The organism is Kitasatospora cinereorecta, from assembly GCF_024172095.1.
GTDB lineage: Bacteria > Actinomycetota > Actinomycetes > Streptomycetales > Streptomycetaceae > Kitasatospora > Kitasatospora cinereorecta.
In genome coordinates this window covers 54,963-168,053 of the sequence record NZ_JAMZDX010000006.1, presented here as the reverse complement: position 1 = coordinate 168,053, position 113,091 = coordinate 54,963, and the positions used below count along the sequence as shown (strand labels likewise).

Below are 113,091 nucleotides of genomic sequence, written 5' to 3'. Positions count from 1 at the left end.
GCCGGGCTGAGTCTGCTGTTCGGGCCGGTAGTTGATCGGTTGGGGGCCCTGCCGGGGCCGCAACGGCGGGCGCTGGAGGCAGCGTTCGGACTGGCCGAGGGCGGGGCGGCGGATCGCTTGCTCACCGGGCTGGCGGTGCTCGGGCTGCTCGGTGAACTCGCCGCGGAGCGGCCGTTGTTGTGCGTGGTGGATGACGTGCAGTGGCTGGACGGCGCGTCCCTCGACGCGGTGCTGCTGGCGGCGCGACGGCTGCAGGCGGAAGGGGTCGTGCTGCTGCTGGCCGTACGGGACGGCGGTGGGTCGGCGCAGGTGGCGGCGGGGCTGCCGGAGCTGCGGTTGGAGGCGCTCGGGGACACCGACGCCGGGCGGTTGCTGGATGCGCGGCTGGGTGGGGTCGCGGAGGCGGGGGAGGCGCGGGCGCGGCTGCTGGCGGAGGCGGCCGGGAATCCGCTCGCGCTGTGTGAACTCCCGGTCGGGGCAGGGGTGGAGGGGCGGTCGGCGGGGGCAGCGGGGTTGCCGCTGACGAGCCGGCTGGTGATGGCGTTCCACGGGCAGGTGACGGTGCTGCCGGCGGCGTGCCAGACCCTGCTGCTGGTCGCCGCGGCCGAGGAGCAGGGCGAGTTGGACGTCGTCCTGGCGGCCGGCGCCGTCCTCGGGGCGGACGGCGGTCAGCTGGCTCCGGCGGAGGAGGCGGGGCTGGTGGCGACGACCCTGGACCGCCGGTTGGTGTTCCGGCATCCGCTCCTGCGGGCGGCGATCCTGCAGCGTGGGCCGTTGCAGCAGCGCCTGGCGGCGCACCGGGCGATCGGGGAGGTGCTGGAGGACGGCGACCGGCGCACCTGGCATCTGGCGTTGGCCGCCACCGGTGTGGACGCCGAGCTGGCGGACGCGCTGGAGCGGACGGCGGTCCGGTCGGCGGCGCGCGGCGGGCCGGGGAGCGCCGCCGCGTACGAGCGGGCGGCCCGGCTCACCCCCGACCGGGACGGCGCCACCCGACGGTTGGTGCTGGCCGCGGAGGCGGCGACGGCGGAGGGGCGGCTGGGGCAGGCGGAGGTGCTGGCGGACCGGGCGGCGGCGCGTACGGACCGCGCGGATGTCCATGCCCTGCTCGACCATGTGCGGGCGACCGCGCACTTCTGGCGGGGGTCCTACCCGGCGGCGTACCGGCTGCTGGTGGCGGCGGCCGGAGCGGAGGTGGAGCCCTCGCACGCGGCCCGGATGCTGCTACAGGCGTTCCACGCGGCGTGGTACGTGGGCGAGGAGCCCGTGGTCGCGGTGCTGGAGCGGCTGGCCGCGCTGGAGTTGGCGGCGGGGGACCCGCTCACCCCGCTGGTCGGGTACCTGCCGGCCGCCGTGTTCCCGGCGGTCGGGCGGCCCGCAGCGGTGGTGCCCGCCGTCCGGGACGTGGTGGCGGCGGCGCGCGGGGCGGGGGCCGAGACGCCCGGTGACCTGGTTCAGCTGTGCGGGGCGACGCTGGTCGCCGGGCGGGACGACGAGACGCTCGAACTGGCCGGTGAGCTGATCGCCGAGGCGCGGGGCGGCGGCGCGGTCGGGGTGCTGCCGACGCTGCAGTTCTTCCTGGCGGAGGCGGAGCTGTTCCACGGGCGGCACCGCGAGGCCGAGGTCACGGCCGGCGAGGCGCTGGCGCTGGCCCGGGACACCGGGCAGTACCAGTGGGTCAGCCAGTTGAGTGCGCTGCTGGCCTGCCTGGCGGCGCTGGCCGGGGACGCCGAGCGGTGCGCCGAGCTGGCCGCGGCGGCGCTGGGGACGGTCGCACCGGCGGGTGCCGCGCCGCAGTCGGCGGCTCCGGCGGCCGGGGAGCCGTGGGCGCAGTGGGCGCTCGGCCTGCTCGACCTCGGGCAGGGGCGGGCCGGCGAGGCGCTCGACCGGTTGGGCGGCCTGGCGGGCGGGAACCACCGGCACCATGTGGGGGCCACGCGGGCCGTGCCGGACCTGGTGGAGGCGGCGGTACGGCTGGGCGCGGCGGAGCGGGCCGCGGAGCCGTACGAGCGGTTCGCGCGGTGGGCCGGGGCGAGCGGGCGGCCGTGGGCCGAGGCGCTGCGGCTGCGCTGCCAGGCGCTGCTCGGGCCGGACGAGCTCGCCGAGTCCGCGTACCGGGCGGCGCTGAAGCTGCACGAGGGGACGGGGCGGCCGTTCGAGCAGGCGCGGACGGCGCTGCTGTACGGCGAGTGGCTGCGGCGCGAGCGGCGGCGGACGGACGCCAGGCCGTACCTGCGCGGGGCGCTGGAGGTGTTCGAGCGGTTGGGGGCGCGGCCGTGGGCGGACCGGGCGCGGGGCGAGCTGACCGCCACGGGAACGGTGGCGCCGGCACCGGCGGAGGAGTGGTCGGCGCTGTCGGTGCTGACGCCGCAGGAGGCGCAGATCGTCCGGCTGGCGGCGCAGGGGCTGACCAACCGGGACATCGCCGCGCAGCTGTTCCTGAGCCCGCGGACGGTGGGGCACCACCTGTACAAGGCGTACCCGAAGCTGGGAATCGCTTCGCGGGGGGAGTTGGCGGGGTTGGTGTAAGACGCGCAGGCGCGACGGGCAGGGCTCACAGCAGGGGCGCGGGGAACTGCGGGAACGGCCACCGCTCTACGGGGGTGCATGGCTTGGCGCGCAGTTCCTCGCGCCCCTGAAGGGGCGCTGCCCGGGGGAGCGCTCAGCCCGCGGCGCGGGTGGCGTGGCGGGGGAGTTCGCCGCCGGATTCGAGGAAGTGGGTGAGCGGGAGGGTGGCGGCGCCGAGGGTGACGGCGTCGGGGCCGAGGCGGCTGAGGGTGATGGTGGTCTGGGCGCGCGGGAAGGCGAGGGCGTAGGCGGTGGCGGCGTCCCGGACGGCGGGGAGCAGGCGGGGGCCGAGCATGAGGCCGGCCCAGCCGCCGATGACGATGCGTTCGGGGTTGAAGAGGTTGATGAGGTCGGCGATGGCGGCACCGAGGAGTTCGGCGGCCTCGTCGAGGAGGGCGACGGCGCCGGGGCGGCCGGCTTCGGCGGCGGCGAGCAGGGCGGCGAGGCCGGCCTTCTCGCTGGCACCGGGGGGTGCGTCGGCCCAGCGTTCGACCAGGGCTTCGGCGCCGACGTAGGCCTCGAGGCAGCCGCGGGAGCCGCAGCGGCAGCGGCGCCCGCCGACGTGGACCTTGGTGTGGCCCCATTCGCCGGCGCTGCTGGTGGCGCCGCGGAAGCGGGCGCCGTCGGCGATGACGCAGGCGCCGACGCCGGAGCCGAAGAGGGCGACGACGGCGTTGCGGGCGCCCTGGCCGGCGCCGAACCACATCTCGGCCTGGCCGAGGGTCTTGGCGCCGTTGTCGACGAAGAGCGGCAGCGGGGTGCGGGCGCGCAGCAGGCGGCCGAGCGGGACGGCGTTCCAGTCGAAGGTCTGGCCGTGGACGACGGCGGTGTCGCCGGCGTCGGGTCCGGCGCCCTGTTCGACGATGCCGGGGACGCCGACGCCGACGCCGAGGACCTCTTCGGCGGTGATGCCGGTGCGGGCGAGGACCTCGGTGAGGCCGGTGGTGATGAGGTCGACGACGTGGCCGACATCGTGGCCGGTCTCGTCGAGGGGGTGGTCGCTGGCGGCGAGTTCGGTGCGGGCGAGGTCGAAGAGGCCGACCCGGACCTGGGTCTCGCCGATGTCGACGCCGACCAGGTGGGCGCGGTCGGGGACGACCCGGAGCAGGATGCGGGGGCGGCCGCCGTCGGAGTCGACCGAGCCGCACTCCTCGATCAGCCCGTCGGCGAGGAGTTCGCCGGTGACGTTGCTGATGGAGCCGGCGCTCAGTCCGGTGGCGGTGCCGAGCTCCTGCCGGCTGAGCGGGCCTTCGAAGTAGAGCCGGCGCAGCAGGGTGGACCTGCTGCCGCGCCGCAGGTCACGGACGGTCTGCTTGCCTCGGGTGGTCATCTGCTCTCCCTCCTGCGCTGAATCTACGCTGCGCGAGACCTTGACGCCAACTTTTCTCAGACGTTAAATCTCGCCGTGAAGTAAGCACCTTCCGTGCCTACTTCACCGACTCCGCCGACCTCACCGACTGCGCCGATGACGAGGAGCTCCACCATGCCCACCCGCCGGATCCCCGCCGCCCTGGCCCTGGCCGCCGCGATCGTCCTGACCACCACCGCCTGCGGCGGGGGGTCCGCCTCCTCCGGCTCGAACTCCAGCCCCAAGACCCTCACCTACTGGGCGTCCAACCAGGGCACCAGCCTGGAGAACGACAAGCAGGTGCTGGAGCCCGAGCTGAGAAAGTTCGAGCAGCAGACCGGCATCAAGGTCAACCTGGAGGTGATCCCCTGGTCCGACCTGCTCAACCGGATCCTCGCCGCCACCGCCTCCGGCCAGGGCCCGGACGTGCTGAACATCGGCAACACCTGGTCCGCCTCGCTGCAGGCGACCGGCGCGCTGCTGCCGTTCGACCAGGCGACCTTCGACAGGATCGGCGGCAAGGACCGCTTCCTGCCCGCCACCATCGCCTCGGCCGGCGCGGCCGGCAAGGACCCGGCGGCCGTCCCGCTCTACTCGATGGCGTACGGCCTGTACTACAACAAGAAGCTGTTCCAGGCCGCCGGGATCGCCAACCCGCCCGCCACCTGGGACGAGCTGGTCGCCGACGGCAAGAAGCTCACCACCGGCTCCCAGTACGGCCTGGCGATCGAGGGCGGCAACGTCTCGGAGAACGTCCACCACGCCTTCACCCTGGGCATGCAGCACGGCACCGGCTTCTACGACGCCGCCGGCAAGCCGCAGTTCGACTCCCCGCAGGCGGTCGCCGCGGTCAAGCAGTACGTCGACTTCATCGCCACCGACCGGATCGCCGCGCCGGGCAACGCCGAGTACGCCGCCAACCAGTCGGTCACCGACTTCGCCACCGGCAAGGCCGCCATGCTGATGTGGCAGGCCGCCGGCGCCAACCTCAAGTCGCACGGGATGAACCCGGACGACTACGGGGTCGCCCCGGTGCCCGTCCCGGCCGGGTCCAGTGGACCGCAGGCGACCAGCTCGATGGTGGCCGGCATCAACCTGGCCGTCTTCAAGAACACGAAGAACCTGGACGGCGCGCTCAGCTTCGTGAAGTTCATGACCGGCGACGACGAGCAGAAGCTGCTCAACTCCACCTACGGCTCGCTGCCGCCGGTCAAGGCCGCGCAGGCCGATCCGGCGTTCGCCACCCCGGAGCTGAAGACCCTGGCGGGGGTGCTGTCCACCGGCGCCGCGCCGCTGCCGCAGGTGGCCAGTGAGAGCCAGTTCGAGACCCTGGTCGGCACCGCGGTGAAGAACCTGCTCGCCTCGGCCGCCGCCGGCAAGCCGGTCACCGAGGCCGCGGTCAAGGCCGAACTGTCCAAGGCCCAGCAGCAGATGCCGGCCAACTGACGTGACCCGTTACCGCACCGCCCTGCCCTACCTGCTCCTGCTGCCCGCCCTGGCGGCGGAGCTGCTGATCCACCTGGTCCCGATGCTGGTCGGCTCGGTGATGAGCCTCAAGCAGCTGACCCAGTTCTTCATCCGGGACTGGTCGGCCGCCCCGTGGACCGGCCTGGCCAACTACCGGACGGCGGTGGACTTCGACGCCCCGGTCGGCCGGGCCCTGCTCGACTCCTTCGGGGTGACCTGCGCCTTCACCGTGCTGTCGGTCGGCCTGTCCTGGCTGATCGGCACCACCGCGGCGATCATGATGCAGGACGCCTTCCGCGGCCGCGGCCTGCTCCGCGCGGCCTTCCTGCTGCCGTACGCGCTGCCGGTGTTCACCGCGGTGATCACCTGGACCTTCATGTTCCAGCGGGACACCGGACTGATCAACCACGTGCTCCACGACCAACTGCACCTGGTGGGCGACAAGCCGTTCTGGCTGATCGGCGGCAACAGCTTCTGGGCGCTGCTGACCGTCTCGGTCTGGCGCTCCTGGCCGTTCGCCTTCCTCACCCTGACCGCCGGGTTGCAGAACATCCCGCGCGAGCTCTACGAGGCCGCCGCGATGGACGGCGCCGGGGTGTGGCAGCAGATTCGCCGGATCACCCTGCCCTCACTGCGCCCGGTCAACCAGGTGCTGGTCCTGGTCCTGTTCCTGTGGACCTTCAACGACTTCAACACCCCGTTCGTGCTGTTCGGAAAGGCCGCCCCCAAGGCCGCCGACCTGATCTCCATCCACATCTACCAGTCCTCGTTCGTCACCTGGAACTTCGGCGCAGGATCGGCCATGTCCGTGCTGCTGCTGCTCTTCCTGCTGCTGGTGACCGCCGGGTACCTGGTCGCCACCAACCGCCGCAGGGGCGCCGATGATTGACCCGCCCGCCTCCTTCCGCTGGCTGCGCCGCGCCGTCCTGCTGGTGCTCGCCGTCTTCACGCTCACCCCGGTGGCCGTGATGCTGAGCTCCTCGCTCAAGCCGCTGCAGGACGTCCAGGGGCCCTGGCGGTGGATCCCCAGCCACCCCACGCTCCGCCCGTACGTCGACATCTGGACCACGGTCCCGCTGGCCCGGTACTTCACCAACTCGCTGATCGTGGCGGGCAGCGCCACCGGGCTGTCGGTGCTGATCGCGCTGCTGGCCGGCTACGCGGTCAGCCGCCACCGGTTCCGCGGCCGGCGGCTGTTCACCGTCACGGTGCTCTCCACCCAGATGTTCCCCGGCATCCTGTTCCTGCTGCCGCTGTTCCTGATCTTCGTCTCGATCGGCAACTCCACCGGCATCGCGCTGTACGGCAGCCGCGGCGGCCTGATCCTCACCTACCTGACCTTCTCGCTGCCCTTCTCGATCTGGATGCTGGCCGGCTACCTCGACTCGATCCCGCGCGACCTGGACGAGGCCGCCTCGGTGGACGGCTGCGGCCCGATCCGCACCCTGGTGCAGATCGTCGTCCCGGCCGCGATGCCCGGGATCATCGCGGTCGCCGTCTACGCCTTCATGACCGCCTGGGGCGAGGTGCTGTTCGCCTCCGTCCTGACCAACGACGAGACCCGCACCCTCGCCGTCGGCCTGCAGGGCTACGCCACCCAGACCGACGTGTACTGGAACCAGGTGATGGCCGCCTCGCTGGTGGTGAGCCTGCCCGTGGTGGCCGGCTTCCTGCTGCTTCAGCGCTACCTGGTCGCCGGACTGACCGCCGGAGCCGTCAAGTGACCGCCCTCCTCCCCATCGAAAGGCCCCACGTGAACGACCTCGACGCGCTGCCCGCCGGCTTCCGCTGGGGCGCGGCGACCTCCGCCTACCAGATCGAGGGCGCCGTCGACGAGGACGGCCGCGCCCCCTCGATCTGGGACACCTTCTCGCACACCCCGGGCACGATCGACGGCGGCGACACCGGCGACACCGCCTGCGACCACTACCACCGCTGGCCCGAGGACCTCGACCTGGCCCGGCGCCTCGGCCTGGACGCCTACCGCTTCTCCATCGCCTGGCCCCGGGTGGTGCCGCAGGCCGACGGCCGGATCAACCCCGCCGGCCTGGACTTCTACGAGCGCCTGGTCGACGGCATGCTGGAGCGCGGCCTCACCCCCTTCCCCACGCTCTACCACTGGGACCTCCCGCAGGCCCAGCAGGACCGCGGCGGCTGGCCCGAGCGCGCCACCGCCGAGCGCTTCGCCGAGTACGCCGCCGCGGTCGCCGGACGGCTCGGCGACCGGGTCACCCACTGGGGCACCCTCAACGAGCCGCTCTGCTCCTCCTGGATCGGCCACCTGGAGGGGACGATGGCACCCGGCCTGACCGACCTCACCGCCGCCGTCCGCACCTCCTACCACCTGCACCTCGGCCACGGGCTCGCCGTCCAGGCCCTGCGGGCGGCCGTCCCCGGCGCCCGGATCGGCCTGTCCAACAACCTCTCCACCATCGAGCCCGCGAGCAGCGACCCCGCCGACCTGGCCGCCGCCCGGCGGGCCGACGGACACATCAACCGCTGGTGGCTGGACCCGGTGTTCGGCCGCGGCTACCCGCAGGACATGGTCGAGCTGTACGGCGTCGACCTGCCCGTCCGCGACGGCGACCTGGAACTCATCGGCGCCCCGCTCGACTGGATCGGCCTCAACTACTACTTCCGCCAGGTCGTCGCCGACGACCCGGGCGCACCGGTGCCCGGCTTCCGGCAGGTCGCCGGCCCGAACGCCGAGCACACCGCGATGGGCTGGGAGGTGCACGCCGCCGGCCTGGAGGAGCTGCTGCTCAGGCTCACCGAGGAGTACGGCGCCACCGAGATCCACGTCACCGAGTCCGGCGCCGCCTACCGCGACACCGTCACCGCGGACGGCCGGGTCGAGGACCCGGAGCGCACCGCCTACCTGGAGGCCCATCTGGCCGCCTGCGCCCGGGCCGCGGCCAAGGGCGCCCCGGTGGCCGGCCACTTCGCCTGGTCGCTGCTGGACAACTTCGAGTGGGCGTACGGCTACGACAAGCGCTTCGGCCTGGTCCACGTCGACTACGGGACCCAGCGCCGCACCGTCAAGGCCAGCGGCCACCGCTACGCGCAGCTGATCGCCTCCCACCGGTCCGCCGCGCGCTGAGCCACCGCGCGGTGGACCGGGCACGCTCCCGGTCCGCCGCGCGGTCCTCCGGCCCAAGGCCGGAGCCGCACCACCTGCGCTCCGGCCCCACGCCGGAGCCGTTCACACAGGATCCGGCACCCCGCCGCCCCCACCCTCGCCAGGCGCCGCCGAACACCCTCGATCCGCCACGTGCCGCACAACCCCGAACCGCCCGACCCGCTCGGGCCCCCACCAGAAGGGTGTACGCACATGACCCCCACCAGAGCACGCGGCCGCCTCGGCCGCGCGGCCGTCGTCCTGACGGCCCTGCTCGGATCACTCGCCGCCCCGGCCGTCCAGGCCGGCGCGGCGTCCGGCGAGACCGCGCTCGACCGGACCGGCTGGACGGCGAGCTCCAACACCGACTCCAACGCCGGCGACGCCCCCGCACACGCCATCGACGCCGACAAGGGCAGCCGGTTCAGCACCGACGCCTACGAGGCGCCCGGCCAGTGGCTCCAGATCGACCTGGGCGCGACCCGGAACTTCAACCGGATCGGCATGGACTCCGGCGGCAACGCCGGCGACTGGGCCCGCGCCTACCAGGTGCAGGTCTCGGGCGACGGCGCCACCTTCACCACCGTGGCCACCGCCACCGGGACCGGCGCGCAGCAGACCACCACCTTCGCCACCCAGAACGCCCGCTACGTCCGGGTGGTGCTCACCGCCGCCTCCACCACCAACTGGTGGTCGGTGGTGGACTTCAACGTCTACACCGCCGGCTCCACCACCCCGCCGCCGCCGACCGGCGGCAGCCTCGGCGGAAACGTCATCGTCTTCGACCCGTCGATGGCGCAGTCCGCGATCCAGAGCAGGCTGGACTCACTGGCCGCCGCCCAGGGCGGCAACGAGTTCGGGCCGCAGCGCTACGCCGTGTACTTCAAGCCCGGCACCTACGGCTCCGCCGCCAGCCCGCTGACCTTCTCGGTCGGCTTCTACGAGGCCGTGGCCGGCCTCGGCCGGAACCCGGGCGACGTGGTGATCAACGGCAGCGTCGACGCGTACAACCAGTGCGTGGGCGGCGACCAGAGCCAGTGCTACGCCACCACCAACTTCTGGCGCTCGCTGAGCAACCTGACGGTCAACGTGGCCGGCAAGTCCGGCTGCTACGGGAACACCGACTTCTGGGCGGTCTCCCAGGCCGCGCCGATGCGCCGGGTGCACATCAACGGCAACGTGACCCTGATGGACTACTGCACCGGCTCCCCGGCGTGGGCGTCCGGCGGGTTCATCGCCGACTCGGTCTTCACCGGTGGCACCGTCACCAACGGCTCGCAGCAGCAGTACTTCACCCGCAACAGCAACCTCGACGGGTGGAGCAACTCGGTCTGGAACCAGGTGTTCTGCGGCTCGCCGGGCGCACCGGCGCAGTCCTTCGCCGCCAACTCCGGCCTGCCGAACGGTCCTTCCTCGTACACCACGCTGGCCACCTGCCCGGTGACCCGCGAGGCGCCGTACCTGTACCTGGACTCCGCCGGGAACTACCAGGTGTTCGCCCCGGACGCCCGGACCAACTCCGCCGGCCCGACCTGGGCCAACGGCGCCACGCCCGGCACCTCGCTGCCGCTGAGCACCTTCTACGTGGTGCAGCCCGGCGCGAGCGCGGACGTGATCAACGCGGCGCTGGCCGCCGGTGACAACCTGCTCTTCACCCCGGGCGTGTACCAGCTGGCGAGCACACTGCGGGTGACCCGGCCGGGCACCAAGGTCGTCGGCCTCGGCTTCGCCACCCTCGTCCCGACCGCCGGCAACGCCACCATGACGGTCGCCGACGTCAACGGGGTCAACATCTCCGGCCTGATCCTGGACGCCGGACCGGTCCGCTCGTCCGTCCTGCTGCAGGTCGGCACCCCGAACTCGCACAGCAGCCACCTCGCCGACCCGATCAGCCTGAACGACGTCTTCTTCCGGGTCGGCGGCGCCACCTCCGGCAGCGCGACCACCGCGCTGGTCGTCAACAGCAACGACACCCTGATCGACGACGCCTGGATCTGGCGCGCCGACCACGGCGCCGGCGCCGGGACGTGGACCGGCGACCAGAGCGACACCGGTCTGATCGTCAACGGCGACGGGGTGGTCGCCACCGGCCTGGCCGTCGAGCACTTCCAGAAGACCGAGACGGTCTGGAACGGCCAGCGCGGCCAGGTGGTCTTCTTCCAGAACGAGAACCCGTACGAAGTCCCGAACCAGGCCGCGTGGATGGCGAGCCCGACCCAGAAGGGCTACCCCGCCTTCGCCGTCGGCAACAACGTCAGCAGCTTCCAGGGCTACGGCATGGGCAGCTACTCGTTCTTCAACCAGGGCGCGGACATCCACAGCAGCACCGCGTTCCAGGCGCCCAACCGGCCCGGCGTGCAGTTCCACGACCTGCTGACCGTGTTCCTCAACGGGTCGGGTGGCATCGACTCGGTGGTCAACGGGGTCGGTGCGGCCGTCAACTCCGGCTTCGGCGGTCCGAGCGACGTCGTCTCCTACCCCTGACAGCACCGGGGTGGCCCGGTCTCCGCGCCCCGGTCTCCGCGCCGGTGCGGAGACCGGGCCACCCCGGCCCGCACGCCCGGTGGCCTGCCCCTCGCACACGATGGGGTGAATCCGTGCAGATGTCTCCGAGTCGACCAGTGCATATGCCGGTGGCTCCGTAGGGTGGCAGTGCTGCACGCGTGAGAGATCGAGGCCGTGCCGAAGAGGAGCTCTTGATGGCTGCTCAACCCGCTCAACCCGTTCAATCCGCTCAACCCGCTTGTCGTCCGCCGGTGGTGCCGCCCGGCACCCGTCCCCCCGTCCGACTACTCCGTTCGCCGGACCCGTGCCACGTGCCGGGCCCGCGGGCGCCGCGTCTGCTGCGGGGCGACGAACTGGCGCACGAGCTGGTCCAGGCAGATCGCGGCCGCGATGGGAGGCAGTCCCGCGACGATCATGTCGGGTGCGCTCCGGGACATGTCGCAGACGCACAGTCCGGTCGCGGCGGCTGAGAACGCGAGGACCACCACCCACGAGTGGACGGACCGCCGCCCGTCGAGGGCGGCCCGCAGGATGGAGAGGCATCCGGCGAGCCACGGGCCGTACACGACGGCCGGCCAGAGCTCCGAGAAGCCGGGCGGCACCCGCGAGAACGCCAGGTCCTGCAGCGGGGCGTAGGACAGCGTCCAGCCGAGCACGCACACGATGGTGACGGCCAGCGCGATCAGGGCGCGGAACAGCTCGCCGACGAGCTTCGTCCGCCGCTCGGCCGTCGACCGGGCGCGCCTGCGCTTGCGGGAGCCGCGGGGTACGTGGAGGTGGTCGGTCTGCGGGGACGGATCCGGGTGGCGGGCCCGCTGCGGAGGGGGGACGAATAGGTCCGGATTCCAGGTGCCGAACATTTCCATGGTCGGCGAAGTTCCCGTATCGGCATACGGTGCGGCTGCTCCGGAATATCGATGGAGGTGCTCGTCGGCCGCCGGGTGCGGGGGATGGTCCAGGATGTCGTAGTGAGGTGTGCCGTGCGGTCGGAATAAGGAGTCCGGGTGGTCATACATGGCTCGGCCCGTGCTCCGGAGTCTCGGTGGAGCCTGGCCGCCGTGTACACATCCCGGGAGTGATGACAACGATCGGCGGCGGGAGCGTTCCGCCGCGGACCGCGAAGCTGATCTCGAGCTGGCGAATGGTGCGGAGGAATTCCGCGAGAAGTCGGGAGCAGTGCCGCAGGATGACGCGTTCGCCGTTGCGCACCAGGTAGCCGGTCTGGACGTCACCTGCGGCGTTGGTCCGGTCCGGCACGAAGAGCCAGGCTCCGATCGGGCAGATCGGATCGCGATGGCGGGGGCTCGAAGCAATTTGATCACGCGTGGAAATCACGTCCGGCTCAACGAAGCGGTCTCTGCTCCGGTTGTGCGGAATCCGGGTGTCCTTCCATCGTAGTTGTCCGGCCAGCTCTCCTGAGTTCCCCGGCCCCCGAAGCCGTGAAGTCGATGGTATCGCCACGGGGGTGGCGCGGCATGGATTTCCGCTCGCTGAAATTACCCTGTGGACGATGAATGGTGAAACGTTTCGCTTGATTCCGATCTTCAAATTGTTGATGTAGGGTCTCGTCCCTGCGAAGAAGCCGAGGCGAATTCGGAGGCGGCGTGTCCGGCACGCCCAGTACGTGGGGGTTCGGGATGCTCAGCATGGCGGAATACTTGGACGCGTGTCGGCTGCACGACCAGGGGTGGTCGATCACGGCGATCGCCGGTCACCTGGGGCGCGACCGCAAGACCCTGCGGTCCTACCTCACGGGGGACCGGGTGCCCGGAGTGCGCGCCTCCACCGAGGACGCGTTCCTGGTCTTCCTGCCCTACTGCCGCCGGCGGCTGGAGGACGATCCGCACCTCCAGGCGAGCGTCCTGTTCGACGAGATCGTCGAACTGGGCTACTGCGGCGGCTACTCCACGTTCACGCGAGCGCTGCGCAGACACCGGGTGCGGCCGTCCTGCGGGCTCTGCCACCTCGGTCCGCTCCCCGGCCCGGCGGGCGCGGGGGGCACCGCCGAGGAGGAGATCCGGTTCCGGTGGATCCCGCTCGGGAGGCCGCTGTCGGCGCCTGTCGAGGGGTACTTCGTGCATCTGCTCACCGGCTCGCTCGCCGGTACCGGCCGCTGGCGCGGTGTGCTGGTCGACGGCACCGACTTCCCGCACGTGGTCGAGGCGATCGACGAGGTCCTGCGGCGCCTAGGCGGAACCGCCCCGCGCTGGCGCTTCGACCGGGCGACCCCGCTGCGCTGCCCGGCCACCGGTCGGCTCACGACGGCGCTGACCCGGGTCGGCAGGTACTACGGGGCGGAGGTCGAACTCGACCGGGCCCGCCGCGCCGACCAGGACGAGGAGGCGGGTGCCCTCCGGCGCTGGTGGAGCGAGGCCGCACACGGCGTGGCGGAGGCGCAGGCCCAGCTGCTGCTCGACCGGCTGGCGGTGCGGTCGGACCGGCCACCGGTGACGGCCGGCAGGGTGCCCGCACCCCGCGCCGCACCCGGGGCCCAAGGACGGCTGCGCGGCCTGCCCGACGCCCCCTACCCGGTGCGGGTGTGCGTGCGCCGCGTCGTCGGCCCGCAGGGGCTGGTCCCGTTCCGCGGCAACCGGTACACCGTCCCGCCCGACCTGGCCGGGGCGGTGGTGGAGGTGCGCCGGCGCCTCGACGAGCCGTGGCTCTCGATCAGCACGACCGGCGGGGCCGTGATCGCCCGCCACGACGTCGCGCCGCGCGGCGCGGGGCTGACGGTGGCCCGCGGCCGGGAGATCGTCGGCCTTCAGGACTCGCCCCGGCACCGCCCCGCCGAGGCGCCGCCCTGTCCGAGCGCCCGGACCCGCAGCCCGCTCTCCCCGGAAGCGGCGGCCGAGGCCGATCGGCTGCGCAGGCTGAACCGTCTCCCGCAGCCGGCTCCGGCCGCACAGACCTGAGCGCACGAGCCCGACAGCGCACGAGCCCGACAGCGCGCGGGGCCCGGCCGGGGTTCGCCCGGCCGGGCCCGACGGCGGGGCCGGGTCAGCCGGCCGTGACCGAGAGCGCGTGGTGGAACACGTTGTTCGGGTCCCAGGCGGCCTTGACGCGCTGCAGGCGGGGGTAGTTGTCCTTGTAGTAGAGCGTCTGCCAGGCCACGCCCGAGGTGTTCCACTGCGGGTCGGCGAGGTCGACGTCCGGGTAGTTGATGTAGGAGCCGTCGTTGGCCGCGTTGCTGACCGGTACGCCGCCGGTGGCCGCGTACACGTCCCGGTAGAGCGAGCGCATCCAGGCCAGGTGGCGGGCGTCCTGCGAGGGGTCGGCCCAGTAGGTGGTGAAGTTGGCCTTGAGGACGGAGTCGCGCTGGGGCATCGCGGTGGCGTCGGGGGCGACGGTGTTGGCCCGGCCGCCGTAGGAGTAGAGCAGGATCGAGCTGTGCCCGTCGTAGCCGGGGTCGGAGAGGTAGCGGTACAGGGTGGCGATCTGGCCGTCGTCCCAACCCCGGCGCAGATAGGCGCCCTTGGACTTGGTGCGGTTGAACGCTCCGGTGTCGTACGGGTCCTTCAGGGTGGCCTTCAGCCACGGTGAGGTGGACTGGCTGCGGGCCGCGGGTGCCTGGACGCCCGCCGCGACCGCGTCGAGGTAGCGGGTCATCAGGCCGGCCGCGTCGGGGAGGGTGCCGTCGATCTGGGCGCTGAGGGTCACGGTGCCGAGCGCGGCGTTGCCGAGGATCAGCACGCTGTGCAGGCCGGCGTAGGGCGAGCCGTCGGCGCTGTTGGCGGTGTGCCAGGCCCCGTGGTTGCGGACGACGGCGGCGAAGTCGGCCGCGTTCAGGTCGCTCCACTTCCACACCGCGGCGGCCTTCAGCAGGGTGGCCGGGGGCTTGGGCAGCAGTCCGGACGGGTCGGTGCCGGTGGCGCCGGGGGTGCGGAACCAGTAGCGGGTGACCACGCCGAAGTTGCCGCCGCCGCCACCGGTGTGCGCCCACCACAGCTCGCGGTTGGGGTCGCCCGGGTCGCTGGTGGCGACCACGGCGCGGGCGGTGCCGGAGGCGTCCACCACGACCACCTCCAGCGCGTACAGGTGGTCGACGATCGCGCCGTGGGCGCGGCAGAGCGCGCCGTAACCGCCGCCGGTGACGTGGCCGCCGACGCCGACGGTCGGGCAGGTGCCGCCGGGGACGGTGACGCCGTAGTCGAGGTAGAGGGTGCGGTAGACGTGGCCGAGGGTGGCGCCGGCCTCGACCATGAAGGCGCGGCGGGCGGGGTCGTAGGAGACCGCGTTCATCTCGGAGACGTCGATCAGCGTCCGCACCGCGGGGTCGTCGACCAGTCCGTCCAGGCAGTGGCCGCCGCTGCGGACGGCGATCTGCCGCCCGCCCTGCACCGCCTCGTTCACCACCGAGACCACCTGCGCGGTGGTGTACACCACCCGGACGGTGTCGGGCCGGCCGACGAAGCGTCCGTTGTAGCCGCGCGAGGTGAGGTCGAGGTAGCGCGGGTCGGTGGAGGCGATGGCGCGGGCGGACGGGGTCCGTACCGCGGCCGAATCGACAGCGTTGTTGACAGAGTCGTCCGTCACGTTGTCAAGCGAGGGGAGTGCCACAGTGCCGCCGAGTGCGGCGGCCACCCCGAGGAACCCGCGACGGGTCGTTTCAGCCAAGGTCAACACCAAGCCCTTTCCCGTTGTCGCGGCCGCCCCGCCGAATGGCCGGAATGCGCGCGATCGGACCGAATATCGGGCACGATATGCAGCCCCGGCGGTGGGGCGCCGCCCACCGCGGGCCGGACGCGGCACTGCGTCAGGTGCGGTGGGCGACTATCGGATACCGGGCTTTTTCGGAAGGGCGAGTTCCGGTCGGTACGGCGCGGTCCGGTCAGTACTGCGCGGTGTGCAGGACGGGCCAGCCGCGGTCGCGGGCGAGTTCCGTCATCAGCGGATCGCGGCCGACCACCCGCGGATTGCCGACCACCCGCAGGATGGTGAGGCCCTCGCGGTGGTCGCCGTAGGCGAAGCACTGGGCGGCGTCCAGACCGAGCCGGGCCATCGCCTCCACCACCACCTCGGAGCCCGCCTCGTCCGGCGCGTCGGCGTACAGCACCAGATCGGCGGCGAAGCCGGTGCCCGAGGTGGTCGGGCGGCCGGCGGCCGGCCGGTCGGTGCCGTCGCCGGGCGGTGGGCCGCCGGCGACGCAGACCAGCAGGTCGCCGGCCGAGCGGTGGCGGGCCGCGGCCTCCAGCACGGTGAGTGCCGAGCCGGCCGACAGCAGGTTGTGTCTCACGTCGAAGAATGCCGCGCGGCGGCCACGCTGGTTGATCACGTTCCCCCCGTTCCCGTGCTGCTCTTGCTCCGTTCGCGCGTGGGGCGCGACCGACCGGATAATCATGCCGCACGCATTTGGCGTCGTGAAGGCTCGACTTTGCCGGGCGGCTGATTCTCTATTCCCGCCGGAATAATATTCCGGCCGGTATTGATTCGGTTCCCCCTTGTCGCGCGGCATATGACATGGGCATGTCCAGCAACTTTACAGCTTTCCTTGACACGATTTGACATCGGGTGTTGTATCTGCCGTGACAAGGTCGCCTAGCCAGGGGAAGCGAGATGGCCGAGCGAGACGGCGGGACGGTCGGGATCATCCTGGCCGGCGGACGGGGAGAGCGCGCGAAGCCCATCACCCTCGAGTCCGCGGACTACATCCGGAGCAAGGCGCTGATCCCGTTCGCGGGCCGACGACTGATCGAGTGGGTCATCGACGCCTGCCGCGAGCAGGGCATCCGCCGCTTCTACGTGGTGGCGCAGGGCCTGGAGAACCGCAGCCAGATCAAGCTGCTGCTGGGCCACGGCGAGCGGTACGGGGTGGAGGTGCGCTACTCGCGCTCCAGCTTCGACCGCTACAACGTCGGGTCCGGCGCCGCCACCCTGCACAACCTGGAGCAGTGGGACCTGACCGAGCGGGCGCTGGTGCTCCCGGTCGACTCGGTCTTCGACTTCTCGCTCGCCGAGCTGGAGGCCACCCACGAGGAGAGCAACGCCGTGGTCACCGTGGCCGCGGTGGCCCGCAGCCCGCTCGAGGTGGCCGGCAAGTACGGCGCGATGCGCACCGGCGCCGATGGCCTGGTCTCCGGCTTCGTCGAGAAGCCCAGCCTGGCGCGGGTGCACGAGATCTTCCCGGAGGCGACCAGCGACAGCTGCGCCCTGGTGCCCACCAACGCGGGCATGTACCTGGTGGACTGCCGCCGGCTGCGGCTGGCCGCCCGGGAGCCGCAGCTGATGCGGCAGGCCCAGCAGCGCCTCGACTGGGGCGGCGACCTGCTGCCCTGGCTGGTCGAGCACGGCCGCACGGTGGCCGCGCACCACATCGCCAGGCTCGGCGACCTCGGCAACGTCGAGGACTACCTGGTGACGCTCCGCCAGGTGCTCTCCGGCGACTTCCACCAGATGAACCGGCTGATGCCCGAGCCGCGCAGCGACCGCCCGCGGTACTGGATCCACGAGAGCAGCCTGCACACCAAGGACGACGTCTCCGGCACCACCCTCGCCGACAAGATCGCCGGCGGCGACGTGGTGATCGGCCAGGGCGTGCGGATCGGCCGGCACGTCACCATCGGCTCCGGCGTCCGGCTGGAGCACGCCGACATCGGCGACGGCGCGGAGCTGCGCGAGGGCGCCCGGCTGAGCGGCACCTCGCTCGGCGACTCCTCGATGGTCGGCCCGTACGCCCGGATCAGCGACTCCTACATCGGGCCGATGGCCGACATCCACTCCACCCGGGACAACCCGGTCCGGATGGACGGCTACTGCGCGGTCGGCGACGGCGTGCACGTCTGGCAGGGCACCCGGCTCACCGGGGTCAGCATCTACCCGCGGCTGCGGGTGCCGGCCCTGGCCAACCTGCCCTCGGGCACCCGGCTGACCAACTCCGACGACATCCTGCGCTGGATCTGAGTGCCACCGAGCGACATCCGTAGAGAGAAGGAGCAAGCGATGGACAACCCCGTGGCGGTGATCGGCGGCTCGGGACGGCTGGGCCGCCTGGTCGCCCAGCGCCTGCTGGACCGCGGCGCGCCGGTCCGCGCGATCGGCCGCAGCGTGCAGCACGCCAGGCGCAGCCTGCCGCCCGGCGCGCTCTTCTTCGAGGGCGACGTCCGCCGGCCGGAGACCCTGAGCGAACCGCTGGCCGGCACCGCGGCCCTGGTCTACTGCGTCGACCCGGGCACCGCCGACAGCGGCCCGGACCGGCCGGAGACCACCGTCTACCAGGGCGTGCGCAACGCCCTGGCGGCCGCCACCGAGGGCGGCCACCGCCCCCGGGTGGTGCTGGTCAGCCAGATCCACGCCACCCACCTGGCCCATCCGCTGAACGCCTACGGCCGGGTGCTGGAGTGGCGGCTGGCCGGCGAGAACGCGGTCCGCGACTCCGGCCTGCCGTACACCGTGATCCGGCCGGGCTGGCTCACCGACACCCGGGAGGCCGGCGAGCGGGTCCGGCTGGAGCAGGGCGACCGGGGCTTCGGCCAGGTCTCCCGTCCCGACCTGGCCGAGGCCTGCGTCCAGGCACTGTTCCACCCGGCCGCGGACGGTGTCACCTTCGAGATCTTCAACGAGCCCGGCACCACCTCCCCGGCGTGGAGCGAGGCGTTCGCCGGACTCCAGGGCGACCGGACGCCGGTGGGCTGACGACGACATGAGCCAACACCACGAGGCCCGCAGGGCCGCGATCGAGGCGGCCGAGATCGGACCCGGCCGCGCCCAGCCGCTCGGCGCCACGCTGGACGGCGACGGGGTCAACTTCTCGCTCTACTCCGAGCACGCCACCCGGGTCGACCTGCTGCTCTTCGCCCACTACGAGGACCTGGCACCGACCCGGGTGATCCCGCTCGACCCGGAGCGGCACCGCAGCTACCACTTCTGGCACTGCCACCTCTCCGGCCTGACCAAGGGCCAGGTGTACGCGTACCGGGTGGACGGCCCGCGCCGCACCAAGGACTCCGGCACCTTCTTCAACCCGCGCAAGGTGCTGATCGACCCGTACGCCCGGGCCAACGTCAACTCGCTGTGGGACCGCACCCGGGCCATCGGCACCGAGGACAACTGCGCCTACTCGATGCGCAGCATGGTGGTCGACCTGGCCGGCTACGACTGGGAGGGCGACGAGCCGCTGCGCACCCCGCTGGCGGACACCGTGATCTACGAGCTGCACGTCGGCGGGCTGACCGCCTCGCCGTCCTCGCGGGTGGTCCACCCCGGCACCTTCAGCGGGGTGGTGGAGAAGATCCCGTACCTGAAGGAGCTCGGGGTCACCGCGGTCGAGCTGCTGCCGATCTTCGACTTCGACGAGCGGCAGGTGCTGCGGATCGGACCGAACGGCGCGCCGCTGTACAACTACTGGGGCTACGACCCGTTCGGGTTCTTCGCGCCGCACACCGGCTACTGCTCGGACCCGTGCGAGTGCACCCACATCACCGAGTTCCGCGACATGGTGAAGGCGCTGCACCGGGCCGGCATCGAGGTGATCCTCGACGTGGTCTTCAACCACACCTCGGAGGGCAACGAGAACGGCCCGGTGATCAGCTTCCGCGGCCAGGCCAACGAGGTGTACTACCACCTGTGGCCGCAGGACCGCCGGCACTACATGGACTTCACCGGCTGCGGCAACGCGATCAACGCCAACCACCCGGCGGTGGCCAAGTTCATCATCGAGTGCCTCGAGTACTGGGTGACCGAGCACCACGTGGACGGGTTCCGGTTCGACCTGGCCTCGGAGCTCTCGCGCGGGGCCGGCGGCTACGAGATGGACGTGCCGCCGGTGCTGTGGGGCATCGAGCTGTCCGGGATCCTCTCCGAATCGAAGATCATCGCCGAGCCGTGGGACGGCGGCGGCCTCTACCAGGTCGGCCGCTTCCCCGGGAAGCGCTGGGCCCAGTGGAACGGCCCGTACCGGGACGACGTCCGGCGCTTCGTGCGCGGTGACGCCGGCCTGGTCGGCACCGTCGCCACCCGGCTCGGCGGCTCGCCCGACCTGTTCGGCAAGGACGGCGAACTGCCCACCAACAGCGTCAACTTCATCACCTGCCACGACGGCTTCACGCTCAACGACCTGGTCAGCTACAACGACAAGCACAACTGGGCCAACGGCGAGGCCGACGCGGACGGCGCCCACGAGAACTTCAGCTGGAACTGCGGCGTGGAGGGCCCCAGCGACTCGGCGGACGTCGAGCGGCTGCGGGTGCGCCAGATCAAGAACCACGCCGCCGTGCTGCTGCTCAGCCGGGGCGTGCCGATGCTGCTGGCCGGCGACGAGTTCCGCAACAGCCAGGGCGGCAACAACAACGCCTACTGCCAGCACAACGAGACCGCCTGGCTGGACTGGGACCAGGCCGAGAAGGAGACCGAGGTCCGGGACTTCTTCCGGAACATGATCGCCCTGCGCCGGCGCTTGCGCGCGGTGCGCGAGGCCCGGTTCTTCTCCGGCCGCACCAACGCCCGCGGCCTGCCCGACGTCACCTGGCACGGCACCCGGCTGGAGCAGCCGGGCTGGGACGACCCGCAGGCCAGGGTGCTGGCGCTCACCCTGGCCGGCTTCGACGGCGACCCGGACCTGCACGTCATCCTCAACATGTTCCACCTGGGCCTGGACTTCGAGCTGCCGTCGATCGACGGCCACCGGTGGGCCCGCCTGGTGGACACCGCGCAGGGCGCCGGCGAGGACGTCCTCGCACCCGGCGCCGAGGCGCCCGTCCACGGCCACACCTTCCATGCCCAGGGCCGCAGCGTCGTCGTCCTGGCGGCGCTGCCCGACGAGGGAGGAACGCGACCATGAACGCCCCCGACACCCGGCGGATGTACTCCGACAGCATCGCCGGCTACGTCACCAGCTACGACCCCGCCCACGACCGGTTCGGCCTGCGGACCTCGGACGGGCGCGAGTTCACCATCCACCTGAACGGCTTCCTGAGCTCGGAGATCGTCCGCAACCTCGGCGACGGCCCGCGCGACACCGGCGAGGCCACCCGCGACATGCTGGCAGAGGGCCGGTACGTCTTCGTCTACGGCCTGTTCTACCGCTGGGACGGCGGCGAGCGGATCGAGGCCCGGCAGATCACCTTCCCGGAGACCAGCCGCGGCAACTACGTCTTCGAGCACCCCAACTGGTGGGTGCAGCAGGCCGCCGAGATCGCCGACTTCTACCTGCGCGGCCACTTCCCGGACGGCCCCGGCAAGGACGGCCGGTACGACTGGCGCAGCTTCCGCACCAGGCTCACCCTGAGCGGCACCCACGTCCCGGACTTCACCGGCGAGGACGTGCGCCAGGAGACCGACACCATCTCCCGGCTGGTGTACGGCCTGGCCACCGCCTTCATGCTCACCGGTGAGGAGCGGTTCCTGAACGCGGCCGAGTCCGGCACCGAGTACCTGCGCGAGCACATGCGGGTCGCCGACGATGCGGAGGGCGTCGTCTACTGGTACCACGGCATCGACATCAGCGAGGCCGGTCAACGCAAGGTCTACGCCTCGGAGTTCGGCGACGACTTCGACGCCATCCCGATGTACGAGCAGATCTACGCGCTGGCCGGGCCGACCCAGACCTACCGGATCACCGGCGACCCGCGGATCCTCGACGACATCGACCGCACGGTCGCGCTGTTCGAGCGCTTCTTCCGGGACGAGGACCAGGGCGGCTTCTTCTCCCACCTCGACCCGATCACCATGGACCCGCGGGCCGACTCGCTCGGCCGCAACCGGTCCCGCAAGAACTGGAACTCGATCGGCGACCACGCCCCGGCGTACCTGATCAACGCCTATCTCGCCACCGGCCGCGAGGACTTCTCGAAGCTGCTGGAGGAGACTGCGGACACCATCGCCGAGCGCTTCCCCGACGAGCCGGTCAGCCCGTTCGTCCAGGAGCGCTTCCACGGCGACTGGAGCGCCGACCGCACCTGGGGCTGGCAGCAGAACCGCGCGGTGGTCGGCCACAACCTCAAGATCGCCTGGAACCTGACCCGGATCCGCGCCCTGCACGACAAGGCGCGCTACTCCGAACTGGCCGAGCGGATCGCCGAGCTGATGCCGGCGGTCGGCAGCGACCAGCAGCGCGGCGGCTGGTACGACGTAGTGGAGCGGGTGGCCGACCCGGACACCGGCGCCCACCACCTGGTCTGGCACGACCGCAAGGCCTGGTGGCAGCAGGAGCAGGCGATCCTGGCCTACCTCGTCCTGGCCGGCGTCTCCGGCGACCCGGAGCACCGCCGCCTGGCCCGCGAGTCCGCCGCCTTCTACAACGCCTTCTTCCTCGACTACGACGACGGCGGCGTCTACTTCAACGTGCTGGCCAACGGCATCCCGTACCTGGTCGGCACCGAGCGGCTCAAGGGCAGCCACTCGATGGCCGGCTACCACGCGCTGGAGCTGTGCTACCTGGCCGCCGCCTACACCGGGCTGCTGATCACCTCGGCACCGCTCACCCTGCACTTCCGGCCGCAGCCCGGGGCCTTCCCCGACCACCTGCTGCGGGTGGCGCCGGACCTGCTGCCGTACGGCTCGGTCCAGCTCGCCCGGGTGTGGATCGACGACGAGCCGTACGAGGACTTCGACCCCAAGCAGCTGACCGTCCGGCTGCCGCTGAGCAGCCGCCCGCTGAAGGTCCGGGTGGAGATCGAGCCGGCCGACATGCGGCTGCGGGTCTCCAGCGACTTCGACGGCAAGACCGCGCACATCCACTGCGAGGGCGTGATCGACCGCGAGGAGCTGGAGAAGTTCCGCCGCTGCCTGACCGAGGCGCTGTCGGTGGAGCCCCGCCGGGTGGAGTTCCACCTCTGCAAGGTGACCGAGATCGGCCGCCCGGCCATCAACGAACTGCTGTTCCAGCGCGCCAAGATGGGCCTCGAGGTCGACTTCGTGATCGTCGGCTGCAGCCTCCCCGAGGTCACCTCGGCCCTGCTGGCCACCGACGCCTTCCTGGTCGACGAGGACCGGACCTGCGTCACGGACTGACCCGCCGCCCCGCCCCCGCCGGCCCCACCCGGCGGGGGCGGGGCCCGGCCCGACCGCCATCGCGCCAGAACCTCACCCAAGGATCGATGTGTCCATGATTTCGAACTTCCGTGCACCGCACGCCGGCCTGCGGCAGGACGGAATCTCCGCGTACTGCCACGAACTCTTCAGCGGCTTCGCCCGCTCCGACCAGCGGCGCTGGGGCGAGGTCTACCTCCGCGGCCTGCGCCAGGCGGACGGCCGCAAGACCCCCGCCAACATCTCCGAGCAGGTGCTCGGCCGACGCATGGTGCAGCCCATCCAGCAGTTCGTCAACCAGTCCACCTGGGAGGTGGGCGACGTCCGCCGCCGGCTCGCCGAGCTGGTCGCCGCGGCCGCCGCCCCGCACGCCTGGGCCGTCGACGACGTGGTGTTCGCCAAGAACGGCACCCGTTCGGCCGGCGTCGCCCGCCAGTTCGTCCCCGCCGAGGGCCGCACCATGAACTGCCAGCTGGCCCTGGCCACCTCGCTGGTCCACCCGCACGGCGCCCAGCCGGTCACCTGGCAGCTGGCGCTGCCCCGGCACTGGGACACCGACCTGGAGCTGCGCACCCAGGCCCACCTCCCGGAGGAGGCCCGGCACCTGCCGCGCTGGCAGCACGTGCTCGACTCGGTCGACGAGATGCTGGGCTGGGACGTCCCCAGCGCGCCCGTGCTCGCCGACTGGAGCAGCGAGAAGGAGGTCGAGCCGCTGCTGCTCGGCCTGGAGGAGCGCGGGCTCGGCTATCTGGTCGAGGTCGGCGCCGGCACCGCGCTGCCCGCCTGCGCCACCGGCGCCCAGCGGGCCTTACCGGTCACCCACGGCGCCCAGCCGGTGCGCCGGATGCCCGCCACCGTCCGCCGCCGGGCCGCCGAGCTCGCCGACGAGCTGGTCCCGCAGGGCGACCGCGCGGTGCTGGCCTGGCGGGAGGGGCCGACCGCCCGGGTGCGGCACTCGCAGTTCCTGGTGGTGCCGCTCTCCGACGGGCGCAGCGCCCGCCGCGGCCGCTTCGCCGACCTGGTGCCCGCCGCCCCCCGCCACCTGGTGGTCGAGTGGCCGTTCGGCCGCTCCCAGCCGCGCACCTACTGGGTGACCAACCTCCCGGTGCACCGGCTGCCCGAACTGGTCGCCCTCGCCGAGCTGCGCGGCCGCTCCGCCGACACCGTCGAGCGGCTGCACCGCGACCTGGGCCTCGGCGACTTCGAGGGCCGCTCCTACCGCGGCTGGCACCACCACGTCACCCTGGTCGCCGCCGCCCACGGCTACGACCTGCTGGGCCGGCTGGCCGACCTGGAGTCCGCCCACGAGTCCTCGGCCACCGGCTGACCGGTCACCGGCGCCGTGGGGGCGGTCCCGTCGGGCCCGCCCCCACACCGCTGCGGCCGGGAAGCGTTCAGCGCGCCGCGCCGAACGGCACCCCGGTCAGCTCCTCGCTCAGCGTCCGCAGCCGCGACCGCGCGCCGCTCTCGTACGCCTGGCTGCTGGCCCGGGCCTCGTCCGAGCGGTTGAAGTACCGCCCGGTCACCCCCTCCAGCGCCGGGTCGGTGACCAGCCGCAGGGTGTGCCGCACGCCCTCGGCGACGGTGCTCTGCGGGGTGAAGAGGTTGACCACCATCTTGGTGGGCATGTACGAGGCCGGGTGCAGCGCGTTGACCGTCACCCCGGTGCCGGCCAGCGCCTCGGCCAGGTCGAAGGTGAGCATGATCTGGGCCAGCTTGGCCTGGCAGTATGCCTGGACGCCGTCCCAGCGGCGGCGCAGCATCACGTCGTCGAAGTTGATCGGTGCCTGGCCGGCCGAGCTGACGTTGACGATCCGGGCCGGCGCGGAGAGGGCCAGCAGCGGGGCGAGGCGCACCGCGAGCACGTACGCGGCCAGGTAGTCGACCTGGAAGGTCAGCTCGTGGCCGTCCCAGCTCTCCTGGCGGTCGAGTTCGACGCCGATGCCGGCGTTGTTGACCAGGACGTCGAGCCGCTCCAGGCCGGCCGCCTGCTCGGCCAGCTTGTGGACGTCGGAGAGCCGGGCGAAGTCCGCCAGCAGGTAGCTGATCCGGTCGTTGCCGGTCTCGGCGCGCAGCTCGGCGAGCAGGGCCTCGCCCCGCTCCTGGCTGCGGCCGTGCAGCACCAGGGTGGCGCCCTGGGCGGCGAGTTCGCGGGCCATGGCGCGGCCGAGGCCGTCGGTGGCGCCGGTGATGAGGACGGTCTGTTCTTCGATGGGGGTCACAGCAGCCTCCGGGGTCTGGAGAAGGGCGCTGCCCGGAAGCGCCGTCGGTGCTTCCGGGCAGCGGATGGCCGATCAGACGATCGGGTGGCCACTGGCGGTGGTCTCCGGCACGTTCTCCTTGACGTCCCAGTGCTCCGCGATCAGGCCGTCCTCGATGCGGAAGACGTCCACCACGGCCATGCCGCGGTCGCCGTCCTGCGCGGTGAAGTGGCTGTGCACGAAGACCAGGTCGTGGTCGGAGGCGATCCGCTTGACCTCGAACCGGCCGTTCGGCACCTGGGTCTTGAACCCGGCGACGAAGTCGACCAGCGGCTTGCGGCCGTCGGGCAGGTTGGGGTTGTGCTGGATGAGGTTCTCGGCGAGGAAGCGGTCGGCCTCGTCGGTCTCACCCTCGTTCCAGATCGTGGTGAGGTAGTCGGTGACCAGCTTCTTGTTGTTCTCGGACATCGCGGACTCTCCCGTTCGTTGGGTTTCGGTGGTGCCTGGTGGTCAGGAGTTGGACGGTGCGGGGACCGGCTGCTCGGCCGGAGCCGGGGCCGCCGGAGCCTTGGTGCCGCGGCCGGACAGCACGTGCGCGCCGGCTGCCGCGAGAAGCAGCAGCAGGGCGAGCGCGGGCATCAGCGTCGCGCCGACCGAGGGCAGGAAGGTGGAGCCGATCAGGCTGCCCAGGCTCATGCCCAGGTACAGCGCGGAGGCGTTCAGCGCCAGGATCAGCGCAGGATGGGCGGGCAGGATGGCGATCAGCCGGGCCTGCTGTGGAGCCTGGTACATCTGGCTGAAGAAGGCCCAGACGGCGAACAGCAGCAGGCCGGCGACCGCCGCCTTCGGGGTGACGACCAGCAGGGCCAGGGCCACGCCGAGGCCGGTCAGCGACACCGTGATGGTGCGGGTGCCGCCGAGCTTCTCGCTGATCCGCGGCGCCAGCGCGTTGCCGAGGACGCCGACGACGCCGAAGGCCATCAGGGTGCCGGAGACCATCCCGGCGCTGGCGTCGAAGCGGGCCGCCAGGTAGGCGCCGGCCACCGCGTACACGGTGAACTGGGCGGCCATGAACAGCAGGGTGGTGGTGACGGTGGGCAGCGCGCCGGGGGTGCGCAGCGCGGCCCGGTAGGCCTGGGCGGTCGGCGGTTCGCCGGCCGGCAGGTCGGGCACCAGGACCGCCACCAGCACCAGGGCCAGCGCGGAGAGCACGCTGACGCCCAGCAGGGCCGGGCGCCAGCTCAGCGTGGAGCCCAGGAAGGAGGCGAGCGGGACGCCGAGCACCGAGGCGGCGGTCATGCCGGCGAACACCGTGGCCAGCGCCCGGTGGCGCCGCTCCGGTCCGACGATGGCCGCGCCGGCCGCGGAGGACGCCGGTCCGAAGATCGCCGCGCCGATCGCGCCGATCACCCGGGTGAGCGTCATCGTGGTGTAGTCGGGGGCGACGGCGCTGAGCGCGCCGCCGACGGTGAGCAGCGCCAGGCCGAGCAGCAGGACCTTCTTGCGGTCCATCCGGCGCAGCAGGGCCGGTGCCGTCGGCGCGCCCACCGCGAAGGTGAGGGCGAACACGGTGACCAGCAGGCCGACGCTGGCCGGGGCGACCTCCAGGCTCTTGCCGATCGGGGCGTTGAGGCCGACCACGGCGAGCGAGATGGTGCCCAGGCTGAAGTAGCCGAGTGCCAGCGCGAGCAGGGCAGGAGTGGGGTTTCGAGGATTCACGGGACCTCGTTTCGCAGGTGGATTCCGGTGCACGGTGAGCAGATTCGGGTGACGGCATCGGCTGGGCGTGCCCGCGTCCAAAACGCTAGCCAGGTGGCCGAAGTCCAGCGCTTGGACCGCTCCCCCGCGGGGCACTGTGAAAGGTCGTCAGCGGCACTACGTCAACTCGTGACCGGTGGGAACAGGACGGTGGAACAGCAGCGGTACGCGGCGTCCGGTGGCCACCAGCCAGTGCTCCAGGCCGTTGACCGCGACCAGCAGGACGGCGGTCGCCCCCAGGGTGGCGATCGCGGGCAGGAACGGGGCTCCGGCGGCCAGGCCGAGCAGGCACAGCCCGGCCCCGATCCGGGTGGCCGAGGCGGCGCCGAACATCCGCCAGCGGGTGTACCCGAAGGTCAGCGCGAAGAGCGCGGCGCCGATCGGGAGCAGGGCCGCACTCGGGTCGTGCGAGACGCCGGTGGGGTGGGCGACCGTGTTGCCGGTGCCGACCGCGACCAGCAGCAGGCCGAGCACCAGCACCAGGTGGCCGTAGCTGAGCACGTCGCGCACCACGGTGGCCGGGGTGCGGTGGGTGCGCATCGAGTGCTCGACGGCGGGCGCGGCGAGGTGGAAGTACAGCCACCACAGCGCGCCGCCGATCACGAAGCTGAGCACCAGCGCGGCGACCAGCGCGGCGGTGAGCGCCCCGGCGGAGGCCCGGGCGCCGACCGCGAGGATGTTCTCGCCGAGCGCGATGATGATGAACAGGCCGAAGCGCTCGGGCAGATGGGCCGCGCTGTAGGTCATGGCGTGCAGCCGGCGGCTCATCACCGCGGGCAGCACCGCCTCGGCCAGGATGGCGCCGGCCCAGATCGCCGCCCGGGCCGGACCGCTGACGAAGGCGCCGGCGGTGAGCGCCAGCGCGAACACCACGCCGGCCGAGTACGGGTGGATGGTGCGGGCGAAGGGGCGTTCGCGGCGGGTGGCCTCGCCCATCAGCAGCCGCAGCACCAGGTAGGAGCCGGCGAACAGTGCCGCCTCGGCGTGCCCGGACATCGCCCGCGGCGCGGCCACGCCCATGCCGTAGGTGGCCAGGCCGGCGGCGAGCAGCAGCAGCCGCTCGACGTGGGTCTCCTCGACCATCGTGACGGCCAGCGCGACGTCCACCCAGGCCCACCACAGCGGGGTGAGCATCAGCAGGGCCTGGCCGAACGTCGCCCAGCTGGGGGAGTGGCCGAGGATGTGGGTGGTCTGGCTGACGCCGAAGGCGAGCACGATGTCGTAGAACAGCTCCGCCCAGGTGGCCCGGGAGCGGGTGCCGTCGGCGGCGCGCTCGTGGCGGTGGTGGTGGAACATCTCTTCACCCTCTCTGCCCGGGCGCGGACGTCCGGGCGGTACGGGCAGTGGCCGGCCCGCCCGCCGGGTGGGCGGACGGACCGGCCGGTGGGGGTCAGGCGTCGTACCGGGCCAGCTCCTCGGGGGTCTGGTCGGTGTAGCCCTGGCTGACCTCGATGACGACGCCGTCCGGGTCGGTGACCCAGACCGTGCGCCAGCCGGTGATGTACTCGTCGAAGTCGAGCGGGCCGAGCGAGACGCTCAACTCGCCCTCGGCGCCGGCCAGGAAGGCGTCCACGTCGTCCACCTGGAAGGCCAGGTGGCGGACCGCGCCGGGGTTGGCCGGCCCGTCCTCCTTGGCGGCCGGGGCGGGCTCGGCGTCACTGGCGAACAGCTCCAGCCAGGCCTCGCCGCGGCGCAGGAACACCACCTGCCAGCCGTCGCCGGCCACCACCCGGGCCCGGCGGAAGCCGAACCAGCGGGTGTAGAACTCCTCGGTGGCCGCCTGGTCGCGGCAGTTGAGCCCGACGTGCGCCCAGCGCAGCGAGGCGGGTGCGGTCATCGCGGCCTCACTTCCCGAACACGGGGGCGAACGGCGCGCTGTCGTGGAAGTTCGCCATGTAGACGATCTCGCCGCCGACGATGCGGAAGTAGTTGCACACCTCGGCCTCGATCTCCACGCCGCCGTGGGTGCGCCCGGTGATGTGCGAGACCACGGCCGCCTGCTCGCCGTCGATCACGACGTGGACCGGCTTGTTGGCGAACTCGGCGTACATGTCCGGGAATCCGCGCATCATCCCGCGCAGCGTCTCCCGGCCCTCGACGTGCCCGGCGAGCTGCTCGTCCATCACCGTGTCGACGGCGAACAGGTCGCACCACGGGTTCCAGTCGCCCGCGTTGGCGAGCTCGTAGTAGCGGTCCACGACACCCCTGGTGTCCATGGGTCTCCTCCTGGGTCTGGGGGTTAACTCGGTGGGTGGGTAGGGGCGTTACGGGAGCTCGACGCCGATCTGGCGCATCAGGCCCGCGGTGTCGGCCTGCACCCAGCGCTCGACGACCTTGCCGTGCTCCAGCCGGTAGACCTCCAGGCTGGTCCAGGTGACCTCCTTGCCGGTCGGCTCGATCCCGAAGAACGGGCCGACGTGCCGGCCGGTGAAGGTGATGTGCATGATCACCTTGTCCGGGTCGGCCGGGTAGAGGGCGTCCAGGTGGGCGTGGAAGTCCAGCGCCTCGTGGGCGCCGATGATGATGCCCTTGAGCTCCTCCAGGCTGGCCACGCTCCAGGCCGGGTTGTTGTCCCGGAACTCGGGGCCGAACAGCTCGTCCAGGTCGTCGTAGCGGTGCGCGTTGACCGCGTCGCTGACCTTCTGCACCACGGCGGTGTTCTCCGCGCCGCGGGCCAGCTGCGCCTTCAGGCCGAGCAGGTCGTCCTGCGCCCAGCGCTCGGCGAGCAGGCCGTCCTCGGCCCGCCAGATCTCGGTGGTGGTCCACTCGACCGCCTGGCCGGTGGCGGGGATGCCGAGCACCTCGCCGCGGTGGGTGCCGGTGAGCTTCACCCGGGTGACCACGCGGTCCCCGGCGGTGAACGCCTCCTGGAGCTCCCCGCGCAGGTCGAGCGAGTCGTGGGCGGCCTTGAGGGCCTGCTGGTAGCTCTCCAGGCTGCTGATGTCGAAGCCCGGGTGGTGGTCCTGGAACGCGGGGTCGATCACGGCGGCGATGCCGTCGGGGTCGTTGCGGTTCAGCGCGTCCAGGAAGCGCCGGTACAGGTCGAGGTTCGCCTGCTGGTCTGCCATCGTCGGCCTCCTGCCGAGGGATCAGGGACGGTTGAGGATCAGATCGGCGGCCTTCTCGCCGATCATCACGCTGGGGGCGTTGGTGTTGCCGGCCACCACGGTCGGCATCACCGAGGCGTCGGCGACCCGCAGGCCGTCGATGCCGTGCACCCGCAGGTCCGGGTCGACCACGGCGTCCGGTCCGGTGCCCATCCGGCAGGTGCCGGCGGGGTGCCAGAGCGTCGTGGCGTTGGCGCGGACGTACGCGCGCAGCTCCGCGGTGTCGACGGCCTCCTTGCCGGGGCCGTACTCCTCCCCGCGGAAGTCGTCGAAGGCCGCGGTGTGGGCCAGCTCCCGGGCCAGCCGGACGCCCTCGACCAGGACGTCCAGGTCGGCCGGGTCGCTCAGGTAGCCGGGCCGCACCACCGCGGTGGAGCGCGGGTCGGTGTCGCGCAGGGTCACCGTGCCGCGGCTCGCGGGCAGCAGCGCGATGGGCGCGAAGGTGAAGCCGGGGCCCTGCCACAGCTCGGCGGGGGCGCCGGCGGGCAGGAACTTCACCGGCCCGAAGGTGAACTGCAGGTCCGGGCCGCGCGAGGGGTCGGCCGCCGCGGTCCGGGTGAACAGGCCGGCCTCGGACAGCGGCGCCTCGGGCGGCAGGTCGCGCAGCGACTCGTAGCAGACCGGCGCGAACAGGTGGTCCTGCAGGTTGCGGCCCACCCCGGGCAGGTCGAGGACCACCTCGACGCCCGCCGCGCGCAGCTGATCGGCCGGGCCGATGCCGGAGAGCAGCAGTAGCTTGGGGCTCTCGAACGCGCCCGCGCAGACGATCACTTCGCGCTCGGCGCGCAGGGTGTGCGTCCGGTCGCCCTGGACGTACTCGACGCCGACCGCCCGGCCGTCCTCGACCAGCACCCGGGTGGCCCGGGCGCCGGTCTCCACGGTGAGGTTGGTGCGGCCCAGCGCCGGCAGCAGGTACGCGGTCGCGGTGCTGGACCGGCGGCCCTGCGGGGTCCGGGTGTGCTGGTAGTGGAACCCGAAACCCTCCTGGTGCTCGGCGTTGTAGTCGCCGCCGCTGCGGTAGCCGGCCTCCCGGGTCGCCGCGACGAACGCCCCGGCCAGCGGGGTCGGCTCGGCGGGCGCCGCGACCTGCACCGGGCCGCCCGTGCCGCGCCAGGCGGACCCGCCGCCGGCGAAGTCCTCCGAGCGCCGGAAGTACGGCAGCACGTCCTGGTAGCCCCAGCCGGGGTTGCCCAGGTCGCGCCAGCCGTCGTAGTCCCGGCTGCTGCCGCGCACCCACATCAGGGCGTTGACCGCGCTGCAGCCGCCGACCAGGCGGCCGCGGGCGACCGGGATCCGGCGCTCGTTCACGCCGGGCTCCGGCTCGGTGGCGTACCCCCAGTCGATGCTCGCGCTCCAGTCGGCGGTGAGCAGCGCGAGCAGCGCACCGGCGTCGGTGCGGTGCAGCTCCTCGCGCTCGGGCCAGCCGCCGGCCTCCAGCAGGACGACGTTCGCAAAGCCGTCCTCGCTGAGCCGGGCGGCCACCGCGGCGCCGGCCGAACCGGCGCCGACCACCACGTAGTCGGCGGCCATCAGCCGGCGTCCTCGACCGGGGTGAGGGTGCCGACCCGGTAGCGGGCGATCCGCAGCGCGCCGGTGCCGGGCGTGCGGGCCAGCTGCCAGCTCTGCTCCACCCGGAAGGCGCGCCGGACGCCGTCCTCCACGTGCTTGGCGGCCCAGACCACGGCCAGCTCGATGTCGACCCGGCCGTCCGCCTCGGTTGCGGAGAAAGCCTCCAGGGTGTGGCTCTGGTCGGCGAAGGCCTCGCCGACCACGGCGTACCAGTCCCGGAAGTCGGCGTGCGAGCGGAGCGTGCGCTCCGGGAACGCCATGTCCAGGCCCTCGTCCACCACCAGCGGCAGCAGCTCGGCCACCGGGTCGTGACGGCTCAGCAGATCGAACCAGTTCTGTGCGAATTCCCTGATCTCCGGGTTCTGCCCGGAGTTGGCGTCGGACATTTCCGCCTCCCCTTCCCGCAATTCGTGAGCGCGGCTGACAGGGACGCTAGAATCCGGCCCGCCGGAGCGTCAACGGCCTTCTGTGCAAGGCTTCGTACTGTGCGAAGTCCCCTCCCGTCCTTCGGCAACTCGGCTGCTCACAGGGGCTGACATGCCGAAGTGCTTTCACTGACTTCGCAGTGTCCCGGCGGGTGGGGCGGCGGCTCTGGTGCGAATTCCGCGGCGACTGTTAGACAGTACTGCCGCCGACTTCCGGCGGGAATTCGCAAGGCAATCGAAGGAGAACATCGCCGATGGCGAAGAAGCGAATCCTCATCGTGCTCTCCGAGTACGGCTACTGGGGTGAGGAGCTGGTCGGGCCGCTGGAGACCTTCGACCGGGCCGGCTACGAGGTCACCTTCGCGACCCCGACCGGCAAGCGCCCCGCGGCCCTGCCGCCGAGCATGGACCCCGAGTACATCGACCCGCCGCTGGGCCGCTCGGTGACCAGCACCGAGATGGCCGAGAAGGTCAAGGTCCTGGACCGCTCCAGCCGGCTGGACGACCCGCTGGACCTGGCCTCCTGGCTGCCGGACCGCCCGTACCGCAGCCGCAGCGACTTCCTGCGCGCCTGGGAGGGCTACAACACCCGCCGCGAGCAGGTCCGGGCGCAGATCGCCGAGCGCTACGACGCCCTGCTGATCGTCGGCGGCAGCGGTCCGATCGTCGACCTCGCCAACAACTGGCGGATCCACGACCTGATCCTGGCCTTCCACGACCTGGACCTGCCGATCGCCGCCGAGTGCTACGGCGTCGCTGCGCTCGCCTTCGCCCGCGAGCAGGACGACCGGGTCAGCATCCTGCGCAACAAGCACGTCACCGGGCACTGCATCGAGTACGACTACAAGGACGGCACCGGCTTCATGGGCACCGACTTCGTGATCGGCCCGCCGCCGTACCCGCTGGAGTACATCCTCCGCGACGCCACCCTCCCCGAGGGCGCCTTCCACGGCAACTTCGGCAAGGAGACCTCGGTGATCGTCGACTACCCGTTCATCACCGGGCGGTCCACCCCGGACTCCTACCTCACCGGCCAGAAGCTGGTCGAGGTGCTGGAGCACGGGCTGCGCCAGTGGGGCTTCAAGGCCTGATCAGGCGACAGCGCACCGGAGCAGGGCGGGCGCCCGCCCTGCTCCCCCCGCACCCGGAACCACACCCCCAGCGCACACGAGGAGGCACAGGCATGGCCAGCAGGCCCGCACGGGTGGCGATGCTCGAACAGTTCAAGGCCGACGGCGTCACCCACATGTTCGGCAACCCCGGCACGGTCGAGCAGGGATTCCTGGACGAGCTCCGCAACTTCCCCGAGATCGAGTACGTGCTGGCGCTCCAGGAGGCCGCCGTGGTCGGCCTGGCCGACGGCTACGCCCGCGCCACCCGCCGGCCGGCGGTGCTCCAACTGCACTCCGGCGTCGGCCTCGGCAACGGCATCGGCATGCTGTACCAGGCCAAGCGCGGCCACGCCCCGCTGGTCGTGCTGGTCGGCGAGTCCGGGCTGGCGTACGACGCCATGGAGGCCCAGATGGCCGCCGACCTGGTCGCCATGGCCGAGCCGGTCACCAAGTGGGCGACCCGGGTGGTCGACCCGCGCTCCACCCTGCGGGTGCTGCGCCGCGCCTTCAAGGTCGCCGCCACCCCGCCGTACGGCCCGGTGATGGTGGTGCTGCCGGCCGACGTGCTGGACGCCGAGACCGACGAGCCGGCCGTCCCCACCTCCTACCTGGAGACCGCGGCCGTCCCCGCCCCGGAGACCGTCGAGCGCGCCGCCGACCTGCTGGCCGGCGCCGAACGGCCGCTGCTGATCGTCGGCGACGGCGTGCACTTCTCCGGCGCCCAGGCCGAACTGGCCCGCCTCGCCGAGGTGTGGGGCGCCGAGGTGTGGGGCGCGGACTGGGCCGAGGTCAACCTGCCCGCCGACCACCCCGCCTACCGCGGCCAGCTGGGCCACATGTTCGGCACCACGAGCAGCCGGGTCACCGCGGCCGCCGACGCGGTGCTGATCGTCGGCACCTACGCCCTGCCGGAGGTCTTCCCGGCCCTGGACGGGGTGTTCGCCCCCGGCGCGCCGGTCGTCCACGTCGACCTCGACAGCGGCGCCATCGCCAAGAACTTCCCGGTCGACCTCGGCATCCTCGCCGACCCCCGCCAGTCGCTCGGCCGGATCGCCGCCGCCCTCGACGCCCGGCTGACCCCCGAGCAGCACCGCCGGGCCGCCGACCGGCTGCGCACCTGGGGCGCCGAGAAGGCCGCCGCCCGCACCGAGGCCGACGAGCGCGACGCCCGCGAGGCCGCCGGCGCGCTCACCGCCGCCGACTTCGGCCGCGAACTCGCCGCGCAGCTGCCCACCGACGCGATCCTCTTCGACGAGGCGCTGACCTGCTCGCCCGGCCTCTTCCGCCACCTGCCGCCGAACACCCCGGGGGAGTGGTTCCAGACCCGCGGCGGCTCGCTCGGCGTCGGCATCCCCGGAGCGCTCGGCGCCAAGCTGGCCCACCCCGGGAAGACCGTGGTCGGCTTCACCGGCGACGGCGGCTCGATGTACACCATCCAGGCCCTGTGGACCGCCGCCCGCTACGACATCGGCGCCGTCTTCGTCATCTGCAACAACGGCCGCTACAAGCTGCTGGACGACAACATCGCCCAGTACTGGGGCACCCAGGGCATCGAGCCGCACGCCTTCCCCGAGCTGTTCGACCTGACCCGCCCGGAGATCGACTTCGCCGCACTCTCCCGCTCGCTCGGCGTCCCCGCCGTCCGGGTCGACAAGCCCGACCAGGTCGCCCCCGCGATCGCCGAGGCGCTGGCGAGCGGCGGACCGTTCCTGATCGACCTGGTGGTGGGCCGGTGAGCACCGCGACCGAGCACGGCAACCGGCTGGCCGGCCGGAAGATCGCCGTGCTGATGGAGAGCGACTTCTACGAGCCCGAGATCCTCTACTACCAGCGCCGGTTCGCCGAGGAGGGCGGCACCGTCCACTTCCTCACCCGGCTGTGGGGCAACGACCGGCTGGTCTTCCGCGGCCACGAGCACGGCATGCCCTTCGAGGTCAGCGAGTCCTTCGAGGACGTCGACGAGTTCGGACTGCGCCAGTACGCGGCGGTGATCGTCCCCTCCGGGATCGTCGCCGACCGGCTGCGCTACACCGAGGACGTCGACGAGCTGCCACCCGCCGCGGTGTTCCTGCGCCGCGCCTTCGCCGACCCGGCGATCGTCAAGGGGATCATCTGCCACGGCATGTGGCTGGCCGCCCCGATCCCCTCGGTGATCCGCGGCCGGCAGGCCGTCGTCCACAACAACCTGCTGGGCGACCTGCGGAACATGGGCGGCGTCTTCGTCGACCGCGACGTGGTGGTCGACGACGACCTGGTGACCGCCCGCACCGGCAACCACTGCCACCTCTTCGCCCGCACCATCATCGACCGGATCGGCCACCGCTGATCCCCTCCCCGCGCGTCCCGCCACCGAGAGGAGTCCCGCCATGTCCGCCCGTACCGCCGTGTTGTCCCCCCGTGCCGCCTCAGCTGTCCGCCATCGGCCGGAGCCGGTCGGGCGGATCCCGGTGCTCGACGTCAGACCGGCCGTCGACGGCGGCCGCCGGCCCGCCAAGGCGGTCGAGGGCGAGACCTTCGAGGTCTCCGCCACCGTGTTCCGCGAGGGCCGGGAGGCGGTCGCCGCCAACGTGGTGCTGCGCGGCCCGGCCGGCCGCCGCGGACCGTGGACGCCGATGCGCGAGCAGGCCCCCGGCACCGACCGCTGGACCGCCGAGATCACCCCGACCGTGCCCGGCCGCTGGACCTACACGGTCGAGGCCTGGAGCGACCCGGTGACCTGCTGGCAGCGCACCGCCGCGGTCAAGATCCCGGCCGGCGTCGACGTCGAGGTCACCCTGATCGAGGGCGCCGAACTGCTGGAGCGGGCCGCCGAGGGCGTCCCGCAGGGCCGCGGCCGCAGCGTCCTGCTCGGCACCGCTGCCGCGCTCCGCGACCTGACCCGCCCCCCGCTGGAGCGGCTGCTGCTCGCCCGCCGCCCTCGCATCACCGCCGTTCTCGACCGCTACCCGCTGCGCGAACTGGTCAGCAACTCGCAGGAGTTCGAGCTGGTGGTCAGCCGGAAGCGGGCGCTGTTCGGGGCGTGGTACGAGTTCTTCCCGCGGTCGGAGGGGGCGGTGGTGGACCCGTCCGGGGTCGCGCCGCCGATCTCCGGCACCCTGCGCACCGCCGCGGAGAGGCTGCCCGCGGTCGCGGCGATGGGCTTCGACGTGGTCTACCTGCCGCCGATCCACCCGATCGGCCGCGCCTTCCGCAAGGGCCCGAACAACAGCCTGACCGCCGGCCCGTACGACGTCGGCTCGCCGTGGGCGATCGGCTCGCCGGAGGGCGGGCACGACGCCGTCCACCCGGACCTGGGCACCATCGAGGACTTCGACCACTTCGTCGCCGAGGCCGGCGCGCTGGGCCTGGAGGTCGCCCTCGACTTCGCCCTGCAGTGCTCCCCGGACCACCCGTGGGTGAACAAGCACCCCGAGTGGTTCACCCACCGCCCGGACGGCACCATCGCGTACGCGGAGAACCCGCCGAAGAAGTACCAGGACATCTACCCGGTCAACTTCGACCAGGACTTCGACGGCATCGTCAAGGAGACCGTGCGGATCCTGCGGTACTGGATGTCCCACGGGGTGCGGATCTTCCGCGTCGACAACCCGCACACCAAGCCGGTCAACTTCTGGGAACGGGTGCTCGCCGACATCGCCCGCACCGACCCCGACGTCATCTTCCTCGCCGAGGCGTTCACCCGGCCCGCGATGATGCACACCCTCGGCAAGATCGGCTTCCACCAGTCCTACACCTACTTCACCTGGCGCAACGACAAGGCCGAACTCACCGAATACCTCACCGAACTCACCGGCGACGCCGCCGCCTGGATGCGCCCCAACTTCTTCCCCACCACCCCCGACATCCTCCCCGAACAGCTCCAGACCGGCGGCCCCGCCGCCTTCGCCCTGCGCGCCGTCCTCGCCGCCACCCTCTCGCCCAGCTACGGCATCTACGCCGGCTACGAACACTGCGAGAACCAGCCGACCCACCCGGGCTCGGAGGAGTACCTCGACTCGGAGAAGTACGAACTGCGCCCCCGCGACTGGACCCGCACCGACACCCTCGCCCCGCTGCTCACCGCGATCAACCGGCTCCGCCGCCGCCACCCCGCCCTCCAGCAGCTGCGCGACCTGCGGTTCCACGCCACCGACAACCCGCAGATCCTCGCCTTCTCCAAGACCGCCCGCACCGAGGACGGCCTCGAGGACCAGGTCGTCACGGTGGTCAACCTCGACCCGCACCACCCCCAGGAAGCCACCGTCACCCTCGACCTGCCCGAGGACACCAAGGTCCGGGACGAGCTGACCGGCGAGCTCTACCTCTGGGGCCGGTACAACTACGTCCGGCTCGACCCGGCCGTCGCCCCCGCCCACCTGCTCACCCTGCGTCAGGACATCTGAAATGCCCACCGCCGTCTGCGAGTCCTGCCTGGCCACCGAACCCGGGCAGGCCCTGCGGGGTGACGAGCTGCTCCGCCCGCTGCTACCCGCGCTGCTGCCCTGGCTCGTCACCCGCCGCTGGTTCACCCACGAGAGCGGCTGCCTGCAGGACCTCGCCCCGATCACCGACACCGTGCTGGAACAGCCCGGCGGCGAAGCCGTCCTGGTCCACGCCCTGCTCACCGCCGTCCACACCTCCGGCGCCGCCCGCCGCTACCAGCTGCTGCTGGGCCTGCGCCCCCGACTCACCCCGCGCCTGAACGCGGCGGTGGTCGGCCGGGCGGTCGGCGGCCGCTGGGACGGCTGGTGGATCTACGAGGCCACCGAGGACCCCGAGCTGATGTCCCTGCTGCTGGAGCGCGCCCAGACCGCCCGCCCCGGCGCACCCCGCCTCGCCCTGACACGTCCCGGCTCCGTCCCCGGCGGCCTCACCCCGCGCCCGCTGAAGGCCGAACAGACCAACAGCGCCGTGGTGTTCGGCAACCGGCTGATGCTCAAACTGTTCCGCCAACCGCAGCCCGGCCCCCACCCGGAGGCCGAGGTGCTCACCGCCCTCACCGCCGCCGGCAGCATCAGCACCCCGCGCCTGCTCGGCCGTCTCGCCGTCGGCGACTACGTGCTCGGCGTGCTCCAGGAGTTCCTGCCCGCCGACGGCGACGGCTGGGACCTCGCCGTCCAGCACGCCACCGACAGCCTGCGCGGCCACGAGGGCACCGCCGGCCTCGGCGGGTTCAGCGCCGACGCCTACGCCATGGGCGAGTCCGTCGCCCGCACTCACCGCCTGCTCGCCGAGACCTTCCCCCGCCGCTACCTGACCGAGAAGCAGATCTGCGGCATCGTCGACCAGCTCGACGACCGGCTGCGCGACGCCGCCTGCCGGGTCCCCGAACTCGTCCCGCACACCGAGCGGATCACCGAGATCTACCGGGACTTCGCCCGCGCCGCCTCCCAGGGCCGCGGCCTCGACGGCCAGCGGATCCACGGCGACCTCCACCTCGGCCAGGTCCTGCGCACCCAGACCGGCTGGAAGGTCATCGACTTCGAGGGCGAACCCGGCGGCGCCGCCGACGACCAGGGCCGCCCGCAACCCGTCCTGCGCGACGTCGCCGGCATGCTGCGCTCCTTCGAGTACGCCGCCGAACACGCCCTCGCCACCCTCCTCACCGAGGACGGCGAACTCCTCGACCCCGCCGACCGGCTCCACCACACCCGCCGCGCCCGGGCCTGGTCGCTGCGCGGCCGCCGCGCCTTCATCGCCGGCTACGCCGCCGGCGGCCCGGTCGACCCCTACTGCCACCCGGCGGTGCTGCGCGCCTTCGAGACCGACAAGGCCGTCTACGAGGCCGTGTACGAGACCCGCTACCGCCCCGACAAGCGGTTCATCCCGTTGGGCGCGATCCAGCGGTTGGCCGCCGGCCGCTGAGCCGCCCACCCACGAGTCCCATCCGAACGCCCGAAGACTCGAAGACCCGAGAGGACGCCACTCCCGTGACCGTGCAGCTGACGGCCCCGCTTCTGCTCCCCGAGGCCCCGCCGCCGCCCGACGACGCCGAACGGCTGCTCGCCGGCACCCACCACGACCCGCACGCCGTCCTCGGCGCGCACCCGGTCGAGGAGGGCGTGGCCGTCCGGGTGCTGCGGCCCTGCGCGGAGAGCGTGGTGCTGCAGACCCCGCTCGGCGAGGTCGCACTGGTGCCCGGCGCGGGCGGTCTGTTCACCGCCCTGCTCCCGATCACCCAACTGCCCTCGTACCGGTTGCGGGTGTCGTATCCGGGGGGTGAGCCGCTGGTGCAGGAGGACGGGTACCGGATGGCTCCGACGTTGGGGGAGTTGGATCTGCATCTGATCGCGGAGGGCCGGCACGAGCGGTTGTGGACGGCGCTGGGTGCGCATGTGCGCACGGTCGAGGGCGTGGCGGGGGTGTCGTTCGCGGTGTGGGCGCCGAACGCGGTCGGGGTGCGGGTGATCGGTGACTTCAACCACTGGGACGGCACCGGGCATCCGATGCGCTCGCTCGGCTCGTCGGGGGTGTGGGAGCTGTTCGTCCCGGACCTGGCGGACGGTGCGACGTACAAGTTCCAGATCCGGACCCGGCAGGGCTGGGTGTTGGAGAAGGCCGACCCGCTGGCCCGCGCGGCGCAGTGCCCGCCGGCGACCGCGTCGGTGGTGCACACCTCCGGCTTCGAGTGGGGTGACGGGGCGTGGATGGCGGCGCGGGCGGGGGCGGTGCACCACCGGGCGCCGATGTCGGTGTACGAGATCCATCTGCCGTCGTGGCGGCCGGATCTGGCCACGTACCGGGAGATCGCGGAGGTGCTGCCCGGCTATCTGACCGGGATGGGCTTCACGCATGTGGAGTTCATGCCGGTGATGGAGCACCCGTTCGGTGGTTCGTGGGGCTACCAGGTGTCGGGGTTCTACGCGCCGACGGCCCGGTTGGGTTCGCCGGACGATTTCCGGTATCTGGTGGACGCGCTGCACCGGGCCGGGGTGGGGGTGATCGTGGACTGGGTGCCGGCGCACTTCCCGAAGGACGATTTCGCGTTGGCCCGGTTCGACGGTGAGCCGTTGTACGAGCCGGCGGATCCTTTGCGGGCGGAGCATCCGGACTGGGGGACGCTGGAGTTCGACTACGGGCGCACGGAGGTGCGGAACTTCCTGGTCGCGAACGCGGTGTACTGGTGCGAGGAGTTCCACGTCGACGGTCTGCGGGTGGACGCGGTGGCCTCCATGCTCTACCTGGACTACTCGCGTGAGGACGGTGCGTGGACGCCGAACCGGCACGGGGGTCGGGAGAACTGGGACGCGGCGTCGTTCCTGCAGGAGATGAACGCGACCGTGTACCGGCGCTGCCCGGGGGTGGTGACGGTGGCGGAGGAGTCGACGGCGTGGGACGGGGTGACCCGGCCGACCGATGCCGGGGGGCTCGGCTTCGGGTTGAAGTGGAACATGGGCTGGATGCACGACTCGCTGGTGTACATGGGCAAGGAGCCGGTGCACCGCAGGTACCACCACCACGAGATGACGTTCTCGATGGTGTACGCGTACTCGGAGAACTACATCCTGCCGATCTCGCACGACGAGGTGGTGCACGGGAAGCGGTCGCTGGCGGCGAAGATGCCGGGCGACTGGTGGCAGCAGCGGGCCAACCACCGCGCGTACCTGGGCTTCATGTGGGCGCATCCGGGCAAGCAACTCCTCTTCATGGGGCAGGAGTTCGCGCAGGGCGCGGAGTGGGACCACGAACACGGCCCGCAGTGGTGGGTCCTCGCCGACGAGTGGCCCGCCGCCGCCGAACACCGCGGCGTCCAGGACCTCGTCGCCGACCTCAACCACACCTACCGCGCCACCCCCGCCCTGTACGAACAGGACACCACCCCCGACGGCTTCACCTGGCTCGACGGCAACGCCGCCGACGACAACGTGTTCTCCTTCATCCGGTTCGCCGCCGACGGCTCTCCACTGGTCGCACTCTGCAACTTCTCCCCGGTCGTCCGCCACGACCAGCGGATCGGGCTGCCGCTGCCCGGCCGCTGGCGGACCGTGCTGGACACCGACGACGCCCGCTACGGCGGCAGCGACGCCGCCGCCGCGACCCGCCGCCCCACGGCCGAACCGGTCCCGTGGCACGGACAGGACCACAGCGCCCGGCTGACCCTTCCCCCGCTGGCCACCATCTGGCTGACACCCGAGGAGCATCATGGAGCCTGAACTCGCCCGCCGCCTGGTCAAGGCCTACGACATCCGCGGCCTGGTACCGCAGGAGCTGGACGAGGCCGCCGCGTACCGGATCGGCGCCGCCTTCACCGAACTGACCGGGGCCGCCGAGATCGCGGTCGCCCACGACATGCGCGACTCCTCGCCGGCCCTGGCCGCGGCCTTCACCCGCGGCGTGCTGGACCAGGGCGTGGACGTCCTGGACGCCGGCCTCGGCTCCACCGACTACCTGTACTTCGTCTCCGGGCGGCTCGGCGTGCCCGGCGCGATGTTCACCGCCAGCCACAACCCGGCCGCGTACAACGGGATCAAGCTGTGCCGGGCCGGGGCCGTGCCGATCGGCGAGGGCAGCGGCCTGGAACGGATCCGGGCCGCCCTGGTCGACCCGGCGCCGGTCGCTACCGACCCCGCCCCGGGGACCCGGCGCGCCGAGAGCCTGCTCGACGAGTACGCCGCCCATCTGCGCTCGCTGGTCGACCTCTCCGGGCTGCGGCCGCTGAAGGTGGTGGTGGACGCGGGCAACGGCATGGCCGGGCTGACCGTACCGCTGGTGCTGGACCACCCGCTGCTCGACGTCGTCCCGATGTACTTCGAGCTCGACGGCAGCTTCCCGAACCACGAGGCCGACCCGATGAAGCCGGCCAACGTCGCGGACCTGAAGGCGCGGGTCCGGGCGGAGGGCGCCGACCTGGGCCTGGCCTTCGACGGGGACGCCGACCGCTGCTTCGCGGTGGACGAGCGCGGCGAGGCGGTGCCGGCCTCCTCGGTGATCGCGCTGGTCGCCGCCCGGCTGCTGGCCGGCGAGCCGGGGGCCCGGGTGGTGCACAACCTGATCACCTCCCGGTCCGCGATCGAGGTGATCGAGGAGAGCGGCGGCGTGCCGGTCCGCTCCCGGGTCGGCCACTCCTTCGTCAAGGCGCTGATGGCCGAGCACCGGGCGGTCTTCGGCGGCGAGCACTCCGGGCACTACTACTTCCGCGACTTCTGGTTCGCCGACACCGGCATGCTGGCCGCGCTGCACATCCTGGCCGAACTGTCCGCCGCCGACCGGCCGCTGTCCAAGCTGGTCGCCGACTTCACCCGGTACGCCACCGCCGAGGAGACCAACCTGGAGGTCGCCGACCCGGCCGCCGCCCTGGCCGAGGTGGAGCGCTCGCTCGGCGACGGCGCCGTCCTGGACCGGCTGGACGGCCTGACCGCCACCTTCGCCGACGGCGCCTGGTTCAACCTGCGCGCCTCCAACACCGAGCCGGTGCTGCGGCTGAACGCCGAGGCGCCCGACGGCGGCCGCCTCGACGACCTCCGCGACCGGGTGCTGCGGATCGTCGCCGGCTCCTGAACCGGCGGTCCGGCCCCGGGGACACCCCCCCTCCGGGACCGGACCGTCCGCCCATGAAGCCGCCAATGGCTACTGGTTGACCTGCCGCGGCGAGGGCGCCTCGGCCGTGGTGGGCAGCGCCCGCAGACCGACGCTGGTCAGCGCCCGCTGGTAGGCGCTCATCGCCTCGTCCGGCCGGCCGAACCGCTGCCAGAGGTCGCCGACCTGCCGCCAGACCTCCGCCGAGCCGCGGTTGGCCGCGAGCTGGCCGAGCTGCCGCTCGACCGCGCGCAGCGTGGCGCCGCCGCTCTCCGGGTCCCCGCCCAGGAACTGGGCCTCCGCCAGCAGCACCCGCGCCTTGGCGGCGTCGAACCGCGGCTCGGCCCGCAGCAGCCCGAGTGCCCGGTTGGCGTGCGCCGCCGCCTCGTCGAACTGCCGCAGCTGGATGGCCAGCTGGGCCAGGCTGGTCTCGCTCCAGGCCTGCTCGGCGGCGGTGCCGGCCTCCAGCAGCCCGAGCTGGGACTCGTCCAGCAGGGTGCGCGCCCGCTCCAGGTCGGGGGAGTCCGACTCCAGGATGAGCCGCCCGTACACGCCCTTGAGCAGGGCCAGGTGCCGGACGTTGTCGGTCTCGGCCATCATCATCAGCGCCCGCTCGGTGAGACCGAGCGCCTCGTCCACCCGCCCGCGCGACTTGGCGACCAGCGCGGCGTTCCAGTACACCGAGCCGCGGGCGACCCGCGAGCCGGTCTGCTCGGCGACCACCAGCAGCCGGGCCGCGACCAGGTTGGCCTGGCCCAGGTCGCCGCGCTCGCGGTAGCAGTCGATCAGGGTGGCGCCGAGCTGGATGTGGTCGTCGGTGACGTCCAGGCCGAGCGAGTCGAGCTTGCGCATCGCCCGCTCGCCCACCTCGACGCTCATGATGTGGTCGCCGGACTCCCGGTAGCAGCGGCACAGCGCCACCGCGAGCTGCGCCCACTGCGCCGAGCCGGCCACCGTGACCGGGTCCTCGAAGAGCGTGGTGAGCAGCTGGATCGCGGCCTCCAGCCGGCCCAGCTTCTCGAACGCCAGTGCCTGGCCGAGCCGGGCCCGGTGGACCATCGCGTCGCTGAGCAGCGGCGCCGAGGCCAGTGCCTCGCTGTAGGACTGCAGCGCCTCCCCGTTGGAGCCGTTGCGCAGCGCCATGTCGCCGAAGGCCACCTTGAGCTCGAGCTCCTTGACGGTGGCGTCGTCGTGCCCGGTGCGCAGGTACTCCACCGAGCAGCCGACCCGTTCGGCGAGGCTCTTCAGCACGGCCTCGGACGGGGCCCGCTTGCCGGTCTCGATCAGGGAGACGTAGCTGACCGAGATGTCCTCGGAGGCGAGGTCCTGTTGGTTGAGCCCGCGCTTGAGCCGCAGCTCGCGCAGGCGCTGACCGATTCCACCCGTCCCGCTCTGCGTCTGGTCCACGCTGTCCACCTCCGAGGGGCCATTTGACTCCCCTTTTTACAGGATCGTCCACAGGCCGCCAAGAAGCCGTCGATGCCTTCGTTCTCGACTGTTTTCGGACCGACCTGACGTTGTGCGGGGCATCGGGGGTTCCCTGCGGCCGGTGCATTGACAGAGGCTGTCAAGCCGGATTGACTCTGTGTGTCAACTCGATGCGGCCCGTGCAGGGCCCGCCCAGGAAGGCACCGCCATGTCCAAGAGCCTGATCGCCCGCCTCGCAGCCGTGCTCGCCGTGACCGGTCTCGCCCTGGCCGTCGGCCCGCTGGGCGTCGGCCACTCCACCGCGCCGGTCAAGGCCGTCCCGGTGGCCGTCGCCGGCGACTCCGGCGCCGGCGGCTGCTGCTGACCCGCGCCCGGACCACCCGGAACCCGCGCACCAGCCCGGACCAGAAGGGATCCGCCATGCGCGTCTCCATCCTGACCAGGGAGTACCCGCCCGAGGTGTACGGCGGCGCCGGCGTCCACGCCACCGAGCTCACCCGGGCCCTGCGCCGCCTGGCCGAGGTGAACGTCCACTGCTTCGGTGCGCCCCGCCACGAGGAGGGCACCCGCGCCCACGCCGTCCCCGAGGCGCTGCGCGGCGCCAACCCCGCCCTCGGCTTCCTCGGCGCCGGCCTGGAGGCCGCGGCCGAGTGCGCCGGCGCCGACCTGGTGCACAGCCACACCTGGTACGCCAACGGCGCCGGCCAGGTCGCCGGGGTGCTGCACGGCATCCCGCACGTGATGACCGCGCACAGCCTGGAACCGCTGCGGCCGTGGAAGGCCGAGCAGCTCGGCGGCGGCTACGCGCTCTCCTCCTGGCTGGAGCGCACCGCCGCCCTGTCCGCGGACGCCGTCATCGCGGTCTCCCGGGCGATGCGCGAGGACGTGCTCGCGGTCTACCCGGAGATCGCGCCCGAGCGCGTCCACGTGATCCACAACGGCATCGACACCGATGCCTACCGGCCCGACCGCTCACCCGCGGTGCTGGAGCGCTTCGGCCTCGACCCGGACCGGCCGATCGTGCTGTTCGTCGGCCGGGTCACCCGCCAGAAGGGCCTGCCGCACCTGCTCCGGGCGGCCTTCGACCTCCGCCCGGAGGCCCAGCTGGTGCTGTGCTGCGGGCAGCCGGACACCCCCGAGATCGCCGCCGAGGTGGACACCCTGGTGGCCGACCTGATCCGGCGGCGCAGCGGCGTGGTCCGGATCGACGGCATGCTCGATCCGCTGAGCGTGCGTCAGCTCCTCAGTCATGCGGCGGTGTTCGTCTGCCCCTCGCTGTACGAGCCGATGGGCATCGTCAACCTGGAGGCGATGGCCTGCGAGACCGCCGTGGTGGCCACTGCGGTCGGCGGCATCCCCGAGGTGGTCGAGGACGGCCGCACCGGCCTGCTGGTGCCGTACGCCCAGCGCGACGACGCCACCGGCGAGCCGGCTGACCCGGCCGCCCTGGCCCGTGGCCTCGCCGCAGCCGTCAACGAGCTGCTGGAGTCCCCGGGGACGGCCGAGAAGTTCGGCCTGGCCGGGCGGGAGCGGGCGGTCCGGGAGTTCTCCTGGGACCGGGTCGCCGAGCGCACCCTGGACGTCTACGACACGGTGCTGGCCGCCCGCTGACCGGTGCCCGGTGCTCAGCCCGCCGGGGTGAGCACCGGCTCCGCCGCGGCCCGCGGCCGCTCGCGCAGCAGCAGGAGCGCGGGCCCGGCCAGCACGGTGGCGGCGACCGCGACCACCAGCAACGCCGCGTACAGCCGGGGGCTGATCAGGCCGGCCTGCTGGCCGGCGGTGAGCAGGACGAGTTCGGTCAGGCCCTTGGTGTTCATCAGGACGCCGAGGCGCAGGCTGTCCCGCCAGGGCAGTCCGCCGCGCCGGCCGACCACGGCGCAGGGCAGGACCTTGGCCGCGGTCGAGGCGGTGAGCACCGTCGCGACCAGGGCGAGGAAGCCGGGGTCGGCCAGTTCGGCGCCGAGGTCGACCTGCTGGCCGGCGCCGAGGAAGAAGCAGGGCAACAGCACGGTGGACAGGGTGGTGAGCCCGGTGGCGGCGGTGGCCGGCAGCTCGCCGTGCGGGCCGCCGGCGGGCGGCCAGAGCAGTCCGAGCACCAGGCCGCCGAACAGCGTGTGCAGGCCGAGCGTGGAGGAGAGCGCGGCGGCCAGGCAGACCGCGCCGAGCAGCAGGGCGGCTCCGGGACGGGCGCCGGTCGCGACGCGGGCCGCGGGTCGGGTGCCGGCCGCGGCACGGGCGCGGCGGCGGGCGAGCAGTCCGGCGCCCGCGACGCCGGCCAGGGCCAGGGCCAGGTGGCCGACCGGCAGGGTGCCGGCCAGCCAGAGGGCGAGCGCGAGCAGCGCCCAGCAGGCGCCGTCGCCGACGGCCGCGGCGGCCAGGCTGAGCCGGCCCTCGGGCGTGCCGTCCAGTCCGCGGTCGTGCAGGATCCGGGCCAGCACGGGCACGGCGGTGACGCCGAGCGCGGCGGCCAGGAAGACCGCGAAGGAGCCGGGCGAGCCGTGCGGCCCGACCCCGTCCGAGCGGACCAGCCACGGTGCGAGCGCGAGGCCGACCGCGGCCGGTACCGCCACCGACACCGCGGCCAGCGGCAGCGGCGAGCGGTGCCCGGCGCCCCGGCGGCTCCGGGTCTCGGCCGCGAGCTGCGCGCCGATCTCGAAGGCGTAGAGGGAGACGGCGAGTTGGGCCAGCCCGCCGAGGACGGTCAGCGGCGCGCCGGTGAACAGCTGTCGGTGCAGGTCGGGCAGGACGCGTCCGAGCAGGGACGGTCCGAGCGCGATCCCGATCGCGATCTCGCCGATCACCGCCGGCTGGCCGAACCGCCGGGCGAGCCGGGCGGCGCCGAGGCCGAGGGCCAGGACGGCGGCGAGGGCGAGGAGGAGCCGGGTGGTGGGATCCAAGGACATCTGCAGCCCCCGATATTTACTTAAGGATTGACAGCCTGAAATCTAGGTCGTCACATCAGGGCTGTCGACGGACCGTCACCACCCGGGCCGTACTGTGGAAAGTCCGCGCCGGGGCTATCCGGGAAGCGTCACCTGGATGATCTCCTGGATCCGGTCGGCGATGTCGGCGCGGTCGGTGAGCACCCAGGAGATGTGCTGGGCGCCGAACAGCGAGGCGACCAGCACCCGGGCGAACGCCTCGGGCGTGGCCGCGGTCAGTTCGCCGGCCCGGGCGGCCTCGTCCAGCCAGCGGGCGAGCAGCGCGGTGTAGTCCCGGTACGGCTGCGGCAGCGCCGAGTCGATCAGCGAGCGCTCCAGCTGCAGCCGGGCGCCGGCCTGGATCACCACGTCGTCGCGGAAGGCGGTCGCGGTGCGGGTCAGGTACGTCGTCACCCGGGGGAGCGGCGGCAACTCCTCGGCGGTCACGGCATCGGCGAGCCCGCGCAGCCGGTGGTAGAACTCGTCGGCGACGGCTGCGGCCAGCGCCTCCTTGTTGGCGAAGTGGAAGTACACCGCGCCCTTGGTCATGCCGGTCAGCTCGGCGATGTCCAGGATCGTCACGGCCGGAAAGCCCTTGGCGGCGAACGCCTCGGCGGCGGCCCGGAGGATCTGGGCCCTGGTCTGCACGGCCCGCTCCTGCTTGAGCTCGCCGCGGCCCGCCGGGCGCCGCGCGGCGGAGGGTCTGGGGGCTTCGTCGGCCATCGCGTCCTCGTCGTCCAGGGCCGGGTTACGGCCGAGTGAATTCCTTGAAGTATACCTTCGCGCAGGTATATTTCTCGGCGATGGCCGAGAAGGGCGGACGCCCCGTCGTCCGCACGGAGGGGGAGAGATGGTTCGGCAGGTCCCGTTCCCTGAGTTGGAGTTCGAGCAGCCCATACCGCGTCGCCTGGTGCACCGGGCGGCGGTGGCCGAGGTGTTCGTGACGGACGCGGTGGAGCTGTCCCGCGACCGCTACCTGGTCGCCGCGCAGTGGCCCCGCGACCATGCGCTGTACCACCCGGACCCGAGCGGTCTGGCCGATCCGCTGCTGTTTGCAGAAACGATTCGTCAGGGGCTGGTGTACCTCGCGCACAGTCGGCTCGGGGTGCCGCTCGGGCACCGCTTCGTCGGCACCCACATGGACTTCCGGATCACCCACCCCGAGCGGTTGCGGGTGGGAGCGGCGCCGCTGGCGGTCGTCCTCGACGCCGAACTCAGCCGCCCCGGCGACCGCCCGCCGCACCGCCACGGCCTGCGGCTGGACGCCGTCCTGCTGGTCGACGGGGTGCCCTGTGGGCGGGGCGGCCTCTCGCTGTTCGCCACCGACGAGCGCCGCTACCGCCTGCTGCGCGGCCCGATCGGCCGCCCCGCGGCCGACGGCGGCCCGGCGCCCGACCCGGGCGGTGGGCCAGGCGGCGGGCCGGGTACGGCCGGCCGTGCGGGTTCGGCGGGCAGCCCGGGTTCCGCGGGTACCGGCCCGGCGTCGGCCGAACCCGGCCTGCCGCCGGGCGAGGTGGGCCGACTGCGCGCCAAGGACAGCGTCCTCGCGCCGGGGGAGGCGCCGGGCGAGTGGCGGCTCGGGCTCGACCCGGGCCACGCCATCCTCTTCGACCACCCGACCGACCACATTCCGCTGATGGCCGCACTGGAGGGCTTCCGGCAGCTGGGCCACCTGATGGTGCACGGCCCGGAGGCGACCCGGCCGTACGCGCTGGCCCGGGTGGAGGTCGAGTGCCACGCCTTCGGCGAACTCGACCTGCCGACCACCCTGGTGCTGCGCGACGGTGCCCCCGGGTCGAGCCCCGGGCCCGCCCGGCGGATGGTGGTGGAGGCCTGCCAGGAGGACCGTTCGTTCGCTACCGCGACGATGGACTGGGCGCCGCTGCGGACGGGTTGACCTCCGCCCCGGCCCGTTGCAGGGTCGGCAGCAGGGCGTCCCAGATCAGCCGGACCCGGTCGGCCAAGCCGCGGCGGTCGGCGGCCGGGGCGGCCACGTACGCGCCGACCAGCAGCGCGGTGACCAGCTCGGCCACCGAAGTGGCGTCGAACGCCGGGGCGAGTTCGCCCCCGCGTTCGGCCTGCTCGGCCAGGTCCGTGATCCGGGTGCCGAGCAGCCGCAGCAGCCCGGGGACGTCCGGCGCGGAGCCGGCCGTCTCCAGGGTGAGCCGCACCGCCGCGTTCAGGTGGACGTCCGCCTCGACGTGTTCGGCGAACCGGCAGGTGAGGGCGTGCAGTCGGGCCAGGGCGGGGAGGGCGGGCGGGACGGGCAGCTGCTCCGCCGCCGCGTCGAGCCGCTCCAGCAGGGCGGCGGCCAGCTGCCGCTTCGAGGAGAAGTGGCCGTACACCGCGCCCTTGGTGAGCTCCATGCGGTCGGCCACGTCCTGGAGGTTGGTGTCGGAGTAGCCGTTGCCGGCGAACTCGACGGCGGCCGCCTCCAGGATGCGGCGGTAGGTGACCTGCGATCGGGCCTGCTTCCCCATCAGCTCTCCTGCCTCCGCGCGGGCGTCGACAACAAAATACTTCAGCGAAGGATGTTTTTCTACAGATGGGGGACCGAGCAGTGATCGAGCAGGTACGCAGTGCGGCCGGACGGACCGGCGGCGCCCTCGGCGCCGCAACCGCCGCCACCGCCGGAGCAGCGGCAGCCACCGGGGCCGACGCGGCCGACCGGGACCGGCGGCTGGCCCCGGCCACCGTCACCGCCCTGACCGCGGCCGGATTCCCGCGCCACTTCGTGCCCGCCCGCTGGGGCGGCACACAGGGCGGCTTCGCCGAACTCCTCACCGCCACCGCGACGGTGGCCGAGGGCTGCGCCTCGGCGGCCTGGTGCGCGATGCTCTGGGCCGCGCACGGCCGGTTCGCCGCCTTCCTGCCGCCCGACGGCCAGGGCGAACTCTGGGGCGACTCGCCGGACATCCGGGTCGCCGCCGCCGTGCTGCCACCCGCCGGACAAGCCGTCCCCGACCGGGACGGCTGGCTCCTCCACGGCCGCTGGTCCTTCGCCAGCGGGGTCGAGCACGCCGAATGGATCCTGCTCGCCGCACCCGACGCCGCCGCCCCCGACCGCGGCGCCCGGGTCTTCGCCCTGCCCCGGGACGCCGTCCGGATCGAGGACACCTGGGACAGCACCGGCCTGCGCGGCACCGGCAGCCACGCCGTCGTGCTGCCCGAGACCCGGGTCCCCGCCCACCGCTCCTTCGCCTTCGCCGACCTGCTGCGCGGCGACCCTGCCGCCCCGGCCCGCTGCCACGCCGTGCCCGCCCACCTGCCGGGCGGCCTGCTGTTCGCCGCCCCGGCGCTCGGCGCCGCCAGCCGGGCGCTGGCGGCGTGGACCGAACGCGCCGCACCCGGCCTGCTCGACGGCTCCGCCGCCGCCCGGGAGGCGCTGGCCCGCTCCGGCGCCGAGATCGACGCGGTCGCCCTGCTGCTGCGGGCCGCCGCCGAACGGGCCGACACCGGGCCGGTGGACGCGGCGGCGGTCGCCCGCAACCGGCGGGACGCGGCGGTCGCCGTCGACCTGCTGACCGGAGCCGTCGAGCGGCTGCTGCGCACCTCCGGTACCGGAGTGCTCGCCGCCCCCGGCGAGCTGCAGCGCTGCTGGCGTGACATCCACGTGATCGCCTCCCACGGCGCGCTGCGCCTGGAACCGGCCGCCGCCGACCACGCCCGGTCCCTCGCCCACCGGGCCTGACCCAGCCCCTGCGCCACCAACCCGCCCCCGCGACCCCCGGGAGGAACCCACGTGCCACCCGTCCGCCTGGTCTTCGCCGACGTCGACGAGACGCTGATCGGCCTCAAGAGCATGTTCGACTTCCACGCCCACTACCTGACCGCCCGGCACGGCGAGGCCGGTGCCCGCCGGGCCGCCCGGTTCTGGGTGGAGCTGACCGCCCGGGCGGCGGCCGGGCTGCCCCGGGAGCAGTCCAACCGGGTGTACTACCGGGCCTGGGCCGGCGAGGTGGAGGCCGAGGTGGCCGCGGCGGGCCGCCGATGGTTCGCCGAGCGTTCGGCGGTGCCGGGCTTCTACCTGCCGGCCACCCGGGCGGCGCTGGCCGCGCACCGTGCCGACGGCGCGGCGATCGCCCTGGTCTCCGGCTCGTTCGCCCCGATCCTGGACCCGATCGCCGAGGACGTCGGGGCCGCGCACCTGGTCTGCAGCCGCCCCGAAGTGCGCGGGGGCCGGTACACCGGCGGGCTCACCGGTGAACCGGTGATCGGCGCGGCCAAGCGGGCGGCGGTCCGGGCGCTGCTCGGCGCCCACCCGGACCTCGACCCGGCGGACTGCTGGGCGTACGGGGACCACGTCTCCGACCTCCCGATGCTGGCCGAGGTGGGCCGGCCGGTGGTGGTGGGCGCCGACCCGGAGCTGCTCGCCCTGCTGCCCGGCGCGGACCGGCTCCCGGCAGGCCGCGGCTGACTCGCCGGGAGCCGAGCCCGACCGGGCCCGACCGGGCCCGACGGTGGGTCAGCGGGACGTGGCGGCGGTGAAGCGGGCCGCCACGTCCTGCCAGTCGACGACGTCCCACAGCCGCTCGACGTAGTCCGGGCGGACGTTGCGGTACTGCAGGTAGTAGGCGTGCTCCCAGGCGTCGAAGGCGAGCAGCGGGGTGGTGCCCTGGCCGACGTTGCCGTGGTGGTCGTAGACCTGCTCGACGATCAGCCGCCGGCCGAGCGGTTCCCAGGACAGGATCCCCCAGCCCGAGCCCTGGACGCCGACGGTGGCGGTGGTGAGCTGGCGGCGGAAGGCGTCGAAGGAGCCGAAGTGCTCGGTGATCGCGTCGGCCAGGTCGCCGTCCGGGCGGTCGCCGCCGTCGGGCGAGAGGTTCTGCCAGAACAGCGAGTGCAGCACGTGGCCGGAGAGGTGGAAGCCGAGCGTCTTCTGCAGGCCGACCAGCCCGCCGTACTCGCCCTTGTCGCGGGCCTCGGCGAGCTGGTCGAGGGTGTCGTTGGCGCCCTTGACGTAGGCGGCGTGGTGCTTGGAGTGGTGCAGCTCCAGGATCTCGGCCGACATCGCGCGCTCCAGCGCGGAGTAGTCGTACGGCAGGTCAGGCAGCGAGTAGGTGCCCATCAGGACACGGCCCCTTTCGGCAGACGGTGATGATCACGCCCGACCCACACTATTGCAAACTATTCGCAAGAGCGACTATTCCGCAGCTCCCATCCCCGCGATCGGGTTGCGCAGCGTGCCGACCAGCTGCAGCGCCGCCGACGGATCGGCCAGGTCGACCATCTGACGGTTGTTCCGCAGCTGCAGCCGGTTGAGGCAGGACAGCGCGAACTCCTCGGCGAACGGGTCGAAGCGCTCGAACTTCTCCGCCAGGTGCGGCACCGAGTCGCGGTAGTCGCGCACGCACGCCGCAACGGTCCGCCAGAACGCCTCCTCGCTCAGCACCCCGGCCTCGGCCAGGATCGCGTTCAGGTAGCGGAAGAAGCAGTCGAAGACATCGGTGAAGATCGACAGCAGCTTCATGTCGTCCGGCACGTCCGCCCGCACCCGTTGCACCTCCGGCGGCAGCACCGCCACCGGGTCCATCACCACGATCTCCTCGGCGATGTCCTTGAAGACCGCCCGCACCACCGCGCCCGAACCGTCCAGCACCAGGATGGTGTTCTCGCCGTGCGGCATGAAGGCCAGGTCGTAGGCGTAGAAGCTGTGCAGCAGCGGGGTCAGGTAGGCGTCCAGGTAGCGCCGCAGCCACACCTCGGGCGTAAGCCCGGACTGCTCGATCAGCGCCGCGGCCAGCGCGTTGCCCTCGGCGTCGAGGTGCAGCAGCGAGGCCATGGTGGCCAGTCGCTCGCCCGGCTCCAGCGCGGGCACCGGGCTCTCCCGCCAGAGCGCGGCCAGCATCTTCCGGTACGGCGAGTACCGGTCGGTGGCCGCCTCGAACTGCCGGTGCCGGTAGCCGATCGCCGCGTGCTCGCGGATGATCGTCAGCCCGGTCGCCCGCAGCACCGGATCGCCGGCGATCAGCCGGGCCAGCCAGTCGTTGATCGCCGGGGTGGCCTCCATGTACGCCGCCGACAGGCCGCGCATGAAGCCCATGTTGAGCACCGAGATGGCGGTCTTCACGTAGTGCTTCGACGGGTCGGAGACGTTGAAGAAGGTCCGGATCGACTGCTGCGCCCGGTAGGAGTCGGCGCCCTCGCCCAGGCAGACCAGGCGGCGGGTGGCCAGCTCCCCGGCGAAGGTCACCGACAGCTTGTTCCACCACTGCCAGGGGTGCACCGGGAAGAGGTGGTACGCGGCGAGGTCGAGGCCGAGCGCGGCCATCGCCTCGGCGAAGCGGTCCAGCTGCTCCTCGCCCAACTCCTCGTGCACCAGCGTCTGGTAGTCGAGGTCCGAGCAGGAGGTGAAGGTGGAGTGGTCGCGGTGGGCGGCCAGCCAGACCAGCCGGACGTCGGCCGCGGCCTCCGGCGCGTACCGGTGGTGGTCGTCGACGCCGAAGCCGATCCGGCCGTTGTTGGCGACGAAGCCCGGATGGCCCTCGGTCATCCCGGCCTCGATGGTCTGGAAGTCGGCCTTGGCGAGCTCGGCCGCGGCCGGCTGCGGACGGGAGAGCTTGTCCGCGGATCCGGCCAGGGTGGCCGAGATCTCTTCCAGGTACACCGGCAGCACCTCGTCGGACAGGCCCAGCGAGCCGCGCAGCTCGATCAGGAGGTCCACCGCGTCCAGCGGCAACTCCTCGGCGCCCCGGTGCAGGGTGAGCGAGTCGGCGTCGATCTGCCAATGGTCCAGCGCGCGCAGCCGGGCGGTGAACCGGTACTCCACCGCGCCGTCGTCGCTGCGCACCGCGTACCGGCCGTCGGCCAGCGGCTCGGGCGTCAGCAGCCGCTCGTGGGAGAACTCGGCCAGGGCCTTGCGGACCAGGTGGCGGTTGGCACGGGCCCACAGCTCGGGGGTGAGGTGGGCGACGGCGGTCGAGGGGGTCACTGCGAGGCTCCAGGGGCGGTGGCGGCGGCGAACTGCTCGCGGGTGCAGAAGCTCAGCAGCGCCTCCTTCTCGGGTTTTGCGATCGGTCCGGCCGGCTCGAAGCCGACGGCGGCGTTGAGCGCGTGGACGGCGGCGTTGCGCAGGTCCGGCTCCACCACCACCCGGCGGACGGCCGGGTCGGTGAACAGGAAGGCCATCACGGCGGTGATCACCGCCCGGGTGAAGCCGTGCACCGGCCTGTCGCTGGGCGCGCACAGGAAGTGCATGCCGACGTCCCCCGGGCGGGCCTCGTACAGGCCGACCAGCTCGACCCGGGCCGGGTCGTAGCGCTCGACCAGGAAGGCGGGCCGGCCGTCGTGCAGGCCCAGGAAGGCGTCGTGGTGCGGGTGTTCGACGATCGAGCGGTACTCGGCGGCGACCTGCTCCACCGAGGCGTCCTGCATCAGCCAGAACACCGCCTTGGGGTGGGTCACCCAGCCGTGCAGCAGCGCGGCGTCGGCGTCCGGGTCCAGCGGGCGGACGGCCAGCTCGCCGACGCCCTCGACCGCCAGGCGGAAATCACGGAACTCGCGGGACTCGGGGGACTCGCGGAACTCGCTCATGCGACCAGGCCCTCCGGTGCGCCGAACTCCTGGAAGGCGATGGCCTTCTCGATCGGGTAGACCTCTCGGCCGAGCAGCTCCCGGATGATCCAGGAGTTGCGGTACGGGCCCATGCCCAGGTCCGGCGAGGTGATGCTGTGGGTGTGGGTGCCGCCGTTCTGCAGGAAGATCCCGCGTCCGGTGACGTCGATCGAGTAGTTCCGGGCCAGGTCGAAGCGGCCGTGCCCGTCCCAGCGGATCCGGTCGCGCACCGGCGCCAGGAACGCGGGCGTCCGGTAGCGGTAGCCGGTGGCCAGCACCAGGCCCTCGGTGTCCAGCCGGTAGCCGCGGTCCTGCTCGGCGTGGTGCAGCCCGAGCGTGTAGCGGCCGCTCACCTCGTCCCAGGAGGCGCTGCGCAGCTCGGAGTTGGTGAACAGCCTGGTGGGCACCGGGCCCTTGACGCTCTTCTGGTAGAGCAGGTCGAAGATGGAGTTGATCAGGTCGGCGTCGATGCCCTTGAACAGGCCCTTCTGCTCGGCCTCCAGCCGGTAGCGGGTGTGCTCGGGCAGGGCGTGGAAGTAGTCCACGTACTCCGGCGAGGTCATTTCCAGGGTGAGCTTGGTGTACTCCAGCGGGAAGAACCGCGGTGAGCGGGTCACCCAGTTCAGCCGGTAGCCGTGCACCTCGGTCTCGGCCAGCAGGTCGTAGTAGATCTCGGCGGCGCTCTGGCCGCTGCCCACCACGGTGATCGACTCCTTGGCCTGCAGCGCGGCCTTGCCCGCCAGGTAGCCGGAGTTGTGCAGCAGGTCGCCGCCGAGGCCGCGGCAGACCTCGGGCAGGTACGGCGGGGTGCCGGTGCCGAGCACCAGGTGCCGGGCGCGGTGGCGGACGGTCTCGCCGCCGACCTCGGAGGTGACCGTGTACAGCTCCGCGCGCTCGTCGTACTCGACCAGCGAGACCCGGTGCCCGAAGCGGACGTTCGGCAGTTTGGCGGCGGCCCAGCGGCAGTACTCGTTGTACTCCGCGCGGACCGGGTAGAACATCTCGCGGATGTAGAACGGGTACAGCCGGCCGACCTCCTTCAGGTAGTTGAGGAAGGAGTACGGCGAGGTGGGGTCGGCCAGGGTGACCAGGTCGGCCATGAACGGCGTCTGCAGGGTGGCGAAGTCGAGCAGCATCCCGGGGTGCCAGTCGAACTCGGAGCGGCTCTCCAGGAAGATCCCGTCCAGCTCCTCCAGCGGCGCGGTGAGGCAGGCCAGGCCCAGGTTGTACGGCCCGAGGCCGACGGCGACGAAGTCGTGGGTGGTCATCGGGGGTCCCTTCAGCCGGCGGCGCGGCAGAGTTCCTGGGCGGCGGTCTTCCGGTCGACGTGGCCGGCGGCGTGCCCGGCGATCAGGTCGAGGACGTGGGCGATGTCGTCCAGCGTGGTCTCCGGGTTGAGCAGGGTGAACTTGAGGAAGTGGTGCCCGTCGACCTTGGTGCCCGCCACCACGGCCGCGCCGGAGGCGGCCAGCGCCTCGCGGGCGTACAGGTTGGCGTCGTCGGCGAACGCGCGGCCGGGGCCGGTCGGCAGGTAGCGGAAGACCACGGTGGACAGCTGCGAGCGGGTGACCACCTCGAACCGCGGGTCCTCGGCCAGCAGTTCGTACGCCGCGGCGGCGCGGTCGACGACCTCGTCGAAGAGCTCGCCGACGGCGTCCGCGCCCATCACCCGCAGGGTGAGCCAGAGCTTGAGGGCGTCGAACCGCCGGGTGGTCTGGACGGACTTGTCCACCTGGTTGGGGATCCGCCGCTCGGCCATCCGGGCCGGGTTGAGGTAGTCCGCGTGGTAGGTGGCGTGCCGCAGTACGGCGCCGTCGCGGACCAGCAGGGCGCTGGAGGAGACCGGCTGGAAGAAGGACTTGTGGTAGTCCACGGTGACCGAGTCGGCCCGCTCGATGCCGTCCAGCAGGTGGCGGCGCCGGCGTGAGGCGAGCAGGCCGCAGCCGTACGCGGCGTCCACGTGCAGCCACACCCCGGCGGCCGCGCACGCGGCGGCGATCTCGGGAAGCGGGTCGATGGAGCCGAAGTCGGTGGTGCCGGCGGTGGCGACCACGGCCAGCACCGGCAGGCCCTCGCGGCGGCAGCGCTCCAGCTCACGGGCGAGCACCGCGGGCTTCATCCGGCGGCTCTGGTCGGTCTCGACGGTGATCACCGCGTCGGGGGAGAGGCCGAGCATCTTGGCGGACTTCTGGACGCTGAAGTGCCCGGCCCGGGAGGCGATCACCCGCAGTCTCGGCAGCACCTCGTGCCGGGGGAGCGGCGCGGCGGCGGCCAGCGCCTCCTCGCGGGCGAGCAGCAGGGCCTGGAAGTTGGACTGCGAGCCGCCGCTGGTGAACACGCCGTCGGCGTCCGGGCCGAGGCCGATCCGCTCGGCGGTCCAGTCGATCAGCCGGCGCTCGATCAGGGTGCCGCCGGCGCTCTGGTCCCAGGTGTCCAGCGAGGAGTTGACCGCGGTCAGCACCGCCTCGCCGAGCAGGGCGGGGATGACCACCGGGCAGTTGAGGTGGGCGAGGTAGCGCGGGTGGTGGAAGTAGACGGCGTCGCGGAGGTAGACCTCCTCCAGCTCGTCCAGGGCGGCGGCGGGGTCGGCGAGCGGGCGGTCCAGGTCGATCCGGGATATCTCCGGGCCGAGCTCGTCCGGGGTGATCCCGCTGAACGGCCCGGTGGTGGCGATCCGGGCGGAGACCCGGTCGATCCCGGCGGCCAGCGAGTGCCGGTAGCTCTCCAGCGTCCGGTCGTTGAACAGGTGCGCGCGAGCTCCGGCGGCAGGGTCCGGGAAAGTCATCGTCAGTCCTCAACGGTCGCGGACGAGTTGATTTAGTGAGGTTAGCCTAACCTAACTTCTGCGCACATGCGAAGGCCCGCCCCAGCTCGTGCGGGGGCGGGCCTCCTCGGGTGTGGGCCTGTGCGGGTGTGGGCCTGTGCGTTGGTGCGGGTCAGGCGCCGGCCGCGGCCAGCGCCTCCTCGCGGAGCTGCTCCTCGGAGGCCCCGCGCCGCCAGTAGCCGGAGAACGTGACCGCCCGGCGGTCGAAGCCGCGCTCGCCCACCAGGTGCCGGCGCAGCGCCCTCACCGCGCCGGACTCGCCGGCGATCCAGGCGTACGGCGTCCCGTCCGGCAGATCGGCCGCACGCAGGCGCTCGAGCAGCGGTGAGGGCTGCCCGGCCTCGCGGATCAGCCAGGTGATCTCCACCTCGGGGCCAGCCGCCAGGTCCTGGATGTCCTCGGCGTGCGGGACCTCGATCCAGACCCGGGCCCGGGCGTCGTCCGGCAGCCCGTCCAGGATCCCGCCGACCGCGGGCAGCGCCGTCTCGTCGGCGGCCAGCAGCATCCACTCGGTGCCCGCGGGCGGCCGGAAGCCCACGCTGCGGTTCTCGGCGAGCCGCGGCCCGAGCAGGATCACCCGGTCGCCCGGCCCCGCGACGGCCGCCCAGCGGGCCGCGGGTCCGGCCGCCGCAGCCGCGCCCGGCTCGGTGCCGTGCAGCGCGAAGTCCACGTCCAGCTCGCGGAGTTCCGGCCGCTGCGCGCGGACGGTGTACGAGCGCATCACCGCCCGGACCTCGGCCGGCAGCGCCCGCCACTCGGCGAACCAGCCCTCGCCCGCCTCGATCGGCAGCACCGGCGCCGGCTGGCCGGGGTGCGGCAGGAAGAGCGAGAAGCTCTGGTCCCGCCCGCCACTGGCGAAGCCCGCCAGCTGCTCGCCGCCCAGGGTGACCCGCACCATCGTCGGCCCGAGCCGGACGGCACGTACCACCTGCGCCTCGAAGAACCCGAACTGCGCGGCGATGTCGACCACTTCCTCGCTCATGAGACCTTCTTCGCGCCCTGGACCGCCTTGGCCAGGTTCTCCAGCAGCGGGGCGGCGCCCGCGTACGAGAACCGGGGCACGGCGTCCCATGGGGTGATCTGCCCGGCCTTGACCGCCGCCAGCTGGCCCCAGGCCGGCTTGGCGGCCAGGTCCTTCGGCTGCAGCGCCGTGGAGCGCTTGTCCAGCAGCAGCAGGTCGGCGCCGTACTTGCCGGCGTTCTCCCAGCTCAGCGACTCGAAGTAGTCGCCGGCGTCGAGCTTGTCCGGCATCACGAACTGCACGCCGAGCTCGGCGAAGTACAGCAGGTCGGTGGCGACCTTCGGGTTGGAGACGTAGAACAGGTCGGCGCTGCCGGAGCAGGCCATCACCCTGATCCCGCCGGCCGCCTTGGCGGCCTGGCGCAGCTGCTCGGCGGCGGCCTCGAAGCGGGCCTTGGCGTCGGTGACCTTCTTGGCCCTGGGGTCGGCGCCGAGTGACTCGGCCAGCTTGGCGTAGCGCTCGATCGGCTGGGTCAGCGGCACCCGGCCGGTGCTGATCGCCACGCTCGGGGCGAGCTGGAGGATCTTGTCCTTGGACTCGTCCGGCACGTACCAGAGGGCGTCCGGCTCGTACATGTGGGTGACCAGCAGCTCGGGGCGGACGGCGGCGTACTTCTCCACCGAGAACTCGCCCCAGGCGTTGCCGAGGATCTCGACCTTGTCGACGTTCAGGTCGCCGGCCTGCGGGTCGGGCTTGCCGTCGGCGCCCTTGGTCTCGCCGAAGACGCCGACGATCTGCCGGTCCAGGCCGAAGTCGACCAGGGCGGCGGCGGTGCCGGTGAAGGCGACCACCCGGGCCGGGACGGTCCTGGCGGTGACGTCCTTCCTGCGGTCGTCGGTGAAGGTCCACGGTCCGGCGGGGGCTCCTGCCTTGGCCTCGCCCGAGCCCGACCCGCCCTTGCTGCCGCAGGCGGCGAGCAGGGCTCCGACGGCGGTGGCGCCGCCGGCGGCCAGCAGGCCGCGACGGGAGAACGGGGCGGTTCTGGGCATGGGCATGGCGGTGTCTCTCTCGCGGTGTTGACGGATCGGAAGATAGGTTAACCTAACCTAAGTTCTTGTCCAGGGGGTGTCTCGCTCACTCCTCGGGAACACCGGAGCATCCCTTGTCCGTCACCAACTCCCCGACGATCCCCGAGAGTTCGACCTCCGTCCGTCCGGCGGCCCGAGCCACCGCCCGGGCCGCCGGGCTGGCCGCCGCGGCCCTGCTGCTCTGCGCCGTGCTGGCGCTCAGCATCGGCTTCGGCGCCCGGGCGCTCTCCTTCACCGAGGTCTGGCAGGGCCTCACCGACCCCGCCGCCCCGACTTGGACCGTGGTCCACGAGATGCGGCTGCCGCGCACCCTGCTCGGCCTGCTCGTCGGCACCGCCCTCGGCCTGGCCGGCGCGGTGATGCAGGCGCTGACCCGCAACCCGCTGGCCGACCCCGGCCTGCTCGGCATCAACGCCGGCGCCTCCGCCGCCGTCGCCACCGCGGCCGGCCTGCTCGGCGTCACCGCCTTCGACGGCTACGTGTGGTTCGCGCTGGCCGGCGCCGCCGTCGTCGCCGTGCTGGTCTACGCGGTCGGCGGCGGCCGCGGCGCCACCCCGGCCCGGCTCGCGCTGGCCGGCTCCGCGCTCAACGCCACGCTCTACTCCTTCGTCAGCGCGGTGATGCTGCTCGACGCCGCCTCGCTGGAGCGGATGCGCTTCTGGACCGTCGGCTCGCTCGCCTCCGCGCAGCGCGGCACTGTCCTCGCGGTGCTGCCGTTCGTCGCGACCGGCCTGCTGCTGGCCCTCGCCCTGGCCCGCCCGCTGAACGCGCTGGCCCTCGGCGACGACTCGGCCCGCGCCCTCGGCGCCCGACCCGCCGCCACCCGGGCGGCCGCCATCCTGGCCGTCACCCTGCTGTGCGGCGCCGCCACCGCCGCGTGCGGCCCGATCGTCTTCGTCGGCCTGATGGTGCCGCACCTGGTCCGCGCCCTCACCGGGCCCGACCTGCGCTGGCTGTTCCCGTACTGCGCGGTGCTCGCGCCGGTCCTGCTGCTGGGCGCCGACGTGCTCGGCCGCCTGCTCGGCCGCCCCGGCGAGCTGCAGGTCGGCATCGTCACCGCGGTCGCCGGCGGCCCGCTGTTCCTGTACGTCGCCCGCCGGGGGAGGGCCCGCGCATGACCGTGATCCGCCTCGGCGACCGCTCCCTGCGCTACCGCCCGCGCGCCCTCGCCGCCGGCGCGGCCTGCCTGTTGTCGGCCCTCGCCGTCGGCCTGTGGGCGCTCGGCAGCGGCGACTTCCCGATGAGCCCGGCGGACGTGCTGCGCACCCTGTTCGGCGGCGGCACCCCGGCCGAGGACTTCATCGTCAACCAGCTGCGGCTGCCCCGCCTGGTCACCGCCCTGCTGGTCGGCGCCGCGCTGGGGCTGTCCGGCGGGCTGTTCCAGTCGCTGGTCCGCAACCCGCTGGGCAGCCCCGACATCCTCGGCTTCACCCAGGGCGCGGCGAGCGGCGCCCTGCTGGTCGTGGTGGCCGGCGGCAGCAGCCTGGCGCTGGCCGGCGGCGCGCTGGCCGGCGGCGTGGCCACCGGCGCCGCGATCTACGCGCTGGCCTGGCGGCAGGGGGTGCACGGCAGCCGGCTGGTCATGGTCGGCATCGGTACGGCCGCCGTCCTCACCGGCGTCAACGGCTACCTGCTCACCCGCGCCCAGCTGATGGACGCCGCCCGGGCCCTGCTCTGGCTCACCGGCAGCCTGGACGGCCGCGGCTGGGCCGACGCCCTCCCGCTGCTGACCGCCCTCGCCGTGCTCGCCCCCGTGGTGCTGCTCGGCGGCAGCCGCGCCCTGGTGCTGCTGGAGATGGGCGACGACGCGGCGAGCGGCCTCGGCGTCCGCCCCGAACGGCTGCGGCTGACCCTGCTCGCCTCGGCCGTCCTGCTGGCCTCGCTGGCCGCGGCCGCCGCCGGACCGGTCTCCTTCGTCGCGCTCACCGCGCCGCAGGTCGCCCGGCGCCTCACCCGGGCCCCCGGCCCCAACCTGCTCGCCTCGATGTGCACCGGCGCCGCCCTGCTGGTCACCGCCGACTTCGCCGCCCAGCGCCTGTTCACCGGTCACCCGCTGCCGGTCGGCGTGGTCACCGGCGTGCTCGGCGGCGGCTACCTGATCGGGCTGCTGGCCACCGAACGGCGGGCGGGCCGACTGTGACGACCCCCCGGAACCCGACTGTGACGACCCCCCGGAACGGAGTACCGACCATGGCGGACGGCGGAGCGCGGCTGGCCGGCCGCGACCTCACCCTCGCGTACGAGCGGCGGACCATCGCCGAGCACCTCACCGTGGAGATCCCCGACCGCTCCTTCACCGTGGTGGTCGGACCCAACGCCTGCGGCAAGTCCACCCTGCTGCGCGCCCTCGCCCGCACCCTGAAGCCGGCCGCCGGCACCGTCCTGCTGGACGGGCGCTCGATCGCCGACATCCCCGCCAAGCAGGTGGCCCGCACCCTCGGCCTGCTGCCGCAGTCCTCGGTCGCCCCCGACGGCATCACCGTCGCCGACCTGGTCGCCCGCGGCCGCTACCCGCACCAGGGCCTGCTGCGCCAGTGGTCGCCCGAGGACGAGCGGGTGGTCGCCGAGTCGATGGCCGCCACCGGCGTCGACGCCCTCGCCGACCGCGCCGTCGACGAACTCTCCGGCGGCCAGCGCCAGCGCGTCTGGATCGCCATGGCGCTCGCCCAGCAGACCCCGCTGCTGCTCCTCGACGAGCCCACCACCTACCTCGACATCGCCCACCAGATCGAGGTCCTCGACCTGTGCGCCCGCCTCCACGAGGAGAACGGCCGCACCCTGGTCGCCGTCCTGCACGACCTCAACCACGCCGCCCGGTACGCCACCCACCTGATCGCCATGCGCGACGGCCGGGTGGTCGCCGCCGGACCGCCGGCCGAGATCGTCACCGCCGAGCTGGTCGAGGAGGTCTTCCGGCTGCCCTGCCGGGTGATCGACGACCCGGAGACCGGCACCCCGCTGGTCGTCCCGGCCGCCCGCACGGCGGTCCGCCGATGAGCCACCGGGTCTACCGGGACGCCTGGGGCATCCCCCACCTGCGCGCGGACGGCCCGCTCGAACTCGCCCACGCCCAGGGCCGCAACGCCGCCGCCGACCGGGCCTGGCAGCTGGAGGTCGAGCGCCACCGCGCCCGGGGCAGCTCGGCCGCCTTCCTCGGCCCCGAGGCGCTCGACTGGGACGTCCTCGTTCGCCGGGTCCGCCTCGACGACACCGCCCGGCTCTGCTTCGCCGCCCTCGACGACGCCACCGCCGCCTGGGTCCGGGCGTACGTCGACGGCGTCAACGCCGCACTCGCCGACACCGCCCACCGGGCCCCCGAGTTCGCCGCCACCGGCCTGGCCCCCGGCCGGTGGGAGCCATGGACCCCGCTGGCCGTCTGGCTCTCCCACCACCTGCTCTTTGCCGGCTTCCCCGCCAAGCTCTGGCGCGAACGCGTCGCCCGCACCCTCGGCGACGACGCCATCGAGCTGTTCGCCACCGACGGCCCCGGCAGCTCCGGCTCCAACGGCTGGCTGCTCGCCGGCTCGCGGACCACCACCGGCGCCGCCCTGATCGCCGGCGACCCGCATCGCTTCATCGAGTCGCCCGGCGTCTACCAGCAGATCCGCCTCGCCTGCCCCGAGTACGACGTCGTCGGCCTCGCCGTCCCCGGCGTCCCCGGCATCGCCCACTTCGGCCACACCGGCGACGTCGCCTGGGCCATCACCAACGCCATGGCCGACTACCAGGACCTCTACCGGGAGCGGCTGCGCCGCACCGCCGACGGCGTCGAGGCGCTCGGCCCGGACGGCTGGCGGCCGGCCCACGTCCACACCGAGACCGTCGAGGTGGCCGGCGGCGGGCCCGTCGCCGTCGAAGTGATCGAGACCGACCGCGGCCCGGTGCTGATCGGCGGCCCCGACGACCCCGAGGCGATCAGCCTGCGCCACCCGCCGCGGGTCCGCCACGACCTCGGCTTCGCCGCCCTGCCCGCCCTGCTGCGCGCCCGCACCGTCGAGGACGTCGACCGCGCCCTCGACCACTGGGCCGAACCGGTCAACGTGGTGCACGCCGCCGACACCCGGGGCGGCCTGCTGCACCGGGTGGCCGGCGCCGTACCGCGCCGCCACCGCGCCAACGGCCGCGGCCCGGTGCCCGGTTGGGACGCCGCGTACACCTGGCAGGGCTGGCTGCCGATGCCCCGCGCCGAGGTCGACGGCCGCGCCGTGATGGCCAACCAGCGCGGCCTCGCCGCCCCGCTCGGCGTCGAGTTCTGCGCCCCGCACCGGGCCGAGCGGATCGCCGAGCTGCTCGACGCCCGCCCGCACTGGTCCGCCGCCGACCTGGCCGCCGTCCACACCGACACCCACCTCGCCCCGGCCGTCGCCCTGCTCGACCTGGTGGCCGACCTGGGCGGGCTGACCCCGCCCGCCGCCGCCCTGCGCGAGCGGCTGCTCGGCTGGGACCGCCGGATGGCCGCCGACTCCGCCGGCGCCGCCGCCTTCGCCGCCGTCCGGTCCGCGCTGGTCCGGGCGCTGGCCGCCCACCCCGCCCTCGCCCCGCTCGCCGAACCCCCGTCCTGCCCGGCGGTGTTCCTGCCCTGGCAGGCCCTGCTGCCCCGGGTCGGGTACGCGCTGGAGGGGCTGCTCACCACCACCCGGCTGCCCGCGATCGACCGGCCCGCCCTGGTCCGGGCCGCGGTCGAACAGGTCGCCGCCGCCGACCTGCCCGGCAGCTGGGGCGAGACCCACCGGCTCGCCCCCTGGCAGGCGCTGCCCGAGGACGAGGAGCGGCCCGCGCTGGGCGGCGACCACGACTGCGTGCTGTCCACCTCCAGCATCCCCGGCCTCACCGACCTCAGCGCCCGCGGACCCGCCGCCCGCTACGTCTGGGACCTCGCCCGCCGCGAGGACAGCCGCTGGATCGTCCCGTTCGGCGCCTCCGGCCTCCCCGGGCACCCGCACCGCCGCGACCAGCTGCCGCTGTGGCTGGCCGGCGAACTGGCGCCCGTCACCACCGACTGGAACCGCCTCACCGAGGAGCACGATGACCACGCCCGATAGCACCGTGTACCGCCGCGCCGTCCCCGGCTTCGGCGAGGTCCGGATCCGCCCGCTCGACCCGGCCGGCGACGCCGACCTGCTGCACGGCTGGGTCACCCAGGAACGCGCCCGGTACTGGGGCATGCTCGACCACAGCCGCGAGGACGTCCGCGAGATCTACGAGTACGTCGACTCGCTCACCACCCACCACGCCTTCCTGGTCCTGCGCGACGGCACCCCGGTCGCGCTGTTCCAGACCTACCGGCCCGAGCACGACCCGGTCGGCGACTGCTACCCCGTCCAGGACGGCGACCACGGCGTCCACCTGCTGGTCGGACCCGCCGCCGACGGCGCCGAGCACGGCTTCACCGAGGCGCTGGTCGCCGTCTTCGTCGACTTCGTCCTCACCGACCCCGCCCACCGCCGACTCGTGGCCGAACCCGACGCCCGCAACGACAAGGCGGTCGCCCGCCTGCTGCACAGCGGCTTCGAACTCGGCCCCGAGATCGACAAGCCGGAGAAGCGCGCCCGCCTGGTCTTCCTCCGCCGCGAGGCCGCCGCCGGCCTCCTGGCCCGGCTGTGACCTGCTTCCCCGTCGCGCGGGTTCAGCCGGGCAGCAGCGCCCGTACCGTCTCCAGGGTGTCCGCCTCCGCGGCGGTCTTGTCCTCCCGGTAGCGGACCACCCGGGCGAACCGCAGGGTCACCCCGTCCGGGTAGCGCGAGGAGCGCTGCACCCCGTCGAAGGCGATCTCCACCACCAGCTCGGGCCGCGCCACCACGCCCCACGGCTCCTCCCGTACCGCCAGCTCCCGGAGCCGACCGGTCTGCCACGCCAGCAGCGCGTCCGTCAGCCCCTTGAACGTCTTGCCCAGCATGGCGAAGCCGCCGTCGGCCCGGCGCGCCCCCAGGTGCAGGTTGGAGAGCGTGCCGGTCCGCCGCCCGTGCCCCCACTCGGCGGCCAGCACCACCAGGTCGAGGGTGTGCACCGGCTTCACCTTCAGCCAGGACGACCCCCGCCGCCCGGCGCTGTACGGGGCGTCCAGGCCCTTGACCACCACGCCCTCGTGCCGGTGCGCGCCGATCGCCGTCGCGGCGAACTCCCGGGCCGCCGCCCGCGCGCCCGGCTCGTCCGGCGCGGCCACCACCAGCCGCTTCACCCGCGCCGACTCCGGTACCAGCCGGGCCAGTTCGGCGTGCCGCTCGGCGGCCGGACGGTCCAGCAGATCGGTGCCGTCCACCGCGAGCAGGTCGAAGAAGACCGGAGAGAGCGGGAGTTCGGCGTTCACCCCGACCGCCTCGACGCCCGACCCGACCCGGCCGGCCGTCTGCTGGAACGGCCGGGGCAGCCCCTGCGCGTCCAGCGCCAGCACCTCGCCGTCCAGCACCACCTGCCCGACCGGCAGCTCCCGCACCACCCGGACCACCTCCGGCAGCCGCTCGGTGATCTCCGCCAGCGTCCGGGTGTAGACCCGCACCAGCTCGCCGTCCCGATGGGCCTGGATCCGGATGCCGTCCAGCTTCTCCTCCACCGCGCACGGCCCGAGCCGGTCCACCGCCTCGTCCACGTCCTTGGCCGTCTGCGCCAGCATCGGCAGCACCGGCCGCCCCACCGTCAGCCGGAACTCGCCCAGCACGTCCGGCCCCTCGGCCAGCAGGCGCTGCGCCAGCCCGCCCAGCGAACCGGACAGCATCAACGCCCGCCGCACCTCCTCGGCCGGCACCCCGCAGACCACCGCCAACGCCTCCACCGCCAGCGCGTCCAGCGCCCCCTGGCGCAGCTCCCCGGCGATCAGCCCCAGCAGGAAGCGCTGCTCCTCCGCCGTCGCGGCCGCCATCAACGCGCCGACCAGCCGGCGTCGTTCGCCCTGCGACCCGGCACCGGACACGGCGGCGATCCGGCTCAGCGCCGCGTCCACCTCCAGCACCCCGAGACTCGGCTCCGCCGCCGGACCCGGCCGCTCCCGCAGGGTCTGCCACCCCACCCCGATCCGTCGCTGCGGCAGCCGTCCCGCCAGGTACGTGATCACCACCGGCGCCTCCGCCGGCTCGGTCCGCCGGAACAGCCCCGCCAGCAGCGCGACCTTCTCCGACCGCGCCGCCGCCGCACCGACCTCCCCCGACACCCGCGCCAACTCCGCCAGCTTCACGTCCCCATCCTCACCGCTGACCCGCCACCATGCAGCGCGAGTTCCTGGGGGCGCGGGGAACTGCGCGACCAGCCATCGCTCTACCTCAGCTGTCGGCCGGTCGCGCAGTTCCCCGCGCCCCCAGTGGTTCGCGTCAAACAGTGAGCACGATCTTGCCCTTGGTCCGCCGCCCCTCGATCAGCTCATGCGCCTTCGCCGCCTCCGCCAGCGGCAGCTCCTGCTCGACGTGCGGTCGCAGCAGCCCCGCCTCGACCAGTTCGGTGAGCGCCTCCAGTCCGACGTGGTCCGGCTCGACGACGGTGGGGACGAAGCGGAGTCCGGCCGCCGCGACCCGCTCCGCGAACTCCCGGTCGGAGCTCTGCACCAGGGTGACCAGCGCCCCACCCTCTCGCAGCACGGTCAACGACCGGTCCGCGACGTCCCCGCCGATCGGGTCGAGGACGACGTCCAGGTCGGTCAGCCCGGCGGTGAAGTCGGTGGTCCGGTGGTCGATCAGGTGGTCCGCGCCCAGTTCGCGCAGGAAGTCGTGCTTGTCGGCGCCGGCGGTGGCGTACACCTCGGCGCCGCGGGCCTTGGCGATCTGGACGGCGAGGTGGCCGACGCCGCCGCCGGCGCCGTGGACCAGGACGCGCTGGCCGGCCTGCAGGCCGGCGCCGTCGACCAGGCCCTGCCAGGCGGTGAGCCCGGCGAGGGGGAGGGCGGCGGCTTCGGCGTGGCTGAGGCCGGCGGGCTTGCGGCTGAGCTGGCGGGCGGGGGCGGTGACGTACTCGGCGTAGGCGCCGGCGGCGCGCGGGAAGGCGGGCATGCCGTACACCTCGTCGCCGACGCGGAAGCGGTTGACGCCGGGTGCCACCGCTTCGACGACGCCGGAGACGTCCCAGCCGAGGACGAACGGGGGCCGGCCGAGCAGCGGCATCATGCCGGCCCGGACGTAGGTGTCGACGGGGTTGACCGACGCGGCGTGGACCCGCACCAGCACCTCGGTGACCATCGGCTCGGGCCGCTCCAGTTCGACGCTCTCCAGCACGGACGGGCCGCCGAGGGACCGCTGGGTGATCGCGCGCATCGCTGTTCTCCATCGTTCGTTGGTGATCGTCTGCTTGCCGACCCCAACGTTAGGAGCGTGCGGCGAGACGATGAATGGCCGATGCGCTCGATTTCCTGTCCGATCGTCTCGCGATCAAGCGGAAGGTCGGGCTAGCCTGTCCGTATGGACATCCTCACCGAGGCGGTGGCCTCCGTCCGCACCGACCGCGCCCGGGCGGCCCGCACGGACTGCCGGGCGCCGTGGGGGCTGCGCTTCCACGAGCGGGCCGGCGCCGGGTTCCACATCGTGATGGCGGGCTCCTGCTGGCTGGTCGCGCCGGACGGCACCACCACCGCGCTGGCGGCGGGCGACCTGGTGTTCCTGCGCAGCGGCGCAGCGCATGTGATGACCGACGACCCGTCCTCCGCGGTGGTGGACTTCCACCCGGAGCCGGCGGTGGACGGGGCCGGGTCGCCGCTGGGCCGTTTCGTGGTGGACGGTCCGGGCGCGCTGACCACGCTGCTGTGCGGCTCGTACCACCTGGACCAGACCCGTCCGCACCCGCTGGTCGGCGGCCTGCCGGAGGTGATCCACCTGTCGGCGCGGCACGGCCGGCACCCGGCGCTGCGGGCGGCGATCGAGCTGTTGGGCGCCGAGCTGGACCGGCCGCGGCCGGGGTCGGACGGGATCGTGGCGGAGCTGATCGACCTGCTGTTCCTCTACATCCTGCGGGCGTGGTACGACGAGCAGCCGGCGGGGGCGACGGCCGGGTGGGCGGCGGCGCTGACCGATCCGGCGATCGTTCCGGCGCTGGAGGCGATCCACGCCGATCCGGGTCACGCCTGGACGGTGGAGGAGCTGGGCGGGCGGGTGGGGCTGTCCCGGGCGGCGTTCGCCCGGCGGTTCACGGCGCTGGTGGGCGAGCCGCCGCTGGCGTACCTGACCCGGTGGCGGATGACCACGGCGGCGAGGCTGCTGCGGCAGTCCGACACGCCGATCGGGGTGGTCGGCGGCCGGGTCGGCTACGGGTCGGAGTTCGCGTTCGCGAAGGCGTTCAAACGCTCGCACGGTGTACCGCCGGGGCAGTACCGGAGGCTGGCGCCGAGCGCCTGAACGGGCGGTCCGGTTGCCGGTACAGCACGCGCCGACGGCTGCGGCGGCGGATACTGACGGCATGCGCCTGATTCCTGAGAACCCGGAGTTCCCCGAGGACGTCGACGAGGAGTCGCCGGTGGAGATGGAGCCGGAGGACGAGCAGCGCGAGGTGGTCGAGCACGAGCTCGACGACCTCGAGGTGCTGCGGCAACGCCGTGCCCTGGGCGCCGACGACGCGGACGACGGCGACGCGGTCGAGCAGACGCGTGAGGTCTCCCTCGACGACGAGGACTACCGGGAGTAGCCGCCTCCGGCGCCGTCAGGTCGCCAGGGGAGGAGCCTCAGAGCGCCTTGCGCCGCTGCAGCCAGGCGAACGCCGCCCAGCCGGGCAGCACCGGAAGCAGGAAGACCAGCAGCCGGAACAGCACCACCGCCGCGAACGCGGTGGACTTGTCCATCGGGCCCGCCCCCGCCAGCAGGTCGGTCAGCAGGTATTCGACCATGCCGGCCCCGCCCGGGCTCGGGACGGCGGAGCCGGCCGCGTTGCCGGCCAGGAAGGTGACCGCGACCCCGGAGAACGCGGGCCTGGTCCCGATCGCGCGGGCGCAGCAGTACAGGCAGACCACGAAGGCCATCGAGACCAGCAGTTGCCCGGCCACGCCGGCGGCCAGCTTCCGGGGCTGCTGCAGCAGGTCGAGCAGGCGGGGCAGCACCTCGGCGCGCAGCGGCCGCAGCAGGGCCTGGACCCGGCGGCGCAGCCAGGGGACGGCGGCGACCGACAGCAGGAGGACGCCGAAGCCGGCCAGGACGACGGCCAGCACCCAGCCGCTGGGCAGTTCGTCCATCGGCGCGCCGATGCCGAGGCCGAGCAGCGAGCTGAACACGGCCAGCTGCACCAGGTGGAGGCCGAGTCCGAGCAGCTGGGAGACGCCGACGCTGGAGAGCGCCTGGGCGGTGGGGATGCCGGCGCACTGCAGGAAGCGGGTGTTGAGCGCCACGCCGCCGACGCCGCCGGGGGAGACCAGTTTGACGAAGCCTCCGGCGACCTGGGCGGCCAGCGCCGACCGGAACGAGAGCCGCTCCGGGACGAAGCCGACGAATCCCAGGGTGGCCGCCAAGTGGCTGGCGACGGCGGCCGCGACGGCGGCCGCGAGCCAGCCCGGGTCGGCCTCGGCGAGCACCGCGAACGGGTTGCGCTCGGCGCTGAACAGCGTCTGCAGCAGCAGGTACCCGGCGAGCATGCCGGCGCCGACGGTGACCAGGGTGCGCGGGCGCAGCCGCTCCAGCCGGAGCGGTTCGGACGGGGCCTGCGGCAGGTGCCGCTGTGCCTCGGCGCGCAGCTGGGCGGGCAGGTCGGGGCGGAGTTTCAGGGCGGCCCGGGTGGCGCGGGGGAGAGCGATCGGTTGGAGCAGCGGCAGGGCTGAGCCGACCGGGCCGGGGCCGAGGACGGTCATCGCGGCAGCCACCGCCCGTTCGGCGCCGGCGTGCAGGGCGAGCACGGTGAGCAGCCCGGCGACGTCGAGCCGCAGCAGCAGGTCGCTCGCGGCGATCTCGCCCTCGGCCAGGTCGACCAGGTGGACCGCGCCGTCGCCGTCCACCAGGACGGCCTGCGGGTCGAGGGCGCGGTGGGCGATCCGCCGGCGCTGGAGCAGGGCGAGCTGCCGCCAGGCGTCGGCCAGCACCTCGTCGGTGAGCTCCTGCCCGGTGAGCTCCCCGAGCGGCCGCGCGACCAGGTGGCGGTAGGCCACCAGGGCGGCTTCCGAGCCGAGTTCGGCGACCGCGACGGGCGTGCGGGTCCGGGCGCCGGCGGCGCTGGCCGCGTACGCCAGCAGCGCCTGGTGCTCCAGCCCGGCGCGCAGCGGGCGCAGGCCGAACGGGCGCGGGGCGGTGCGCAGCCGCAGGGACAGCCACAGGTGCCAGAGCAGTCCGTTGGCCTGGGCCTCCCGGTCGAGCAGGCGGACGTCCAGGTCGGGCCGGTCGCCGCGCTGGGTGGCCAGGTAGCGGCCGGGTCCGGCGGGGTGGACGCTCACCGGCCGGACGCCGGACTGGGCGAGGGAGAGCAGGATCTGACGCTCGGTGGGGCGGGAGAACGGTTCGCCGACGGTGTAGCAGGTGGCGTGCGCGGCGGTCCAGCCGACCAGCAGCGCGAGCAGCACGGAGAGCGGCGTGGCGTACCCGGTGACCAGGCCGGATATCCCGGACAGCGCGAGGGCGGTGGCCAGGACGGTACGGCTGCGGCGTACGCCGGTGGCGCCGACGGCGGTCATGAAGGCGAGCACCGGGGCGAGGTGGCCGTAGACCGGGTCGGTGCGGCCGTGGCCGGCGGGGGAGTCGTGGGTGAGCGCCGCCATCCCGCCGACCAGCAGGTCGAGGCCGAGCGACAGCCCGTACGCGATGACCGCGGCGAGGACGCCGTCGGTGACCCGCCGGCGCTCGCCGCGCAGCACCCGCTGGACGGCGGTGGTGAGCGGTACCAGCAGCAGCGCCGCCGCGCACAGGGCGGCGGTCAGCTTGACCGGCGGCCAAGGGAGCAGTTCGGCGCCGAGCGTGATGTCCGCGTCCAGACCGCCGGCGGTGGCGCGGGCGAAGAGGGGGAGCAGCAGCACCACGCCGATCGCGCCGGCTCCGGCGAGCAGGCGGATGAGCGCGGCGGGGTGGCGGACCCGCCGGTCGTCCGGGCGGGGCCGCTTCCGGGATGCCGCATCGGATTCTTCGGTTTGTATCACCGTGGCCACGCGGCATGCTCCCACACCGGCCCCGCGACGGGACGGTCCTCGGCCGGTGTCGCCCGGCACCGATGAGCCCGATGGCGGGAAGGGCCACGGGTAGGGTGGTGTGTATATGGTGTGATATCCGGGCATATCGGCACGGATGCCGCACCGAAGGGAGGTCGATGATGACCAAGCGATCGACCGGCAAGATGACCAAGCTCCGCCAGGGCACGCAGGAAGTCCTCGAACGCCGCACCATGGCCGCCACCCCCGGCCCGCTCGCCCCGCAGCTGCACACGGACGGCCCGGCCGCCGCCCGCAGCGGACCGTACTTCGGCGACGCACAGTTCAGCCACGGCGGCCGTCGGGTCGCGATGACCGGCGGGCCGCTCGGCGGCCCGGCCTCGCACGTGGAGCTCCCGGGCCACCGCCACCGGGGCGCGGAGAAGCACTCGGCGCACTGACCGTGCGCCGGGCGGGGGTGGGAGAGTGGGGCCGACAGCTCCCACCCCCGCCCCGAGGAGTGCCGTGACCGACGCGCCCGAGTTCAAGTCCCGCGAGGAGTGGCTCGCCTCCCTGCACCGCGTGTACGCGGCCGCGGGCTGCCTGATCAACGACCCCGCGGGCCGGGTGCTGATCGTCAAGGCGGGGTACCGCGAGCACTGGCAGTTCGTCGGCGGCACCGTCGACCTCGGCGAGAACCCCCGCCAGTGCGCCGAGCGCGAACTCCTGGAGGAGACCGGCATCGTCAAGGCGGCCGGCGAGCTGCTCGCCGTCGCCTGGACCCACCCCAGCGGCGAACTCGACCACCCCGCCTGCCACTTCCTCTTCGACCTGGGCACCGTCCCGGCCGACACCCCGATCACCCTGCCGGCCGGCGAACTCGACGCCCACCGCTGGGCCACCGTCGACGAGGCCCTCGACCTGCTCGGCCCGGCCCGCTCGCTGCGCCTCACCGCCGCCCTCGCCGCCCGCGAGGACGGCCGCACCCGGATCGTCACCGCCCCCAACTCCGGCTTCTGACCGGCGCCGTCCCGGCGGTCAGCGGCGCCAGACGTACGCCGACGAGACCGGGTGGCTGCGGTAGCGCTCCCACTTCGGCTTCAGCGCGATCCAGGCGTCGTCCACCACCGCCTCCCGCATCTCGGCCAGCTGCCACCCCGCCGCCAGACCGGCCGCCAGGTGGTCGCTGACCAGGTGGACGTGGGTGGTGATGGCCACCGGCGCGCCGTCCGCCCCGTCGAAGTGGGTCGGCATCCCGGCCGCCATGATGAAGTACGGGTGCAGCCCGACCGACACGAACAGCCCGCCCGGCCGGACCAGCCGGTGCGCCTCCCGGTACAGCGGGCCGAGGTCGGCCAGGTGCTCGTCCACCAGCGAGGAGACCGCCAGGTCGTACGCCCCGCCGTCCAGCCCGGTGGCGGCCAGGTCGCCCTCCACCAGCCGCTCGTGCGCGCCGCGGGCCCGGGCCCGCTCCAGCATCTGCGGGGTGAGGTCCACCCCGTCCACCGCCGCCACGCCCTGCCGGCGCAGCCAGGCGCCGGTCCGCCCGGTGCCGCACCCGAGGTCGGCCGCCCGGGTGGCCGACGCCCACTCCGGCACCGCGAGCCGGGCCAGCACCGCGAGGTCCATCGCGTCCTCGACGGTCTGCTCGTAGCTCTCCACCCACTGCGCGTAGCCGGTCCGGACGTCCACCATCGGATACCCGCGCGTGTCGAAATCCGCGAAATCAACCATGGTTCGGAGTATCGGCGCAGCCGCCGCACGTCCGCGAACCGTTTTCCGCCGGGCCGCCGCCGGACGAACCGTCAGCCGACCAGCCGCGCGCGGACCGCCACGACGTCCTCCTCCGGCAGCCACCCCGCCGGGTCGAACTCCGCCAGCACCTCCAGCAGGACCTCCTCGGCGGTCGTCCCGGCGTCCGCCAGGACCCGCTCGATCTCCCCCTGCTCGTCCGGCCGCCCCAGCATCGGCCACAGCGGACGCAGGTTGTCAGCGCTCAGCCCGTAGTCCGCGGCGATCGCGTCCGCCGTCACCCCCGCCAGCGCCAGCAGCACCAGCGCCGCCAGCCCGGTCCGGTCCCGGCCCGCACCGCAGTGCACCACCACCCCGCCGGGGCCCGCCTGCGCCACCGCCGCCACCACGGCCGCGACCGCGTCGGCGCAGTGGTCCAGGTACGGGCGGAACGCCAGCGGCGTTCCGTCCAGCCCGCCGAACCGCGACCACCAGGACGGGCCGGCCAGCTCGTCCAGCGGCACCCGCACCAGCGACACCCCTTCCGGGAGCGGGAGCAGCGGCCGGTACTCCTCCTCGTTGCGCAGGTCGACCACCGTCCGCACCCCGTACGCGTGCAGCGTCGCCCAGCCCTCGGCGGTCAGCCGGTCCAGGTTGTCCGCCCGGACCACCCGCCCCTGCCGGGTCACCTCCCCGCGCACCGTCGGCAACCCCCCGAGGTCGCGCACATTGAGGCACCCGTCCCAGACCAGCCGACGGTCGTCACTCATCCCGCACACCCCTTTTTCCCCCTCGGACCCCCGCGGCCCCTTGGTACGAGGACTGTCCCTGTGCACTCGGCGGTTCCACCATCAGGGGCGCGAGGAACTGCGCGACCGGCCATGCACTGTCCGCACCGGATGGTTGGTCGCGCAGTTCCTCGCGTCCCTAGTGGTGTCCCTCCTCCGCCAAGAGCTCTCCGAAGGCCCACAGATCCCGCCCCAGCGTGTCCAGCACCCGCACCCGCGCGAACCGTTCGTCCCGCGCCGACAGGAACCCCCGCGCCGTACCCTCCAGCACCCGTCGCGCCACCCGGTCCCCCCGCTGCCACGCGCCGTGCAGCAGCAGGCACCCGCCGACCAGCTCGGCCCGCTGGATGCGGGCGACGGCCGCGTCGGCGAGGGCGGTGTTGACGCCGTCGAGCTCGGCGGGGGAGAGGTAGGTGTCGGGGGTGGCGGTGAGCCGGCGGAGCAGTTCGGGCAGGCCGTAGTGGCGGACGGCGGCGATCGAGTCCTCGACGGCGACCAGCCAGCGCGGTCCGGGGCCGACCTCCCACCACACCTCGCCGCCGACCGGCAGCAGGTCGCCGATCGGCGCCCGCCAGCTCTCCAGGCCGCTGACGGCGTTGGCGTCGGGCCGGATCGTCCGCCCGTCCCAGGCGGCCTTGGCGGTGACGCTGAGGTTGAGGGTGTAGCGGACGCTCCGGCCGTGGGTGCCGGGTTCGGCCCGGACGCCGAGCACGGCCCAGCGCGCCGGGTCGGGGACGGAGAAGGAGTGCCGCCACCCGGTGAGGCCCATCGCCCGCAGCGCCGGCGCGAAGTGGTCGCGCATGCCCCGGTCGAACAGCTCCCGAGCACTCGTCATGCGCGCTGCGTCCTCCTGCCCGGGCGGCCGGTCGGTGTCCGGCCGGCGTCCGGTTGTCGAAAAGGTGTCGATGTACCCCTAAAACGTAGGTTTCGGACACGTCCGACCGCTGCGGGCGAATGTCAGCGGCTGTCAGGACATTGGTCCCGGCCCGGTGACATCCCCCGTATGGCGCATCATGTGGCGGGTGCACAGTGCTGAACTCCACGGGGCGGGCGACGACGACGAAGTCGGCCGCCCGACAGGACCGGGGCACCCGCCCGACCGGCGGGTCGACCTCACCGCGGCCGTCGAGGCCGCTCGCGACGGGGACGAGGAGGCGTTCCGGACCCTGTTCCGGGCCGTCCAGCCGGGCCTGCTCCGCTATCTGCGGGTGCTGGTCGGCGGCCGGGCGGAGGACGCCGAGGACATCGCCTCGGAGGCGTGGCTGCAGATAGCCCGCGACCTGCCTGGCTTCTCCGGGGACTCGGACGGCTTCCGCGGCTGGGCCGCCACCGTCGCCCGCAACCGCGCCATGGACCACCTGCGCAAACAGAGACGCCGGCCGGTCGCCGACATACCCGAGGAGTACCTCGCCGAGCTGGCGGCGGCCGAGGACACCGCGCACGCGGCGATGTCCACCGTGGCCACGTCGGACGCGCTGGCGATGATCGCCGGGCTGCCGAAGGACCAGGCCGAGGCGGTGCTGCTGCGGGTGGTGCTGGAGCTGGACGCCGAGACCGCCGCCCGGGTCCTCGGCAAGCGGGCCGGCAGCGTCCGGATGGCGGCCCACCGCGGGCTGCGCCGGCTCGCCAAGGTGCTGGAGCACACCGGCGGAGCGGCCGCCGGCATACCCCGCTCGAACCCGCACCACGAGGCCGCGAAAAAAAGTTCTGCGCAAGGTGTGACACCCGCGCGGGCCGCGACGCTGAAGGACATGAGATGAGCACCAACCGATCCCGCCGGATCGACCGACACGCGGCCGAGCGACTGCTCGGCGGCGGCGCGGTCGGCTCGGAGGCCGGTCAGGCCTCCCTCACCGGACAGACGGCCCTCGCCGAGCTGCTCGCCGCCGCCAAGGCGGACGCGGCCCCGGCCGGGAGCCCGCTGCCCGGGGAGGAACAGGCGATGGCCGCGTTCCGGGCGGCTCGTCACAGCACAGCGACCAGGCCGACGGCACGACAGCACCGGAGACGAACGATGGCGGACACCGCGCTCGCGCGGGCCTTCAGCGCGAAGGCCCTCGCCGCCGCGCTGGCCGCCACCGCGGTCGGCGGTGTCGCCGTGGCCGCGTCCACCGGCAATCTGCCGACGGTGCTCGGCGGTGGCGGCGGAGGCAACGACACCCCGGTGGTGGCCGGTCCGACCGGGCACGCCACCAGGTCGGGCAGCGCCTCGGCGGGCTCCACCGGCGGCGCCGGCGACCCGTCCGGTCGCGGCGTGGCCTCGGGTGGCGCCAAGGCCTCGCCCGGTGCCGGTGACGGCTCGTCCCAACCCGGGGACGAGGCCAGCGGCAAGCCCTCCGACAAGGGCACCGGCGCGGGCGACGTGCCGGACCTGGCCAAGCTCTGCAAGATCGTCCAGGACCGGCTCGGCAGCGGCGCCAAGGCCCGCGACCTGGCCGCGGAACAGAACCTCCAGCCGCTGTTCAAGGAGGCCGGCGGGGCGGAGAAGGTGGCCGCCTACTGCGCCACCCTGCCCGCCGGCAAGGACGGCAGCGGCTCCGGCGGCTCCACCGGAGGGACCTCGGGCAACGGCCACGACAAGGCGAGCCCGAGCCCCGAGGACACCAAGGGCGGCCGCACCGTGAAGTCCCCCACGCCGACCGCCGACCAGAAGGCCGGCGGGAGCGGCAGCGGGGGGTGACGACTCCGGTCGGGCGGTGGGCAAACCCCCCGGGCCCATCGCCCGACCGGTGAAGCGACGCGCGGGGCGACCCGCGCGGGCAGGACGCGCGTGGCAGCACGCGTGAGCGGTACGCGCGTGGCGACACGTGCGCAGCAGTACCCGCGAGGCGCGCGGCCGGACAGCACCCGGCCGCGGGCCCGCACGACCGGAGCGCCGCCCAGCGGCGACACCAAGGCTCCGGGCGGCCGATGGGTTCCCCCGTGCCCATCGACCGCCCGGTGAAGTACTCCGGACGGCCGGTGGGCTCCCCCGTGTCCACCGACCGTCCGGTGAGAGCTCCGGACGGCCGGTGGATTCCCCCGTGTCCACCGACCGTCCGGTGATGCTCCGGATGGGTGGAGGTACTCCCCCGGGTCCCCCGCCCATCCGGATCGCCCCCCGAGGGCGGCGACGAGAGCCCGGACGGCCGGTGGATTCCCCCGTGTCCACCGTCCGCCCGGCTCCGCGAGCATCCGACCGCCGAACCCGGCCCCGCCGCAGCCCCGCCCAACCGCACCGCCCGGCGACCTCCGACCTCCGAACCCCCGGACCCATGGTGATCGACGACACGGCGCAGCTCGACCCCGCGACCCACCCCGACCGGACCGTCGCCGCACCCCTGCCGCCGGTCTTCGTCGACGCCTCCGGACGGCGCCAGCGCCGGGTCCGCCGGGCCGGCCGGCTGCTCGCCGTCCCGGCCGCCGGCTACCTGGTCCTGCTGGCCAGCAACCTGCTCGGCGGACCGGCGGTGCACGCGCCGTTCCTGCCCCAGCCGCCCGCCCAGAGTGCCGACACCCCCTCCGGTGCGGCCCCTGGCGAGCCGTCGCAGGCCGCCGAGCCCGACCCTGCGGCCTCCCCGGCCGCCACCCGGCGCGCCGCCGCCCCCACGACGCACCGCGCCACCGACGCCCCGCCGACCGGCCCGGGAGCCGCCGAGTCGACCACCGCGCCCGGCACCGGCACCCCCACATCGGCCGCCCCGCCCACCCCGGGCCACGGCAAGCCGAGCTCCCCGAACTCCCACAAGCCCACCAAGAGCCCCTGATGACCACCCCCGTCCGCTCCCGGGCCCGCCGCGGCCGCCGCGGCCTGGTGCGCCAGGTCCCGCTGCGCACCCATTGGCTGCTGCTGTCCGTCCTGGTCCTCACCCTGACGTCCGCCCTGCTGCTGCAGGGCTGGACCCGGCACATGTTCGGCACCGAGGCCGACGGCGCCGCCCCGAGCCAGGGCGCGAACGGCTCGGTCCCGGCGCAGGTCAGGGACGGCGGCCCGGTGATCGACGCCGCCACCGGCCGCACCACCCGGCCCGCCGCCGGGACCCTGGCCCTCACCTTCGACGACGGCCCGGACCCGCACTGGACCCCGCAGATCCTCGACGTGCTGAAGCGCGAAGGGGTGCACGCGACCTTCTTCGTGGTCGGCACCCAGGTCGCCGACCACCCCGAGCTGGCCCGGCGGATCCTCGCCGAGGGCCACCAGATCGGCATCCACACCTTCACCCACGCCAACCTCGCGCAGGCCGCGCCGTGGCGCCGCTCGCTGGAGCTGCGCGAGGCCCAGCAGGCGCTCGCCGGCGCCACCGGCACCACCACCTCGCTGCTGCGCCCGCCGTACTCCTCCGGCAACGACGCGCTGACCGACGCCGACTGGTCGGCGCTGCAGGACGCCTCGAGGTCCGGCTACCTGACCGTGCTCACCACCCTGGACAGCGAGGACTGGCGCCGCCCCGGCGTCCCGGCGATCGTGGCGAACGCGACCCCGAAGTCGGCCGACGGCCAGGTGCTGCTGATGCACGACGCGGGCGGCGACCGCAGCCAGACGGTGGCCGCGCTCGCCGAACTGCTGCCGAAGCTCAAGGCGGCCGGCTTCCGCTTCGCCACCGTCGGCGAGGCCACCGGCCTGCCGCAGGTCCAGCACCCCGCCACCACCGCCGACCACTGGCAGGGCCTGGCGCTGCTCGGCGCCCTCACCACCAGCGACTGGGTGCTGACCGTGCTCGGCTGGCTGCTCTGGGGCGCGGGCGCGATCGGCCTGCTGCGGATGGTCGCCCTGGTGGTGGCGGCCCGCCGCCACAAGCGCCTGCGGCGCAGGGGCTGGGGGCCGCCGGTGACCGAGCCGGTCTCGGTGATCGTCCCGGCGTACAACGAACGCGCCGGCATCGAGGCGGCGGTCCGCTCGCTGCTGGCCTCCGACCACCCGGTCGAGGTGATCGTGGTGGACGACGGCTCCACCGACGGCACCGCCGACCTCGTCGAATCCCTGAACCTCCCGTACGTCCGGGTCATCCGGCAGGCCAACGCCGGCAAGCCGGCCGCGCTCAACAACGGCCTGCGGCACGCCCGCGCCGAACTCGTGGTGATGGTCGACGGCGACACCGTCTTCGAGCGGGATGCCGTCCGGATGCTGGTGCAGCCCTTCGCCGACCGCCGGGTCGGCGCCGTCTCCGGCAACGCCAAGGTGGTCAACCGGGGCGGGCTGCTCGGCCGCTGGCAGCACATCGAGTACGTGGTCGGCTTCAACCTGGACCGCCGGCTGTTCGACCTGGCCGAGTGCATGCCCACCGTCCCCGGCGCGGTCGGTGCGTTCCGCCGCTCCGCGCTGCTGCGGATCGGCGGGGTCGCCGGGGAGACCCTGGCCGAGGACACCGACCTGACCATGGCGCTGTGCCGGGCCGGCTGGCGGGTGGTCTACGAGGAGCGGGCCCGCGCCTGGACCGAGGCGCCGGCCTCGCTCGGCGCCCTGTGGCGTCAGCGCTACCGCTGGTGCTACGGCACCCTGCAGGCGATGTGGAAGCACCGCGGGGCGCTCGGCCAGCGCGGCCAGTCCGGCAAGCTGGGCCGCCGCGGGCTGCTCTACCTGCTGGTCTTCCAGGTGCTGCTGCCGCTGCTCGGCCCGGTGGTGGACGTCTTCGCCCTGTACGGACTGGCCTTCCTCGACCCGGTCCGGATCATCGGCCTGTGGCTGGCCTTCCAGGCGCTGCAGGCCGCCACCGCCGTCTACGCCTTCCGGCTCGACGGCGAGCGGCTCGGCCCGCTGTGGACGCTGCCGCTCCAGCAGGTCGTGTACCGCCAGCTGATGTACCTGGTGGTCATCCAGTCCGTGTGCACCGCGCTGGCCGGCTCCCGTCTGCGCTGGCAGCGCATGCAGCGTTACGGCACCCTCCAGGTCCCGCCGCCGGTCGCGGGCGGATGACCGCTATCGTTCACGGATGGCCGACAGATGCGAGGGGAGCACCCGGTGATCGGACGCGCGCTGAACGGGCGCTACGAGCTCGGCGAGATACTCGGCGTCGGCGGCATGGCCACGGTCCACCGCGGCGTGGACCGGCAGCTCGGCCGCCCGGTCGCGGTCAAGGTGCTGAACGGCGGGCTCGCGGACGACCCGCGCTTCGCCGAGCGCTTCGCCCGGGAGGCCCAGCACGCGGCCCTGCTGGTGCACCCGCGGATCGTCACCGTCTTCGACTCGGGCGTCGACCAGGGCTCCCCGTACCTGGTGATGGAGCTGGTCGACGGCATCACCCTGGGCCGGCTGATCGCCCAGAGCGGCCCGCTGCCCAAGGAGCGGGCGGTCGGCATCGCCGCCGCCGTGCTGGAGGCGCTGGCCGCCGCCCACGCGCAGGGCCTGGTGCACCGGGACATCAAGCCCGGCAACATCATGATCACCAACGACGGCGGCGTGAAGGTGGTGGACTTCGGCATCGCCCGGGCCAACTCCTCCAGCGGCCAGCAGCTCACCCAGACCGCCACCGTCCTCGGCACCGCTGCCTATCTCTCCCCGGAGCAGGCCACCGCCGCCCCCGAGGTGGACGGCCGGGCCGACCTGTACGCGGTCGGCTGCGTGCTGGTCGAGATGCTCACCGGCGCCCCGCCGTTCACCGCCGATACCCCGGTCGCCATCGCCTTCAAGCACGTCACTGAGTACCCGGCACCGGTCTCCACCCACCGCCCCGACGTCCCTGCGGCCCTGGACGCGGCCGTGCTGCGGCTGCTCGCCAAGAACCCCGCCGACCGTCCTGCCGACGCGACCCGGGCGATGTCCGAGCTGCTCGCCGCCCTCCCCGCGGCCGCCCCCGACGACCGCACCAGCGCGCTGCTGGCCTCCGCCACCCAGGTGCTGCCGCCGGTCGCCGCCCCGCCGGGCTTCCCGCCCGCGACCGGCGCGCAGCAGGTTGCCGAGCAGCCGTACGTGGAGCAGCACCGCACCTCGGTGCTGCCGCCGCTGCCCTCGATGGCCCCGATGGACGAGCAGGAGCGCTACGAGCCGTACCGGGACGAGCCGCGGCGCGGCCGCAACCCGCTGGTCTACGCGGGCGCGGGCATCGCGGTGATCGCGGGCTGCGCGGCCATCGCCGCCTTCGCCTTCAACGGGCCGAGCACCCCGAAGCAGCCGGCCGCCGCCCCCGCCGCCTCGGTCGTGGCCCAGTCGCCGACCGCGGCCGCCCCGGTGAGCCCCTCCCCCTCGGCGAGCCCCAGCGCCAGCCCGAGCGCCTCGGCGGGCAAGGGGCCGGTGGCCGCCCAGATCGCCCAGCTGCGGGCGAACGTGGCGCAGGCCCAGTTCGGCCGGGAGCGCGACCGCCAGGACGACCTCACCCGGCTGCTCGACGACGCCACCCAGGCGGTCGCCGACAAGAACTCCGACGCCGCCGAGAGCCGGCTGCTCGCCGCCCAGCGCCTGGTCAAGGACCTGCAGAAGAAGCACGCTGTCGACGGCGGCACCCTGGCCAACTGGCAGGCCCGCCTGGCCGGCCTGATCGCGGTCGTCCACGCCCAGGCCCAGAACGACTGACGGCCCCGGCTCAGTGCCGGTGGCGTTCGGTGCCGCGCTTCTCGACCTGCACGCGCAGCCGGCGGGAGAGGGCGGCGCCGCCCGCGGTCAGGAAGACCAGGGTGTAGAGGATCTGCAGCATCACCACCACCCGGGCGGCCTGCCCGACCGGGTGGATGTCGCCGTACCCGACGGTGGACATGGTGATCACCGTGAAGTACAGCGAGTCGACCTTGGTGGTCAGGCCGGGGAACTCGTTGGGGTTCCTGGCCATCCCCAGGTAGCAGGTGGCGAACAGCACCAGCGCGCAGCTGAGCAGCAGCACGATGGTCAGCGCCGGCCTGCCGGGCAGGTCGAGCAGCTCCCGCTGGATCGCCCGCAGCAGGCCGATCGCCAGCAGCGCCAGCGCGATGATGAACACCATCCAGCTGACCAGGGGGTGCTCCGGCCCGAAGTAGCCCAGCGGGATCAGGAACCAGGCCAGGATGACCCCGAGCGGCACGGCCAGCATCACCACGGCCTTCAGCGGATCGCCGGCCCGGCGCTTCGTGGTGAGGAGCTTCACGGCGCGGGCTCCAGTCCGGCGATCCGTCGGCGGAGGTCGCCGATCTCGTCGCCGCCTGCGGCTTCGGCAGGATCGGACATCCGCGCCTCCGGGGTCGGCGGTCAGGTGCCTACCAGGAGACGCCAGGGTGGAACCGGCGGCCACCCGACCGTGGCGGGGGAGCGACAAAGCCGCCGGCCCGTCAACTGACGGACCGGCGGCTCCGGAAAATCCGCGGTCAGGCCGTGGTGGTCGGCTTCGGCGCCTCGGTGGCCTTCGTCACGACGGTCGGCTCGACCGCCTGACGGGGCTGCTCGGTGGACTGCGCGGTGCCGGCCTGGGCGTCGGCGGGGGCGTCGTCCTCGCGCAGGGCCTTGGTCTCGGCCTTCAGGATGCGCATCGACTTGCCCAGCCCGCGGGCCATCTCGGGCAGCTTCTTGGAGCCGAAGAGGAGGACGAGCACTGCCACCACAATGATGAGGTGCCAGGGCTCAAAACCGTTACGGAACATCCCTGACCACCGGTCCTTTCGCGGAGTTCTCGTCGTGGGTACGTCGTGCGTGCCTGCCGGGCGAAGGAGCCCGACCTTGGCCAGTATGCCTGGCCTTATCGGTGAACGTACACACCCGCCGGCAAACAGCTGGGGAAATACCGGCGATCCTCGCCATGTGGTCTGGACCATTCGGCTGGTTCGGTGGGGCCGGCGACCGGGTCAGCGGGGCGACGGGCCGAGCAGCACCGCCCACGCGCTCCCCGCCGCGACCAGCAGCACCACCAGCGCCATCGCCCGCACCGGGCCGTGGCCGACCACCGACGGACGTCCAAGCTGCCGGCGCCGCCGCCACGTCCCGTACCAGTGGAACCACGCCGCCGCACCCGCCAGCACCCCGCCCAGCGCGGCCAGGCCCGGCTGCTGCCCGAGCAGGCCGCTGCGCAGGATCAGCAGCGCGTTCACCGCCAGCAGCAGCGCCGTCCGGCTCCACGCCAGCAACGTCCGCTCCGGCTGCAGGCCGGGATCCCGGCGGCGGCCGCCCGTCACCGCGCCCAGCCGATGATCAGCACCGAGAACACCACCGCCGCCACCGCCACGCACACCGTCAGCACCAGCATGATCCGGGTGTACGGCATCGCCTCGCCGGAGCGCATCGCCCGCTCCACCCGCAGCCACCGCCGGTACGACGCCGCCCCCAGGCCCGCCCCGCCCAGCGCCAGCACCACCGACAGCGCCGTCCGCACCGGCGCGGGTGCCAGCTCCGGGGTCAGCTGGTCCAGCGCGATGGAGCCGGCCAGCAGCGCGAGGGCGGTCCTGATCCACGCCAGGAAGGTGCGCTCGTTGGCCAGCGAGAACCGGTAGTCGAGCTCCTCCTCGTCCCCTCGGCCATCACGCTCCGCCATGACAGCGACCCTAGGCGTCGCCACCGGCCCCCGCACCACGGAACCTGCCGCCGTGACCGCCGTCCCAGACGGAGTGCCGGTGTCGGATTCCGGTGGGTCGGCGCAGCTCCGGGCCGATCGGTGCTGCCCTCGGGGCGGGTGGTGCGGACGGGCTGCGCGCCGAGCGGAGCTCCGTCGGGGGCGGCGTCGGGCAGTCGGGGCGGCGCGGCCGGTGCCAGTGGCGGTGGCGTCACCGGCGGAGCCGGGCGGGCAGCGCGCAGCCCCGGCGACGGGTGTCGGCCGGGGCTGCGGTGACCTGCGCGGTGGGCGGGCTGGTGGGGTCAGGCGGCGGCGGGGACGGCGGTGCGGTCGTCCTCGGCGGCGGGGGCGGTGGCGGGTACGGCCACCGGCAGGTGTCGCATCAGGCGGTGGGCCGCCAGCGCCGCGCCCGCCATGAAGACCACGCCGACCACGGCGGCCACGTGCATGCCGTCGGTGAAGGCGATCCGGGCGGCGGAGAGCAGCTGCCGGCCGGCGTCGCCCGGCAGGTGGGCGGCGACGGTGACCGCCCCGCCGAGGGTGTCCTTGGCGGCGCCGGCGGCGTCGCCGGTCAGCCCGCCGGGCAGGGCGCCGTCCAGCCGGCCCCGGTAGACCGCGGCGCCGGCGGCGCCGAGGATCGCGATGCCGAGCGAGCTGCCCAGCTCCTGGGCGGTCTCCGAGGTGGCGCCGGCCGCGCCGGCCCGCTCGGCGGGGGCGGCGGAGACCACCATGTCGGCGGTGATGGTGATGGTGCCGACCGATCCGGCGGCGATCACCCCGGCGGCGACCAGGACCACCGCCATCGGGCTGTCCTTGCCGACCGCGGTCATCAGCACGAACCCGGCCGCGCTGAGCAGGAAGCCGGTGGTGAGCAGGGTCGCGGGGCGGACCCGTCCGGCCAGCGCGCCGAAGGTGCCGACGGCGGCGCCGACCCCGAGGCTCGGCAGCAGCGCCCACAGCGAGGCGGCGAGCGGGCTGAGGCCCTTGACCAGCTGCAGGTACTGCGAGGTGAAGAGGGTGAAGCCCATCATCGCGAACATCGCGATGGTGTTGACGGTGATCGCCCCGCTGAAGGTGCGGATCCGGAACAGGCCGAGGTCGATCAGCGGGTCGGCGGCGGTCCGCAGCCGGACCACCAGCAGGGCGCCGATCAGCAGGCCGGCCGCCAGCACCAGGGCGGGCAGCGGGTGCCAGCCGTCCACCGCGAGGGTCTTGATGCCGTACACGACGGGCAGCACGGTGGCCATGGAGAGCGCCGCGCCGGGCAGGTCGAACCGTCCGCCGCGCCGCTCGGTGCGCTGCTCGGGCAGCAGCAGCGGGGCCGCGACGACCACCACCAGCATGGCCGGGACGGCGACCAGGAAGACCGAGCCCCACCAGAAGTGGTCGAGCAGCAGGCCGCCGACCACCGGGCCGAGGGTGGCGCCGGCCATCATCACGGCGCTCCAGGCGCCGATCGCGGCCCGGCGCTGCCCCGGGTCGCGGAAGGTGGTGCGGACCAGCGCCAGCGTGGACGGGCCGAACACCGCCGCGAAGACGCCGAGCAGCCCGCGGACGGCGATCAGCCGGCCGGCCCCGTCCGCGTAGGCGGCGACCAGCGAGGCGGCGGCGAACCCGGCGCTGCCCACCACCAGCAGCTTGCGGCGCCCGATCCGGTCGCCCAGGGCGCCCATCGGGATGAGCAGTCCGGCCAGCAGGAAGGAGTACATGTCCATGATCCACAGCTGCTGGGTGCCGCTGGGGTGCAGGTCGGTGGCGATGAAGGGGACGGCGAAGAAGAGCACGCCCATGTCCATGGCGAGGACGAGGGTCGGCAGCAGCAGGACGGCGAGACCCGCCCACTCGCGTCGGCCGGCGAGGCCGTTGGTTGCGGTCATGGGGATGACTGTACGGATGTGTCACACGGCTGTCTAGTACAAGCGTCTCACTCGATTGTGCGATACGTTTGTCCATGTCCCCGCGTAGCATCGCTCCCATGGGAAATCGCGAGGATCTGCTGGCCAGCGCCAAGCGCTGCGTGTACGAGAAGGGCTACGGGCGCACCACCGCCCGGGACATCGCCTCCGGCGCGGGCGTCAGCCTGGCCGCGATCGGCTACCACTACGGCTCGAAGGACGCGCTGCTCATGCAGGCGCTGATCGAGGCGGTGGGGGAGTGGGGCGACTCGATCCGCCGGGCACTGGCGGAGGCCGCGGGCGTCGCCGACCCGCAGCAGCGGTTCGTCCGGGCGTGGGACGCGGTGGCGGCCAGCTTCGCGGAGCACCGCGGGCTGTGGGCGATGCAGTTCGAGGTGGTCTCGCAGATCGAGCACCTGCCGGAGCTGGGGCAGCGCCTCGCGGAGGTGCAGAAGATGGGGCGGCTCGGGCTCGCCATGCTCTTCCAGGGCCGGACCGAGCTGGAGGACACCCCGGAGGAGCTCGCCAAGGGCACCTTCTACCAGTCCCTGCTGCTCGGCCTGGCCGGCCAGTGGCTGATCGACCCCGCCCAGGCCCCGACCGGCGCCGACTACCTGGCCGGACTGACCCGGATCGCCGCCGCCCTCAACGAGCGGGACTAGTTGGTCACCGCGGTGAGCAGCACCACCGAGTCGACGTGGGCGAGCAGGCCGTGGCGGTCCTGCGGGATGGTGTGCAGCTCGCCGGCGGCGACCTCCTGGCGCTTGCCCGCGACGGTGAGCGAGACCCGGCCGCGGAGCACCAGGAGACTGGCGGCGACCGGGGCGTTGTGCTCGTCCAGCGAGGAGCCTGCGGTGAGCGCGATCACGGTCTGCCGCAGGACGCCGTCGTGCAGCAGCAGGTGGGCGCTGCGCCCGTGCGGGCTGTCGGCCGCCTTGGCGGCGTGCTCGTCGGCGAGCGCGTCGAGGCTGATGCGGGTCGGCTCGGTCATCGCGGTCTCCTCGGTCGGGCCGGGCAGGTGGGAGCCCCCGCCGCGACCCTAGGCGGGCGGCGGCCCGTTCCGCGCGCTGGACCACGCGCACGGGTTAGCGCGTCGCCGCCCGAGGTGCGGGCCGGACGGAGCGGGCCGATCGTGGATCCATGGCGACCATTCAGAAATTCACCGCAGGGTTCTCCGGGTTCCAGGTCAACCGTCCCATGCTGGCCATGGGTGCGGTTCTCACCGGTGTCGGCGCGATCATGGGCATGACCGGCACCGTCATGGTGTTCGGGGCCCTGGCCTCGGCCGGCCGGTCATGGGTGCGACAGATGGACACCCCGCCCACCGAGCTGGCGCAGCGCGCCATCAACCAGGCCCGGGCGGCCTCGCTGGCCGGCCTGGAGGCGTGGCGCAACGAGGGCCAGGTCTCGGCCAACTGACCACTCAGCCGGTCGCGCCGGCCTCCGTCCCGTCGAACGGCCGGAGGCTCCCGCGCAGTTCGCGCTTGAGGAGCTTCCCGGTCGGGTTCCGCGGCAGCGGCTCGGTCCGGAAGGAGACGTGCGCCGGCACCTTGAACGCGGCCAGCCTGCGGGCGACGTGCGCCCGCAGGCCGTCCGCGTCCAGGCCCGAGCCGGGTCGCAGGACGACCACGGCGGCCACCTCCTCGCCGAGTTCCGGGTGGGGGACGCCGAGCACGGCCGCGTCCGCCACCTCCGGGTGGTCGGTGAGCACGCCCTCGACCTCGCCGCAGTAGACGTTCTCGCCGCCGCGGATCACCAGGTCCTTGAGCCGGTCGACCACGTACACCTCGCCGTCGCGCAGGTACGCCAGGTCGCCGGTGCGCAGCCAGCCGTCGTCGGTGAGCGCCGCCGCGGTGGCCTGCGGGTTGCCGCGGTAACCGCGGAACAGGGCCGGGCCGCGCAGCCGCAGTTCGCCCACCGCGCCGTCCGGCAGCGGCTCGCCGTCCGGGCCCGCGATGCGGACCTCGACGGCGGGGGCGGGGCGCCCGATCGAGTCCGGCTGTTCGCGGTGGCGCGGGCCGACGTTGGCGGTCACGCCGCCGCAGGTCTCGGTGAGGCCGTAGCCGTTGCGCGACCCCACCCGGCCGCCGAAGGCGCGGTCGATCCGGCGGGCCAGGTCGGCCGGGGCGGCAGCGCCGCCGGTGCCGATCAGGCGCAGGTCGGGCAGCGCATCCCCGGCCGCCTCGGCGGCGGCCAGCAGGCCCAGCGCGGTGGTGGGCACGCCCGCGTAGGTGGTGACCCGGTGCTCGGCGATCAGGCGCAGCGCCGCGGCCGCGTCCCACTTGGGCAGCAGGACGGCGGTGCCGCCGCCCGCCATCAGCGGCAGGAGCGCGGTGAACGCGGCGACGTGGAAGAACGGGAAGGTCAGCAGCGTGGTCTGCGGCGGCGGTGCGGTCGGGTCGCCGCCCGCACAGAGCAGCGTGGTGGCGGCGAAGTAGCGGGCGGTCGTGGCGGCCGTGCACCAGGCGGCGTGGGTGGCCACCACGCCCTTGGGCTGCCCGGTGGTGCCCGAGGTGTAGAGGATGGTGGCGTCGTCGTCGGGGGAGATCTCCACCGCGGGGGCGGCCAGGCCGGTGAGCGGGAGGTCCTCGAAGCGGTCGGGCGCGTCGGGTACCCCGACGGTCAGCACCGGGACGCCGTGGGCGGCGGCCCAGTCGGCCGTCCGGTCGGCCCGTTCGCGGTCGGCGACGATCAGACCGGGCCGGCAGTCGTCCAGCGCGTACGCCAACTCCTCGCGCTGCCACCAGCCGTTCAGCGGGACGGCGACCAGTCCGGCGGTCTGGGCGGCCCAGAACGCGATCTGCCACTCGGGCAGGTTGCGCATGGCGACGGCCACCCGGTCGCCGGGCCGCAGGCCGTAGTGGTGCAGGTAGCGGTGGGCGAGGGCGGCGGCGGCCGCGTGGTGGGCGGCGTAGGTCCAGCGGGTGGCACCGGCGGCGAGGAAGACCCGCTCGCCGTGGGCGCGGGTGGCGTCCAGGAATTCGCGCAGGGTGCGCGGGCCGTGGACGTAGACCGGGCCCCGGTCGCCCGGCTCGACCTCGAACGCGGCGCCCGGGGCGCGGAGTTCGGACTGGACCCGGGTGGTCAGGGCGTGCGCGGCGGTGGTCATGGGCGTCCCTCGGTGCGGCGGCTCGGCTCGGGCGGCGGTCGTGCGGCGGCTCCGGCAGCGGGCCGATGGGGGCCCGGCCCGCTGCCGGGTGGGGGACGCGGCGGCCCGGCCGGTGGGGGGCCGGACCGTCGCGCGTTCTGCCGTCCCTACAGGCCGAGGGACTTGGCGATGATGGTCTTCATCACCTCGCTGGTGCCGCCGTAGATCCGGAACACCCGGTTGTCGGTGTAGAGGCGGGCGATCGGGTACTCCAGGATGTAGCCGTAACCGCCGTGCAGCTGGAGGCACTTGTCGATCACCTGGGAGGCCGACTCGGTGCAGAACAGCTTCAGCGCGGCGGCGTCGGCGACGGTCAGCCCGCCGCTCTGGTACAGCTCCAGGGACTGGTCCACCATCGCCTGCTGGGCCAGCACCTGGGCCTGGCAGTCGGCCAGGGTGAACTTGGTGTTCTGGAACTCGGCCACCGCCTGGCCGAACACCTTGCGCTCCTTCACGTACTTCACCGCGAAGTTCACCGCGGCGGCGGCCGCCGCGTAGGCGCCCACCGCGATCGCCAGGCGCTCCTGGACCAGGTTGTGGGTCAGGTACGAGAACGCCCGGCCCTCCTGGCCGAGCAGGTTCTCCACCGGCACCTTGACGTCGCTGAAGGAGAGTTCGGCGGTGTCCGAGGTGCGCAGGCCGATCTTCTGCAGCTTGCGGCCGACCGCGTAGCCGTCGGAGGCGGTGTCCACACAGAGGATGGACAGGCCCGCGCGGCGGTCGGCCGGGTCGTACGGCGCGGTGCGGCAGATCACCAGCACCAGGTCGGCCAGCACGCCGCCGGTGATGAAGGTCTTGGCGCCGTTGAGGACGTAGTGGGTGCCGTCCTCGGAGAGCTTGGCGGTGGTGGTGATGCCGGCCAGGTCGGAGCCCGCCCCGGGCTCGGTCATCGCGATCGCCGTCATGATGTCGCCGGAGACGAAGCCGGGCAGCCAGCGCTGCTTCTGCTCCTCGTTGGCGTACTCCAGCAGGTAGGGCAGCACCAGGCCGGTGTGCACACCGGACGAGCCGAAGGTGACGCCCGCCCGGGCGCACTCCTCGACCACCACCGCCTGGTATTTGAAGCCGGTCTCGCCCGCGCCGCCGTACTCCTCGGGCACCTCGATGCCGTACACGCCGAGGGCGCCGAGCTTGCGGTAGAAGTCGCGCGGCGGGTGGCCGTCGGCCTCCCAGCTCTCGTAGACCGGCACGACCTCCTTGGCGATGAAGTCCCGGATGGTCTCCCGGAACGCCTCGTGGTCCTCGGTGTACACGCTACGGCGCACGGTGGCGCTCCCTTCCTGCAGCCGCTGATCGCCCCACAAGTTAATCGTCGGTAGCTTCGGCTGTCCAGAGATCCCGGCCGGTGATTCCGCGGTTGATCGGCCGGACAAGTGAATGGTTGCTACCCTGGCCGACGGACTGCCGTGACCGAGCCGAGGGGGCGGGGAGTGGTGACAGAGCGGGCCGCCGGGCGCCGCCCGCCCGGCCGCCGGGCCCAGGTGCTGGCGGCCGCCGAGGGGCTGTTCCACCGGCGCGGCTACCACCGGGTCTCGATGGCCGAGGTCGCCGCCGAGGTCGGCATCACCGCACCGGCGCTCTACCGCCACTTCCGCAGCAAGCCCGAGCTGCTGCGGTGCGCCGTCACCGGCGGACTGGACGCGCTGCGCGAGGCGGTCCGGGCCGGCAAGGACGGTCCGGAGCAGCTGTGCGCCGCCCTCGCCCCGGCCGCGATCGACCACCGGGCCCTCGGCACCCTCTGGCGGCGCGACGCCCGGCTCCTGCCGCCGGCCCAGCGGGCCGCGCTGCGCCGGGAGTTGCGCGCGGTGGTGGCGGAGACGGCGGCGGTGGTCGCCACCGGGTACCCCGGGCGCCCGGCCGCCGACACCGACCTGGTCTGCCGGTCGCTGCTGTCGGCGTACGGCGGCCTCGGCAACCACACCTTCGCCCCGCCCCGGCGGGCCTTCGAGGCGCTGCTGCGGCGGATCGGCGCCGACCTGCTGGCGGTCGACCTCGCCGCGGCCCCCGTGCTCCCGCCCGGCCGCGGTCTGCCGTACCCGGCCCCCGTGACCCGGCGGGAGGCGCTGCTGGTGACCGCGGTGCGACTCTTCCACGAGCGGGGCTTCGACAACGTCTCCACCGAGGAGCTCGGCGCCGCGGTCGGGATCGCCGGACCCAGTGTCTACAAGCACTTCGGCACCAAGGCGGAACTGCTGGCGGCCGCACTGGTTCGCAGCCGGGAGCGGCTGTGGCAGGAGGTGGCCGGCCCGCTGGAAGGGACCGGGGAGCCGGCCGCGGCGTTGGCGGCCGGCCTGGCCGCGTACGTGGACTTCGCCCGGCGCAACAGCGACTACCTGGGCGCGATGGTGAGCGAGACCGAACGGCTGGATCCATCGGACCGGCGAGTGGCGGTGGAGTTCCGCCGCGACTTCCTGCGGCGGTGGGTCGCGCTGCTGCAACAGGTGCGGCCCGGCTACGGGGACGCGGAGGCCCGGATCCGGGTGCACGCGATGTTTGCGCTGGTCAACGACGGGGTGCGGGGACCGGCGGGCGCCGGTGACACGGGCGGCGCGCTGGTGGCGCTCGGCCGGGCGGCGCTCGGCCTCGACGCCGCGGACGGGTGAGGATTTCCGTACCGCGCAAATCCCGGAGCCGGCGGTCATTCGGAAATGGCCCGGGAATTGCCCCCCGCCACCGGAAATCGCTGGTCGCGTGATTGTCGTACTGGCACACTGTGGCCTCATGTCTGAAGCCGAGAAGCTGCGCACGACGGAGGTCGACCTCGGCGGCCTGGTCGGCGTCCTGGCGACCCACCTCTACTCCACCCCGCTGGTCGCCCTGCGCGAACTGGTCCAGAACGCCCACGACTCGCACACCCGGCGCAGGCTCGAGGACCCGGACACGCCGTACCGGCCGCTGATCCGCGTCACCGGCGACCCGGCCGCCCGCACCGTCGCGATCGAGGACACCGGCGCCGGCCTCACCGAACCGGAGATCCACGCCTACCTGGCGACCGTCGGCACCGGCTACACCCGGATGCTGCGCGAACTGACCGGTAATCAGGACCTCATCGGCGCCTTCGGACTCGGCTTCCTCTCCGCCTTCTCGGTGGCCGACGAGGTCACCGTCACCACCGCCTCGCACCGCGAACCGCACCTCGCCCACCGCTACCGCAGCCGCGGCGGCGAGCAGTACGCCGTCGAGGCGGTCGACCCGCGCCCCGCCCCGGGCACCGTCGTCGAACTGCGACTCAAGGCCGAACACTCCCACCTCGCCGACGAGTACGCGCTGCGCGAGGTGCTCGCCCGGTACTGCGTGCTGCTGCCCATCCCGGTCTACGTCGGCACCGACGAGAAGCCGGTCAACGACGTCCGGGTGCCCTGGCGCGAGGACCTGCCCGGCCCGGTGCACGCCCACCGGATGCGCTTCGCCACCGCCTTCGCCCGCAGCTTCGAACCGCTCACCGCCTTCCCGGTCACCCCCGCCCCGGCGGGGGAGGACGGCAGCGACGCCGTCGGCCTGCTCTGGGTGCAGGACGGCGGCACCTACGGCTCCACCGACAACCGCGACCTCGCCGTCTACCTGCGCGGCATGCTGCTCGCCGACGACGCCCGCGACCTGCTGCCCAGCTGGGCCGGGTTCATCGGCGGCGTGGTCGAGTCCAACCGGCTCACCCCCACCGCCAGCCGCGAGGACCTCCAGCGCGACGAGCACTACCGCGCCCTGCAGCGCACCCTCACCGACGCCATCGTCGACGGCCTCTACGAGACCGCCCGGCTGCACCCGAACGCCTGGCGCCGGATCCTCGCCCGGCACGGCCAGGAACTGCTCGGCGCCGCCCTCTGCGACGACCGGCTGTTCAGCCTGCTCGCCGACGACGTCCCGGTGCCCACCTCCCAGGGCGACCTGACCGCCGGCGCGCTGCGCGCCGCCGGCGGCGGAGCGGTCCACGTCGCACTCGGCAGCGGCGGCGGCTTCGAGGAGATGCTCTACCGGGCCATGCAGGTGCCGATCGCCCGCGGCGACCGGTACGCCGTGCTGCCCTTCCTGCGCCGCTACGCCCAGCTGCGCGAGTGCCGGATCGTCGAACTCGGCAGCGAGAGCGGCAACCGCGAACTCTTCCGCGAGCCCGCCGCGCCCCTGCCCGCCGAGGAGAGCGCCTGGCTGGCCGCCGCCCTCGCCGACCCGGGCGAGCAACTGGTCGCGGCCCGCTTCGACCCGCCCGGCCTGCCGCTGGTGCTGGTCCCCGACCGGGAGGCCGAACTCAAGGCGCGGATCGAGGACGACCAGGCCGACGCCCGGATCCCGTCCGCCGCGCTGCGCCTGGCCCGCGCCTTCACCGCCCGCACCGACGGCACCGTCAAGGCCCGGCTCTACCTCAACCTCGCCTCGCCCGCCGTCGACGGCCTGCTCGCCGCCTACCGCGCCGGCCACACAGGCGCCGCCACCGCGGCCGGGCTGCTGCGCTCGCTCAAGGTCATCATGGCCGCCGCGGCCGGCTCCGGCGACGGCGACCTGACCGCCGCCCTGGCCGGGGTGTCCACCGCGGTCGCCGCCCTCACCGCGGCCGTACCGGACGGCCTGTCAGCGGTACCCGACACACTGTCGGCCGACGAACAGCACGGGGAGTGACGTGACCACCGACATCTGGTCCTGGGTGCAGGACACCCACCGGCAGCTCGCCGAGTCCGGACAGCACCGGCTGGCCGATGCGCTCGCCGAGATCGCCGGCCACGCCGTCGAGGGCCGCAACGAGCAGCTCGACGCCCTCTACCCGGAGGCACTCGCCTCCGCCCGCGCCCTCGGCCTGCCCTGGGTCGAGGTCTTCCTGCGCCACTGGCGGCTGCAGAACCTGCTGAACAAGCGCCACCAGGGCGAGGCCGCGATGGCCGAGGCGGTTTCCCTGCTGGAGTTCGCCCACCGCGAGGAGACCGCGGCCTGCCCGCAGTCCGTCTGCGCCGTGCAGGACTTCACCATCTGCCACGCCAACATCGACGGCCCGGGCTACGTGCCCGAGCGGCTCGCCGTCCTGGAGGAGACCCTGCAGCGGGTCGACCCCGCCCGGGCCTGCTTCGACTGCCTCTCCCGCGAGTACGCCGACACCCTGGAGGACGACGGCCGCGCCGAGGACGCGCTGACCCACCTCGACCGCTCCCAGGCCCGGATCCAGGCCGCCGGCGAACGGGTCTCGCTCGCCTTCGGCCACAGCCGCGCCTCCGCCCTCCAGCGGCTCGGCCGCCACGAGGACGCCCTCGCCGCCTACGACACCGCCGAACACGCCTACGTCGCCGCCCGCAACCGACTGGACGACGACGACCGCCGCAAGCTCGCGGCCGGCCGCGCCGTCTCGCTCGCCGCCCTCGGCCGCACCGAACAGGCCCTGGAACAGCTCCCCGACGCCGACGAGGCCGACCGCTACCCCGACATCCGGCACCGCTGGGCCACCGCTGCACAGACCCTGGCCGCCGCCGGCGCGTACGACAACGACGCCGCGCTCGGCGCCCGGCTCGCCCACTGGGCCGGCTACCTCGACACCGCCGGCTCCCACCGCCCCTGCCTCGACCTGGTGCTGACCGCCGGACGGCTGGCCGTCGCCCGCGGCGCCCGCGAGGTGGCACTCACCCTGGCCGCCACCGGCGAGCGCAAGCTCACCGCGCTGCGCCGCACCGACGGCGTCGCCGACCGGGTCGCCGACCTGCGGGCCGCCGCCGAGGCCCTGCCGCGCCCCGACCTCCCCGTACCGGCGAAGGACCTCGTCGACTGGCTCGGCGAAACGGGCCCGGACCCGGAGACCGGCGCCGACCTGCTGGCCGCCGCCCTCGCCGAGCTCGGCGAGCGGGACACCGTGCTGGTCGCCAACCTGGCCGCCGCCCTCGGCAGCCTCGGCCACGCCAGGGCCGTCACCGAACTGCTCTGGGCCCAGCTGGAACTCGACCCCGGCCACGAGGACCTGGTCAACCTGCTCGGCTCCGTCCTGCTCGACGCCGAGGACGGCGACGGCGTCCGCCGCCTTGCCGACCGGCTCGCCGCCACCAGCCCCTCCGACTCCGCCTGGCTGCTCGCCCGCTTCGCCGCCGCCCAGGGCCGCTGGGCCGAGGTCGGCGAGCACTGCGCCGCCGTCCTGGCGCACGAGCCCGAGGCGATCAACACCCGCCGCCTCGCCTCCTCCGCCGCCACCCGCCGCGGCGACCACGCCGAGGCCCAGCGGATCCTCGAGGAACTGGTCGAGCACGCCCTGCCCGACAGCGGCGACACCCCGCCCGAGCTCGCCCACCGCACCCTGCGGCCCGCCGACCTCTGGCACCTGGTCACCGCCGCCTCCGCCAACCGCGACTGGGCGGCCGTCCGCGCCGCCGGCGCCCGGCTCGACCTCACCTTCACCACCGACAGCGGCCCGGTCGACGAGGAGTGGGAGCTGATCACCCTCCGCGCCACCCGCGCCAACGGCACCACCGCCGACCTGCCCGTCCTGCGCACCGGCCCGGCCACCGCCCGCGTCCTGCCGGTGCTCGGCGACGAACTGCCGCTCAACCACCGCGACACCGTGGTGTTCGCCCCCGCCCTGCTGAACGAGCCGCCCGCCCCCGGCCAGGAGGAGCACTGGCGGCCCGTCTTCGAACTGCTCACCCTGCTCGACCCCGCCGGGTACACCACCTACTGGCTCGACGGCGGCTGGCCCGGCGACGAGCCGTGGTCCGATCTGCGCACCGCCCTCCAGGCCGAGGGGTACGGCCTGTGGGCCTACAGCGGCGACCAGTACGCGATCACCGACCCCGCCGACGAGGACGGCTCACTGCCCGGCGTCTACGCCGCCTTCGGCGTCCCGCCGACCGCCTCCGCCGCGGACGCCGACGCCCTGCTGCTGCGGCTCACCGCCGACTGGCCGCACCCGCTCAGCTGGCTCGACCTCGCGGAGGCGGCCGGCGCCGACCCCGGACGGCACCGGGAGATCGTCGAGCGGTACGGCCTGTGACCCGCCCCGGGCCGCTCACCCGCAGGTGAGACGGTGGGCACATGTGCGTCCGCGCGTTCGATCAGGCAAGGTTGGACGGACGACGACGGAGGCGAGGAGCGCAGGTGCCGAAGCGGGGCCGACCGGGCGGGCGAGGTTCGGCGGCGGGGAAGCGGAACGGGGGAGGGCGACCCGGCGCCGACGCACGCCCGGCGACGTCCGAGGCATCGGCGCCGCCCGCCCCGCGCGCGCCCGCCGCGCCCGCGGACGCCCCGCCGACCGGCGGCCTGCTCGGCCCCGACCTCCCGCCCGTCGACCGGCCCGTCCCCGTCCCGCACGCCCTCCCGCCCCGGCAGACCGAGGGCCTGCTCGTCCCGGCCCCGACCGAGGAACCCGCTCCGGCGGAGCCCGCGGCCGAGCGCCCGTACGCCCGCGGCCTGGCCCAGGACACCCTCACCCCTGAGGAGTGGCGCGCCGCCGGCTACACCCCCTCCCACGGCACCGCCGTCCCCGCCGCGCTCGCCGAGGACGAGGAGGAGGTGCCCTGGCCCGACCGGATGCGCACCCTGCTGCGCACGCCGATGGTCGAGCGGCCCGCCCTCGAACGCACCCCGCGCGAGCTGCACCCCTCCGCCGCCCGCAACATCCCGCGCATCCTCGACCTCTCCCTGCGCATCGGCGAACTGCTGCTCGCCAGCGGCGAGGCCGCCGAGGACGTCGAGGCCGCGATGCTCGGCATCGCCCACGCCTACCGGCTCGACCACTGCGAGCCGCAGGTGACCTTCACCCTGATCTCCATCTCGCACCAGCCCTCGCTGATCGACGCCCCGATCACCGCCGACCGGGTGGTCCGCCGCCGCACCTCCGACTACACCCGGCTCGCCTCCGTCTACCGCCTGGTCGCCGACATCACGGCCGGTCGGGTCAGCGTCAACGACGCCTACCGCCGGCTCGCCGAGATCCGCCGCAACCGCCACCCGTACCCGGTCTGGCTGCTCGCCCTGGCCTCCGGACTGCTGGCCGGCGCCGCCACCTTCCTGGTCGGCGGGCGGGTCGACGGCAAGGCCTGGCTGGTGTTCATCAGCGCCTTCACCGCCGCCGTCGCCGGCGACCGGCTGGCCTCCGCGATCGCCCGGCGCGGCCTGCCCGAGTTCTACCAGTTCGTGATCGCCGCGATGCCGGCCGCCGTGCTCGGCATCCTGCTCTCCTTCAACGAACTGCACCTGCGCGGCTCGGTCGTGATCACCGGCGGACTCTTCGCCCTGCTCCCCGGCCGGGCCCTGGTCGCCGCCGTCCAGGACGGCCTGACCGGCTTCTACATCACGGCCGCCGCCCGGCTGCTCGAAGTGATGTACCTGATCGTCGGCATCGTCATCGGCGTCATGCTGGTGCTCTACCTGGGCGTCAACTACAACGCCAAGCTCCGCCCGGACGAGAGCCTCGCCGGCACCGTCAACCCGCCCGTCCAACTCGTCGCCGCGATACTGCTCTCCCTCGCCTTCGCGATGCTGCTGCAGACCGACCGGAGCGCGCTCGCGCCGGTCGTCCTCAACACCGCGATCGGCTGGTCCACCTACGGCGTGCTGACCAACGCCCAGATCTCGCCGATCGTCGCCACCGGCGTCGCGGCCGGCCTGGTCGGCCTGTTCGGCCAGCTGATGGCCCGCTACCGGCAGGCCAGCGCGCTGCCGTACGTCACCGCCGCGATCGGCCCGCTGATGCCCGGCTCCGCGCTCTACCTCGGCATGCTCGCCTTCGCCCAGGGCCACGCCAACGCCGGACTGGTCTCGGTCACCCGGGCCGCCGCCCTGGCGATGGCCCTCGCCATCGGCGTGAACCTCGGAGGCGAGGTCGCCCGCCTCTTCCTCAAGTCCCCCGGCGCGACCGAACGGCTCGCACCCCACCTGCTCGTCCCGCGCCGGGCGGCCAAGCGCACCCGCGGGTTCTGAGCCCCCGCCGCGGACGAACGAAGGCACCACCACCGATGATCAGTGCACTCCTGGACGGCTACCGCGAGCACATCGTCGCCGCCCACAAGCAACCGCTCTTCCTGCTGCTCACCGGGTTCATCTGCTCCTTCGTCCTGATCCGGTTCAGCGTCCGGATGATCCGCGCCGAGGTCCGCTGGTGGCCCGGCAACATCACCCCCGGCGGGCTGCACATCCACCACATGGTGTTCGGCCTCGGCTTCCTGCTGCTCGGCGGCATCGGCGTCTTCGCCACCGGCGGCCGGTCGCCGTGGATCGACCTGTTCGGGCTCTGCTTCGGCATCGGCTGCGGACTGGTCCTCGACGAGTTCGCGCTGATCCTCCACCTCGACGACGTCTACTGGGGCGAACAGGGCCGCAAGTCGGTCGACGCCGTCATCCTCGGCATCCTCGTCACCGCCCTGCTGCTCACCGGGTACGTGCCGCTCGGCGTCGTCCCCGGGCAGGACACCCGGTGGGGCCTGATCGCGGTCATCTCCGTCAACGCGCTGGTCTCCATCGTCGCCCTGCTCAAGGGCAAGATGTGGACCGGCCTGCTCGGCATCATGGTCCCCGGCCTCTCCTGGATCGGCGCCATCCGACTCGCCCGGCCCGGCAGCCCCTGGGCCCGCTGGCGGTACACCGGGCGGCCCCGGCGGATGCAGCGCGCCGTACGACGCGAGCGGCTGCTGCACGCCCGCGCCGACCGTGCCCGCACCTGGCTCTTCGACCTGATCGCCGGCGCCCCCGACAAGGTCCCCGCCCACCACGCCGCCACCCACCGCGTCGCCGAACGGATGGCCGCCCGCGCCACCGCCCACCTCGACGCCCACGCCGCCCGCGCCCTCGCCCGCCGCCACGCCCGCCTCGCCGACCGCCGGGCCACCTCCGCCGCGACCCCGGTCGACCCCGTCCGCCAGGACCGCGCCAGCCTCCGCCGCCGTACCGTCCGCGCCGGCCGCCACCGCACCTACGCCGTCCGCCCCACCCCCGGCGCCCCCGAACCCCACACCTCCTACCGCCACCCCCGCCTCCCCCACCCCCAGCCCCGGCCCCCGCGCCACTGAGCCCGCCGGCGGCGGACGCGATAGCCTCCCGCCGACACTGTTCGACAAGGGGGGTCTTTCATGGGTACGCCGAATGTGACCGACGAGCGCCTGGCCTGGCTGCTGGTCCGGGACGAGCTGAGCCGCCGGACCGAGAAGACGCCGTGGTGGTCGCTGCTTCGTTTCCTCCACGCGGCCCGGGGCCGGCACGGCCTGGCGACCCAGGCGGGCGGCATGCAGCAGGAGGCGACGTCCGGCCGGATGGCCGACTACGCGCTGGCGGTGGACGACGCGGCCGAGACGCTCAGTGCCGAGGAGCGCCGGACGCTCCGGGAGACCTCCACCCTGCCCGGCTGGTTCATGGACGACGTCGAGCGGCGCTACCAGGAGATCCGCCGGCGGTAGGGGTCCCGGCCGCCCGGTCGGGCCTGGCCGGGCGGCATCGGCAGCTCTCACCCCGTACTCACGGGCTCTCACCCGCGCAGCCCTGTGGCGATCGCGCTGATGATCGGTCACGTCTGAGAATATGACCGCACGTGACCGAATTGTCGCGCCATGGGGCATATGACCGATCGTCGGACGGTGTGCGAGAGAGGAGCCGACCGTGGCCCGCAGGATGCTGCCCGCCCTCCTCCTCGCCGCCGCCGGACTCCTCGGGCTGCTGCCCGCCGCAGCCGCCGCCCCGGCGCCGACCCGGCTGGCCGCTCCGGCCGACGACCCGTACCCGTCCACCGAGGACATCGCCAAGGCGCAGGCCGACGCCGACGCCAGAGCCGGGGACGTCGCCGCCATCGAAGCCCGCCTCACCGCCGCCCAGACCGAACTCGAGGAAGCCGGCCGGGCCGCCGAGCAGGCCGTCGAGGCGTACAACGGGGCGCAGGCCCGACTCGTCCGCGCCCGGGCCGAGTCGGCCGCCGCCGCCGAACGCTCCGCCGCCGCAGAGACGGCCCGCGCCGCAGCGGCCGAACGCGCCGCCGGACTGCTCGCCGAGATCTACCGCCAAGGCGCGTCGCCCCAGCTCTCCGCACTCAACGCCCTGCTCGGCGCCCGCGGCCCCGGCGACCTCAGCGACCAGGCCGCCGCGGTCGGTGTGGCCGGTGCGCAAACCCGACAGATCCTCGACGACGCGACCGCCACCGCTGCCGCGGCGGCCCGCGCCCGCACCGCCGCGCAGGCCGCCGAGGACAACGCCCGCCGCGCCGCCGACGCCGTCCGCCTCGCCAAGGAACAGGCCGAGGCCCGCCTCACCGCCCAGCAGGCCCAGGTCGCCGACATCGGCCGCCGCCGCGAGCAACTGCTCGCCGACCTGGCCGCCGCCCGCAACACCACCGTCGACCTCGAACGGCAGCGCCGCGAAGCCCTGGAGGCGATCGCCGCCCGCCAGGCCGAGGAGGCCGCCAAGGCCGCCGCCGCGGCCAACCGGCCGGATCCCGCCGCGAACCGCCCCTGGTCGGCGGACGGCGCGGCCGCCGCGATCGCCCACGCCCGCGCCCTGATCGGCCTCCCCTACATCTGGGGCGGCGAGGGCCCGGACGGCTACGACTGCTCCGGGCTGACCATGACGGCCTGGCAGCGCGGCGGCAAGCGCCTCACCCACTTCGCCGCCGACCAGTACGCCCAGTCCACCCCCGTCTCCTACCGCCAACTCCGGCCCGGCGACCTGGTCTTCTGGACCAAGACCGGCCGCGCCGCCGACATCTACCACGTCGCCCTCTACATCGGCGACGACCAGATGATCGAGGCCCCCCGCCCCGGCGCCGCCATCAAACAGGCCAGCCTCTGGATCATGGGCACCCCCGACTTCTACGCCCGCCCCTGACCGTCCGCGCACCCCGCGTAGGTTCCCATTTCGCTTTGCGCATGCCCAAGATCGGTGGAGACCGCTCGCCTGGCAGGACACCCACCCCGTCAACGCGGAAGGCGAGAAGAGGGTGAGTCAAAAGCCGTGCGACCTCGGTGAGACCAGCGCACACTGAAGGCGAAGGAAGATCACGAACGAGCCGCTTCCTGGCGCCGCAAACGCTCAACGAGCATGCAGCTGGCGAGATCCAGCCGACAGCAGTAAGCGCATCCGCAGAGAGCATGGAGATCCGGTGACCCTCGACATACAGCCGCTCAATCCGAGCCACGCCTCCGAGCAGGAGCTGGCCGACTACCACGCGATGCGAGCAGCAGCCGTATCAGTGGACTTTCCCGAGGACCCGCCGTTGACCTACGAGGCCGCAGTCGGCCGCCTGCGCACCCCGCCGGTCGGGGACGGACCATGCCGCTTCTGGGTCGGCAGCTTGGATGGACGCCTGGCCGGTTCGGTCAGGATCGCGCTGCCCGAGGGCTCCAACAGTGGGATCGCCCAGGTCGAGGTCCACGTGCACCCCGAACTGCGGCGCCTCGGCGTTGGAACGGCGCTGCTACGTGCCGCGATGCCCGCAGTCCTGGAATCCCGGCGCGGCACCGTCCTCGGACAACCTATGAAGCCCGACTCTGCCGGGGCCCCCTGGGTGGCGGGCCTCGGGTTCGAGGTGACGCACAGCATGGTGATGCAGGTCCTGCGGATCGCGACGACTCCCGCGCGGTTGTGGGAGGTGTCCGTCCCTGCCGGCTACCGCCTCACGCAATGGACGGGAGCGACTCCCGAGCAGCTCATTGACTCCTACGCCGTGGCCCGGCAGGCCATCCAGGACGCTCCGTCCGGCCGGACGAGCTACCGGGAGACCGCCTGGACTCCCGATTCGGTTCGGGATGCCGATCGTGAACTGGCGGCCGCTGGTGCGGAGCAGCGGGTGGTCATCGCCATCGATGACACTACTGAGCAGGTCGTCGGCGTCCACGTCGTCCACAACTACCCGCACCGCCGGGAGATCGGCTACATACACGACACCTCTGTGCTGGCCGCGCACCGCGGGCACGGGCTCGGCCTGGCGATGAAGGCCGCCATGACGCGCCTGATCACCGACGAGCGACCGGACATGAACCTCATCTGCACCACCACCGCGACCACGAACACCCACATGATCAACATCAACCACGCACTCGGCTACTGCACGGCTCCGACGATGAACTGGGTTGAGACCACAACGACGCGGCTTGCCGAGAAGCTGGCCGCCCTTTCGACCAGTCCACGCTGAATGGCCGGCTCAGGCTCAAGCCGAATGAAGATCACGATTGGAACCTGCACCCGGGCGGACGGCGCTACGCCTCGGCCACGACCAGGTAGAACGTCACCGACGCGAGGAAGGGGCCGGTCGCGAGGTGGGCCAGCCACTCCTGGGCCGCGTCCTCGGTGAGGTATCCGGCGGTGACGGCGCGGCGGGTGGTGCGCTCCAGCCCGAGGATCGTGTCGGCCGCCCGGACGTCCCGGAAGACGGGTGTGATCGGGACGACCGCCGGCACCGTGAAGCCGGCCCCGGCCGCCAGCCGTGGGAGTCGGCTGCCGATGCGGGCGTTGGCCACGGCCCGGTCGGTGACGAACCGGGTGTAGGCGTCGGTCAGGCGGCTGTCCGGGTGGTCGACGGTCAGGGTGCCCCAGTCCGGCTCGCCCATGACCACCCGACCGCCGGGGCGCAGCACCCGCCGGATCTCGCCGAGCGCCCGCGCGGGGTCGTCGACGTGCTGCAGCACCCGGTCGGTGCGAGCCCGGTCGGCGCTGCAGTCCGCCATCGGGAGGTCGTGGAGATCGCCGAGCCGGACATCGACGGCGAGTCCGCCCGTGCGCCCGGTCGCGGCATCGACTGCCGCCCGGTCGTGATCGACACCGATCACGGTCCCCGTCGGACCGACCGCCTCGGCGAGCGTGCCGAGGTCCGTACCGGGGCCGCAGCCGAGATCCACAACCGTGTGGCCCGGCCTGACGTCGAGCTCGTCCAGCATGCGCTTCTTGTAGGACCGCCCGAGGTCGGTCGCGGCGAGCCGATCGAGGTAGGCGATCGGGTCGGGAGTGTCGGTCTCGAAAACGTTGGAGGTCATGAGTGACATCCAATCAACTCCCGTGCAGTGCCCTGGGGCTTTGGAAGGTGGCCGCGAGCCCCGGGTGGGAGAAGTGTCCGCCGGCGCCCCGGCTGACGCATGATGGCGGGGAGGGGCCGACCGGGGCTGTGGAGAGGAAGGAGCGCGGATGCTGCTGCGGGACGTGGAGGCGGGCGACGTCGGGGCGTACGAGCGGATGCGCTGCGACCCGGTGATGATGGCGGAGCTCGGTGGGCCGCTGCCGCGCGAGGGGGTGGCGGACAAGGTGCGGCGCGACGTGGAGACGGTGGCGGCGGACGAGGGCTGGATCAAGATGGTGCTGGTCGACGGGGAGGTGGCCGGCTCGGTGTGCCTGTGGTCGCACGAGGAGGACGGCGAGCTGATCTCCGAGGTCGGCTGGATGGTGCTGCCCGAGTTCCAGGGGCGCGGGCTGGGCCGGGAGGCCGTCCGGCAGCTGCTCGAACTGGCTCGGGAGGACGGTCGCTGGGGCCTGGTGCACGCGTTCCCCGGGGTCACCAACGGCCCGTCGAACGGGATCTGCCGTTCCCTCGGCTTCCTCCCGGGCGAGGAGACGGACATCGACTTCGCCGACCGGCTGCTGCGCTGCCGCCACTGGACGGTCGACCCCGCCGCCGCGCCGTGGCGCACCGCGCGGGGCTGAGCCCGGCGGGGGCGCCGGAAAAACCGGATGCCCGCCCCGCGAGGCCCGTCGTACCGTGGCCGCATGGGCAACGATGCACCCGGCCGCACCGGTAACGACCGTCCCGACCGCTCCGACCAGCAGCTCGAGGTCCGTGCGATCACGGAGGAGGAGCTCCCGGTCTGGGACCGGGCGATCGCCCGTGGCTTCCTGCGCCCGTACGTCGGCGACGGCACCGAGGTCCGCCGACTGTCCTTCCAGCCCGGCCGCTACCTCGCCGCCTTCGACCACTCCGACGGCGGCCGCTGCGTCGCGACCTTCCGCAGCTACGACAGCGAGCTGACGGTGCCCGGCGGCGCGGCCCTCCCGGTCGACGCGGTCACCGCGGTCACCGTCAACTCCACCCACCGCCGTCGCGGCCTGCTCAGCCGCATGATGCGCAGCGACCTGGCCGCCGCCCGCGAGCGCGGCAGCCTCGCCGCGATCCTGGTCGCCGCCGAGTACAACATCTACGGCCGCTTCGGCTTCGGCCCGGCCACCCGCGGCCACGGGTGGCGGGTGGACGTGCTGCGCTCGGGCGGCCTGCGCGCCGACCTGCCGGTGCCGACCGGCGGCCGGATCGACTTCCTCACGCCGGAGGAGGTCCGCAAGTTCGGCCCCGAGCTGCACGAGCGCTGGCGCCTCACCCAGCCCGGCGCGATCACCCGCCCCGCCGTCTGGTGGAAGCTGCAGACCGGCGAACTCACCCTCCCGGGCCTGGACTGGAAGGAGGGCTTCACCGCCGTCCACCGCGACGCCCAGGGCACCATCACCGGCCTGATCCGGTACAGCATCGAGGACATCTGGGACGGCGCGTACCCGAACTGCACCCTCCACGTGCAGGACTTCCTCGCCCTCGACCGGCCGACCGCCAACGCGCTGTGGAAGCTGGCCTTCTCGGTCGACTGGGTGAAGCAGGTCTGCGCGCTGAACATCGGCATCGACGACCCGCTGCCGCTGCTCCTCAACGACCCGCGCGGCGCCAAGCCGCACGAGGACAACTTCGACTTCATGTGGCTGCGGCTGCTCGACGTCCCCGGCGCCTTCGCCGCCCGGACGTACGCCGCGCCCGGCCGCATCGTCCTCCAGGTCACCGACCCGGAGGGCTGGGCCGAGGGCCGCTGGGCGCTGGAGACCACCGCCGACGGCACCGGCAGCTGCCGGCCCACCGAGGAACCGGCCGACCTCGCCCTCGGCGTGTCCGAGCTCGGCTCGCTCTACCTCGGCACCGAGTCCGCCGTCCGGCTCGCCGCCGCGGCCCGGGTCACCGAACTGCGCCCCGGCGGTGCCGCGAAGGCCGACCTCCTGCTGCGCACGCCCACCCAGGCCTGGAACCCGGACAGCTTCTGACCCGCCCGGGCGGTCTCCGGCTCCTGCGGGCGCCCGGAGACCGCCCGAGGGTCACGGCTTCGCGGTCTTGCCTATGGTCGGCAGGATGAAGTCCTGGATCAGCCCCTTGGCGTCCCGGACGATCGGCCGGAACACCCGGTAGCGGGACAGGTTGATCACCCGGGCGGCCATCGGGGTGGACCGCCGGACGAACTCCCGGGTCCGCTCGGTCTCCGGCGTCCGGTCGAAGACCCAGTAGAGCACCACGATCATCAGGTGCAGCCAGAGCACGTCCGGCAGCAGCTCCACCAGCTCCGCGTCCAGCTTCGGCGCCAGCTCCGAGCCCTCCAGCACCTCGCGGAACAGCGCGACCGCCGTCGCCCGTGCCGGATGCGACTCGTTGGAGAACGGGCTGAGTGAACTGGTCGGGTCCGCCGCCGTCCGGAAGAACTGCGCCGCGAACTCGTGGTACGGCGTCGCCGTGTCGATCCACGACTCCAGGGTGATCTGCAGCCGCGTCGCGAAGTCCCGGGTGTTCGCCATCCGGGCCTTGGCATCGGCCGCGTGCTCGTACGTCATCCGGTCGTAGAAGCCCTGGATCAGGAACTCCTTGGCCGAGAAGTAGTAGTACGCGTTGCCGACCGAGACGCCCGCCTCGGCGGCGATCGCTCGCATCGTGGTCTTCTCGTAGCCGCGCTCCTGGAACAGCCGCATGGCCGTCTCCAGGATCAGGGCGCGGGTCTGCTCGCTCTTGTCGGTCTTCGGCCGGGCCCGACCGCCGGGTAGCTCGGAGGAGGCGGGGGCGCCGGTCCCGAGGCTGTCGGTGTCGCTCTCGTTCGGCTGGTCCACGCTGGTTGAGCCTACCCGTGCGGCGGCAGTGCTCCGGGCTGTCCGGGTCTCCCGGGTCTCCCGGGTTTTCCCGGTTTCCCGGGCTTCGGTGTCGGACGGGGGCGGCCCGGCCGGACGCCGTCCGACCGGGCCGCCCCCGGTTCCTCCCCCGCCTCGGCCCCCGCCGTCCGGCCCGCGACCTAGCCGGGGGCCGGGCACGAGCCGTCCGCACACCCGGGCCCCGGCCACTGACCGCCCGGCCCCCCGCTGCCGTACGGTCCCCCGTTCCCGTACGGCTCCCGGGTGGCGAACGGGTTGGTGCCGCCCGCCGGCCCGCCGGGCCGGAACGGACCGGGTGCCCCCTCGACACCCGGTACGTGCCGACCCGCCCCCGTGACCTGGCGGTACTTGCTGGCGGCGAAGGCCGCCGCCCGGGCCAGCGGCAGGCCGGCCGGGGTGGAGAGCCGCTGGGCCAGCGGCCGGTGCTCGGCCAGGGCCCAGAGGCAGGCGACGAAGGCGTGCGCCCCCCGCCAGACCTCGCCGGTGTCCGCGACCACGGTGATCTCGCCGAGCGAGGCGTCGTGGTCCAGGCCCGGGAACCGCTCCCGGGCCTCGGCCGATGCCACCGCCACGAACTCCAACGGCACCAGTTGCAGCTGCCCCCGCAGCCACGCGGTGAGGTGCCGGCAGAGCAGACACGCCGGGTCGTGCAGGACGGTCAGCCGTCCGACCGGCGGCGCGGCGGCCGCTCCGTACTGGCTGGTGGTCATCGCGGTCACGCCTGGGTGGGGGCGACCCAGCCCTGCGGGGCCACCGGCGGACGCTGCTGGCGCTCCAGCGCCCCGCGCCGACGGATCCGGTTGAGCACGTACACGTTGCCCAGGTGCATCACGCCCAGCAGCAGGAGCACGGTGCCCAGCTTGTACGAGAGCGCGTTGAACACCCCGGCGACCGAGACGACCGCCTCGTCGTTGCGCATCCACAGCGCGACGAAGCCGAGGTTGATCAGGTAGAAGCCGACCACCAGGAGGTGGTTGACCGCATCGGCCAGCCGCTCGTCGCCCGCGAACACGTCGGCCAGGAAGATCCGGCCGTTTCGGCTCAGGGTCCGGGCGACCCAGATCGTCACACCGGTGGCGATCGGCAGGTAGGCGGCATAGCTGACGACTGTGTAGTCCATCGGGACCACTCCGTTTCGAACGTGTTCAAAATCTTGTGGGCATGACTGTAGGGGATCCTTTTGAACGTGTTCAAGTGAGGGGTGTGGGAGGCTCGTCACATGAGCCAGACGATCACCGTCCGAACCGGCGGCCCCGCCGACGCCGCCACCGTCGCCGCGCTCCACGCCGAGAGCTGGCGTACCGCCTACGCCGACTTCGTCCCGGCCGACGCCCTCGGCGACGGCCTCGCCGAGGAGCGGGCCGTCCTGTGGGACATCCGCCTCACCGCCGACTACGGCCCCGCCGAGATGCAGCCCACCCTGCTCATCGCCGAAGAAGCCGACGGCACCGCCGCCGGCTTCGCCTACCTCGTCCCCGAACCCGACGGCCGCGTCCTGCTCGACAACCTCCACGTCCGCCCCGGCCGCACCGGCGCCGGCATCGGCCGCCGCCTCCTCCGCGCCGCCCTCGACCGCACCCCGGGCCCGCTCCGCCTCGAGGTGCTCCGCGCCAACACCCGCGCCGTCGCCTTCTACGAACGCGAGGGCGGCACCCGGACCGCCGAACGCCTCTGCGACTTCCCCGGCGGGCACCGGCTCCCCGAATACGAGTACACCTGGCCGGCCCCGATCAGTGGTCGTACACCGTGACCGCCACCGAACGCTCCGCGAGCCGCGCCACTACCAGCGGCTCCACCCGCTCCCACCGGCCACCCGCCAGCCCGCAGCCGATCCGCGGCATGTGCACCGAGGCGCCCAGTCGCAGCGCATGATCCCCGAGGGTCGCCAGCGCCGTGTCGATCGCCTCGTACCGCACCGGCACCCCGGTCGACCGGGCCGTACGCATCCCGCGCTGGCCGATCATGTTCGCCACCCAGACGTACTGCTCGACCTGCACCAGTTGGACCGCCCCGAGCCCGAAGTCGTTGCCCGCCCGCTCCCGATGCCACCGCCGGTACGCCGCCTCCGGCTCCGACCACCGCCGGGACACCGCCACCACGAAGCCCTTGCCCCACCCCCCGAGGTCGTTGCACACATGCGCGACGATCTTCACGCCCTTCCCCTGCGGCGCCGTCGCATCCCCTCGCACGTACTCCACCCGACCACCCATCCCGCCATGCTGACAGGCCCCACCGACAGACCATCCAGGTCGGAACCAACCCCCTTCACAGTTGGGGCGCACCCGCAGGGGCGCGGGGAACTGCGCGGGACGGAAGGGCCGGGCGTGCACTCGACTGCGGCTCGGTCAGTTGCACGTGCTGTCCGCAGGTAGGGCGAGCCCCCGGGGGGCGCGGGGAACTGCGCGGGACGGGAGGGTGGGGCGTGCACTCGATTGCGGCTCGGCCGGTTGCACGTGCTGTCCGCAGGTTGGGCGAGCCCCAGGGGTGCGCGCAGCGGCGCGCCTGGCCGAGGCTGGGCCGGAGCCCGCCTCAGCCGAGGCGCCCGGCCGCTTCGCGGCGGGGGGAGACGGCGGCGCGGACGGCCAGGGCTGCGGCGAGGGCGAGCAGGGCGGCGGCCACCGGGACGGTGTAGCCGGTGCCGGGCGCCGCGTGCTGGGCGATCGCACCGCCTACCGTCGACCCCGTCGAAATGCCGACCAGGATGCAGGCGACGGCGAGCGACATGCCCTCGTTGATGCGGCCAGCCGGGAGCAGGTCCTGGACCAGCGTCATCGCGCTGACCATCGTGGGAGCCGTCCCGCACCCCGCCACCAGCAGCGCCGCCCCGAGGACGCCGAGCCCGCCGCCGGAGGCCGCCGCGGCGAGCGGCGCGGCCATCAGCAGCGTCATCACCGCGATCCCGCCGACCAGCCGCTGCACGGCGGAGCGCCGGACCCGCACCATGCCGAACACCAGCCCGGACACCGCCGACCCGGCCGCGACCAGTCCGAGCAGCACGCCGGCGGCCGACTGCCGGCCGAGTGAGTCGGCGTACGCGAGGGTGGTGACCTCCAGGGAGCCGAAGAGCAGTCCGACGGCAAGGAAGGCGAGCAGCATCGCCGGCATCCCGCCGACCCGCAGCACTCCGAGCGCGCCCGTGTTCCCCGAGTCCGCCGTGGCGGCCGGCGCGGCGAGCGGCGGTTCGGTGCGGCGCTGCGCGGCGAACAGCAGCACGCCGACCGTGGACAGCGCCCCGCCGGCCATCAGCCCGGCTTCGGGGAAGAGCCCGGTGCACAGGGCCATGGCGAGGACCGGCCCGGTCATGAAGCAGAGTTCGTCGAGAGCCTGTTCCAGCGAGTTGGCCCGGTGCCGGGTGGCGTCGTCGTCGCGGTGGAGGTGAGCCCAGCGGGCGCGGGCCATGCCGCCGACGTTGGGCGCGGTCGCCGAGGCGGCCCAGCACAGGAAGAGCGTCCACGCCGGCGCGCCGAGCCGTACGCACAGCAGCAGTCCGACCAGCGGCACCACCGAGGTGAGTACGGAGGGCACGGCGACCCGGGCCTGTCCGTGGCGGTCGACGAGCCGGCCGATGAGCGGCATCAGGACGGCGGCGGTGACGACGCCCGTGGCGGAGACCGCGCCGGCCAGGGCGTAGGAGCCGCGCCGGTCGGCGATCAGGACGACGGTGGAGACGCCGTTCATGGCGAAGGAGAGGCGGGCGAGCAGTCCGGCGGCGGTGAAGAGCAGGCTGCCGGGGGCGGAGAAGACACGGCGGTACGAGGCGAGAGGGGCGAGCGGGGCGAGCGAGGCGGACACGGAACTCCTGGGATCGTTGGCTCCACCAGCCTCGTGGCGCCTGCCGCGATCCGTCCAACACCTGTCCCGCACCATTGACGCAGTTCTGTTGTTAATCTCTGCGGCATGCCCCATGACCTGCACCCCCGCCTGCTGCGCGGCTTCGTCGCGGTCGCGGAGACGCTGCACTTCGGCCGCGCGGCGAGCCAGCTGCACGTGGCCCAGCAGGCCCTGAGCCGTGACGTGCGGGCGCTGGAGCGCGCCCTCGGCGGGGCGCTGTTCCTCCGGTCCACCCGCAGTGTCGAACTCACCCCGGCCGGGCAGCGGTTGCTGCCGAAGGCGCGCCGGCTGCTGGCCCTGTACGACGAGATCCTCGGCGCGACCGAGGACCGGCCGCTGCTGGTGGACCTGAACAGCGAGCTGGCGGGGGAGGACCTGACCGCCGACCGGATCCTGGACGCGGCCCGCCGCAGCCGTCCGGAGAGCGAGCTGCTGGCCCGCTTCCACGGCGGACTGGCGGCCGCGGCCCGTGAGTTGGTGGCGCACCGGCTCGACGTCTCGTTCGGCCGCTTCGCCGGCCTGCCCGAGCCGGTACGGGCCCAACTGGCGCACCGTCCGGTCCGCCTGGAGCGGATGGCGGTCGTCCTGCCGGCGGACCATCCGCTGGCGCCGCTCGCCGAGGTGCCGCTGGCAGCGCTGCGCGGCCATCCGGTGGACGTGTGCATCGGCAACCCGGCGACCACCGAGTGGGCCGACCTCGGCCGACGGCTGCTGCACGACCACGGCCTGGCGGCCGCCGAGCCGTACCTGCCGGCGATCGGCCTCGGCGAGTTCGCGCGCTACGTGGCCCGGCACGGCAACCCGGTGCTGACGACGACCGGCGGTCCGGAGATCGCCGGGGCGGTGACCCGGCCGCTGGTCGATCCGGTGCCGCTCGCCCTGGTCGGGCTGGTGCACCGCCCGGACCTGCGCCATCCCGGGCTTGCCGCGCTGCGCGCCGCGGCTGCCGAACTCGCCGCGGCGGAAGGCTGGTTGCGGCGCCCGCCGGGCAGCTGGCTGCCTCCGGAGGACGCCGCACTCCTCGCACGTTGAGCGGTGCCTACTTGTCGGCGACCAGCTTCCCGGCGACGCCCCAGCTGTCGGCCGGAACCTCCTGGATCCACACCTGGACGGTCTCGGCGGGCAGCTGCAGGGTGTCCACGAAGGCGTCGGTGATCCGCTGGACCAGCTCGCGCTTCAGCTCGACGCTGCGGGGGCCCTGCTGCACGGTGACGATGGGCATTTCTGCTCCTCAACTCGGTTGTGCTGACGGGGAACAGTTCATCCCGTCCGACCGTCGCGAACCAGACGCGATCCGCTCTCGCTGCGATCACCGATCCTGATCGTCGCAGCTCACGCCAGCGTTCCGGCAGGCGGCGAGGAGCAGGCGCTGCAGCGGTCCGGTGCGCCGGACGGCCAGCGCGGTGGGGAGGGCGAGGCCCGGTGCCCGCAGGGGGCGGAAGACGATCCGCGGGTGGCTGGTCCGGCGCGCGTTGGCGGCGTACACCACGGTCCACATGGGGGTGCCGGCGCCGATGGCGGCCAGGGTGTCCTGGAGGGTGCTGGAGGCGGGGCCGGGGACCGGGGTGAAGCCGGCCCGGCGGCAGGCGCCGAGCACCAGGTCGACCAGGGCGGGGTGTTCGCGCCGGGCGACCAGGCGGAGCGGGAGGTCGGCGAGGTCGGCGAGGTCGATCCCGGGCTGTTCGGCGAGCGGGTGCCGGGCGGGCAGGGCGACCACCAGCTGCTCGTCCCAGACCGGGACGAAGCGCAGCTCGGCGCTGTCCTCGGGGATCGCGCCGCGGACGAAGGCGGCGTCGAGGCGGCCGTCGGCGAGTTCGGCGAGCCGCTCCCGGACGGGGAGGGCGTGCAGTTCGACCCGGACGGCGGGGGTGCGCTGCTGGAAGGTGTCGAGGATCCGGTCGAGCCGGTCGCCGAGGCCGGTGATGGTGCCGAGCCGGAAGTCGGTGGTGGCGGCGAGGTCGGCGGCGACGGCGCGGGCGGCGTCCTCGGCGGCGAGTACGCGGCGGGCGGCGGGCAGGAAGCGCTCGCCGGCGGGGGTGAGCCGGACGTGTCGCGGGGAGCGGTCGAAGAGTTCGGTCTTCAGCTCGCGTTCCAGCCGCCGGACCTGCTGGCTCACGGCGGGCTGGCCGAGCAGCAGCCGCTCGGCGGCGCGGCCGAAGTGCAGTTCCTCGGCGACGGTGACGAAGCAGCGCAGCTGCCGCAGTTCCATGCGGTGTTCCCCCCGATCGGTTCGGCTCTCGGGGGAGCGTACGGCGGCGCCCCCGCCGTGGGGCGGGGGCGGTACCGGACTCGGGTGGTGCGGGTGCGGTCACCCGGGTGGTGTGCGGGTGCGGGTCAGGCGGCCTTGACGGCGGAGATGTCGAGCGACAGCTTCACCTTCTCGCCGATCAGCACGCCACCGGTCTCCAGCGCGGCGTTGTAGGTCAGGCCCCAGCTGGTGCGGTCGACCGTGGTGCCGCCCTCGAAGCCGACCCGGTCGGCGCCGTACACGTCGGTGGCGGAGCCGGTGAACTCCAGGTCGAGGGTGATCGGACGGGTGGTGCCCTTGATGGTCAGGTCACCGTGCATCCGGTACGTGTCGCCGTCGATCCGCTCGGCGGAGGTGGAGCGGAAGGTGATCTCCGGGTAGGTGTCGGCCTCGAAGAAGTCGCTGTTGCGCAGGTGCTCGTCGCGCTGGGCCTGGCTGGTGTCGATCGAGGCGACCTTGATGGTGAGCTCGGCGGTGGAGGCGGCCGGGTTGGCGCCGTCCAGGAAGAGCTTGCCGTCGTACTCGGTGAACTCGCCGCGGACGTTGGTGACCATCGCGTGGCGCACCGCGAAGCCGATCTTGCTGTGCGCCGGGTCGATGGCGTACGCGCCGGTCAGGTGCGACAGGTCGGGGCCGGCGGTGGCGACGGCGACGGGGGCGGTGGACTTGGTGGTGCGGTTGAAGATGCCCATGGCTCCTCCTTCGGGACTGAAGCCATTTGTTTAGGCTTCAACTTGTTGGCTCCACCGTAACCCCGTCTGGTTCAAATTTCAACCATGCCGCGCGAGGAAGTTTCCGAACGCCCCCGGATTCACTCGGTCGGCCCCCACGGGCGACCCTGCTCCTCGGCCAGCAGCTGGAAGGCGACCTTGCCGTCGAGGGTCTCCCGGATGATGTCCGCGTGCCCCGCGTGCCGGGCGGTCTCCTCGACCAGGTGCATCAGCGTCCAGCGCGCGGTGCGCCGGCTGTTCGGCGGGAACCACGGCGCCGCGGGCAGCGCGAAGTCCACCTCCAGGCTCGGCAGCGCCCGGACGATCTTCTCGGTCTCGGCCGCCACCTGCTCGTACACCGCCAGCCAGCCGGCCAGGGTGTCGCCGTCCACCAGGCGGTACTCGTCCGCCCAGCGCTCCGCCGTGGTGGGCTCCTCGACCGGCCGCTGCATCAGGTTCTCCACGATCCAGTGCCGCTCGCAGCGGGCCGCGTGCTTGATCAGCACGGTCAGCGAGAGGCTGCTGACCGTCGGCGTGCTCGCCGCCTGCTCCTCGGTCAGCCCCAGGACCGCCCGCCGCAGACCGCCCCGCTGGGCCGCCAGGAAGTTCAGCAGGGCGTCGCGCTCGTCGATCTCCGCGTTCACCAGGGAAGGCATGGGGAAGTCCTCTCGTCGTCGCCGCGGCCCTCTCGGCCCCGGGTCTCCGGCTCGGTGATACCGACGCTATCGGCGAATGAGGACAGATCCGGTCCGCTATCCCGCCCCGCTAGGGTGAATCGCACCGGGGTGGAACGACCGCCCCGCCACCGCTCGACCGGAGGCCGCCGGATGTACGCCCTGCACGCGCTCTGGCGGGCCGACGACCGCCTCGCGCTCTGGGCCGAGGACGCCGCCGCCTTCCACGACCGGCCCGAGCGCGGCGCGACAGGCGCGGGCGGCCACGGTGCCACGGCGCACCCCTACGCCTGCTCCGCCGCCGACGTGGCCCGGCTGCTGGCCGGCATCGGCCCCGCCCTCGGCTGGCTCGCCGACCAGGGCGCCGAACGCTGGACCGGCCTGCGCCTGCCCACCCTCGGCGCCCGCCCCACCCCCTCGCCCGACC

General features: G+C 73.7%; 102 protein-coding genes (2 of these 102 running past the window's edge). 53 read left to right on the top strand and 49 right to left on the bottom strand.

From position 1 onward, the window contains the following. Positions 1-2,529, top strand: the 3' portion of a protein-coding gene (locus FHR36_RS30025; protein WP_253802280.1) for an ATP-binding protein. Its footprint begins 207 nt before the window's first position; 2,529 of the gene's 2,736 nt are visible here — the last part of the coding sequence; the start codon falls outside the window, past its left edge; the stop codon is at positions 2,527-2,529. 133 nt (positions 2,530-2,662) lie between these two features. Here FHR36_RS30025 and FHR36_RS30020 read toward each other — a convergent pair whose 3' ends face one another. Then, entirely contained in the window at positions 2,663-3,898 is a 1,236-nt protein-coding gene (locus tag FHR36_RS30020) for an ROK family transcriptional regulator (RefSeq protein ID WP_253802279.1), read from the bottom strand. A gap of 153 nt (positions 3,899-4,051) precedes the next feature. On the opposite strand from FHR36_RS30020, the gene FHR36_RS30015 reads away from it, so the two are divergent. The 5 genes from FHR36_RS30015 (at position 4,052) to FHR36_RS29995 (ending at position 10,985) form a co-directional block, all read left to right on the top strand. Beyond that, positions 4,052-5,362, top strand: coding sequence for an ABC transporter substrate-binding protein (locus FHR36_RS30015; protein ID WP_253802278.1), 1,311 nt, complete (start codon positions 4,052-4,054; stop codon positions 5,360-5,362). A gap of 1 nt (position 5,363) precedes the next feature. Further along, positions 5,364-6,272 carry a carbohydrate ABC transporter permease gene (locus tag FHR36_RS30010; protein WP_253802277.1) on the top strand — a complete coding sequence of 303 codons (909 nt, stop codon included), beginning with the start codon at positions 5,364-5,366 and terminating at the stop codon, positions 6,270-6,272. Continuing rightward, entirely contained in the window at positions 6,265-7,107 is an 843-nt protein-coding gene (locus tag FHR36_RS30005) for a carbohydrate ABC transporter permease (RefSeq protein ID WP_253802275.1), read from the top strand. Before FHR36_RS30010 ends, FHR36_RS30005 begins: the two co-directional genes overlap by 8 nt. Positions 7,108-7,136: 29 nt before the next feature. Continuing rightward, entirely contained in the window at positions 7,137-8,483 is a 1,347-nt protein-coding gene (locus tag FHR36_RS30000; protein WP_253802273.1) for a GH1 family beta-glucosidase, read from the top strand. 231 nt (positions 8,484-8,714) lie between these two features. Continuing rightward, positions 8,715-10,985, top strand: coding sequence for a discoidin domain-containing protein (locus tag FHR36_RS29995; protein ID WP_253802271.1), 2,271 nt, complete (start codon positions 8,715-8,717; stop codon positions 10,983-10,985). Positions 10,986-11,290: 305 nt separating this feature from the next. On the opposite strand, the gene FHR36_RS29990 is transcribed toward FHR36_RS29995, so the two are convergent. Together FHR36_RS29990 and FHR36_RS29985 are read right to left on the bottom strand one after the other, a co-directional pair. Beyond that, the gene (locus FHR36_RS29990) at positions 11,291-11,866 is read right to left on the bottom strand and encodes a DUF2637 domain-containing protein (protein WP_253802269.1); all 576 of its coding nucleotides are present in this window, start codon (positions 11,864-11,866) and stop codon (positions 11,291-11,293) included. Between the two features lie 148 nt (positions 11,867-12,014). Further along, positions 12,015-12,341, bottom strand: a complete 327-nt coding sequence (locus tag FHR36_RS29985) for a hypothetical protein (RefSeq protein ID WP_253802266.1) — start codon at positions 12,339-12,341, stop codon at positions 12,015-12,017. Positions 12,342-12,652: 311 nt separating this feature from the next. Here FHR36_RS29985 and FHR36_RS29980 point away from each other — a divergent pair, with 311 nt between their 5' ends. Next, positions 12,653-13,918, top strand: a complete 1,266-nt coding sequence (locus tag FHR36_RS29980) for a Mu transposase domain-containing protein (protein WP_253802265.1) — start codon at positions 12,653-12,655, stop codon at positions 13,916-13,918. A gap of 85 nt (positions 13,919-14,003) precedes the next feature. Here the strand turns inward: FHR36_RS29980 and FHR36_RS29975 are convergent, their stop codons facing one another. Both FHR36_RS29975 and FHR36_RS29970 read right to left on the bottom strand, forming a co-directional pair. Continuing rightward, the gene (locus FHR36_RS29975) at positions 14,004-15,620 is read right to left on the bottom strand and encodes an FAD-binding oxidoreductase (RefSeq protein ID WP_253802263.1); all 1,617 of its coding nucleotides are present in this window, start codon (positions 15,618-15,620) and stop codon (positions 14,004-14,006) included. Positions 15,621-15,834: 214 nt separating this feature from the next. Continuing rightward, entirely contained in the window at positions 15,835-16,278 is a 444-nt protein-coding gene (locus tag FHR36_RS29970; RefSeq protein WP_253802261.1) for an HAD family hydrolase, read from the bottom strand. 281 nt (positions 16,279-16,559) lie between these two features. Here FHR36_RS29970 and FHR36_RS29965 point away from each other — a divergent pair, with 281 nt between their 5' ends. The 5 genes from FHR36_RS29965 to FHR36_RS29945 all read left to right on the top strand — a co-directional run bounded on the left by FHR36_RS29965 (position 16,560) and on the right by FHR36_RS29945 (position 24,294). Further along, the gene (locus FHR36_RS29965; protein WP_253802260.1) at positions 16,560-17,903 is read left to right on the top strand and encodes a nucleotidyltransferase family protein; all 1,344 of its coding nucleotides are present in this window, start codon (positions 16,560-16,562) and stop codon (positions 17,901-17,903) included. 39 nt (positions 17,904-17,942) lie between these two features. Next, entirely contained in the window at positions 17,943-18,635 is a 693-nt protein-coding gene (locus FHR36_RS29960; protein WP_253802259.1) for an SDR family oxidoreductase, read from the top strand. 7 nt (positions 18,636-18,642) lie between these two features. Then, positions 18,643-20,778, top strand: coding sequence for a glycogen debranching protein GlgX (gene glgX, locus FHR36_RS29955; RefSeq protein WP_253802258.1), 2,136 nt, complete (start codon positions 18,643-18,645; stop codon positions 20,776-20,778). Continuing rightward, positions 20,775-22,949 (top strand): AGE family epimerase/isomerase, encoded by a 2,175-nt coding sequence (locus FHR36_RS29950; protein WP_253802257.1) that lies wholly within the window; start codon positions 20,775-20,777, stop codon positions 22,947-22,949. Before glgX ends, FHR36_RS29950 begins: the two co-directional genes overlap by 4 nt. A 94-nt stretch (positions 22,950-23,043) precedes the next feature. Beyond that, on the top strand, positions 23,044-24,294 hold the full coding sequence (locus FHR36_RS29945; RefSeq protein WP_253802256.1) for an IS701 family transposase: 1,251 nt from the start codon (positions 23,044-23,046) through the stop codon (positions 24,292-24,294). A 67-nt stretch (positions 24,295-24,361) separates the two neighbouring features. Here FHR36_RS29945 and FHR36_RS29940 read toward each other — a convergent pair whose 3' ends face one another. The 9 genes from FHR36_RS29940 to FHR36_RS29900 form a co-directional block, all read right to left on the bottom strand. Beyond that, complete coding sequence (locus FHR36_RS29940; RefSeq protein WP_253802255.1) at positions 24,362-25,189, bottom strand: SDR family NAD(P)-dependent oxidoreductase; 828 nt, start codon at positions 25,187-25,189, stop codon at positions 24,362-24,364. A gap of 72 nt (positions 25,190-25,261) precedes the next feature. Next, a complete protein-coding gene (locus FHR36_RS29935) occupies positions 25,262-25,636 on the bottom strand; it encodes a nuclear transport factor 2 family protein (protein ID WP_253802253.1) in 375 nt (124 codons plus the stop codon). Between the two features lie 42 nt (positions 25,637-25,678). Further along, positions 25,679-26,887 (bottom strand): MFS transporter, encoded by a 1,209-nt coding sequence (locus FHR36_RS29930; RefSeq protein WP_253802250.1) that lies wholly within the window; start codon positions 26,885-26,887, stop codon positions 25,679-25,681. A 156-nt stretch (positions 26,888-27,043) separates the two neighbouring features. Continuing rightward, entirely contained in the window at positions 27,044-28,222 is a 1,179-nt protein-coding gene (locus FHR36_RS29925) for a low temperature requirement protein A (RefSeq protein ID WP_253802248.1), read from the bottom strand. 94 nt (positions 28,223-28,316) lie between these two features. Next, positions 28,317-28,763 carry a VOC family protein gene (locus tag FHR36_RS29920; protein ID WP_253802246.1) on the bottom strand — a complete coding sequence of 149 codons (447 nt, stop codon included), beginning with the start codon at positions 28,761-28,763 and terminating at the stop codon, positions 28,317-28,319. Positions 28,764-28,770: 7 nt separating this feature from the next. Next, complete coding sequence (locus FHR36_RS29915) at positions 28,771-29,142, bottom strand: nuclear transport factor 2 family protein (protein WP_253802244.1); 372 nt, start codon at positions 29,140-29,142, stop codon at positions 28,771-28,773. Between the two features lie 48 nt (positions 29,143-29,190). Continuing rightward, positions 29,191-29,994, bottom strand: coding sequence for an ester cyclase (locus tag FHR36_RS29910; RefSeq protein ID WP_253802242.1), 804 nt, complete (start codon positions 29,992-29,994; stop codon positions 29,191-29,193). 21 nt (positions 29,995-30,015) lie between these two features. Then, a complete protein-coding gene (locus FHR36_RS29905; protein WP_253802240.1) occupies positions 30,016-31,563 on the bottom strand; it encodes a GMC family oxidoreductase in 1,548 nt (515 codons plus the stop codon). Next, a complete protein-coding gene (locus tag FHR36_RS29900; RefSeq protein WP_253802238.1) occupies positions 31,563-31,988 on the bottom strand; it encodes a nuclear transport factor 2 family protein in 426 nt (141 codons plus the stop codon). Before FHR36_RS29900 ends, FHR36_RS29905 begins: the two co-directional genes overlap by 1 nt. Positions 31,989-32,281: 293 nt before the next feature. On the opposite strand from FHR36_RS29900, the gene FHR36_RS29895 reads away from it, so the two are divergent. The 7 genes from FHR36_RS29895 to FHR36_RS29865 all read left to right on the top strand — a co-directional run bounded on the left by FHR36_RS29895 (position 32,282) and on the right by FHR36_RS29865 (position 42,616). Beyond that, a complete protein-coding gene (locus FHR36_RS29895; RefSeq protein ID WP_253802236.1) occupies positions 32,282-33,118 on the top strand; it encodes a type 1 glutamine amidotransferase domain-containing protein in 837 nt (278 codons plus the stop codon). A gap of 92 nt (positions 33,119-33,210) precedes the next feature. Next, a complete protein-coding gene (locus tag FHR36_RS29890) occupies positions 33,211-34,875 on the top strand; it encodes a thiamine pyrophosphate-binding protein (RefSeq protein WP_253802234.1) in 1,665 nt (554 codons plus the stop codon). A 53-nt stretch (positions 34,876-34,928) separates the two neighbouring features. Beyond that, on the top strand, positions 34,929-35,465 hold the full coding sequence (locus FHR36_RS29885) for a DJ-1/PfpI family protein (RefSeq protein WP_253803199.1): 537 nt from the start codon (positions 34,929-34,931) through the stop codon (positions 35,463-35,465). A gap of 40 nt (positions 35,466-35,505) precedes the next feature. Continuing rightward, positions 35,506-37,521 (top strand): alpha-1,4-glucan--maltose-1-phosphate maltosyltransferase, encoded by a 2,016-nt coding sequence (locus FHR36_RS29880; protein ID WP_253802232.1) that lies wholly within the window; start codon positions 35,506-35,508, stop codon positions 37,519-37,521. Position 37,522: 1 nt separating this feature from the next. Then, positions 37,523-38,983, top strand: a complete 1,461-nt coding sequence (locus FHR36_RS29875; protein WP_253802230.1) for a maltokinase N-terminal cap-like domain-containing protein — start codon at positions 37,523-37,525, stop codon at positions 38,981-38,983. A gap of 65 nt (positions 38,984-39,048) precedes the next feature. Beyond that, complete coding sequence (gene glgB, locus FHR36_RS29870; RefSeq protein WP_407660868.1) at positions 39,049-41,271, top strand: 1,4-alpha-glucan branching protein GlgB; 2,223 nt, start codon at positions 39,049-39,051, stop codon at positions 41,269-41,271. Beyond that, entirely contained in the window at positions 41,261-42,616 is a 1,356-nt protein-coding gene (locus FHR36_RS29865; protein ID WP_253802228.1) for a phosphomannomutase/phosphoglucomutase, read from the top strand. Before glgB ends, FHR36_RS29865 begins: the two co-directional genes overlap by 11 nt. Positions 42,617-42,685: 69 nt before the next feature. Here FHR36_RS29865 and FHR36_RS29860 read toward each other — a convergent pair whose 3' ends face one another. After that, complete coding sequence (locus FHR36_RS29860; RefSeq protein ID WP_253802226.1) at positions 42,686-44,041, bottom strand: helix-turn-helix domain-containing protein; 1,356 nt, start codon at positions 44,039-44,041, stop codon at positions 42,686-42,688. Positions 44,042-44,270: 229 nt separating this feature from the next. On the opposite strand from FHR36_RS29860, the gene FHR36_RS29855 reads away from it, so the two are divergent. Both FHR36_RS29855 and glgA read left to right on the top strand, forming a co-directional pair. Beyond that, the gene (locus FHR36_RS29855; protein ID WP_253802224.1) at positions 44,271-44,426 is read left to right on the top strand and encodes a hypothetical protein; all 156 of its coding nucleotides are present in this window, start codon (positions 44,271-44,273) and stop codon (positions 44,424-44,426) included. A 56-nt stretch (positions 44,427-44,482) separates the two neighbouring features. After that, entirely contained in the window at positions 44,483-45,673 is a 1,191-nt protein-coding gene (glgA, locus tag FHR36_RS29850; RefSeq protein WP_253802222.1) for a glycogen synthase, read from the top strand. Positions 45,674-45,687: 14 nt separating this feature from the next. Here the strand turns inward: glgA and FHR36_RS29845 are convergent, their stop codons facing one another. After that, complete coding sequence (locus FHR36_RS29845; protein ID WP_253802220.1) at positions 45,688-46,965, bottom strand: cation:proton antiporter; 1,278 nt, start codon at positions 46,963-46,965, stop codon at positions 45,688-45,690. A 114-nt stretch (positions 46,966-47,079) separates the two neighbouring features. After that, positions 47,080-47,706, bottom strand: a complete 627-nt coding sequence (locus FHR36_RS29840; protein WP_253802218.1) for a ScbR family autoregulator-binding transcription factor — start codon at positions 47,704-47,706, stop codon at positions 47,080-47,082. A 127-nt stretch (positions 47,707-47,833) separates the two neighbouring features. Between FHR36_RS29840 and FHR36_RS29835 the strand changes: the two genes are divergently transcribed. Beyond that, on the top strand, positions 47,834-48,880 hold the full coding sequence (locus FHR36_RS29835) for a ScbA/BarX family gamma-butyrolactone biosynthesis protein (RefSeq protein ID WP_253802217.1): 1,047 nt from the start codon (positions 47,834-47,836) through the stop codon (positions 48,878-48,880). On the opposite strand, the gene FHR36_RS29830 is transcribed toward FHR36_RS29835, so the two are convergent. After that, complete coding sequence (locus FHR36_RS29830) at positions 48,840-49,463, bottom strand: TetR family transcriptional regulator (protein WP_253802215.1); 624 nt, start codon at positions 49,461-49,463, stop codon at positions 48,840-48,842. The two genes, FHR36_RS29835 and FHR36_RS29830, sit on opposite strands and share 41 nt — an antisense overlap. 65 nt (positions 49,464-49,528) lie before the next feature. On the opposite strand from FHR36_RS29830, the gene FHR36_RS29825 reads away from it, so the two are divergent. Further along, positions 49,529-50,674, top strand: coding sequence for an acyl-CoA dehydrogenase family protein (locus FHR36_RS29825; protein WP_253802213.1), 1,146 nt, complete (start codon positions 49,529-49,531; stop codon positions 50,672-50,674). Between the two features lie 51 nt (positions 50,675-50,725). Beyond that, positions 50,726-51,400, top strand: a complete 675-nt coding sequence (locus FHR36_RS29820) for an HAD family hydrolase (protein ID WP_253802211.1) — start codon at positions 50,726-50,728, stop codon at positions 51,398-51,400. 48 nt (positions 51,401-51,448) lie between these two features. Here the strand turns inward: FHR36_RS29820 and FHR36_RS29815 are convergent, their stop codons facing one another. From FHR36_RS29815 to FHR36_RS29785, 7 genes are all read right to left on the bottom strand, one after another. Next, positions 51,449-52,051, bottom strand: a complete 603-nt coding sequence (locus tag FHR36_RS29815; protein ID WP_253802209.1) for a superoxide dismutase — start codon at positions 52,049-52,051, stop codon at positions 51,449-51,451. A gap of 75 nt (positions 52,052-52,126) precedes the next feature. Further along, positions 52,127-53,914 carry an IucA/IucC family protein gene (locus FHR36_RS29810; RefSeq protein WP_253802207.1) on the bottom strand — a complete coding sequence of 596 codons (1,788 nt, stop codon included), beginning with the start codon at positions 53,912-53,914 and terminating at the stop codon, positions 52,127-52,129. Continuing rightward, entirely contained in the window at positions 53,911-54,516 is a 606-nt protein-coding gene (locus tag FHR36_RS29805) for a GNAT family N-acetyltransferase (protein WP_253802205.1), read from the bottom strand. Before FHR36_RS29805 ends, FHR36_RS29810 begins: the two co-directional genes overlap by 4 nt. Further along, a complete protein-coding gene (locus tag FHR36_RS29800) occupies positions 54,513-55,805 on the bottom strand; it encodes a lysine N(6)-hydroxylase/L-ornithine N(5)-oxygenase family protein (protein ID WP_253802203.1) in 1,293 nt (430 codons plus the stop codon). The genes FHR36_RS29805 and FHR36_RS29800 overlap by 4 nt, the downstream gene beginning before the upstream one ends. 11 nt (positions 55,806-55,816) lie before the next feature. Beyond that, entirely contained in the window at positions 55,817-57,322 is a 1,506-nt protein-coding gene (locus FHR36_RS29795) for a pyridoxal phosphate-dependent decarboxylase family protein (protein WP_253802201.1), read from the bottom strand. 151 nt (positions 57,323-57,473) lie between these two features. Next, the gene (locus tag FHR36_RS29790; RefSeq protein WP_253802198.1) at positions 57,474-58,343 is read right to left on the bottom strand and encodes a siderophore-interacting protein; all 870 of its coding nucleotides are present in this window, start codon (positions 58,341-58,343) and stop codon (positions 57,474-57,476) included. Further along, positions 58,340-59,377, bottom strand: a complete 1,038-nt coding sequence (locus FHR36_RS29785; protein ID WP_253802196.1) for an ABC transporter substrate-binding protein — start codon at positions 59,375-59,377, stop codon at positions 58,340-58,342. Before FHR36_RS29785 ends, FHR36_RS29790 begins: the two co-directional genes overlap by 4 nt. 107 nt (positions 59,378-59,484) lie before the next feature. Between FHR36_RS29785 and FHR36_RS29780 the strand changes: the two genes are divergently transcribed. From FHR36_RS29780 to FHR36_RS29760, 5 genes are read left to right on the top strand one after another with little or no spacing between them, the layout of a single operon-like run. Continuing rightward, positions 59,485-60,528, top strand: coding sequence for a FecCD family ABC transporter permease (locus FHR36_RS29780; protein WP_301330878.1), 1,044 nt, complete (start codon positions 59,485-59,487; stop codon positions 60,526-60,528). Further along, positions 60,525-61,550, top strand: a complete 1,026-nt coding sequence (locus FHR36_RS29775) for a FecCD family ABC transporter permease (protein ID WP_253802194.1) — start codon at positions 60,525-60,527, stop codon at positions 61,548-61,550. Before FHR36_RS29780 ends, FHR36_RS29775 begins: the two co-directional genes overlap by 4 nt. 50 nt (positions 61,551-61,600) lie before the next feature. Continuing rightward, the gene (locus FHR36_RS29770; RefSeq protein WP_253802192.1) at positions 61,601-62,407 is read left to right on the top strand and encodes an ABC transporter ATP-binding protein; all 807 of its coding nucleotides are present in this window, start codon (positions 61,601-61,603) and stop codon (positions 62,405-62,407) included. After that, a complete protein-coding gene (locus FHR36_RS29765) occupies positions 62,404-64,452 on the top strand; it encodes a penicillin acylase family protein (RefSeq protein ID WP_253802190.1) in 2,049 nt (682 codons plus the stop codon). The genes FHR36_RS29770 and FHR36_RS29765 overlap by 4 nt, the downstream gene beginning before the upstream one ends. Then, entirely contained in the window at positions 64,436-65,014 is a 579-nt protein-coding gene (locus FHR36_RS29760; protein ID WP_253802188.1) for a GNAT family N-acetyltransferase, read from the top strand. Before FHR36_RS29765 ends, FHR36_RS29760 begins: the two co-directional genes overlap by 17 nt. 22 nt (positions 65,015-65,036) lie before the next feature. Here FHR36_RS29760 and FHR36_RS29755 read toward each other — a convergent pair whose 3' ends face one another. Both FHR36_RS29755 and FHR36_RS29750 read right to left on the bottom strand, forming a co-directional pair. Further along, complete coding sequence (locus FHR36_RS29755) at positions 65,037-66,578, bottom strand: ATP-dependent DNA ligase (RefSeq protein WP_253802185.1); 1,542 nt, start codon at positions 66,576-66,578, stop codon at positions 65,037-65,039. 133 nt (positions 66,579-66,711) lie between these two features. Further along, the gene (locus FHR36_RS29750; RefSeq protein ID WP_253802183.1) at positions 66,712-67,644 is read right to left on the bottom strand and encodes an NADP-dependent oxidoreductase; all 933 of its coding nucleotides are present in this window, start codon (positions 67,642-67,644) and stop codon (positions 66,712-66,714) included. A 144-nt stretch (positions 67,645-67,788) separates the two neighbouring features. Between FHR36_RS29750 and FHR36_RS29745 the strand changes: the two genes are divergently transcribed. Further along, on the top strand, positions 67,789-68,718 hold the full coding sequence (locus FHR36_RS29745) for an AraC family transcriptional regulator (protein WP_253802181.1): 930 nt from the start codon (positions 67,789-67,791) through the stop codon (positions 68,716-68,718). A 61-nt stretch (positions 68,719-68,779) separates the two neighbouring features. Further along, a complete protein-coding gene (locus tag FHR36_RS29740; RefSeq protein ID WP_253802179.1) occupies positions 68,780-69,004 on the top strand; it encodes a hypothetical protein in 225 nt (74 codons plus the stop codon). Between the two features lie 37 nt (positions 69,005-69,041). Here FHR36_RS29740 and FHR36_RS40085 read toward each other — a convergent pair whose 3' ends face one another. Further along, positions 69,042-71,435 (bottom strand): lysylphosphatidylglycerol synthase domain-containing protein, encoded by a 2,394-nt coding sequence (locus FHR36_RS40085; protein WP_253802177.1) that lies wholly within the window; start codon positions 71,433-71,435, stop codon positions 69,042-69,044. A gap of 161 nt (positions 71,436-71,596) precedes the next feature. Between FHR36_RS40085 and FHR36_RS29730 the strand changes: the two genes are divergently transcribed. Next, the gene (locus tag FHR36_RS29730) at positions 71,597-71,875 is read left to right on the top strand and encodes a hypothetical protein (protein ID WP_253802176.1); all 279 of its coding nucleotides are present in this window, start codon (positions 71,597-71,599) and stop codon (positions 71,873-71,875) included. A 64-nt stretch (positions 71,876-71,939) separates the two neighbouring features. Then, entirely contained in the window at positions 71,940-72,434 is a 495-nt protein-coding gene (locus FHR36_RS29725; protein WP_253802174.1) for an NUDIX domain-containing protein, read from the top strand. Positions 72,435-72,452: 18 nt separating this feature from the next. On the opposite strand, the gene FHR36_RS29720 is transcribed toward FHR36_RS29725, so the two are convergent. The 3 genes from FHR36_RS29720 to FHR36_RS29710 all read right to left on the bottom strand — a co-directional run bounded on the left by FHR36_RS29720 (position 72,453) and on the right by FHR36_RS29710 (position 74,768). Then, the gene (locus FHR36_RS29720) at positions 72,453-73,148 is read right to left on the bottom strand and encodes a class I SAM-dependent DNA methyltransferase (RefSeq protein WP_253802172.1); all 696 of its coding nucleotides are present in this window, start codon (positions 73,146-73,148) and stop codon (positions 72,453-72,455) included. A 71-nt stretch (positions 73,149-73,219) separates the two neighbouring features. Beyond that, complete coding sequence (locus FHR36_RS29715; protein WP_253802169.1) at positions 73,220-73,915, bottom strand: tyrosine-protein phosphatase; 696 nt, start codon at positions 73,913-73,915, stop codon at positions 73,220-73,222. Positions 73,916-74,072: 157 nt separating this feature from the next. Further along, entirely contained in the window at positions 74,073-74,768 is a 696-nt protein-coding gene (locus FHR36_RS29710; RefSeq protein ID WP_253802167.1) for a hypothetical protein, read from the bottom strand. A 178-nt stretch (positions 74,769-74,946) separates the two neighbouring features. Between FHR36_RS29710 and FHR36_RS29705 the strand changes: the two genes are divergently transcribed. The 5 genes from FHR36_RS29705 to FHR36_RS29685 all read left to right on the top strand — a co-directional run bounded on the left by FHR36_RS29705 (position 74,947) and on the right by FHR36_RS29685 (position 81,419). Then, positions 74,947-75,693 carry an RNA polymerase sigma factor gene (locus tag FHR36_RS29705; protein ID WP_253803191.1) on the top strand — a complete coding sequence of 249 codons (747 nt, stop codon included), beginning with the start codon at positions 74,947-74,949 and terminating at the stop codon, positions 75,691-75,693. Beyond that, positions 75,690-76,613: a hypothetical protein gene (locus tag FHR36_RS29700; RefSeq protein WP_253802165.1), complete on the top strand. Its 924-nt coding sequence runs from the start codon at positions 75,690-75,692 to the stop codon at positions 76,611-76,613. The genes FHR36_RS29705 and FHR36_RS29700 overlap by 4 nt, the downstream gene beginning before the upstream one ends. A 574-nt stretch (positions 76,614-77,187) precedes the next feature. Further along, positions 77,188-77,679: a hypothetical protein gene (locus FHR36_RS29695; RefSeq protein ID WP_253802163.1), complete on the top strand. Its 492-nt coding sequence runs from the start codon at positions 77,188-77,190 to the stop codon at positions 77,677-77,679. Next, a complete protein-coding gene (locus FHR36_RS29690; protein WP_253802161.1) occupies positions 77,679-79,826 on the top strand; it encodes a bifunctional polysaccharide deacetylase/glycosyltransferase family 2 protein in 2,148 nt (715 codons plus the stop codon). The genes FHR36_RS29695 and FHR36_RS29690 overlap by 1 nt, the downstream gene beginning before the upstream one ends. Before the next feature lie 45 nt (positions 79,827-79,871). Continuing rightward, on the top strand, positions 79,872-81,419 hold the full coding sequence (locus FHR36_RS29685) for a protein kinase domain-containing protein (RefSeq protein ID WP_253802159.1): 1,548 nt from the start codon (positions 79,872-79,874) through the stop codon (positions 81,417-81,419). Between the two features lie 10 nt (positions 81,420-81,429). Here FHR36_RS29685 and FHR36_RS29680 read toward each other — a convergent pair whose 3' ends face one another. The 5 genes from FHR36_RS29680 to FHR36_RS29660 all read right to left on the bottom strand — a co-directional run bounded on the left by FHR36_RS29680 (position 81,430) and on the right by FHR36_RS29660 (position 85,232). Further along, a complete protein-coding gene (locus tag FHR36_RS29680; RefSeq protein ID WP_253802157.1) occupies positions 81,430-81,963 on the bottom strand; it encodes a potassium channel family protein in 534 nt (177 codons plus the stop codon). A gap of 217 nt (positions 81,964-82,180) precedes the next feature. Further along, positions 82,181-82,453, bottom strand: a complete 273-nt coding sequence (tatA, locus tag FHR36_RS29675; protein WP_253802155.1) for a Sec-independent protein translocase subunit TatA — start codon at positions 82,451-82,453, stop codon at positions 82,181-82,183. 201 nt (positions 82,454-82,654) lie between these two features. Continuing rightward, the gene (locus FHR36_RS29670) at positions 82,655-82,981 is read right to left on the bottom strand and encodes a DUF202 domain-containing protein (protein WP_253802154.1); all 327 of its coding nucleotides are present in this window, start codon (positions 82,979-82,981) and stop codon (positions 82,655-82,657) included. Then, positions 82,978-83,337 carry a YidH family protein gene (locus FHR36_RS29665; RefSeq protein ID WP_253802153.1) on the bottom strand — a complete coding sequence of 120 codons (360 nt, stop codon included), beginning with the start codon at positions 83,335-83,337 and terminating at the stop codon, positions 82,978-82,980. Before FHR36_RS29665 ends, FHR36_RS29670 begins: the two co-directional genes overlap by 4 nt. A gap of 320 nt (positions 83,338-83,657) precedes the next feature. Continuing rightward, the gene (locus FHR36_RS29660; protein ID WP_253802151.1) at positions 83,658-85,232 is read right to left on the bottom strand and encodes an MFS transporter; all 1,575 of its coding nucleotides are present in this window, start codon (positions 85,230-85,232) and stop codon (positions 83,658-83,660) included. A 98-nt stretch (positions 85,233-85,330) separates the two neighbouring features. Here FHR36_RS29660 and FHR36_RS29655 point away from each other — a divergent pair, with 98 nt between their 5' ends. After that, positions 85,331-85,912, top strand: coding sequence for a TetR/AcrR family transcriptional regulator (locus FHR36_RS29655; RefSeq protein ID WP_253802149.1), 582 nt, complete (start codon positions 85,331-85,333; stop codon positions 85,910-85,912). Here FHR36_RS29655 and FHR36_RS29650 read toward each other — a convergent pair. Next, on the bottom strand, positions 85,909-86,241 hold the full coding sequence (locus FHR36_RS29650) for a cupin domain-containing protein (protein ID WP_253802147.1): 333 nt from the start codon (positions 86,239-86,241) through the stop codon (positions 85,909-85,911). The genes FHR36_RS29655 and FHR36_RS29650 overlap by 4 nt on opposite strands. Positions 86,242-86,390: 149 nt before the next feature. Between FHR36_RS29650 and FHR36_RS29645 the strand changes: the two genes are divergently transcribed. Further along, positions 86,391-86,669, top strand: coding sequence for a hypothetical protein (locus FHR36_RS29645; RefSeq protein WP_253802145.1), 279 nt, complete (start codon positions 86,391-86,393; stop codon positions 86,667-86,669). A gap of 4 nt (positions 86,670-86,673) precedes the next feature. Here FHR36_RS29645 and FHR36_RS29640 read toward each other — a convergent pair whose 3' ends face one another. Together FHR36_RS29640 and FHR36_RS29635 are read right to left on the bottom strand one after the other, a co-directional pair. Beyond that, complete coding sequence (locus FHR36_RS29640) at positions 86,674-88,359, bottom strand: class I adenylate-forming enzyme family protein (RefSeq protein ID WP_253802143.1); 1,686 nt, start codon at positions 88,357-88,359, stop codon at positions 86,674-86,676. Positions 88,360-88,505: 146 nt separating this feature from the next. Continuing rightward, positions 88,506-89,663, bottom strand: a complete 1,158-nt coding sequence (locus tag FHR36_RS29635; protein WP_253802141.1) for an acyl-CoA dehydrogenase family protein — start codon at positions 89,661-89,663, stop codon at positions 88,506-88,508. A 168-nt stretch (positions 89,664-89,831) separates the two neighbouring features. Here FHR36_RS29635 and FHR36_RS29630 point away from each other — a divergent pair, with 168 nt between their 5' ends. The 8 genes from FHR36_RS29630 (at position 89,832) to FHR36_RS29595 (ending at position 101,467) form a co-directional block, all read left to right on the top strand. After that, entirely contained in the window at positions 89,832-91,001 is a 1,170-nt protein-coding gene (locus tag FHR36_RS29630; RefSeq protein ID WP_253802140.1) for a TetR/AcrR family transcriptional regulator, read from the top strand. Positions 91,002-91,119: 118 nt separating this feature from the next. Beyond that, positions 91,120-93,009 (top strand): ATP-binding protein, encoded by a 1,890-nt coding sequence (locus FHR36_RS29625; RefSeq protein WP_253802138.1) that lies wholly within the window; start codon positions 91,120-91,122, stop codon positions 93,007-93,009. A 1-nt stretch (position 93,010) separates the two neighbouring features. Next, positions 93,011-95,350 carry a hypothetical protein gene (locus FHR36_RS29620; RefSeq protein WP_253802137.1) on the top strand — a complete coding sequence of 780 codons (2,340 nt, stop codon included), beginning with the start codon at positions 93,011-93,013 and terminating at the stop codon, positions 95,348-95,350. A 41-nt stretch (positions 95,351-95,391) separates the two neighbouring features. Then, positions 95,392-97,278 (top strand): threonine/serine exporter family protein, encoded by a 1,887-nt coding sequence (locus tag FHR36_RS29615; RefSeq protein WP_407660867.1) that lies wholly within the window; start codon positions 95,392-95,394, stop codon positions 97,276-97,278. Positions 97,279-97,313: 35 nt separating this feature from the next. Next, complete coding sequence (locus tag FHR36_RS29610; protein WP_253803265.1) at positions 97,314-98,363, top strand: hypothetical protein; 1,050 nt, start codon at positions 97,314-97,316, stop codon at positions 98,361-98,363. Between the two features lie 60 nt (positions 98,364-98,423). Next, a complete protein-coding gene (locus tag FHR36_RS29605) occupies positions 98,424-98,747 on the top strand; it encodes a hypothetical protein (RefSeq protein WP_253802135.1) in 324 nt (107 codons plus the stop codon). Positions 98,748-98,946: 199 nt separating this feature from the next. Then, positions 98,947-100,161 (top strand): C40 family peptidase, encoded by a 1,215-nt coding sequence (locus tag FHR36_RS29600; protein WP_253802134.1) that lies wholly within the window; start codon positions 98,947-98,949, stop codon positions 100,159-100,161. A 274-nt stretch (positions 100,162-100,435) separates the two neighbouring features. Then, positions 100,436-101,467 carry a GNAT family N-acetyltransferase gene (locus FHR36_RS29595; protein ID WP_253802133.1) on the top strand — a complete coding sequence of 344 codons (1,032 nt, stop codon included), beginning with the start codon at positions 100,436-100,438 and terminating at the stop codon, positions 101,465-101,467. A 64-nt stretch (positions 101,468-101,531) separates the two neighbouring features. On the opposite strand, the gene FHR36_RS29590 is transcribed toward FHR36_RS29595, so the two are convergent. Next, positions 101,532-102,305 (bottom strand): methyltransferase domain-containing protein, encoded by a 774-nt coding sequence (locus tag FHR36_RS29590; RefSeq protein ID WP_253802132.1) that lies wholly within the window; start codon positions 102,303-102,305, stop codon positions 101,532-101,534. Positions 102,306-102,453: 148 nt separating this feature from the next. On the opposite strand from FHR36_RS29590, the gene FHR36_RS29585 reads away from it, so the two are divergent. Continuing rightward, the gene (locus FHR36_RS29585) at positions 102,454-102,966 is read left to right on the top strand and encodes a GNAT family N-acetyltransferase (RefSeq protein WP_253802130.1); all 513 of its coding nucleotides are present in this window, start codon (positions 102,454-102,456) and stop codon (positions 102,964-102,966) included. 63 nt (positions 102,967-103,029) lie between these two features. Continuing rightward, complete coding sequence (locus tag FHR36_RS29580; RefSeq protein ID WP_253802128.1) at positions 103,030-104,334, top strand: GNAT family N-acetyltransferase; 1,305 nt, start codon at positions 103,030-103,032, stop codon at positions 104,332-104,334. 51 nt (positions 104,335-104,385) lie between these two features. Here FHR36_RS29580 and FHR36_RS29575 read toward each other — a convergent pair whose 3' ends face one another. The 3 genes from FHR36_RS29575 to FHR36_RS29565 form a co-directional block, all read right to left on the bottom strand. Then, positions 104,386-105,162, bottom strand: a complete 777-nt coding sequence (locus tag FHR36_RS29575) for a TetR/AcrR family transcriptional regulator (protein ID WP_253802126.1) — start codon at positions 105,160-105,162, stop codon at positions 104,386-104,388. 179 nt (positions 105,163-105,341) lie between these two features. Beyond that, a complete protein-coding gene (locus FHR36_RS29570; protein ID WP_253802125.1) occupies positions 105,342-105,911 on the bottom strand; it encodes a thiol-disulfide oxidoreductase DCC family protein in 570 nt (189 codons plus the stop codon). Positions 105,912-105,916: 5 nt separating this feature from the next. After that, on the bottom strand, positions 105,917-106,321 hold the full coding sequence (locus FHR36_RS29565) for a hypothetical protein (protein WP_253802123.1): 405 nt from the start codon (positions 106,319-106,321) through the stop codon (positions 105,917-105,919). Positions 106,322-106,420: 99 nt separating this feature from the next. Here FHR36_RS29565 and FHR36_RS29560 point away from each other — a divergent pair, with 99 nt between their 5' ends. Next, a complete protein-coding gene (locus tag FHR36_RS29560) occupies positions 106,421-106,951 on the top strand; it encodes a GNAT family N-acetyltransferase (RefSeq protein WP_253802121.1) in 531 nt (176 codons plus the stop codon). Here the strand turns inward: FHR36_RS29560 and FHR36_RS29555 are convergent. Then, a complete protein-coding gene (locus FHR36_RS29555) occupies positions 106,932-107,411 on the bottom strand; it encodes a macro domain-containing protein (protein ID WP_253802119.1) in 480 nt (159 codons plus the stop codon). The two genes, FHR36_RS29560 and FHR36_RS29555, sit on opposite strands and share 20 nt — an antisense overlap. Positions 107,412-107,730: 319 nt before the next feature. Continuing rightward, on the bottom strand, positions 107,731-108,993 hold the full coding sequence (locus FHR36_RS29550; RefSeq protein WP_253802117.1) for an MFS transporter: 1,263 nt from the start codon (positions 108,991-108,993) through the stop codon (positions 107,731-107,733). 105 nt (positions 108,994-109,098) lie between these two features. Between FHR36_RS29550 and FHR36_RS29545 the strand changes: the two genes are divergently transcribed. Next, positions 109,099-110,064, top strand: coding sequence for a LysR family transcriptional regulator (locus FHR36_RS29545; protein WP_253802115.1), 966 nt, complete (start codon positions 109,099-109,101; stop codon positions 110,062-110,064). A 7-nt stretch (positions 110,065-110,071) separates the two neighbouring features. Here the strand turns inward: FHR36_RS29545 and dmpI are convergent, their stop codons facing one another. The 4 genes from dmpI to FHR36_RS29525 form a co-directional block, all read right to left on the bottom strand. Next, positions 110,072-110,254 carry a 4-oxalocrotonate tautomerase DmpI gene (dmpI, locus tag FHR36_RS29540; RefSeq protein ID WP_253802113.1) on the bottom strand — a complete coding sequence of 61 codons (183 nt, stop codon included), beginning with the start codon at positions 110,252-110,254 and terminating at the stop codon, positions 110,072-110,074. Positions 110,255-110,341: 87 nt separating this feature from the next. Then, complete coding sequence (locus FHR36_RS29535) at positions 110,342-111,241, bottom strand: LysR family transcriptional regulator (protein WP_253802111.1); 900 nt, start codon at positions 111,239-111,241, stop codon at positions 110,342-110,344. 125 nt (positions 111,242-111,366) lie between these two features. Beyond that, positions 111,367-111,972, bottom strand: coding sequence for a YceI family protein (locus tag FHR36_RS29530; protein ID WP_253802109.1), 606 nt, complete (start codon positions 111,970-111,972; stop codon positions 111,367-111,369). Positions 111,973-112,091: 119 nt separating this feature from the next. Beyond that, complete coding sequence (locus FHR36_RS29525) at positions 112,092-112,646, bottom strand: DinB family protein (protein WP_253802107.1); 555 nt, start codon at positions 112,644-112,646, stop codon at positions 112,092-112,094. 171 nt (positions 112,647-112,817) lie between these two features. On the opposite strand from FHR36_RS29525, the gene FHR36_RS29520 reads away from it, so the two are divergent. Further along, on the top strand, positions 112,818-113,091 hold the 5' end (the start) of the coding sequence (locus FHR36_RS29520) for a DEAD/DEAH box helicase (RefSeq protein WP_253802105.1). The gene runs 2,915 nt beyond the window's last position; only the first 274 of its 3,189 coding nucleotides appear in the window; it begins with the start codon at positions 112,818-112,820; the stop codon falls past the right edge of the window.

Excerpts from the sequence above, each read along its gene's own strand:
- FHR36_RS29835 (WP_253802217.1), top strand. The coding sequence starts at position 47,834 with ATGGTTCGGCAGGTCCCGTTCCCTGAGTTGGAGTTCGAGCAGCCCATA.
- FHR36_RS29770 (WP_253802192.1), top strand. The coding sequence starts at position 61,601 with ATGGCGGACGGCGGAGCGCGGCTGGCCGGCCGCGACCTCACCCTCGCG.
- FHR36_RS29775 (WP_253802194.1), top strand. The coding sequence starts at position 60,525 with ATGACCGTGATCCGCCTCGGCGACCGCTCCCTGCGCTACCGCCCGCGC.
- FHR36_RS29640 (WP_253802143.1), bottom strand. The coding sequence starts at position 88,359 with ATGACCACCGCCGCGCACGCCCTGACCACCCGGGTCCAGTCCGAACTC.
- glgA (WP_253802222.1), top strand. The coding sequence starts at position 44,483 with ATGCGCGTCTCCATCCTGACCAGGGAGTACCCGCCCGAGGTGTACGGC.
- tatA (WP_253802155.1), bottom strand. The coding sequence starts at position 82,453 with ATGTTCCGTAACGGTTTTGAGCCCTGGCACCTCATCATTGTGGTGGCA.
- FHR36_RS29895 (WP_253802236.1), top strand. The coding sequence starts at position 32,282 with ATGGCGAAGAAGCGAATCCTCATCGTGCTCTCCGAGTACGGCTACTGG.
- FHR36_RS29695 (WP_253802163.1), top strand. The coding sequence starts at position 77,188 with ATGGTGATCGACGACACGGCGCAGCTCGACCCCGCGACCCACCCCGAC.
- dmpI (WP_253802113.1), bottom strand. The coding sequence starts at position 110,254 with ATGCCCATCGTCACCGTGCAGCAGGGCCCCCGCAGCGTCGAGCTGAAG.
- FHR36_RS29610 (WP_253803265.1), top strand. The coding sequence starts at position 97,314 with ATGATCAGTGCACTCCTGGACGGCTACCGCGAGCACATCGTCGCCGCC.
- FHR36_RS29845 (WP_253802220.1), bottom strand. The coding sequence starts at position 46,965 with ATGTCCTTGGATCCCACCACCCGGCTCCTCCTCGCCCTCGCCGCCGTC.
- FHR36_RS29560 (WP_253802121.1), top strand. The coding sequence starts at position 106,421 with ATGAGCCAGACGATCACCGTCCGAACCGGCGGCCCCGCCGACGCCGCC.
- FHR36_RS30015 (WP_253802278.1), top strand. The coding sequence starts at position 4,052 with ATGCCCACCCGCCGGATCCCCGCCGCCCTGGCCCTGGCCGCCGCGATC.
- FHR36_RS29840 (WP_253802218.1), bottom strand. The coding sequence starts at position 47,706 with ATGGCCGACGAAGCCCCCAGACCCTCCGCCGCGCGGCGCCCGGCGGGC.
- FHR36_RS29745 (WP_253802181.1), top strand. The coding sequence starts at position 67,789 with ATGGACATCCTCACCGAGGCGGTGGCCTCCGTCCGCACCGACCGCGCC.
- FHR36_RS29535 (WP_253802111.1), bottom strand. The coding sequence starts at position 111,241 with ATGGAACTGCGGCAGCTGCGCTGCTTCGTCACCGTCGCCGAGGAACTG.
- FHR36_RS29700 (WP_253802165.1), top strand. The coding sequence starts at position 75,690 with ATGAGCACCAACCGATCCCGCCGGATCGACCGACACGCGGCCGAGCGA.
- FHR36_RS29660 (WP_253802151.1), bottom strand. The coding sequence starts at position 85,232 with ATGACCGCAACCAACGGCCTCGCCGGCCGACGCGAGTGGGCGGGTCTC.
- FHR36_RS29980 (WP_253802265.1), top strand. The coding sequence starts at position 12,653 with ATGGCGGAATACTTGGACGCGTGTCGGCTGCACGACCAGGGGTGGTCG.
- FHR36_RS29605 (WP_253802135.1), top strand. The coding sequence starts at position 98,424 with ATGGGTACGCCGAATGTGACCGACGAGCGCCTGGCCTGGCTGCTGGTC.
- FHR36_RS29960 (WP_253802259.1), top strand. The coding sequence starts at position 17,943 with ATGGACAACCCCGTGGCGGTGATCGGCGGCTCGGGACGGCTGGGCCGC.
- FHR36_RS29570 (WP_253802125.1), bottom strand. The coding sequence starts at position 105,911 with ATGACCACCAGCCAGTACGGAGCGGCCGCCGCGCCGCCGGTCGGACGG.
- FHR36_RS29945 (WP_253802256.1), top strand. The coding sequence starts at position 23,044 with ATGATTTCGAACTTCCGTGCACCGCACGCCGGCCTGCGGCAGGACGGA.
- FHR36_RS29750 (WP_253802183.1), bottom strand. The coding sequence starts at position 67,644 with ATGCGCGCGATCACCCAGCGGTCCCTCGGCGGCCCGTCCGTGCTGGAG.
- FHR36_RS29655 (WP_253802149.1), top strand. The coding sequence starts at position 85,331 with ATGGGAAATCGCGAGGATCTGCTGGCCAGCGCCAAGCGCTGCGTGTAC.
- FHR36_RS29825 (WP_253802213.1), top strand. The coding sequence starts at position 49,529 with ATGGGGGACCGAGCAGTGATCGAGCAGGTACGCAGTGCGGCCGGACGG.
- FHR36_RS30005 (WP_253802275.1), top strand. The coding sequence starts at position 6,265 with ATGATTGACCCGCCCGCCTCCTTCCGCTGGCTGCGCCGCGCCGTCCTG.
- FHR36_RS29900 (WP_253802238.1), bottom strand. The coding sequence starts at position 31,988 with ATGTCCGACGCCAACTCCGGGCAGAACCCGGAGATCAGGGAATTCGCA.
- FHR36_RS29990 (WP_253802269.1), bottom strand. The coding sequence starts at position 11,866 with ATGTTCGGCACCTGGAATCCGGACCTATTCGTCCCCCCTCCGCAGCGG.
- glgX (WP_253802258.1), top strand. The coding sequence starts at position 18,643 with ATGAGCCAACACCACGAGGCCCGCAGGGCCGCGATCGAGGCGGCCGAG.
- FHR36_RS29965 (WP_253802260.1), top strand. The coding sequence starts at position 16,560 with ATGGCCGAGCGAGACGGCGGGACGGTCGGGATCATCCTGGCCGGCGGA.
- FHR36_RS29920 (WP_253802246.1), bottom strand. The coding sequence starts at position 28,763 with ATGACCGCACCCGCCTCGCTGCGCTGGGCGCACGTCGGGCTCAACTGC.
- FHR36_RS29565 (WP_253802123.1), bottom strand. The coding sequence starts at position 106,321 with ATGGACTACACAGTCGTCAGCTATGCCGCCTACCTGCCGATCGCCACC.
- FHR36_RS29590 (WP_253802132.1), bottom strand. The coding sequence starts at position 102,305 with ATGACCTCCAACGTTTTCGAGACCGACACTCCCGACCCGATCGCCTAC.
- FHR36_RS29720 (WP_253802172.1), bottom strand. The coding sequence starts at position 73,148 with ATGGTTGATTTCGCGGATTTCGACACGCGCGGGTATCCGATGGTGGAC.
- FHR36_RS29815 (WP_253802209.1), bottom strand. The coding sequence starts at position 52,051 with ATGGGCACCTACTCGCTGCCTGACCTGCCGTACGACTACTCCGCGCTG.
- FHR36_RS29885 (WP_253803199.1), top strand. The coding sequence starts at position 34,929 with ATGGAGAGCGACTTCTACGAGCCCGAGATCCTCTACTACCAGCGCCGG.
- FHR36_RS30020 (WP_253802279.1), bottom strand. The coding sequence starts at position 3,898 with ATGACCACCCGAGGCAAGCAGACCGTCCGTGACCTGCGGCGCGGCAGC.
- FHR36_RS29665 (WP_253802153.1), bottom strand. The coding sequence starts at position 83,337 with ATGGCGGAGCGTGATGGCCGAGGGGACGAGGAGGAGCTCGACTACCGG.
- FHR36_RS29690 (WP_253802161.1), top strand. The coding sequence starts at position 77,679 with ATGACCACCCCCGTCCGCTCCCGGGCCCGCCGCGGCCGCCGCGGCCTG.
- FHR36_RS29615 (WP_407660867.1), top strand. The coding sequence starts at position 95,392 with ATGTGCGTCCGCGCGTTCGATCAGGCAAGGTTGGACGGACGACGACGG.
- FHR36_RS29645 (WP_253802145.1), top strand. The coding sequence starts at position 86,391 with ATGGCGACCATTCAGAAATTCACCGCAGGGTTCTCCGGGTTCCAGGTC.
- FHR36_RS29785 (WP_253802196.1), bottom strand. The coding sequence starts at position 59,377 with ATGCCCATGCCCAGAACCGCCCCGTTCTCCCGTCGCGGCCTGCTGGCC.
- FHR36_RS29935 (WP_253802253.1), bottom strand. The coding sequence starts at position 25,636 with ATGTCCGAGAACAACAAGAAGCTGGTCACCGACTACCTCACCACGATC.
- FHR36_RS29855 (WP_253802224.1), top strand. The coding sequence starts at position 44,271 with ATGTCCAAGAGCCTGATCGCCCGCCTCGCAGCCGTGCTCGCCGTGACC.
- FHR36_RS29950 (WP_253802257.1), top strand. The coding sequence starts at position 20,775 with ATGAACGCCCCCGACACCCGGCGGATGTACTCCGACAGCATCGCCGGC.
- FHR36_RS29905 (WP_253802240.1), bottom strand. The coding sequence starts at position 31,563 with ATGGCCGCCGACTACGTGGTGGTCGGCGCCGGTTCGGCCGGCGCCGCG.
- FHR36_RS29890 (WP_253802234.1), top strand. The coding sequence starts at position 33,211 with ATGGCCAGCAGGCCCGCACGGGTGGCGATGCTCGAACAGTTCAAGGCC.
- FHR36_RS29795 (WP_253802201.1), bottom strand. The coding sequence starts at position 57,322 with ATGACTTTCCCGGACCCTGCCGCCGGAGCTCGCGCGCACCTGTTCAAC.
- FHR36_RS29740 (WP_253802179.1), top strand. The coding sequence starts at position 68,780 with ATGCGCCTGATTCCTGAGAACCCGGAGTTCCCCGAGGACGTCGACGAG.
- FHR36_RS29730 (WP_253802176.1), top strand. The coding sequence starts at position 71,597 with ATGACCAAGCGATCGACCGGCAAGATGACCAAGCTCCGCCAGGGCACG.
- FHR36_RS29875 (WP_253802230.1), top strand. The coding sequence starts at position 37,523 with ATGCCCACCGCCGTCTGCGAGTCCTGCCTGGCCACCGAACCCGGGCAG.
- FHR36_RS29525 (WP_253802107.1), bottom strand. The coding sequence starts at position 112,646 with ATGCCTTCCCTGGTGAACGCGGAGATCGACGAGCGCGACGCCCTGCTG.
- FHR36_RS29760 (WP_253802188.1), top strand. The coding sequence starts at position 64,436 with ATGACCACGCCCGATAGCACCGTGTACCGCCGCGCCGTCCCCGGCTTC.
- FHR36_RS29580 (WP_253802128.1), top strand. The coding sequence starts at position 103,030 with ATGGGCAACGATGCACCCGGCCGCACCGGTAACGACCGTCCCGACCGC.
- FHR36_RS29650 (WP_253802147.1), bottom strand. The coding sequence starts at position 86,241 with ATGACCGAGCCGACCCGCATCAGCCTCGACGCGCTCGCCGACGAGCAC.
- FHR36_RS29830 (WP_253802215.1), bottom strand. The coding sequence starts at position 49,463 with ATGGGGAAGCAGGCCCGATCGCAGGTCACCTACCGCCGCATCCTGGAG.
- FHR36_RS29925 (WP_253802248.1), bottom strand. The coding sequence starts at position 28,222 with ATGTTCCACCACCACCGCCACGAGCGCGCCGCCGACGGCACCCGCTCC.
- FHR36_RS29555 (WP_253802119.1), bottom strand. The coding sequence starts at position 107,411 with ATGGGTGGTCGGGTGGAGTACGTGCGAGGGGATGCGACGGCGCCGCAG.
- FHR36_RS29790 (WP_253802198.1), bottom strand. The coding sequence starts at position 58,343 with ATGAGCGAGGAAGTGGTCGACATCGCCGCGCAGTTCGGGTTCTTCGAG.
- FHR36_RS29880 (WP_253802232.1), top strand. The coding sequence starts at position 35,506 with ATGTCCGCCCGTACCGCCGTGTTGTCCCCCCGTGCCGCCTCAGCTGTC.
- FHR36_RS29715 (WP_253802169.1), bottom strand. The coding sequence starts at position 73,915 with ATGAGTGACGACCGTCGGCTGGTCTGGGACGGGTGCCTCAATGTGCGC.
- FHR36_RS29800 (WP_253802203.1), bottom strand. The coding sequence starts at position 55,805 with ATGACCACCCACGACTTCGTCGCCGTCGGCCTCGGGCCGTACAACCTG.
- FHR36_RS29910 (WP_253802242.1), bottom strand. The coding sequence starts at position 29,994 with ATGGCAGACCAGCAGGCGAACCTCGACCTGTACCGGCGCTTCCTGGAC.
- FHR36_RS29545 (WP_253802115.1), top strand. The coding sequence starts at position 109,099 with ATGCCCCATGACCTGCACCCCCGCCTGCTGCGCGGCTTCGTCGCGGTC.
- FHR36_RS29705 (WP_253803191.1), top strand. The coding sequence starts at position 74,947 with ATGTGGCGGGTGCACAGTGCTGAACTCCACGGGGCGGGCGACGACGAC.
- FHR36_RS29530 (WP_253802109.1), bottom strand. The coding sequence starts at position 111,972 with ATGGGCATCTTCAACCGCACCACCAAGTCCACCGCCCCCGTCGCCGTC.
- FHR36_RS29915 (WP_253802244.1), bottom strand. The coding sequence starts at position 29,142 with ATGGACACCAGGGGTGTCGTGGACCGCTACTACGAGCTCGCCAACGCG.
- FHR36_RS29585 (WP_253802130.1), top strand. The coding sequence starts at position 102,454 with ATGCTGCTGCGGGACGTGGAGGCGGGCGACGTCGGGGCGTACGAGCGG.
- FHR36_RS29765 (WP_253802190.1), top strand. The coding sequence starts at position 62,404 with ATGAGCCACCGGGTCTACCGGGACGCCTGGGGCATCCCCCACCTGCGC.
- FHR36_RS29710 (WP_253802167.1), bottom strand. The coding sequence starts at position 74,768 with ATGACGAGTGCTCGGGAGCTGTTCGACCGGGGCATGCGCGACCACTTC.
- FHR36_RS29995 (WP_253802271.1), top strand. The coding sequence starts at position 8,715 with ATGACCCCCACCAGAGCACGCGGCCGCCTCGGCCGCGCGGCCGTCGTC.
- FHR36_RS29865 (WP_253802228.1), top strand. The coding sequence starts at position 41,261 with ATGGAGCCTGAACTCGCCCGCCGCCTGGTCAAGGCCTACGACATCCGC.
- FHR36_RS29805 (WP_253802205.1), bottom strand. The coding sequence starts at position 54,516 with ATGAGCGAGTTCCGCGAGTCCCCCGAGTCCCGCGAGTTCCGTGATTTC.
- FHR36_RS29625 (WP_253802138.1), top strand. The coding sequence starts at position 91,120 with ATGTCTGAAGCCGAGAAGCTGCGCACGACGGAGGTCGACCTCGGCGGC.